Source organism: Skermanella sp. TT6, assembly GCF_016653635.2.
GTDB lineage: Bacteria > Pseudomonadota > Alphaproteobacteria > Azospirillales > Azospirillaceae > Skermanella > Skermanella cutis.
In genome coordinates this window covers 3870001-3983976 of sequence record NZ_CP067420.1, presented here as the reverse complement: position 1 = coordinate 3983976, position 113976 = coordinate 3870001, and the positions used below count along the sequence as shown (strand labels likewise).

Genomic DNA, 113976 nt, shown 5'->3' with positions numbered 1-113976 from the left:
CCCCAGCTCGTGCTGCTCGACCTGGTCAACGGCGGTGATGACGAAGCGGAAGCCATGCGCCGGCTGCGGTCGCTGCTGCCGGATACCCGGATGGTCGTGCTCACGACAGACCTGTGCACCCGCCGTCTGGCCAACGCCCTCGAGGCCGGTGCCGACGGTTACCTGATGAAGGATCTCTCGGCCGACGCGCTGGCGCAGTCGCTCCGTCTGGTGATGATGGGCGAGAAGGTATTCCCGACGCACCTCGCGGCCCTGCTGATCAGCGGCCGGGTGAACGGCAACGGGCTGGAAATGCCGATCTCCCGCAAGGGCCTGTCCCAGCGCGAGGTTCAGATCCTGCGCTGCCTGCTCAACGGCGACAGCAACAAGATGATCGCCAATCACCTGAACATCACCGAGGCGACGGTGAAGGTTCACCTGAAGAGCCTGCTGCGCAAGATCAACGCATCGAACCGCACCCAGGCCGCCATCTGGGCTCTGAACAACGGCATCGGAGGGGAACTGACCGGCGGCGCGGCGGCTTCCATCGCCTGAGCCCGACACGGATCTTCGCCTATGCCGCCCGGAACCGGCGCCCGCCAATGGGCGCTTGACCTTCGGGGGAAATGAATAAAAGAAGGCCGGCCTTCCGCCTATGCGGATGCCGGCCTTCTTTTCGTCCGCACCGGAATCGATCCCGGGATCCGGTCCCGTGGGATCAACCTTCGGAGCTTCGGACCGCGAGAGGCGGCGCTGACTCGGCGCTGCGGGCCTGCTCCAGGGACGGCTGCTGGCGGGCGGCGAACACGCCGGCTTCGGTCCGGTTGCGGAAATGCAGCTTCGACAGGACACTCCGCACCATCGACTTGATGACCGCTTCCGACAGGTCCAGCTGGTCCGCGATCGTCCTGTTGTTCAACCCCTCGCCGAGCAGCAGGAGCGTCTGGAACTCGACCGAAGACAGCCGGGGCAGCAATGTCAGCCTGATCTCGTCGACCCCGAGACGAGACAGGAACTGCTTGGGCATCAGGCAGTGCCCTTCAAGCCCGAGATCGATCAGCTCGTTGATCCTGTCGACGTTGATGTCCTGGAAAACCCAGGCGTCGGCGAAGGCGAGTATATGTGCCGCGTCGAGGAGTTCGCGGCTGCTCAGGACGACGACGATGCGGCTCCGGCGAGAGAGCCGCAGGTACACCATCGGCTCGTTCTCGCGCAATGCCGCGAACTGCTGGACGCCGATCAGGATCGCGTCAGGCGTTATGTTGCTCTGCTGCAGATCCGAGATGTCGTGGAACACCGAGATCCGGTGTCGGCCAGCGCTCTCCAGGGCCGATACGAGTGGCTCGGCGATCGTGTCGTCGTCAACGACGAGGCAGACATGCATGGGCGTCACTGTGTTCAACTTCTTATCATCCAAACCGGGGGCGAAGACCTGTCGGGTGGTCTGGTCGTTCGGCGCACGCATGGCACTGCTCTGAATTTCTGCCCGGCGCCGCAAGAGAGTGCGCCGTGCGGTGGTGGGTGGCAGGGCATCGGCTGATCTGTCGTCATCGTCAAGGTCTCAAAGAATTGACCACTGGGAGGAAAGAAACGAGACAACAAACATCAAATTTAGGCTGTTGAGCAAGCTAAAATCCAAAGTAGTTTCCTTTGGTTAATTTACAATATCGCAGGCATTGCGCTGCGGAAATATGGCAATGAGGTTATATTCCTGCTTATCGTGGCAACCCATCCGGTTGGGACTGGCGCAAAAGTGCGTGCTTCTGGCCAAGTTAGGTTGTGAGTTGCAGATTTGGTTATCTCCTTCGATTGTATCCGCGCTGGTCACGACAGGGGCGATATCTGACCTTCCATTCCGTTGCTACGTTACGTTCACGTTCGGCCATGCGACCGGCAAACGCCGAAAAGCTGAAATTGGGGCATTATTGGGGCGAAGCCGCATAACTATCTAAGCATTGTGGCGATCCGATGGCCCGAAATAAACTAGGCTTGCCCGGATACAGACGGTATAACCCCAATACACCCGATAAAGTGCAGTCTTGCTTGGATGGGCCGTTTTGGAGTAGGCGCTTCCTGCCAGCCATATCGGCCGGTGCCTTCGGACGAGCTTCGCGGATCCGCGACGTCGGGACGCCTGAACCTCTTACGGGTGTGCACTTTCGTCACGGTACTCCGAAAGGGGGATTCGGGTATCGATTGCTGTGCCTATTTGCGCTGTCGTCGTGCTATATCGTCTAACAATAGGAAACTGAATGTTCCCGGGCGCTTCGGGGCGAGTGGGCGGCAAGTCGATTTCCCGGACCGACGAGGGCAAGGGATCCGTCGAGCCTGGATCGGCACTGGGAAAGGTCGAGGCGCGGTCAAGCCGGGGGGCCATCCGAAGCTCATGTTGGCAGGTCGTTTTGGTCGGGAGAAATGTTCGGTGAGCTGAAATCGGCGGGCACTTCTTGTGCCAAAATCCCTTTGTAAACGTTTCTGTCGTATGGCGGTTGGCCGTCTTTGAGGTGCAGCGATGAAAATATTGATTGGCGACGACCATTTGCTGTTCAGGGAAGGATTGCGTCGTCTGCTGGAACAACTGAGTGCCGATGCGACCTTCACCGACGCCAGCACGTTCGATGAAGTACTGGAACTCGTCCAGAACGGCGGTGATACGTTCGATCTGATCCTGATCGATCTCCAGATGCCCGGATGGCCGGGCTTCTCCGGATTGGAGCAGGTCTGCACCGAGGCTTCGGACACCCCGGTCGTCGTGGTGTCGGCGTCGGAGAACCAGGCCGACGTCCGCAGTTCGCTGGATGCCGGTGCCGCCGGCTTCATCCCGAAGTCGTCGAGCGTCAAGATCATGCTCAGTGCCCTGAACCTCGTGTTCTCCGGCGGAATCTATCTTCCCCCTTCGGCGATCCATGCTGACGTCGCGGCCAAGGCGACTCCTATCAAGGTCGAGACGGAGCATGGCGGCGACCGGGGCTCCAACCATCACCAGTTGACCCAGCGCCAATGGGAGGTGTTGAACTGCCTGCGCGAAGGCAAGTCCAACAAGCAGATCGCCTATGAGCTGGGATTGTCCGAAGGGACGGTGAAGATCCACGTTACCGCCATCTTCAAGTCGCTCGGCGTCAAGAATCGGACCCAGGCGGTGATCGTCGCTTCGGAACTCCAGCGCTGATACCGGATCTAGCAGGTTCCGCCCTCGTGACGACAGGTGAGTGACAGCTTGATCGGATAGACTTCTTCAGGCCGCGCGGGCCGGTCACGGTCCCCGCGCCGGAAACGGCGAAACCTGGAGTAAACCTGATGCCGACGTCGGGTACGCGATCTTTCCTGTTATTCCGGCTTCCATCATGGCCGGTCCGGCGCCGCCCGGCGGACCCCGGCTTGGTCGCCGTGACGGCATGTTCCGCCTCGTCCGAAGGGGACCGGCGCCGGCCGGGCATCGGTACCGGCGGCCAGGGACGGACGGGGAGGAAGTGACCGGCATGGCGACATCGACTTCCCTGCCGAGCGGGGAGCCCGTGATCCGGACGGTCGCCATGCCGGCCGATACCAACCCGGCCGGCGACATCTTCGGCGGCTGGCTGATGGCCCAGATGGACCTTGCGGCGGGGAACGCGGCGGCCCGGCGCGCCCGCGGCCGCTGCGCCACCGTGGCGGCCGACAGCATGGTGTTCCATTCCCCCGTGTTCGTCGGCGACGAGGTCAGTCTTTACGCCGAGATCCTCCGCGTCGGGCGGACCTCCATGAACATCCGCATCGAGGCATGGCGGCGCAGCCGGGACGGCGACGATTGCTTCAAGGTGACGGAGGCGACCTTCACCTTCGTCGCGATCGACGAGAACCGCCTGCCGCGTCCGGTGCCCGCCGCGGCCTGAACCGGGACGGGAAACCCGATGCGCATCCTGATGGTGGAGGATACGGAGGATTTGGCCGACGCCGTGGTGCGGCGGCTCCGTCATCTCGGCTATGCGGTGGACTGGGCGCCCGACGGGGAAGCCGCCGAGGAGCTGCTGGCGCAGGAAACCTATCAGCTCGTGATCCTGGACATCATGCTGCCGGGGATCGATGGTCAGGCCTTGCTGACCAGGCTCCGCCGGCGGCGGGACCGGACTCCGGTGCTGGTCGTGACCGCCCGCTCCCAGGTCAACGTGAAGGTCGACCTGCTCGATCTCGGCGCGGACGACTTCATCGTCAAGCCTTTCGACCTGCGCGAACTCGAAGCCCGGTGCCGCGCCCTGTTGCGCCGGTCGCACGGCATCGCCGCCTCGGCGACGCAGTTCGGCAACCTGCTGTTCGACATGGCCGCGAAACGCGCGACGGTCGAAGGCCGGCCCTTGGACCTGAGCGGGCGCGAGTTCCGCCTGCTGGAACTGTTCCTGACCAACCTGGACAGCGTCCTGGGCAAGGACGACCTGCTCAACCGGCTGTTCAGCCTGGACCAGCCGGCGGCGCCCAATGCCATAGAACTCTATGTTTCCCGCCTGCGCCGAAAGCTCCAGGGGACTTCGGTGGAGATCCGCACCGTTCGGGGCCTCGGCTACGTGGCGGAAGTCCGTGCCGAAGCCTGACGGATTTTCGCTCAGGCGGCGCCTGCTGGTCCGCCTGTTCGCGGCGCTGGCCGTCCTGGCGGCAGGGCTGTTCGCCTTCGTCAACGCTTATGCGCAGCGGGCGGCGGACAGCGCGTACGACCAGCTTCTGCTGGCGGCCGCCCTGTCGATCGGCGACACGGTCAGGGTCGAGAACGGCCGGATCGCGGTGGACCTGCCGTACTCCTCACTCGGCATCCTCGCCATGGCGCGGCGCGACCGGATCTTCTACCGGATCACCGCGCCGGACGGGGGGCTCGTGACCGGATACGGAGACCTGCCCATAGAGGCCGGCGGCGAGCGCAACGGGCTCTTCAGCTTTCGGAACGCCTCGTACAGGGATGCGCCGGTCCGGGTCGCCGTGCTAGACCGGCTGATATCGCATCCTCAGCTCTCCGGCTGGGTCGGGATCGCGGTCGCCCAGACCCGGGAGGAGCGCGACGGGCTGGCCCATGACATCCTGGCCAACGCCTTCCTGCCGATCGCCCTGGCGGTCCTGGTCGGGGCGGGGCTGATCTGGTTCGGCGTCCGGCAGGCGCTGGCTCCGCTCGCCTACCTGGAGCAGGTGATCCGGGCGCGGCAGCCCCACGATCTTTCGCAGATAGCGATCCCACCGCCGGCCGAGGTCTCGCAGCTCGTCCACGCGATCAACACCCTCCTGGCGCGGCTTCGGGGCAACCTGGATACCATGCAGACCTTCCTGGCCGACGCTGCCCACCAGATCCGGACGCCGCTCGCCAGCCTTCGGCTCCAGGCCGAACTGGCGGCCGACGAGCCTGATCCCGACATGGTCCGGCGCTCGGTGCTGCGCATCCACCGCAACGCGGTCGAGGCGAGTCAGCTCACCAGCCAACTGCTCAGCCACGCCATGGTGATTCACAGGCACGAGGCGCTGGAGCCCGAAAGCGTCGATCTCGCCGCCCTGCTGGCCCAAGTGGTCCAGCGCGCCGATGCCGTCAGCGAGCAGGCCGAGGTAAGCCTGGCAATCGGCCAAGGCGCGGCGGAGGCACGGGTGCCGGGCGACCCGATCAGCCTCGTCGAAGCCTTCACCAACCTGGTCGACAATGCCGTCAAGTACGCTGGAGAGGGCGGTCCGGTCGAGGTGAGGATCGTGCTCCAGCCGGACGGCGGCGTGCGGGCCGAAGTGGCCGACCGGGGGCCCGGCGTTCCGGACGCCGAGAAGCAGCGGGTGCTGCAACGTTTCGGGCGCGGCAACGCCGGGATCGGAAAGGTCGGCAGCGGTCTCGGGCTCGCGATCGCCAAGGCCGTGGCGGATGCCCACGGCGCCGAACTCCGCCTGTTCGATCGGCCGGGCGGAGGGCTGGTCGTCCGGTTGGACTTCCCGCGCGGGTCGTCCCTGGAGCGACCTCGCGGGTCGGCCGTTCCGGCGGTGCTGCTCGCCGCGGCCCTGGTCTGTTGGGCGGCGTCGGACGCCGGGGCGGCCGAGACGGCCTATCCCGCGCCCGGCGGATCCCGGGAAACGCTGCGGATGGACGACGCCACCGACCTCGAGGCGATGGAGCCGCTGATCCGGGACTTCCAGGCGGCGGAGCCCGGCGTGACGATCGTCTATTCCGAACTGACCACCCGTGAGTTGTACATTTCTTCGCCAGCCAGGACTCCGTGCTGTTCAGCCACTTCCGGCAACTTGCCGCTACCCTGGGCAGCGTACGGGCGCGGCTGGCCTGCTGCAATGGCGACATCCTCGGGATGATCGGGCGTGGCGAGGTGCTGATCGGCTACAACGTACTGGGGTCCTACGCGAGGGCTCAGGCGGAGGCCGGGGCGCCGATCGGCATCGTCCTGCCGGAGGACTACACGCTGATCCCGTCGAGAGTCGCGATCATTCCGAAGACGGCGGGACGGGGGACCTGGCCGGCCGTTTCATCGACTGCCTGCTGTCGGAACGCGGGCAGCGGGCGATCGCCGGACGGTCGGCGCCGTACGCCCCGTCCCCCCGGATCGAGGGGGAGGCGACTTCGGCCGGAGTCCACCGGAGCACGGCGGGGCCGATCATCCCGATCACTCTCAGCCCGGCCCTGCTGGTATTCCTCGACACGCTGAAGCGCGACGACTTCCTGCGCCAGTGGCACCTGGCGTTCCAGGCGCCCTGACTGATCCCGATACCGGAGCGGGATTCTTTGATCTTCGCGCGACGCGTTGTAGACTGACGATCCACCGCACGTCCGGCGTTCCTGCCCGTGCTGCGGCGCAACAAAAGATAAGAATCGATCGGGAGCGAAAAGCCAGATGGCGGCACAATCGACGATTTGCGATTTCGGGTGGAAAGCCGTGGATTTCAGCCTGCCGGCCACCGACGGCGGACGCTACGGCTTGGCTGACATACGGGGGGCCAACGGCACGCTCGTCATGTTCATCTGCAACCACTGCCCTTACGTCAAGGCGGTGATCGACCGCATCGTCCGTGACTGCCGCGACCTGGAGGCGCACGGGGTCCGGGCCGTCGCCATCATGTCGAACGACACCGAACGGTATCCCGACGACGGCTTCGACAATATGAAGCGGTTCGCGGAACGGCACGCCCTGCCGTTTCCCTATCTGATCGACGAGAGCCAGCAGGTCGCCAGGGCCTATGATGCGGTCTGCACGCCCGATTTCTTCGGCTTCAACGCCGATCTGGAGCTGCAGTACCGCGGCAGGCTGGACGCCTCGAAGGTGCAGCCGGTGCCCAATGCCCGGCGCGAGCTGTTCGACGCCATGGTCCGCATCGCCGGGACGGGGCAGGGGCCGGCGGAACAGATCCCCAGCATGGGCTGCTCGATCAAATGGCGTCAGGCTGAGCCGGCGGGACGGTGAAACGGGTCCTGGGCATGCTCCGGGTCGCTATGCCGCCTTGACCGCCACCGGGCCGTCTGGTAATCGGCCCAACCCGGACGCATGAGGACCGGCGGACTTCGTCTGCCCGGAAAAAGCTATATGACCGATATCTTCCGCGAAGTTGACGAAGAGCTTCGCCGCGATCGATTGGAAAAGCTCTGGAAGCGGTACGGCGTGCTGATCGTGGTCGCCGTGGTCGCCGTCGTGGCCGGTACCGCGGGCTTCATCGCATGGCGCAACTGGCAGCAGTCGCAGGCCGAGACCCAGACCCAGCAGCTTGCCGACGCGCTTCGCCTCGCCGGCGCGCCGGATGGGCAGGGCGGTACCGCGGGCGGAAATCCCGAGGCCGCGGCCGATGCGCTCTCCGCCTTCGCGGGGCAGACCGGTGCCGGGCCGGGAACCCTGGCCCGCTTCTACGAGGCCGGGCTGCGCGCCCGCGAGGGCAACGGCGAGGCCGCCGTCTCGATCTACGACCAGCTGGCCCAGTCCTCGGGCGTGGCGCAGGTTTACCGCGATCTCGCGACGGTGCTGTCGGTGATGCATCAGGTCCAGTCCGGCGATCCGGGCCAGCTTCGCGCGCGGCTCCAGCCGCTGACCGCGGAGACCAGCCCGTGGCGCCATTCGGCCCGTGAGTTGACCGCCCTGCTGGCGATTCGCGCCGGCGACCGCGACACGGCCGCCAAGCTGTTCGCCCAACTCCAGGGCGATGCCTCCGCCCCGTCCGGTGTCCGCAGCCGCGCCACCGAACTCGCCGCCCTCTACGCTGTCGAGCCGCAATGACCCAACGCTGCGCCCAATCGCCTTCCCGGCCCGCTGGCCGGTCCGTCACCCGCTCGCCGAGCAGGCTGCTGGCCGCCGGCATGGTGACCCTGTCCCTGGCCGGTTGCGGCTCGGGAAGCTGGTTCGGCGACAGCGAGCCGCCGCCGCTTCCCGGCGAACGGATTTCCGTGCTTCGGCTGGAACGGCAGCTGGAGCCCGATCCGCGGCTGGCCGACCTCCGGGTCGAGCTGCCGGCGCCGACCGCGAACGCGGACTGGCCCCAGGCCGGCGGCAATCCCGACCATGCCATGGGCCATCTGGCCCTGGCGGCGCAGCCCCGTCAAGCCTGGACAGCCGACATCGGCTCCGGTTCCTCCAGCGACACGCGCCTGCTTGCCCAGCCGGTGGTGGCCGGCGGCCGGGTCTATACGCTGAACACCGATTACGAGTTGACCGCCTTCGACACCGCCACCGGCCGGCAGGTCTGGCAGGTCAGCGTCGAGCGCGAGAACGAATCCGGCGGCGCGCTGGGCGGCGGGGCCGCCTTCGCGGAAAACCGGCTGTTCGTGACCACCGGCTTCGGCGAACTCCTGTCGGTCGATCCGGCGACCGGTGCCATCGGCTGGCGCACCCGCGTTTCCGGTCCGGTACGGTCCGCGCCCTCCATCGCGAACGGCCGGGTCTTCGTCATCACGGTGGACAACCAGCTGATCGCCTACTCGGCCAACGACGGCGCCACCCTGTGGACCCACACCGGCATCCTTGAGACCGCGGGACTTCTCGGCGCCGCCAGCCCGGCGGTGGACGGGACGATCGTCGCGGCGCCCTATTCCTCCGGCGAGCTGTTCGCGCTGCGGGCCGAGAACGGCCGCGTCGCCTGGTCGGACAACCTGGCCGCCGTACGCCGGGTCGGAGCCCTGTCGAACCTCGCCGACATCCGCGGCATGCCCGTGATCGACCGGGGGCTCGTCGTGGCGGTCAGCCACAGCGGCCGCATGGTCGGCATCGACGAGCGGACCGGGGGACGCGCCTGGGAGCAGGAGATCGGCGGCGTCGATACGCCGTGGGTCGCCGGCGACTTCATCTTCGTGCTGACCAACGACAACGAGGTCATCGCACTCACCCGCCAGTCCGGTCGGGTGCGCTGGGTGGCCCCGCTGGCACGCTACGAGGACCCCCGGGATCGCAGCGGCCCGATCATCTGGACCGGCCCCGTTCTGGCCGGAGGGCGCCTGTGGCTGGCCAACTCCATCGGCGAGCTGGTGGCGCTGTCCCCCGAGGACGGGAGGGAGCAACAGCGCTTCGACCTGCCCGACGGCGCCTTCATTTCTCCCGTCGTGGCCGGCGGCACGCTTTACGTCCTGACGAACGACGGTACCCTGGTCGCCTATCGCTGAGGCGGCCGATTATTGGAGTGGTGGAGCCGTTCGCGGCTCCCTACATGGAAGCAATGTCTCTCACCGTCGCGATCATCGGCCGGCCCAATGTCGGCAAGTCCACCTTGTTCAACCGGCTTGTCGGCAAGAAGCTGGCGCTGGTGGACGACACTCCCGGCGTGACCCGTGACTGGCGCGCGGCGCCGGCCCGGCTGGCCGGCATCGACCTGACCGTGATCGACACCGCCGGGCTGGAAGAAGCCTTCGACGACAGCCTCGAGGCGCGCATGCGCCGCCAGACGGAGCGGGCGATCGAGGAGGCGGACGTCGCCCTGCTGCTGATCGACGCGCGGGCCGGCGTCACGCCGCTGGACCAGCACTTCGCGACCTGGCTCCGCAAGGGCAAGACCCCGGTCATCCTGCTCGCCAACAAGTGCGAGGGCAGGGCGGGTGCGCCCGGCCTCTACGAGGCTTTCGAACTCGGCCTGGGCGAGCCGGTGCCGATCTCGGCCGAACATGGCGAGGGCTTGGCTGAACTGGTCGAGGCCCTGCTGCCCTACGTGCCGCCCGAGGAGACCCAGCCGGACGCCGACCAGGAGGCCGAGGCCGGCACCGACCCGGAGGCACGCGAGGACGGCAGGCCCGAACCGGTGCGTCCGCTTCAGCTCGCGATCGTCGGACGGCCCAATGTCGGCAAGTCGACCCTGCTGAACAGCCTTGTCGGCGAGGAGCGGGTCCTGACCGGCCCCGAGGCAGGCATGACCCGCGACGCGATCACGGTGGAGTGGACCTATAGGGATAGGCCGATCCGGCTGGTCGACACCGCCGGAATGCGCAGGAAGTCGCGCGTCGACGACAAGCTGGAGAAGCTGGCCGTCGCCGATGCCCTGCGGGTGATCCGGCTTGCCCAGGTGGTGGTGCTGGTGGTCGACGCCGAGGCGATCCTGGACCACCAGGACCTGACCATCGCCCGCATGGTGCTGGACGAGGGGCGCGCCCTGGTCATCGCGGTCAACAAATGGGATACCGTGACCGACCGCGCCGGCACGCTGAAGCAGATCGACGACAAGCTGCAGTCGCAGCTCGCCCAGGTCCGCGGGATCCCTGTCGTGACCCTGTCCGCCCTCCGCCGTCAGAAGCTCGACGCCCTGCTCGACGCCGTGCTGGACATCTACGAGATCTGGAACAGGCGCGTCAGCACGTCGGACCTGAACCGTTGGCTGGCCGGCATGACCGAGGCGCATCCGCCGCCGGCGGTCGAGGGACGGCGGATCAAGATCCGCTATATGACCCAGGTGAAGGCTCGCCCGCCCACCTTCGCCCTGTGGGTCAGCAAGCCGCTCGACCTGCCGGAGACCTATATCCGCTATCTGGTGAACGGGCTGCGCGAGTCGCTCGACCTGCCCGGCGTGCCGATCCGCATGCTGACGCGCAAAGGAAAGAACCCGTATGCGGAGGAATAGGGCCGAAGTTGCCGCAAACTTCGGATAACTCCTTGTAATCGTTACCTCTTTTGAAACTTCTCAAGGGTATGGATCAGGTTTCCCGCCCCTATGGCGCGACCTGGCCAGGCCGTGCCGATGGGCAATCCCCTATCCGCCTCAGGGAAGATTTCGGAAGACCGATGAATACCCTCACCAACTTCAAGATCCAGACGAAGGTGTTCATTTCCTTCGGGCTGGTGCTCGCCGTGTCCGCAGGGCTGGGGCTTTTCGCCCTTGTCCGGCTGGCCGACATGAACGCGATGACGGAGCAGCTCAGGGATCGCTGGCTGCCCAGCACCGGCTATGTCGGGGAGTTCCTCACCGGGGCCAACGAGTACCGGACCTACGAGTCGGGCCACGTGTCCGAGGTGAACGTCGACCTCATGCTGGAGCGGGAACGTTTCGCCCAGGCGCTGGTCGAGCGGATCGAGGCTACCCGCAGGAAATACGAGGGCTTCGAGATCGCCGGCCGCGAACGCGAGGTCTACGAGCAATATCTGGCGGCCTGGAGCCGCTATGTCCAAGCGACGAAAACAGTCTTCGAGCTGTCGCGCGAAAGGCGGAAGGAAGAGGCATCCAAGGTCTTCCTGAACGATTCCCGCAACGCTTTCCGCGAGATGAAGAAACATGCCGAGGAACTGGTGCGGGTCACCATCGCCTCGGGGCAGGCGGTCGGCGACGTCTCTTCGGCGATCTATGGCATGACCTGGAAGCTGGTCGTGGCCGCGATGGTCGCGGCGCTGGTCCTGTGCAGCCTCGCGGGCCTGTTCCTGGTCGCCTCGATTTCGCGGCCGATCCGTGCGCTGTCCGAGACGATGGGGCTGCTTGCCAAGGGGCGGCTCGACACCACCGTGACCGGAACCGGCCGCCGCGACGAGATCGGGCGGATGGCTTCCGCCGTCCAGGTGTTCAAGGACGGGCTGGTGACGGCGAAGGAACTCCAGGCGGGGCAAGCCGCGGAGCAAGTCGCCAAGGAGCAGCGCTCCGCCCGGATCGAGGGTCTCATCCGCCAGTTCGAGCAGCAGGCCGTGGCGGTGCTCGGGGGCGTGACGGCGGCGGCGGACCAGCTCGACGATACCGCCCAGGGAATGACCGCGGTCGCGGACCGGACCATGCGCCAGTCCACCGCGTCGGCCGCGGCGGCCGAGCAGACCTCGGCCAACGTCCAGACCGTGGCCAGCGCCACCGAGGAGATGACGAGCACGCTCCAGAGCATCTCGCGCCAGGTGTCCCAATCCAGCATGGTCGCCACTTCGGCGGTGGAGGAGGCGGGCCAGACCAACGAGACGGTCCGCGGCCTGTCCGATGCCGCCCAGCGCATCGGGGAGGTGATCGGGCTGATCCAGACCATCGCCGAGCAGACCAACCTCCTGGCGCTCAACGCGACCATCGAGGCGGCGCGCGCCGGCGAGGCGGGCAAGGGCTTCGCGGTCGTGGCCTCCGAGGTGAAGAGCCTGGCGAACCAGACGGCGCGGGCGACCGAAGACATCACCACCCAGGTTTCCGCCATGCGCGAGGCGACCGGCGGGGCTGTCGACGCGATCCAGGGCATCGGCAGGACGATTTCCTCGATCCACGAGATCGCGACCAGCATCGCCGGCGCGGTGGAGGAGCAGAACGCCGCGACCTACGAGATCGCGCGCAACGTCCAGCAGGCTGCCCAGGGCACGCAGGAGGTTTCGGCCAACCTGGCGGAGGTATCCCAGGCGGCGGCCCAGACGGGCGCGGCGGCCAGCCAGGTGCTGGGGGCCGCCAAGGAACTGGGCAGGCAGGCGACCACCCTGCGCCGGGAGATCGAGCAGTTCCTGTCCGGAATCAGGGCGGCGTGATCCGAAGCGGCCGGGCGGTACCGCCGCCCGGCCGCAGTCGCCCGGTCGGGTCGGATAAGATCAGATCAGGTCAGGTTGTCTTCGATCAGCCGTTCGACGATCACGACGTCGCGCCAGATCCCGTCCAGCCTGCCGTGCTTCAGGTATGTCCCGACTTCGCGGAAGCCCACGGCGGCGCAGGCGCGGCGGCTGGCACCGTTCTCGGTGAAGATGCGGGACACCAGCTTCCAGTAGCCGGCATGGCGGGCCGCCTCGATCAGCCCGGCGAGCGCCGCGCGGCCGGCGCCCCGCCCGCGTTCGCCCCGGGCGACATAGACCGAGAACTCGGCGATGCCGCCGTAGCAGGCCCGGGACCGGTAGGACGAGGTGGAGGCGAAGGCGACGACCTTGCCGCCGTCTTCCACCACCACGATGGGATAAGGCCCGAGCGGGCCGGTCGCCTCGAACCAGGCCCGGATCTGCTCGACGGTCCGGGGTTCGGTTTCGAAGGTCCCGATCCGGTCGGCGATGCCCTGGTTGTAGATTTCAGTGATCGAACCGGCATCGGCCGGCGTGGCGGGGCGGGTCAGCATGGCGGCGGCTGGGAGGGAGCGGAGCCTGGGTCAGACGGAAACGACCTCGCCATGCACCTGGCAGGCGGGTTCGGCCAGTTCGACGAAGCGGTCCGTGATCTCCTCCGGGGCGGGGTGGATCATCGGGTCCTCGCCGGGAAAGCCGTGCGCCCGCATCTTGGTCCGCACCACGCCGGGATCCAGCAGGTTCACCTTCAGCGGCGAGAGCGCCACCTCCCGGGCATACATCCTGACCATCATCTCCAGCGCGGCCTTGCTCGCGGCATAGGCCCCGAAATAGGCCACCGGGCTGCGGGCCACGCCCGAGGTCACGAACATTGCGCGGCCCGCATCCGACCCGCGCAGGAGCCGGTCGAGGCTTCGGATCAGCCGGTAATTGGCCGTGACGTTGAGTGCGAAGACCTTCTCCCAGGTCTTCGGCGCATAGTGCGAAACCGGGCTGAGGTCGCCCAGCATGGCCGCATTCCCGACCAGGATGTCCAGCCGGCCGAACCGCTCGAAGATCGACTGGCCGAGCTGGTCGATCTTGTCGAAGTCCATCAGGTCCACCGGCACCAGCGTCGCCGTGCCGCCCTTGGCACGGACCCGGTCGTCCACCTCCTCCAGTCCCCCGACGGTACGGGCCGCGAGGATGACGTGGGCCCCCTCCGCGGCGAAGCGTTCCGCCACGGCGGCGCCGATGCCTCGGGAAGCGCCGGTGATCAGGGCGACGCGGTTCGACAGTCGGGATTCGGACATGAAGGCTGTTCTCGTGGTCTGATAGTCGGAGAGGATCAGCCGCGCGCTTCGGCGCGGTAGGTGATCTCGGAAGTTTCGCCGGGCGTGTCGCGGTCGAGCAGCGGGATCGGGTAGTCGCCGGTGAAGCAGGCGTCGCAATATTGCGGCCGGGCATTGTTTCGGCCGGGCTCGTTGACCGCCTTGTACAGGCCATCGATCGAGATGAAGGCCAGGCTGTCGGCACCGATATACTTGGCCATCTCGTCGATCGAGTATTTGTGCGCGAGCAGCTTCTCCTTCTTCGGCGTATCGACGCCGTAGAAGCAGGCATGGCTGGTCGGTGGGCTGGAGATCCGCATGTGGACCTCGCTCGCCCCGGCCCGGCGCACCATCTCGATGATCTTGATCGAGGTCGTGCCGCGGACGATGCTGTCGTCCACCAGGACGACGCGCTTGCCCTCGATCATGTGCCGGTTGGCATTGTGCTTCAGCTTGACGCCCAGGTTGCGGATCTGGTCGGTAGGCTCGATGAAGGTGCGGCCCACATAATGGTTGCGGATGATGCCCAGCTCGAAGGGAATGCCGCTTTCCGCCGCGTAGCCGATCGCCGCCGGCACGCCGCTGTCGGGCACCGGGATGACCACGTCGGCGTCGACCGCGCTCTCCCGCGCCAGTTCCATGCCGATGCGCTTGCGCGCCTCGTAGACCGAATTGCCCTCCATCACGCTGTCGGGCCGGGCGAAATAGATGTATTCGAAGATGCAGAAGCGGCGATGTTGCGGCAGGAAGGGGCGCAGGCTGTGGACGCCGGAACTGTCCAGGACGATCATCTCGCCCGGCTCCACGTCGCGGACGAAGTCGGCGCCGATGATGTCGAGCGCGCAGGTCTCGCTGCACAGCACGTGGCTGTCGCCCACCCGGCCCAGGACCAGCGGACGGACGCCCAGCGGGTCGCGCACGCCGATCACCATGTCCTTGGCCAGCGCGATCAGCGAGTAGGCTCCTTCCACCTGACGGAGCGCCTCGACCATGCGGTCGATCACCGACCCGCTTCGGGCCGTCGCCATCAGGTGGACGATCACTTCCGTGTCGGTGGTCGACTGGAACAGGCAGCCGCGCCGGACCAGCTGACGCCGGAGCATCAGCGCATTGGTGAGGTTGCCGTTGTGCGCCAGGGCGAACCCGCCGAACTCGAAGTCCGCGAACAGCGGCTGGACATTGCGCAGGACCGTGTCGCCGCTGGTGGCGTAACGGACATGGCCGATCCCGGCATGGCCGCGCAGCTTGGCGATGACCGACTGCGAGCTGAAATTGTCGCCGACCTGCCCCATGGCATGCTGGATATGATAGTGCTCTCCGTCGAAGGTGACGATGCCCGCCGCCTCCTGCCCACGGTGCTGGAGCGCGTGGAGACCGAGCGCCGCGACGGCAGCAGCCTCGCCGTGGTTGTAGACGCCGAACACACCGCACTCCTCGCGCAGTTTGTCGTCATCGAACGGATGGGTCGTCAACATGGGTGCTAAACCCTTTCGCGGGGTCTGTGAACGGTAGGCTGTCAGCGGTTGGTCTCGATCAGGCGGTCGAGCTCGGTTCGGTCCCGGTCTTTATACCCCGACTCGGGGGCCTGCGCACCCGCGTTCGTCGCCGCGGCCGGCGTCGGCCGGGGGGTGGACAGGCGCTTCAGGGCTTCCTCCTGGATCGTGCGGGTCGCCATGTCGGCCGCCGCCCTGGCCGAGGCGGCACCGGATGCTGACTGCGTCTCGACCGCCGATCCGGTCCGGCCGGGCACCAGGTTGCGCAGCATCTCGGCCCCGGTCTGGATCACCGGCATGGTTCTCGCGTCGCGCAGCCAACGCGGCTGTTCCGTGGGCGGGAAGACCCAGCTCACCGAGATATAGGCAAGGCAGACGATCACGGCACCCCGGGCGATACCGAAAACGAACCCGAGCGAACGGTCCACGGCACTGAGCGCGGAACCGCGGACGCCTTTGGAGATCTGGTGGCTGACGATCGACAGCAGGATCAGCGAGGTGACGAACACTCCCAGCCCGGCCACGGCCTTGGCGATCAGGTCCTTGGCGACGATCTGCTGGACCAGGGGGAGGACATGGGGAAACAGGTACAGGGTCGCGAAGGCGGCGCCGACCCAGGCGCCGACCGACAGCACCTCGCGGACCAGGCCGCGCGCGAAGGCCAGCAGGGCCGACAGCAGCAGGATGACGATGACGGCGATATCGGTCGGGTTGATAGATGTCGAGTCCATGTCGGGGATCCGTCACGTCATCTGGTGGGTCAGGGGAGGCATCAGGTGCGCCCCCGCCCGGCGGACGCCGCGGCGCGGGGTTCCTGGAACATCGGGATCAGGTCCTCCAGGTGCGCCAGTTCGATCCGGCGGATGCCGGCATCGCCCCGGCCGCCCGATTTCCGGCTGCGCTGGGTCGGCATCAGGGACTTCTCGAAGCCGAGCTTCGCGGCCTCCTTCAGGCGCACGTCGGTCTGGCTGACCGCCCGGATCTCGCCCGATAGCCCGATCTCGCCGAACACCACCGTGTCGGCCGGCACCGGCTCCCCGGTCAGCGACGACACCAGCGCCGCGGCGACCGCCAGGTCGGCGGCGGGCTCGCCGATCCGCAGGCCGCCGGCCACGTTCAGGTAGACGTCGTTGGCACCGATCGCGACGCCGCAGCGGGCCTCCAGCACGGCGAGCACCATGGCGAGCCTGCCGCTGTCCCAGCCGACCACCGCGCGGCGCGGCGTGCCGAGCGGGGAAGGGGCGACCAGGGCCTGGATCTCGACCAGCACCGGACGGGTTCCCTCCAGCCCGGCGAAGACGCAGGCGCCGGACACGTCGCCCCGCCGTTCGGCCAGGAACAGTTCGGACGGGTTCGACACTTCGGTGAGGCCGGAGTCCGTCATCTCGAACACGCCGATCTCGTCGGTCGGGCCGAAGCGATTCTTGACGGCGCGCAGGATTCGGAACTGGTGGCCGCGCTCTCCTTCGAAATAGAGCACGGTGTCGACCATATGCTCCAGCACCCGCGGGCCCGCGATCGTGCCTTCCTTGGTGACATGCCCGACCAGCACCAGGATGATGCCGCGCCGCTTGGCGACGCGGATCAGCTCCTGGGCCGAGGCGCGGACCTGGGCGACGGTGCCGGGCGCGCTGTCCAGCGTGTCCACATACATGGTCTGGATCGAGTCGATGATGCACAGGCCCGGGGCGTCGGCGGCATCAAGCGAGGCGACGATGTCGCGCACATTGGTCGCGGCGGCCAGTTCGACCGCGGACTCGCTGGTGCCGAGCCGGGAGGCGCGCATCCTGACTTGATCGACCGCCTCCTCGCCGGAGATATAGGCGCAGCGGAGGTTCCGGGCGAGGCTGCACACGACTTGGAGCAGAAGGGTGGACTTGCCGATCCCGGGATCGCCGCCGACCAGCAGCGCGGAACCCGGAACCATGCCGCCGCCGCAGACGCGGTCGTATTCCGCGATGCCGGTGATCCGCCTGGGGGCCTTTTCGGAAACGCCCTTCAGGTCGACGAAGTCGATCCGGCGGCCGGTGCCGGCGGTGCGGCCCAAGCCTTTGGGAGCGCTTTCCGGGACCGCCTCCTCCACCAGGGTGTTCCACTCGCCGCATGCGTCGCACTTGCCGCTCCACTTGGGAGAGCTGGCGCCGCAGGACTGGCAGACATAACGTGTGTTGGAACGGGCCAATGTAACCGGGTTCTCGACGTGTTTGCGGTGCGGCAACGGATAGCACGCGCGAACTTTCCGACCTATGGGAAACATTCGGCGCGAGCCATTGCCCCCGGGCTGTGCCCAGACCGGGAACAATCCTCAAATTGCTCGATGCTTATCGAAACAGGGTTTATTTAAGATGAACAGAACAGGAATACCAGAGCCCGATCCAGGATCGGGATCGCGGGTCAGGGTTGCATGACCTCCATCTGGATCGGCCCGTCGGCACGTCCGTGGATGAACTGGTCGACATAGGGATTGCCCGAATTGTCGATCTCCGACACCGGGCCGCTCCAGATGATCTTGCCCTTGTAGATCATCGCGATCCGGTCGGCGATCTTGCGCGCACTCGCCATGTCGTGGGTGATCGACAGGGCGGTGGCGCCCAGGTCCTTGACGCATTTGATGATCAGGTCGTTGATCACGTCGGCCATGATGGGGTCGAGGCCGGTGGTCGGCTCGTCGAAGAAGATGATTTCCGGCTGGGTGGCGATCGCGCGGGCCAGGCCGACGCGCTTCTGCATGCCGCCGGACAGTTCGGCGGGGAACAGGTCGGCTACTTCCCGGGCGAGACCGACCGCGGACAGCTTCTCGACCGCGATCTCCCGCGCCTTGCCCCGGGACATCTTCTCGCCCTGGATCAGCCCGAAGGCGACGTTCTCCCACACGGGCAGGCTGTCGAACAGGGCGGCGCCCTGGAACAGCATGCCGAACTTGCGCATCACCCGCTCGCGGTCGCGCGGGCGCAGGTTGGCGGTCTCCTCGCCGTCGATCTTGATCGAGCCGCTGTCGGGATGCATCAGGCCCAGCGCGCATTTCAGCATCACCGATTTGCCGGTGCCCGACCCGCCGATCACCACCAGCGATTCCGCGCGTCCGACTTCCAGGTCGAGGCCGTTCAGCACATGCTTGCTGCCGAAGGACTTGTGGAGGCCGGACAGCTTCAGCTTCGGCGTCCCGGCCTCGGCCCGGGCCCCGGGCGCCGCGTCGGCCGGCTTCCCCACTGCGGTATGTGTCATGGCGCTCATCGCGAAAAGAACAGGCCGGTGATCAGGTAATTGAACACCAGGATCAGGATGGAGGAAGACACGACCGCGTTGGTCGTCGCGGCGCCCACGCCCTGGGCACCGCCGCGCGACTGATAGCCATGGTAGCAGCCCATCAGCGCGATCACGAATCCGAAGACCGCCGCCTTGACCAAACCGGAGATGACGTCCATCGGCACCAGGTATTCCCAGGTGCGGCCGATATAGGCGGCCGGGTTGAAGTCGAGCCGGTAGACGCCGATCAGAAACCCGCCGAAGACGCCGATGATGTCGGCGACGACGACCAGCAGGGGCAGCATCGTGAGTCCCGCGACGAGGCGGGGCACCACCAGGTACTTGAAGGGGTTGGTCGCCAGCGTGGACAGCGCGTCGACCTGCTCGGTCACCCGCATCGTCCCGATCTCGGCAGCCATCGAGGCGCCGATGCGGCCGGCTACCATGAGGCCGGCGAGCACCGGCCCCAGCTCGCGCGTGACGGAGAGTACGACCACGGTCGCCACGGCGCCTTCCGCCTGGAAGCGGGCGAAGCCTGTATAGCTCTGCAAGGCCAGGACCATGCCGGTGAACAGGGCGGTCAGCCCGACGACCGGCAGCGAATAATAGCCGATGTCGATCATCTGCCGCCCGATCAGGCGCAGATAGAACGGCGGCCGGAAGCAGTGCGAGACGGCGACGCCGGTAAACAGCATCAGCCGGCCGGTCGCCTCCAGAAAAACCAGGAAGGCGCGGCCGGTCGTGGTCAGGAAGCCCATTTATCCCCCGTGGCAACCTAGCGGGCGGCGCTCCCGCTCACCCGTGCCCCGTGCCGGGCATGACACTCGGGCCGGACGCGTTGAGGGAACGGCTGAAACCACACACCTAAACCGCTGGTGCCGTTGCAACTTCACCTCAGCGCGCAACCTTGTGCGGCGCACCCTAGCCAACCGTCATAACACTGTCAACGGCAGGGGCGCCCGCAGGTGCCCATAGGGGGATGGGGGCGGACCGTCCGGCCGCGCCCCCGATTTCCCTCACTCGTAGTCGCCGCCGCCGCCCGGGTGGCTCTGGTCCAGGTCGCCGAACTTGGTGTACTGGCCGTCGAAGAACAGGCGGACCGTGCCGATGGGCCCGTGGCGCTGCTTGGCGATGATGACTTCGCCGGTGTTGTGGACCTCGCCCAGCCGCTGCTGCCAGCGTTGATAGCGGTCGTTGAACTTGTCGTCGGCCTCGTCGGGCCGCCGGCTCGGCTCGGCGCGTTCCAGGTAGTACTGCTCGCGGAAGACGAACATGACCACGTCGGCGTCCTGCTCGATCGAGCCGGATTCACGCAGGTCGGACAGCTGGGGCCGCTTATCCTCGCGCTGCTCGACGGCGCGGGACAGCTGGGACAGGGCCATCACCGGGACGTCCAGCTCCTTGGCGATGGCCTTCAGGCCGCGGGTGATTTCGGAGATTTCCTGAACCCGGTTCTCGTTGCCCTTGCCTCCGGAACCGCGCAGCAGCTGAAGGTAGTCGACCACGATCAGCCCGAGGCCTCCCGACGTGCGCGCCAGCCGGCGCGACCGGGTACGGACCGCCGCGATGCTCAGCGCCGGCGTGTCGTCCACATAGAAGGGAACGCGCGACAGGATGCTGCTGGCTTCGGAGAAGCGCTGGAAATCCTCCGGCTTCAGGTCGCCGCGCCGGATCTTCTCCGAGGCGACCTGCGCCTCGTCCGCCAGGATACGGGTGGCCAGCTGCTCGGCCGACATTTCCAGCGAGAAGAAGGCGACTCCGGCGCCCTCCTTGCCGTCGGTGCGCAGGTGGGCCTTCGCCGCGGCGAAGGCGATGTTGGTGGCGAGCGCGGTCTTGCCCATGGACGGACGTCCGGCGAGGATCAGCAGGTCGCTGGGATGGAGGCCGCCCAGTTTGCGGTCCAGGTCGATCAGGCCGGTGGTGACGCCGGTGACCTGGCTGTCCCGCTTGAACGCCTCCTCCGCCATCTCGATGGCGACTCGGAGGGACTGGCTGAACGGCTGGAAGCCCCCCTGGATGTCGCCGGTGGTCGCCAGGTCGAAGAGCTTCTTCTCCGCCCCCTCGATCTGCTCGAGCGCCGCCCCTTCGAGGTTATGGCTGTAGGCCTCGTTGACCATGTCCTCGCCCATGTCGATGAGCTGGCGGCGGAGGTACATGTCGTGGATGATTCGGCCGTAATGCTCGGAATTGACCACCGAGACCACGCTGCCGGCCAGCTCGGCCAGGTAGCCGACGCCGCCGACGCTCTCGAGCGCCGGATCGCCTTCGAAATAGCGCTTCAGCGTGATCGGGTCGGCGACCTCGCCGCGCTGGACCAGGGTATGGATCGTCTCGAAGATTCGGCTGTGGACCGGATCGTAGAAATGCTCCGGCTTCAGGAACTCGCCGACCTTCTCGTAGGCCTTGTTGTTGGTCAGGATGGCGCCCAGCAGGCTCTGTTCAGCCTCGGCGTTGTGCGGGGTGATTCGGTAGCTGGGGCGTCGTCCGGCAGCATCCGCGGGGCGGGCGGCGCGAGGATCTGTGGTCATCGTTTCCATGTCGGGGAGACTAGCAGAGCACGCCCGGCCGAGATAGACGCCGCGGCTGTGGATAGCTTGTGGAACCCGGCGAGGGAAGTTATCCACAGGCTGTGAAGATGGCGGAAATTAGCTCTCGCCATGAGGATTTCCGGATGCGATTATGCCTTGAGGCATGGGTGTATTAACCATGCCATCGCCCGCGTTAAGGAAGGATTGGTTGAGTGGCCCGGAAATCCGACGGCGATAGCCGCCCGACGGCGGCTCAGGTGGAGTTGGCCCGGCTGGTGGCCGACCGGCACGAGGTGCGGCTTCCGACCGGGTTCGAGAGCGACGGGATCTGGACCCGCAAGTTCCTGGACGTCTTCGCCTACGACCCCGAGGCGGAGGAGGATGTCTTTCGTCGGGTCCGCAATCTCGTCCAGTATGTCCGGGAAGGGCGCGACACCCCGGAAATGGCGCGCAAGGTGGGGCTTCGGCCCGACCAGGTCGAGTTCATGATCTCCGTGCTGCGGTGGTCGGACTACGACATGGAGGAGGTGGTTGAGGATTTCGAGACCGATCCGGAGGATGCCGCCTGGCGCGACATGGAACGCGACGTCGAGGCGCGTTCCTACGGATATTACTGAGGGTATTGCCTGGAAGGGCGGCGTTCCGCCGCCCGGGGTGTGCATTCCGCTTACCCGCCGCTGCACGAGGTCGGCCAAGCGTTAGGCTTGCCGCAACAACTGTCCGGATAGCCTGTTGGACGGGGCAGTTGTTGAGAGGATCCGATGCAGTATCGTGAGCAGAATGAGGACGGAAACGACACCGCCGGCCATATCGGGGCGGCGGCAGGCCTGATCATCGGCATCGTGCTGGGCTCGGTCATGCTGAACTTCACCGGTTCCGAGATCTCCGGCGAAGCCGGTTCGAACTCCGCGTTCACGCGCGAGATGAAGACGCTTACGCACGGCTGACCGCGCCCCTCGAGAAGTTCCCCGAAACACCAAAAGCGCGCCGGCTGCCACAGCCGGCGCGCTTTCGCGTGGGAGCGACGGATTCTCCGACGACGCCGATCAGGCGTTGTCGGTGTCCTCTTCCTCGCCGGCCGCGGCGGCTGCGGCCGCCTCGGCCTCTTCCTCGTCGGCCAGCAGATCGGCCGCGGTGATCATGCCGCCGCGCTGGGCCTGCATTTCGGCCTCTTCCAGCGAACGGGCGACGTTCACCTTGACGTTTACGCTCACCTCCGGGTGGAGGATGACGCGGACGTCGAACAGGCCCAGGCTCTTGATCGGGTCGCTGATGGCGACCTGATTACGCTCGACGGTGAAGCCGTTGGCGGTCACCGCCTCGGCGATGTCCCGGCCGTTGACCGAACCGTACAGCATGCCCGATTCGGCAGCCTGTCGGGTGATGACGACGGCCAAGCCCTTCATCTTGCCGGCCACTTCCTCGGCATCCTTGCGGCGCTCCAGGTTCTGCGCCTCGAGCTGGGCCTTCTGCGTCTCGAAGAAGGCAAGGTTCGCCTTCGTCGCGCGCAGGGCCTTCTTCTGCGGCAGCAGGAAGTTGCGCGCATAGCCGGGCCGAACCTTGACGACCTGACCCATCTGGCCGAGCTTCTCGACCCGCTCCAACAGAATGATATCCATGACTAACTCTCCTGATCCGGGCCGGTCCGGGAGAACCGCCGGCGCAGCCCGGCCCATTGCTCAATGACACCAAGGCCGACGACCATGGCGATCGGCCAGCCGGACACCAGCAAAAAGAAGTAAAACACCATCAGCAGCAGGGTCCGGGCCTGCCGCCCGCCGGCAAAGGCGTGAACCACGGCCAGTCCGGCGAAGAAGAACGGTACCAGCAGCACGATCGCCGCGTTCAGCGCCAGGTATCCCAGCTGCCCTTCGCCGCCCAGCAGGGCCAGGACGCCGGCGGCCGCCAGAAGCATCGGGGTCCAGTTCGGCAGCTCGACCTCCGCGACCCGCATCGCGGGACGGAGGTTGCGGCCGAACCGCATCAGGACGCCTTGCGCCAGCGCCGCGTTGATGATCGCCATCGTGAGCCACGAGACCACCACCATGCCGGGGAACACCTGGGCGAACCCATCGATAAGCTCGCTCAGCGGTTCCTCCGCGCCGGCGGTGCCGGCCGCGGCGTCGCCGAACGCGATGCTCAGGAACTGCCGGACCGACCCTTCCAGACCGCCCGGATCCCCGAGCGTCAGAAGCGCCGCCAGAAGCAATCCCACCAGTCCCAGCCCGGTCAGGACCACCAGCAGCAGCCCCGGCGGATACCATTCCAGCGTGCCGTCGGGAGCGGTCCTGGCCAGCAGCGACTGCCGGACGATCACCGCCACCACGACCGCGTTCGCCAGTCCGTAGGACAGGCCGAAGAGCGGACCGCCGACGACGGCGACCGCCAGGACGGCGACGGTGCCGGCGATCAGGAACGACCGCAGTCCCAGCCCCAGCCCCACCATCAGCAGCGGCAGAGGCCCCAGGTAGGCCAGGATCACCGTGCCGAGTCCGCCGGCCATCACCGAAAGGTAAAGCAGCGCGCTGAGCACGCCACCGCCGATCGCCATCAGCAGGGCATTATGCATGGCGCCGCTCCACTCCCCCTCAAGCCGGCCCGGTTCCCCGGGTGCTTACTTCACCACGTACGGCAGCAGCGCCAGGAAGCGGGCGCGCTTGATGGCCCGTGCCAGTTCGCGCTGCTTCTTGGTGGAAACCGCGGTGATGCGGCTCGGCACGATCTTGCCGCGCTCGGAAATAAAGCGCGAGAGCAGCTTGATGTCCTTGTAGTCGATCGCCGGAGCGTTCGGACCCGAGAACGGGCAGGTCTTGCGGCGGCGGAAGAACGGACGACGCGGACCGCCACCCGAGCGGCCGCCAGCGGACGGTGCGGCACTCATGCCTGCTCTCCTTCGAATTCAGTGCGGCGGGGAGGACGGGGGCCGCGGTCGCCGCGGTCACCACGATCGCCGCGGTCACCACGATCGCCGTCGAAGCGGCGGCCGCCGCGGTCGCCACGATCACCGCGGTCGCCACGCTCGCTCCGCTCGTTGCGGCTCTGCATCATGGCGGACGGGCCGGGCTCCAGCTCGTCGACGCGAACCGTCATGTAGCGCAGCACGTCCTCGCTGATGCTCATGTTGCGCTCCATCTCGGCGACGGCCGGGGCGGGGGCGACAAGATTGAACAGGACGTAGTGGCCCTTGCGGTTCTTCTTGATCTTGTAGGTGAGGGTCTTCAGACCCCACTGCTCGGTCTTGGCCACCTCGCCACCGTTCTCGCGGATGATGTTCGAGAAGGTCTCGGTCAGTTGCTCGACCTGCGCGGACGAGATGTCCTGGCGTGCAATGAACACGCACTCGTAATTCGCCATTTGGTCTCCCCATGGCTGTTAACGGTCCGGCGCTGCGGTCCGGCGAAATGCCGGAATCAGCCGCCCGGGCCTAGCCGGACGCTTGGCGTGCGCCGGCAAGGAGCTTTGGAAGCGGCGCACTATACACACCCGCGCCCGCGGAGCAAGCGAATAAGCTTGACAACCGGCCGCCGCGGCATCTTCGCTCCGGGGCGTGGTGTCCGGGCCGATTCAAGTGCAATGCAGCATACGGTCGGCGGCGAAACCGTCGGCGCCTCGGTTCCGGCCGGCCTTGACTTCATTCCGGCAGGCGGTATGACTATCGGCCATTTTGGCGCCTCCCGAGGGCGCCTTTCAATTATACGGGTACAGTGATGACGCGCGCATTCGTCTTTCCGGGCCAGGGCAGTCAGGCGGTCGGCATGGGCCGGGAACTGGCCGATGCCTTCCCGGTCGCCCGTCACACCTTCGAGGAGGTGGACGAGGCGCTGCAACAGAACCTGTCCCGCCTGATGTTCGACGGCCCCGAGGGCGACCTGACCCTGACCGAGAACGCGCAGCCGGCGCTGATGGCGGTCAGCATGGCCGTCCTGCGCGTGCTGGAACGCGAAGGCGGGGTCGAACTGCACAAGCACGCGGCCTTCGTCGCCGGCCACTCGCTCGGCGAATACTCGGCGCTGGCTGCCGCTGGCACCTTCAGCCTCCCCGATACCGCGCGCCTGCTGAAGCTGCGCGGCCAGGCCATGCAGAAGGCCGTGCCGGTGGGCGAGGGCGCCATGGCGGCGCTGCTCGGCCTCGATCTCGCCGCGGCGCAGGAAGTCGCGGCCGAGGCGGCGCAGGGCGAGGTCTGTTCCGCGGCCAACGACAACGCTCCCGGACAGGTCGTCGTCAGCGGCCACCGCGCGGCGGTCGAGCGGGCGATCTCGATCGCGGCGGGCCGGGGTGCCAAGCGGTCCATCCTGCTGCCGGTCAGCGCGCCGTTCCACTGCGAGCTGATGGCGCCGGCCGCCGAGGCCATGGCGGAGGCGCTCGCCAACGTCGAGCTGCGCGGCCCGGTGGTCCCCGTCGTCGCCAACGTGACGGCCGAGGCGGTGGTCGGCCCCGACCAGATCCGGCGCCTGCTGGTCGACCAGGTGACCGGCCTGGTGCGCTGGCGCGAGAGCGTCCTGTTCATGAAGGGGCAGGGGGTCGATACGCTGGTCGAGCTGGGTTCGGGCAAGGTGCTGAGCGGCCTCGCCAAGCGCATCGACCGGGAAGTCTCCGGCCTGTCGGTCCAGGGGCCGGCCGACATCGAGACCTTCATCAAGACCGTGTCCTAAGGTCCTTCAACTCCTATCGCCGCTTCGTGCCGCACGTTAACTTCGAGGCCATCGATGTTCGATCTGACGGGTAAATCCGCGCTGGTGACCGGCGCTTCCGGCGGAATCGGGGCCGCCATCGCGCGGGCCCTGCATGCCCAGGGGGCGTCGGTCGCCCTGTCCGGCACCAAGGTCGAGGCGCTGGAAGCGCTGGCGGCGGAGCTGGGCGGGCGGGCCTTCGTGGTGCCGGCCAACCTCGGCGACACCGCGGCCACCGAGGCGCTGGTCAAGAACGCCGAGACCGCCATGGGGCAGGTCGACATCCTGGTCAACAATGCGGGACTGACCCGCGACGGCCTGGCCATGCGGATGAAGGACGAGGAATGGCAGCTGGTGCTGGACGTCAACCTGACGGCAAGCTTCCGGCTGTCGCGCGCCGTCCTGCGCGGCATGATGAAGCGCCGCTGGGGCCGCATCATCGGGATCACCTCGATCGTCGGCGTCACCGGCAACCCGGGGCAGGCCAACTATGCGGCCAGCAAGGCCGGCATGATCGGCATGTCCAAGGCGCTGGCCGCCGAGGTCGCGTCGCGCAACATCACCGTCAACTGCGTGGCCCCGGGCTTCATCGCGACCGCGATGACCGACGTGCTGCCCGACGAGCAGAAGCAGAAGCTGACGGGCGCCGTTCCGGCCGGCCGGCTGGGCGATCCGGGCGACATCGCCGCCGGCGTCGTCTACCTGGCCAGCGAGCAGGCCGGCTACGTCACGGGGCAGACATTGCATATCAACGGCGGCATGGCCATGATCTAGGGGAACATGGCGGGGCCGCACCGGTTGCCAGCGGGGACGCTGGTCAACCCCGTTCAAGTGTGTTATGTGACGGCACTTTTCATGGGGCCGACACTAACGGGTTGGGCCGATAATATCTGGTGTCCAGACGTCGGGGCTCACCCCAATCAAACGAAAGATTTGGGAAGGTTTGTAAAGATGAGTGACATCGCCGATCGCGTGAAGAAGATCGTCATCGAACACTTGGGCGTCGAAGAGTCCAAGGTCACCGAGAATGCCAGCTTCATCGACGATCTGGGCGCCGACAGCCTGGACACGGTCGAGCTGGTCATGGCGTTCGAAGAGGAGTTCGGGTGCGAGATCCCCGACGACGCCGCCGAAAAGATCCTGACCGTCAAGGACGCGATCGATTTCATCAAGGCGAATGCCGCGGCCTGAGCCCCGGTACTGAGCAGGGGCACGGCCAGGTCGGAGACCTGGCCGACCGAAGCCCCCGCCGTTCATCCCCCGGCCTTGCCGAGGCATCGGCTTTCCAAGCCACGAGCAGTTCAGGATTGATCATGAGACGTGTCGTCGTAACCGGTCTCGGGATGGTGTCGCCCCTCGGGGTCGGCGTTCAGAACAACTGGGAACGTCTCATCAAGGGCGAGTCCGGCCTGCGCGCCATCACGTCTTTCGACGTTTCCGACCTGCCGGCCAAGATCGCCGGGCAGGTGCCGCGCGGACCGACCGCCGAGGGTCTGTTCAACGCGGACGACCACGTGTCGTCCAAGGACCAGCGCAAGATGGACGAGTTCATCGTCCTGGCGATCGCCGCCGCCCGCGAAGCCGTCGCCGACAGCGGCTGGCAGCCGCAGACCGACGAGCAGCGCGAGGCCACCGGCGTCATGATCGGGTCCGGCATCGGCGGCCTGATCGGCATCTATGACGGGTCCATCACCCTTCACGAGAAGGGGCCGCGCCGGATCTCCCCCTTCTTCATCCCCGCCAGCCTGATCAACCTGGCCTCCGGCCACGTCTCGATCATGTACGGCTTCAAGGGCCCTAACCATTCGGCCGTCACCGCCTGCTCGACCGGCGCGCACGCCATCGGCGACGCCGCGCGCCTGATCATGTGGGAAGACGCCGACGTCATGCTGGCAGGCGGCACCGAGGCGGCGGTCAGCCGACTCGGGATCGCCGGCTTCGCGGCGGCCCGCGCGCTGTCGACCGGCTACAACGACCGCCCGACGGAAGCGTCGCGCCCCTACGACAAGGGCCGCGACGGCTTCGTGATGGGCGAGGGCGCCGGCGTCCTCGTGCTCGAGGAGCTGGAGCACGCCAAGCGGCGCGGCGCCAAGATCTATGCCGAGGTGACCGGCTACGGCCTGTCGGGCGACGCCTACCACATCACCTCCCCGCCGGAGGACGGCAACGGCGGCTTCCGGTCGATGCGGAACGCGCTCAAGCGCGCCGGCATCGATCCGTCCGAGATCGATTACGTCAATGCCCACGGCACCTCCACGCCGCTCGGCGACGAGATCGAACTGGGCGCGGTCAAGCGGCTGTTCGGCCCCGCGATCGAGACGGTCTCGATGTCGTCCACCAAGTCGGCGATCGGCCACCTGCTGGGCGCCGCCGGCGCTGTCGAGGCGATCTTCTCGATCAAGGCGATCAACGACGGCGTGGTCCCGCCGACGCTGAACCTGGAAGACCCGTCCGACAGCTGCCTCGGCGTCGACCTGGTGCCGAAGCAGGCCAAGGAGAAGCGGGTGAAGGCAGCCTTGTCGAATTCCTTCGGGTTCGGCGGCACCAACGCCTCCCTGGTCTTCAAGGAATACAAGTAGGTTTGCCATGCGTCTTGCCGGCCGGGTCGCGATCGCGGCGGTCGTCGTCATCGGCATGGTCGCCGGCGCGGCGCTGTGGGGTTTCCACCTCGTCAATCGCGCTGGGCCCCTCGAGGCCGACAGCGCCGTCGTGATCCCGCGCGGCAGCGGACTGGATGCGATCAGCGCATCCCTGACCGAGGCCGGCGTCGTGGATACGCCGCTGGCCTTCGTGGCCGCCGCCAAGATCACGGGCGCCAACCGGGCCTTGAAGGCCGGTGAATACGCCTTTCCCGCCCATGTCAGCATCGCCGAAGCCCTGCGCATCCTGCAGAGCGGCAAGACAGTGGTCCGGCGCTTTACGGTGCCCGAGGGTCTGACCTCGTCGCAGGTGGTGACCCTGCTGCGCGACGATCCGTCGCTTTCCGGCGAGATCACGTCCGATCCGGCGGAGGGCACCCTGCTGCCGGAAACATACCATTACTCCTGGGGCGACGGCCGCGCCGACATGCTGAAGCGGATGCAGACCGCCATGCAATCGGCCTTGAAGGCGGCGTGGGACAAACGCTCCCTGTCGCTGCCCCTGGACAGCCCCGAGCAGGCGCTGGTCCTGGCGTCGATCGTCGAGAAGGAGACGAGCGTGCCGCAGGAGCGGGCCAGGGTCGCCGGCGTCTTCGTCAACCGGTTGCTTGCCAACATGCGGCTCCAGTCCGATCCCACGGTGGTCTATGCGCTGACCCAGGGCGACGGGACCCTCGGGCGCGCGCTGACGCGGGCCGACTGGAAGGTCGAATCGCCTTATAACACCTACGTGGTGGACGGCCTGCCGCCGTCGCCGATCGCCAATCCGGGCAAGGCCTCGCTGGAGGCCGTCATGAACCCGGAGCAGCATGATTATGTCTATTTCGTCGCCGATGGGACGGGCGGGCACGCCTTCGCGAAGACGCTGGCGGAGCACAACCGCAACGTCACCCGATGGCGCGAGGTCATGAAGCGGCAGGGCGACGACGCCGCGGAGTAGCCTCCGGTCAGGACTTGGCGAGCACTCGCCGGGCCAGCGGCACGGTGATTCGCCGGCGCGCGGCCAGGGCCGCCGCGTCCAGGTCGGCGACGAGGCGTCGGGCGGCATCGAACGATCGCTCCATGTGGGTCACCAGGAAGCGGATCACGTCGCCGCCGACGCGGAGTTGGCGGTCGGCGAACAGCTTGACCAGGATCGCCGCCAGGAGAGCGTCGTCCGGCGCGCCCACGGCGACCGCGGGAGCCGCCATCAACCGCGACCGCAAGTCCGGCAGCTTGATACCCCAGTGCGCGGGTGCCGACTCCGATGTCAGGAGCAGATGCCCGCCGGTTTCCCGCGCCAGATTGTAAAGATGGAACAGCGCGCGTTCTGTCCGCGCGTCGCCGGTGCCCCTGTCGGCATTGTCGATCACCACGGCCGCGGCTTCGTCCAGCAGTCTCGGCAGGCTCTCGATCCGGAGGTCGCCGGGCTCGACCCGGGGCGCCTGGGTGCGGGCGCGCCACACCTGGGCCAGATGGGTCTTGCCGCATCCGGCCGGCCCGAAGATCACCAGCGCGGGCGCCGGCCAGTTGGGCCACAGGTCGAGCCAGGCGACCGCCGCCTCGTTGCTGGGCGCCACCAGGAAGTCGTCCGCTCCCATCGCCGGCCGGTGGCCCAGATCCAGGGGGAGCTGCGCCGGGGTCCCGGTCACGGCCGCCAGGCCTCGTCCACGGTTCCGGACTCCGGACCCGAATAGTAGGAGCTGGAGAGATACTGCTGGAGCGCGAATCGGGTGAGAACGCCGATCACCGCCGCGACCGGCACGGCCATCAGCACGCCGACGAAGCCGAACAGGCTGCCGCCCGCCAGCAGCGCGAACATCACCCAGACCGGGTGCAGCCCGACCTTGTCGCCGACCAGCTTGGGCGTGAGGAAGTTGCCCTCCACGGCCTGCCCGACCAGGAAGATGGCGACCACGACGGCGACCGGCGTCCAGGTGTCGTACTGGACCAGCGCGATCCCGACGCTCGATACGAATCCGACCAGCGACCCCACATAGGGGATGAACGACAGCAGCCCGGCGACCGACCCGACCACCAGGCCGAAATTCAGCCCGAAAAGCGACAGGGCGACCCCGTAGAACAGCCCGAGCACGAGGCAGACGGTGGCCTGCCCGCGGACGAACCCGGCCAGCGTCCTGTCGATCTCGTTGACCTGGTCCAGGACCGTCGCGGCATGCTGCCGGGGAAGCCAGCCGTGGATGGTGCCGATCATCACGTCCCAGTCGCGCAGCAGGTAGAAGGCGACGATGGGCGTGATGAACAGCAGGGTCAGCACGTCGAACAGGGCGACCCCGCCGGTCACGATCGACCGCAGGACGGCGGCGAGCCAGCCGACCACCTCCCCGGCATAGGAGCCGGCGGCGGTGCGCAGCCGCTCCAGGTCCTCGGGCGACAGCTGGGTCAGCAGGCGCTCGACGGTTGGGATCGCCGTATCGTTCACCCAGGCGACGATGCGCGGCAAGGTCTCGACCAGCTGGACCACCTGCGACTGGATCAGCGGGACCAGCAGCAGCAGCGCCAGGATCAGGCAGAACAGGAAGAACAGCAGGACGCCGGTCGTCGCGAGCCAGCGCGGCGTTCCCATCCGCTCCAAGCGATCGGCGACCGGGTCGAGGAAATAGGCGATCGCCATGCCGGCCACGAAGGGAAGCAGCATGTCGCGCAGCACGTAGAGCATGGCGATCGTGACGAGCGCCGCGATCAGCCAGAAGCGGCGCTGGCGCCGCCGGCTCATTTCGTGCCGCCGAGCCGGCTGAGCAGCCGGCTTCCCGTCACCACGTAGCCCAGACCCGACCAAGTGGTGGTCACGGCCACGACCCAGGTCATGATCGGCGTGATCCAGGCCAGGTCCACCGGCGGCTCGGTCAGTCCCAGCCCCGACGTGGACAGGACGAGGGCGGCCAGGGCGATCTGCATGGTCGTGTTGACCTTGCTGATGAAGGACGGCTGCATCGCGAACGACTCCTTGAGCGTGTAGAGCAGCAGCACGCCGCCGACGATCAGGATATCGCGAAACACGACCAGGATCACAAGCCAAAGGGGAAGGTAGCCGGTGTGGCCGAGCGCCAGATAGACGCTGACCAGCAGCGCCTTGTCGGCCAGCGGATCCAGGTAGCCGCCCAGCATGGTGCGCGCCCGGAAGGTCCGCGCGATGAAGCCGTCCACAGCGTCGGACACGCCAGCGGCGACGAACAGCCAGAACGCCCAGAACAGCTCGCCGTCCAGGATGAGCCACACCGCCAGGGGCACCGACAGCAGGCGCCCCATGGTGATGATGTTGGGGATGCTCATGATGCTTGGACCCGGACCGTCACCGGAAGGTTCGGCCGACCGGTCCAGGTGCCCGCGATCCGGACCAGCGCAGCTGCCAGACGGGCCCCGGCTGGTAGACGCCGACCGGCTGCCCGGCCGGTCCCATCACTGAAACCGGCGCCGCGACGGTTGCCGGCACCGCGGGCAGACCGGCCTGGGCGGCGCCCTGGTCGAGCGGCGCCGCCTCGGTCAGTTCCAGGTCCTGCTGCGACAGCGCGGTCTTCAGCACCTCGGGGGAGCCCCGGTAGGTCAGTTCGACCCGCGCCGCGGACCGGGTCAGCGACATCAGGTCGGCGCTGGTCACGGTCGGAACTTGTGAAAGCCGCCGCTTGGTCTGGACCCAGTCGTCGAGCCCGGCGATCGGGACGGCGACCTGCATGGTCTGCTCCGGGCCGGCGGCCACGGTGTTGGCCTGCCGCCACTTCTCCTCCAGCGAGCGGACGACGGCGGCGACCCCGCCGGCCAGATAGGCGTCCACGGTCTGGCCGGGAGCGGCGGGCACGGTGACGGTATCGCTGCGTCTCGTCCCGTCCGGCGAGTAGCGGGTCAGCCTGACGGTGTTGGGCTGGGACGGGTCCGGCTCCGTTCCGCGAACCCCCAGCACGGCCACCAGCACGTCGCTGGCGCCGTAGCGCTCCGCGATCGCGTTGAACCCGCCGGTATCGCCTTCGAGCGCGGTGGCGGCGCTGACGTCGGCGATGTCGGTCAGTTCGCCGTAAGGGACGACGATCGGGACCATGCCCTGAGGCGGCGGGAAATTCTCCCACGCGGCGCGCCAGGCGCTGCGGTCCTCCCACAGGACCGGCGGATTGCCGGTCGACTGGTAGACCGGCAGCACCAGCACGGGCCGGCTGCGGACCTCGACGTAGCTGGCGCCCTTGTCCTGGAGCAGCGTCCGTACGTTCGCGGGGCGAAAGCGTACGGTCAGCGTCGCCAGGTAGCGCACGGCCGAACTGCGTTCCCGCTGCACCTCGAAGTCCTGCACCAGCCTTGCCACCTCCAGGTCGCTCAGTTCCGGCGCGCGGGCGCCCGGAACGGGGCTCAGCCGGCCGTACAGTTCGGCGAACGCCTTGCGCTGCGCCTCGGTGATCGCACGGTCGCGCGCCGCCGCGGCATTGTCTGCCGTGACGTCGACGGCGACGTCCTTCACGGTGAAGATATCGCTGCTTTCCTGCGCCCGCGCCGGGGCGGAAAAAGCCAGCAGCGCGAAGCCGAGGACTAGCTGGAACAGGCATGCCAGCGGACGGCGGTGAAGCATTGCAAAGCCTTCCGTTTCGAGTATGTTCGGCCCTTGATGCCGGCCCGTGATGCTGTTCATGACCTGGGACCGGCCCGGTTTATAACCCAGCGCACGCGAGGACGCCATCAGCACCACACCGAATAACACCGGCGACGCCTATAAGGATGCCGGGGTCGACATCGATGCCGGCGCTGCCCTCGTCGATGCGATCAAGCCGCTGGCGAAGGCTACGGCCCGGGTCGGGGCGGATGCGGGACTGGGCGGTTTCGGTGCCCTGTTCGACCTGAAGGCGGCCGGCTACAAGGACCCGATCCTGGTCGCCAGCACCGACGGCGTGGGCACCAAGCTTAAGATCGCGATCGCGGCCGGCAAGCACGACACGATCGGCATCGACCTGGTCGCCATGAGCGTCAACGACCTCGTGGTACAGGGCGCCGAGCCGCTGTTCTTCCTCGATTATTTCGCGACCGGAAAGCTCGACGTGGCGGCCGGGCGGGATATCGTCGCCGGCATCGCCGAAGGCTGCCGGCAGGCCGGGTGCGCGCTGATCGGCGGCGAGACGGCCGAGATGCCGGGCATGTACGCGGGCAAGGACTACGACCTCGCCGGTTTCGCCGTTGGGGCGGCCGAGCGCGGGCAGATCCTGACCGGCGCCGACGTGGCCGCGGGCGACGTGGTGCTGGGGCTGGCGTCGAGCGGCGTCCACTCCAACGGCTATTCGCTGGTGCGCCGGATCGTCGAGAAGGCCGGGCTGTCCTACCAGGACGAGGCGCCGTTCGCGCCCGGGACCACCGTCGGCGAGGCCCTGCTGACGCCGACCCGGATCTACGTCAAGCCGGTCCTGGCCGCCGTTCGGGCGGGCACGGTGAAGGCGCTGGCCCACATCACCGGCGGCGGCCTGATCGACAACATTCCCCGCGTGCTGCCCGAAGGCCTCGGCGTCTCGCTGGATGCCTCGGCCTGGCCGCTGCTCCCGGTGTTTCGCTGGATGGCTGAGTCGGCCGTCATCGGCGACGACGACTTGGCGCGCACCTTCAACTGCGGCATCGGCATGGTCGTCATCGCGGCGGCGGACAAGGCCGGCGAGGCGCAGCGCATCCTGGCGGAGGCCGGCGAGACGGTCTACCGGATCGGCGAGGTGCAGCCCGCGATCGGCGATGTCGACCGCGTGGTGATCGACGGAGTGGACGCGGCGTGGCACGGCTGAAGGTCGGCGTCCTGATCTCGGGCCGCGGAAGCAATCTCCAGGCCCTGATCGACGCCTGCGCCGATCCCTCCTTTCCGGCGGAGATCGTGCTGGTGCTGTCCAACAAGGCCGATGCCTTCGGGTTGGAACGGGCCAGGACGGCCGGCATCCCGGCATCGGTGGTCAGTCACCGGGATTTCGCCGACAAGCCCGGCTTCGAGGCCGCGATGGACTCGGCGCTGAGGTCGGCCGGAGTCGAGCTCGTCTGCCTCGCGGGATTCATGCGGCTTCTGACGGCCGACTTCGTCGAGCGCTGGCGCGACCGGCTGATCAACATCCACCCCTCGCTGCTGCCGTCCTTCAAGGGGCTCGACACCCATGCCCGGGCGATCGAGGCCGGCGTCAAGTTCACCGGCTGCACGGTGCATTTCGTCCGCCCCGCCATGGACGAGGGACCGATCATCGTCCAGGCCGCGGTCCCCGTCCTGCCCGAGGACGACCCCCACGCCCTGGGCGACCGCGTGCTGGTTGCCGAGCACCGGTGCTATCCCCTGGCGCTTCGCCTGATCGCGGAGGGCAGGGCCCGAGTCGAGGGGGAGCGGGTCGTCCTGTCCCAGGGCTCCCTCCTGGCGGAAGAGCCGGTGCTGAACCCTCCCGCATGAATCCGATCGCGGATAGCGCTTGTAAATCGACCGGCCGTCCCTTAAATCGGGACCGCCGAAAACCGAATAACAGCGCAGAGGTTGGAGATGGCCGTGGCCGACAATAACGACGATCTTCGGAACGAAGAGTTCCGCGCCCATTTGGAAACCTATCAGCTTTTCACCATGCTGACGAAGTACGGCACCATCGCCGTCGTTGTCATCCTGGTTCTCATGGCGATCTTCCTTCTCTGACGCCTCGACCGGGTGGCGCCCGTCTCCTACAGCGCGGCGGTCGCGCCCGGTTCCATGACTCCCCCGTTCAATCCCTTCCGCATTGATTGGAACGACTGCACCTTCTCCCAGTGGGATGCCCTGCTGGCCCGGTGCAAGCGCCCGACGCTGCTACAGTCCTGGCAATATGGCCTGGCGCTGGCCAAGACCGAGGGATGGAAGGCCGATTTCGGCATCATCCGCTTCGAGAACAAGCCGGTCGGCCTGGTCCAGGTGCAGACCAGGCGCTGGCTGCCGTTCCTGACCACCTGCAGGATCTATCGCGGCCCGTTGTGGATCTATGACGAGATCCCGGGTGAGATGCTGAAGCTGGTCCTGCGCATGATCCGGGACCGCTATCACCTGCTGCGCGGTCGGCCCCTCGTCTTCCATCCCGAAATGATCGACGGCGAGGCCGCGCGGAAGCGCCTTGCGGAGACCGGCTTCCATCGGAGGGAGGAGGGGTACGAATCGGTCTGGCTCGACCTCGCTCCCGAACCCGACGCCCTGAGGGCCGGGCTGGACCGCAAATGGCGCAACAAGCTCCATCAGGCGGAACGCAACGGCCTTACCGTCGAGGTCGACACGGCGGCCGTCCATTTCGACTGGCTGATGGAGCTTTACCTGCAGGACAAGATGGCGCGGAACTACCGCGGACCGTCACCCGCCTTCCTGCGCGTCCTGCATAACCTGTCGGCTGAATCGACACCGCCGGTCCTGCTCAGGGCTGTTCACCAGGGCAGGCCGGTCGCCGGCGTGCTGCTGGTGCGGCATGGTGCCGCGGCGACCTATCAGGTCGGCTGGAACGGGGAGGAAGGACGCGGTTTGCGCGCCCATCACCTGCTGCTGTGGCAGTCGGCGCTGTGGCTGAAGGCCCGGGGCCATACCGGCTTCGACCTCGGCGGCATCAACGAGACGACGCCGGGGATCGCCCGGTTCAAGATCGGCATGGGCGGACAGCCGTTCCGCCTCGTCGGCGGATACGTCTAACCGTCCCGATACCGTCAGTTCCCGACCGGGGTCCGTATCAGGGAACGATCTCGCTCTTGCTGAAGAAGAACTTGATCTCGCGGGCGGCGTTCTCCGGGCTGTCCGAGCCGTGGACCGAGTTGGCCTCGATCGACTCGGCGAAGTCCTTGCGGATCGTGCCGGGGGCGGCGTTCGCCGGGTTGGTTGCGCCCATGATGTCGCGGTTGCGCTGGACGGCGTTCTCGCCTTCCAGCACCTGGACCACCACGGGACCCGAAATCATGAAGTCGACCAGCTCGCCGAAGAACGAGCGCTCGGCATGGACCTCGTAGAACTTTTCCGCCTGTTCCTTGGTCAGGCGGATGCGCTTCTGCGCGACGATCCGCAGCCCGGCTTCCTCGAAGCGGGCATTGATCTTGCCCGTAAGGTTCCGGCGGGTCGCGTCCGGCTTGATGATGGACAAGGTCCGTTCGACGGCCATGTTGGAAGGCTCCTGTGTGCTCTCGCAAAATTCGCGGCGTTATATACGCGCATCGACCGGGTTAGCAACGGGGCTTTTTCAACGGACGCTTCCGGCGCCCCTTACGGCGCCATCGCGATTTCCGTTTCCAGTCCCTTCAAAACCGCCCGTCCGCCATGCTATCACCAGCCCCGGCATGCTTCACATCAACGATCTGATTTTCCGCTTCGGCGGGCGTGTGATCTTCGACCACGCCACCGTCGCCATTCCCAAGGGCCATCGCGTCGCGCTGGTCGGCCGCAACGGCACGGGCAAGACGACCCTGCTGCGCCTGATCGCCGGCCAGATGGCCCCGGACGGCGGGTCCATCACCATGCCCGCGGAGTCCCGCCTCGGCATCGTCGCCCAGGAGGCGCCGAGCAGCGGCGTCAGCCTGATCGACACGGTGCTCGCCGCCGACGTGGAGCGCACGGCCCTGCTGGCCGAGGCGGAGACCGCCCGCGACCCGCACCGCATCGGCGAGATCCACACCCGGCTGGCCGACATCCACGCCCACTCGGCCCCGGCCCGCGCCGCCCAGATCCTGTCGGGCCTGGGCTTCGACGCGGAGGCGCAGACCCGGCCTTGCAGCGACTTCTCCGGCGGCTGGCGCATGCGCGTGGCGCTGGCCGGCGTGCTGTTCGCCCAGCCGGAACTGCTGCTGCTGGACGAGCCGACCAACCACCTGGACCTCGAAGCGACGATCTGGCTGGAGAACTACCTGCGGAACTATCCGCACACGATCCTGCTGGTCAGCCACGACCGCGAACTGCTGAACAAGGTGCCGACCACCACGGTCCACCTGGACCAGGGCAAGCTGGTCTCCTATGCCGGCGGGTACGACCAGTTCGAGCGGACCCGGCGCGCCAACCTGGAGCGGCTGGCCGCCAACCAGGCGAAGCAGATCGCCCAGCGAAAGCATATCCAGTCCTACATCGACCGGTTCCGCTACAAGGCGTCCAAGGCGCGGCAGGCCCAGAGCCGGATCAAGATGCTGGAGCGGATGGAGCCCATCGTCAGCATCGTCGAGGATCACACCGTCAGTTTCGACTTCCCGTCGCCCGAGCCGCTGGCACCGCCGCTGATCCAGCTCGAGGACGTCGATGTCGGCTACGACGGCAAGCCGATCCTGCGCGGGCTGGACCTGCGCATCGACCTGGACGACCGGATCGCGCTGCTGGGCGCCAACGGCAATGGCAAATCGACCCTGGTCAAGCTGCTGGCCAGCCGGCTCGCCCCCTTGAAGGGCGAGATGCGGAAGTCCGGCAAGCTGAAGATCGGCTATTTCGCCCAGCACCAGGCCGAGGAACTGGACCTCAACCTGACCGCGGTCGCCCAGGCGCGGCTGTGGATGAAGGACGTGGTCGACGAAAAGGTCCGCGCCCATCTCGGCCGCTTCGGCTTTCCCCAGCAGAAGGCCGACACCCAGATCGGCAAGCTGTCGGGGGGCGAAAAGGCCCGCCTCCTGTTCGCCCTGATGACCCGGGACGCGCCGCATGTCCTGATGCTCGACGAGCCGACCAACCACCTGGACATCGACAGCCGCCAGGCGCTGATCCAGGCGATCAACGGCTTCGAGGGGGCGGTGATCCTGATCAGCCACGACCCCCACCTGATCGAGCTGACCGCCGACCGGCTGTGGCTGGTCGACGGCGGCGCCTGCAGGCCCTATGACGGCGACCTGGAGGACTACCGCAAGCTTCTCCTGGAGAAGAGCCGGGCCGACCGCTCGGACGGTGCCGACCGCGACGCCGGGCCCAGCAAGAAGGACCAGCGCCGCGCCGCCGCCGAGCTGCGGGCAGCATTGGCGCCGCTCAAGCGCAAGGCGGACGATGCCGAGAAGCTGATCGCCAGGCTGACCCGCGAGCGGCAGGCACTGGAGACCAAGCTGGCCGATCCCGCCCTCTATAGCGGCCCGGCGGACAAGGTGACCAAGCTCCAGATCGACCTGGGCGAGGTGCAGAAGAAGCTCGGCACCGCCGAGGACACCTGGATGGAGGCGCTGGAAGCGCTGGAGACCGCCGAGGCGGAGGCGGCCGGCGCCGCCTGAGCGCACCGCTCACTCCTTGGCCGGCGTCCTAGCCAGAAGGACGTCGGCAAGCCCGGCGGGCAGGGCGCCGACCAGCCAGCTCATGAAGTATGTCGGCAACGGGAAGGCGATGCGGGCACGGTCGCGCTCCAGGCCGCGCCGGATGATCCGGGCCGCCCGGTCGGCATCCATCAGGAAGGGCATCGGAAAGCGGTTGCGGTCGGTGATACGGCTGCGCACGAAGCCGGGGCAGATCACCGAGACCTGGATGCCGTTCGGCCGCAGCGCCAGCCGGAGCGACTCGCCGTAGCTCCTCACCGCCGCCTTGCTGGCGCAGTAGGCCGGGGCTCCAGGATAGCCGTGGAATCCGGCAAGCGAGCTGACCAGCCCAAGCTGGCCGCGTCCGCGTTCCGTCATCGGGCCGATCAGCGGGTGGATGGTGTTCAGCACGCCGTCCAGGTTGACCGAGAAGATGCGCCGGGCCTGCTCCTCGCTCTCGCCCCGGCCGCGCTTTCCGTCACCGCCGCCGGTCCCGCCGCTGATGCCGGCATTGGCGATGCACAGGTCGATCGGCGACACGGCATCGACCCCGGACAGCCACCGCCGCATGCCCTCGCGGTCGGTCACGTCGATAACCGTCGCCCGGACATCGGCCCCGCGCGCGGAGCAGCGGGCCGCCACCGCGTCCAGCCTGGTCCGGTCGCGGCCGGTCAGCACCAGCATCGTCGCGGGGCCGGCATAGGCTTCGGCCAGGGCTTCGCCGATGCCGCTGGAGGCGCCGGTGATCAGGATCGTACGGGGATCGCGCATGACGTGTTTCCGGGCGTCGGGATCGGAGCGGAGGCGGGTGTCGCTTGTTGTCAAGGGATGCGAGGGGTATAACGGCGGCCACCCAACGGTACTAGCGAGGCAGCGTTGAGCGCTCAACAACAAGTCGCCAGCATGACTGGTTTCGCCCGGGCCGAAGGGCGCGACCAGGGGTATGCCTGGACCTTCGAGATCAAGAGCGTCAACAGCAGGAACCTCGACCTCCGCTGCCGGCTGGCGCCGGGCTTCGACGCGCTGGAGCCGGTCGCCCGGACCTCCGTTCCCCAGCGGGTGCGCCGCGGCAGCGTCAACGTGTCCCTGGCGGTCACCCGGACGGCCGCGCCGAATCAGGTCCGGATCAACCGCGACCTGCTGGACCAGCTCATCGCCCTTGCCGGCGAACTCGGCGGGACGACGGAGAAACCGAGGCTGGACTCGCTGCTCGCGGTGCGGGGCGTGGTCGAGACGGTCGAGGACGCCGATTTCGGCGACGACCGCGAGCGACTCGAAGCCGCCATGGCGGCGACCCTCCAGCAGGCGCTCGACAGTCTCGGCGCGGTCCGGCTGGCGGAGGGGGCGCGGCTGGTGGAAGTGCTCAACCAGCACCTGAACGAGATCGCCCGGTTGACCGACCAGGCCTCCGCCTGCGCGGCGCTCCAGCCGGAGGCGCTCCGGCAGAAGCTGCGCGGGCAGGTCGCCGCCCTGCTGGACGCGGTGCCCAGCCTGACCGAGGAGCGGCTGGCCCAGGAAGCGGCGCTCCTGATCGCCCGAGCCGACGTGCGCGAGGAGCTGGACCGGCTGCGTGCCCACGTGGCCGCCGCGCGCGACATGCTGGCCAAGGGTGGCGCGATTGGCCGGCAGCTCGACTTCCTGTGCCAGGAATTCAACCGGGAAGCCAACACCCTGTGCTCCAAGTCGTCCGACGTGGAGCTGACCCGCACCGGCCTCGCCCTCAAGGCCGCCATCGAACAGTTGCGTGAGCAGGCACAGAACATCGAATGACCGTACCCATGGACATGCAGCCAGCCGGACCCGGCCCGGCCAAGATCGGACGCCGCGGGCTGATGCTGGTGCTGTCGTCGCCGTCGGGCGCCGGCAAGACCACGATCGCGCGCCGCATGCTTCAGCGCAACAGCAGCCTGACCATGTCGGTATCGGTCACCACCCGCCCGATGCGGCCGGGGGAGGTCGACGGGGTCGACTATCACTTCATCGATCGCGAGAGGTTCGAGCAGATGGTCGCCGAGCGCCAGCTGCTGGAGCACGCGCGGGTCTTCGGAAACTATTACGGAACGCCGAAGGAGCCGGTCGAGCAGGCGCTTGCCAAAGGGCGGGAGATCCTGTTCGACATCGACTGGCAGGGAACCCAACAACTCGCCGAGAACGCCCGGGACGATCTGGTCAGCGTCTTCGTCCTGCCGCCGTCCGCCAAGGAACTGGAGCGCCGGCTGTATGCCCGCGCCCAGGACAGCGCCGAGGTGATCGCCGGCCGCATGGCCAAGGCGTCGGACGAGATGAGCCACTATTTCGACTACGACTACGTGATCGTCAATCACGACATCGAGTCAAGCGTCCAGCAGGTGCAGACCATCCTCGAGGCCGAGCGCCTCAAGCGGCGGCGCCAGGTCGGTCTGGCCGACTTCGTCCGGCAGCTCCAGGACGGCCTCTGAGGATTTCACGCGCTGGCGCGGTTTCCGCAGCCGGCCGTTCCACTCGCCGCACTGCGTTGCGCCATGGGCGCAACCTACGGCTCGATGCACGGCGGAGTTGATGCGAGCCGTAGGTTGCGCCCATGGCGCAACGCATCGGATCAGCTGTCCCGGGCGGATCGACCTGATCGGGTACAGCCCTAGCGCTCTACGCGCTCCCGGTATGCCCGCGCCAGGGCCGCGAAGCCGGCGACGGGGATTTCCTCCGCGCGTTGGGTCGGCACCAGTCCCGCCCGCTCGATCAGCGACTCGGCGTCGCCCAGGGACTTCAGGCTGGCCCGCAGCATCTTGCGGCGCTGGCCGAAGGCGGCGGCGGTCACCGCCTCCATAGCCTCGAACTCGGCGGGTTCCGGAGCCTGCCTCGGAACGAGCTGCACGACCGTCGATTCGATCTTCGGCGGCGGCGTGAAGGCGCGGGCGGGCAGGTTGAACAGCGGACGCACCTCCGCCCGCCATTGCGCGATCACCGACAGCCTGCCATAGGTCTTGCCGCCCGGTTTCGCCGCCAGCCGGTCGGCGACCTCTCGCTGGAACATCAGCGTCAGGCTGCGGAACCGCTCGATCCGGCGCAGCCAGCCGATCAGAAGCGGCGTGGCGACATTGTAGGGCAGGTTCGCGACGATGGCGCGCGGGGCAGGGGCCAGGGCTTCGACGGCGGCTTCCAGCGCGTCGCCTTCGACCAGCCGCAGCCTGCCCTCGGCCGCCTCCACCAGATCGGCCAGCGCGGTGATGCAGCGGGCATCGCGTTCGATCGCGACCACCCCGGCGGCATCCGTGTTCAGCAGGGCCCGCGTCAATCCGCCGGGGCCGGGACCGACCTCGACCACCGTGACGCCGGCCAGGTCGCCGGCCGCCCGGGCGATCCGTCCCGTCAGGTTCAGGTCGAGCAGGAAGTTCTGCCCGAGCGCCTTGCGGGCTCCCAGGTCGAAGCGCGCTATGACGTCGCGGAGCGGCGGCAGGTCGTCGATCCGGCTCATCTCCCGCAGCGCTCTGGAACGTACCGCCGCGCGGCGCGGAAGCCCGCCATTTCCACGGCCGTCTTCAGCGCCGCGATCAGGCTGGCGGGGCCGGCCTTACCGGTACCGGCGATGTCCAGGGCCGTGCCGTGGTCCGGGGAGGTCCGCACGAAGGGCAGGCCCAGCGTGATGTTCACCCCGGTGTCGAAATCCACCGTCTTCAGCGGGATCAACGCCTGGTCGTGGTACATGCAAAGCACCGCGTCGTACCGCCTGCGGGCGGCGGCGTGGAACAGCGTGTCGGCGGGGAGCGGGCCGATCACGTCGTACCCCTCGCGCTTCAGCACGGTCGCCGCCGGGGTGATGATCTCGATCTCCTCGGTGCCCAAGGTGCCGCCCTCGCCGGCATGGGGATTGAGCGCCGCCAGGGCGAGCCGGGGTTTCTCGATCCCGAAGTCCGCGGACAGGGCGGCGGCGGTCACCCGCGCGCACTGCACGATCCCCTGGGTGGTCAGGGCGTCGATCGCGTCGCGCAGCGGCAGGTGGATCGTCACCGGGACGACCCGCAGGCCGCCGCCCGCCAGCATCATCACCGGCTCGGTCACCATTCCGGCCAGGGCGGCCAGGTATTCGGTATGGCCGGGATAGCCGAAGCCGGCCCGGTACAGCGCGCTCTTCTGGATCGGGTTGGTCACCATGGCCGAGCAGGCGCCGGCCTGGACCAGCATGACTGCGCGCTCGATGCTGGCGAGGACGGCGGCCCCGTTCTCCGGGTCGGGCTTCCCCGGTACCACAGCATGGTCCAGCGGGACGGGCAGGACCGGAAGCGCGTGGTCGAACGCGGCGACCGCTTCCGCCGGATCTCCCACCGGGGCGACCGGGACCTGCAGGCCGACGAGGCGGCCGAGCGCCTCGATCCGGGCGGGATCGTCCAGCAGCACGAACGCCGGAACCGACCGGTCCCGCCTTGCCGCCCAGGCTATCAGCGCCAATTCGCCGCCGATGCCCGACGGCTCGCCCATGGTCAGGGCGAGTGGCCCGCCGCCGGTGCCCATCAGACGCGCAGGTCCACGAAGGCCGACATGCGCAGGTCGCGCAGGAGCCGGCGCTGCAGCATGTCGAGGCGGTCCTGGCCCAGGGCCCCCAGGATCTGGTCGCGCGGCGGCAGCACCGTCCCCGTGGTCCGCTGTTCGCGCAGCAGCAGGATATGGTAGCCGGTCAGGCTGCGGATCGGGCGGGAGGCCTGTCCCGGACGCAGATCGCGGAGCGCCGAGTCGAGCTCGTCGGGCAATTGGCCCTGCTGCACCCAGCCCAGGTCGCCGCCGTTGGTGGCGCCGGCCGACTGCGAGAACTGCCGCGCCACGGCGGGGAAGCTGGCGCCCTGGCCGATCTGCTCGACCAGCCGGTCGGCCAGACGCCGGACCTCCTCCTCCCGCTCGGGCGAGTCGACGGCCAGGAAGATCTCGGCGGCCAAGTACTCGGGCTTGCCCGCGTTGGCCTCGATGCGGCGGAGCACCGCGTCGATCTCCTCCTCGCCGATCTCGATGCTGGGCCTCAGGCGGCGCTGGACCAGCTTGCCCCAGCCTATGGTGGCCCGGATCTGGCTTTCCAGCGCGCTCCGCGGCACGCCTTGGCTGGAGAGCATCTTCTCCAGTTGGTCCCGCTTCATCTGGTTCTGCTCGGCGACCCGGCCGAAGGCGTCGTCGATCTCCTTGTCGGTCACCGAGATATTGGCCCGCGACGCTTCCTGCATCTGCAGCCGCTCGTCGACCAGGCTGCGCAGCACCTGCGGGGTGAGCCGCTGGCGGACCTCCGCGGTGCCGGGCAGGCCGGAGGAGACCAGCGCCAGCTGCAGCCGGGCGGAAAGGTCGGACATCGAGATGATGTCGTCGTTCACCACGGCGGCGATGCCTTCGACCGAACGCGCCGGCGGCGGTGCGATCGCGGGTGGCTCGGCCGGGCGCGACTGCTGGGCGGGTGCCGCCGGACGTGGTGCTGCCTGCGGAGCGGCCCGCGGCGCCGTCTGCTGGGGAGCCGTCTGCTGAGGAGCCGTCTGCTGCGGCGCAGGACGTTGCTGCTGCTGTTGCTGCTGGTCGCCCTGGGGAACGGTCTGGGGCGTGGCGAACTGCGCGGCCGCCGGAAGGGGTCCCATGGTGCCGGCCGAAGCGATCAAGGCCGCGGTGAAGATTGCGGCGCTCCAGCTCCGTCGTATGCGGCGGCTGATCGGGTAAAGCATGAATCTATGCACTTTCGGCCCTTCCAATGCTTTGGGCGGTCACGGGTTCGAATACGGGTCGGAAGCAAACGCTGGAGTGCTCGCCGGCATGGTCATCCGTCCTCGAGGTGGAGCAGCACGGCGATGCCGAGCAGCAGGCTCGCCCCGGCCGGAGCCCAGGCCGCCAGGGGCACGGGGATCGTCTCGGATATGCCGAAGGCGCGGACCACGTCGCTGAACAGGAAGAGCACGAAGCCGGTCACGACGCCGCCCGCCACCATCATCATGGTTCCGCCCCGCCGTGTCTGGCGCAGCGAGAAGGCGGCGGCGAACAGCACCATGGCGCAGAACAGCAGCGGCGTCGACAGCAGCGACTGGAAATGCAGCCGGTGGCGGGTCGCGGAGAAGCCGGTTTCCTGCAGCGTCCTGATGAAGCCCGGCAGTTCCCAGAAGGACATGCTGTCGGGCGAGGCGAAGCTCTCCTGGATGCGCTCCAGCGTCAGGTCGGTGTCGAGCCGGTAGGAGTCGAAGGCTTCCGCCGGACCCGCCCCGGTGTTCAGCCAGCCCTGGCGGATCATCCAGTGACCCGGCTCCAGCGTCGCGGAGGTGGCGTCGATCCGGCTCGCGAACTCGCCGTTGGCGTCGTACATGAAGACGTTGACCGGCCGCAGGGTGGTGGTGCCGGCCTCGGCGGTGTCGGCGTGGATCAGGTACTGGCCGTTCTCCTGGATCTGGCGGAGCCACAGGCCGGAGCCCGACACCACCAGCGAACTGGTCCGGCCGCGCAGGTACCGGTCCTCCATCTTCTCGTACCGGGCGACCAGCACCGATCCGGCCGGGTTGATCACGGTCACCTGGAACACGGCGATCAGCGGCGCGACGATCAGCACCGGCGCCAGGAACTGCCAGGCCGAGACCCCGACGGCGCGGGCGACCACCAGCTCCTGGCTGCGGGTCAGGCGCCAGAAGGTGAACATCCCGGCGAACAGGATCACGAACGGGAACACCTGCTGGCCGATCTCCGGCAGCTTGAACAGCGCCATCCGCACGACGACCGAGAAGGTCGCGTCGGGCTTCCCGGCGGCCCGGCGAAGCAACTCCACCGTGTCCAGCAGCAGGATGACCGCCAGCAGGATGCCCAGGAGCATGCAGAAGTAGAGCAGGAACTGCCGCCCTATATAGCGCGAGAGCGTGGCCGAGGTCCTCATCCCGATCACCCCGCCGTCGGTTGGAAACGGGATATGCCGCGGGAGCCCCGCAGCCGCTGCCCGATCATCAGGAAGGCGCCGACCGCCAGCGGGACGGCGGCGACGACGTAGAGGAGCGGGATGAAGGCGTTGTTGTTGACCGCCAGGTTGGTGATGCCGAGCGCCGCGCTCTGCAGGACCAGCACGCCGGCCACGGCCGCGACGATGCGCCGGCTCTGGCCGCGCCGGTTGAACTCGCCCACCAGCAGGATCGCCACGCCCATCATGGTGAAGCCCAACGCGAAGATCGGGCTGGTGTAGCGCTGGTGCAGCTCCGCGGTCAGCCGGCTCCTGAAGGGCAGCAGGTCCGGGTCGTCGGCCGCATGCATCAGGTCGGCGGTCGAGCGCTCCCGCGCGTCCGGGACACGTTCGGCGAACTGCTTCTCGAAGATGCGGAGGTCGACGGCGTAGCGGTCGAAATACAGCTGCGACATGCGGCCGGTCGCGAGGTCTACCTCCTGGCGGTTGCCGTCGAAAACGACGACGCGGGTTCCCGCCTCGCCCTCCACGGTCATGCCGCGGTCGGCATTGATCGTGACCGGCTTGCCCGGCACGCGGGTGTCGTGGATCAGCAGGCCCTGCAATTCACCGTCCGGCATCCGCCGCCGGACATAGACGGTGACGCCGTCGCCTGCCTCGTTGAAGACGCCTTCGCGCAGGAACACCGTCGAGAACTCGCTCCTCGCGAGGCTTTCCAGCCGGCTCAGCTCGCGGTGGGCAACGGGGGCGAGGTAGAGCGTCAGCCCGTAGCCCATCATCGTGACCAGCAGGGCCAGGATCAACGCGGGCTTGGCGAGCCCCCACGGACCCAGCCCGGCGGACCGCATCACCACCAGTTCCGAATCCATCGTCAGGCGGTTGTAGGTGAACAGCACGGCGGCCAGCAGGCTGATCGGCAGCACGATCGACAGGAACGTGGGAAGGGTGACCACCATGAGCTGAAGGAACAGGTAGACCGGCGCCCCGCCGTCCACCACGATCTCGAGAAGGCGCAACGACTGGGTGAGCCAGATGACAAGCGTCAAACCGGCGGTGACGAAGACGGTCGCCACGGCCAGGTGGCGGAAGAGATAGAGCGTCAACCGTTTCATGGACTCGCACTTATACCTGGCCAATCCGCCGTCCAGTACCCGGAGTATCGGCCCTGCCAGCGGCCCGACGGACGAAAGTGGCGCACGAGCCCTGGTCGGCATAGCTTGACAGCGTAGTGGCCGTGTTCTTTATCGGACACGCGCCGTCGAAACAACCATCCGATGCCGGGCCGGCCAAATTGCCGCCGGGACAAAAAGCCCCATCTGGCCCCATACGCTCAAACATGAGGGCGATAACCCATGAGGGTAGACATGAAATTCACGTTCTCCGATCTGACCTCGTCGCTGCCCACATCCGGCTCGCTCGTCCTGCCCGTCCTCGCCGAACGCACGCTGACGCCCGCCGGCACCGACCTCGACGGGAAGACCGGCGGCACCCTGACCCGCGCCATGGCCGCCAACAAGTTCTCCGGCAAGGCCGACGAGGTCCTGACCATCGTGGCGCCCGGCGGGGTCGACCTCGACCACATCGTCCTGGTCGGCCTCGGCAAGCCGGAGCAGGTCACCGACCTGATCCTGCAGGATGCCGGTGGCGCCATTGTGGCGGCCCTGGGGAAAAACGCGGCCGAGGCGTCGGTGGTGGTCGAGCAGGCGGCGGGCGTGGCGCTGGAGCCGTCGGCCATGGCGGCCGAGATCGCCTTCGGGGCGCTGCTGCGCTCCTACCGGTTCGACAAGTACCGCACGAAGGAGAAGCCGGAAGCCAAGCCCGCGCTGCAGGCGGTCAGCCTCCTGACCAAGGGCGCGGATGCCGCGGAGAAGCTGTTCGCCGACCGCGAGGCGGTCGCTTCCGGCGTCTTCCTGACCCGCGACGTCGTCTCCGAACCGGCCAACATCCTCTATCCGCGCACGCTCGCCGACCGCTGCCTGGAACTGTCCGACCTGGGCGTCGAGGTCGAGGTTCTCGACCAGGGGCAGATGGCGAAGCTCGGCATGGGCGCGCTGCTCGGCGTGGCGCAGGGAAGCGTGCGGGAGCCGTACCTGGTCGTCATGAAGTACGACGGCGCCCCCGAGGCCGCGGACAAGCGGCCGGTCGCCTTCGTCGGCAAGGGCGTCACCTTCGACACCGGCGGCATCTCCATCAAGCCCGCGGCCGGGATGGAGGACATGAAGTGGGACATGGGCGGCGCCGGCGTGGTCCTGGGCCTGATGAAGGCGCTGGCCGCCCGCAAGGCCAAGGTCAACGCGGTCGGCGTGGTCGGACTGGTCGAGAACATGCCGTCGGGCAGCGCCCAGCGGCCCGGCGACATCGTGACCAGCCTGTCCGGCCAGACAATCGAGGTGCTGAACACCGACGCCGAGGGCCGGCTGGTCCTGGCCGACGCGCTGTGGTTCACCCAGGACACGTTCAAGCCGACCGCCATGGTCAACCTGGCGACCCTGACGGGTGCCGTCATCGTGGCGCTGGGGACCGAGCATGCCGGGCTGTTCTCCAACGACGACGCCCTGTCGGAGCAGCTGACCGCCGCGGGCCGCAAGGTCGGCGAGAAGCTGTGGCGCATGCCGTTGAACGAGGCGTACGACAAGGCGATCAACTCCGACGCGGCCGACGTCAAGAACATCGCGGGCAGCCGTGATGCCGGCAGCATCATCGGCGCCCAGTTCCTGCAGCGCTTCGTCAACAACGTGCCCTGGGCGCACCTGGACATCGCCGGCGTGACCTGGTCGAAGAAGGACGCCGGCACGATCCCGAAGGGCGCCACGTCCTTCGGCGTTCGCCTGCTCGACCGCTACGTCGCGGACGTGTACGAGGGGTAATCGGATGAGCGGCGCGCGGGAACCGGTTTTTCCGCGCGCCCGGGCGGATCATGTCGCTGCGACGGAGTTCCAGGGAATACCGACCGGTGTACGCTGGCGCCTGTTCGGCGACACCCGCCCGCCGCTGACCGCCACCTTCTTTCTGGGCGACCTGGCGCGCCGCGCCGCGATCGGCCACGCCGGCCGGATGCTCGGGGCCGACCGCGTGCCGCCGGTGATCAGCGGCCACGGCGTCGACCGCGACCCGCGGCACCGTCACGCCTTCTTCCTGCCGGAGGACGCCGATGGCGACGGCGTGCTGGACCATGTCCTGATCACCGCATCGGCGGGTTTCGGCCGCGACGCGGTGGCTTCCCTGGCGACCCACGACCGGTTGTTCGACGGCCGGAACGGCGAATGGGCGATACGGTGCGTCTGGCTGGGCGAAGCGGAACGGGCGCCATCCCGGCTGGCCGGACCGTCGGCCTGTTGGGAATCGGTGACGCCCCACGTGCCGCCCTGGCATACCCGCCGCGGCTTCACGAATGCCGACCAGATCCGCCGCGAGTTCGATCGGCGCGGCCTTCCGGCGCCGCGACGCCTGGAACAGGTCGCGGGACCGGTCGCACGCGACGGCGCGCCGGTGCGGCCGGACGACTTCGTTCTGCGGCTGGATCGGAGAACAATCGCCCATGGCCCCGCCGGCCGCGAGACCGACGCGGCATTCTGGCGCCTGACTTTCTCCGAGCCGGTCGCCGGGCCGCTTGCGATCGGCTGGGGCTGTCATTTCGGGCTGGGGCTGTTCAGTCCCTCTTCAGCCATGCCGATCGCGGCCGACCCGCGCCGGGACCGTCCCGACGCCGCCGATTGTCCTTCCAGGGCCTGTCCCGCTACGATGCCGTGAAGCCCAAGCCTGCCCGCCTGCCTGCCTGACAGCATCCCGGATCGAATCATGACGGAAATCCGCTTCTATCATCTCCAGCGCAAGACGCTGGAGGACGCGCTGCCCCAGATCCTGGAGAAGACCCTGGAGCGCGGATGGCGGGCCGTCGTCATGGCCGGATCGGAGGAGCGGGTCGAGGCGCTCACCCAGCACCTCTGGACCTATAAGGATTTCGGCTTCCTGCCCCACGGCAGCGCCCGGGACGGCGACGCGGAGCACCAGCCGGTCTGGATCACCACCGAGGACGAGAACCCCAACGGCGCCACGGTCCTGATCCTGACCGACGGCGGGGTCTCGGACCGGCTCGACGGCTTCACCCTGGTCTGCGAGATGTTCGACGGCAACGACTACGACGCCGTGCAGGCCGCGCGCCGCCGCTGGAAGCAGTACAAGGACGACGGGCACGCGCTGACCTACTGGCAGCAGACCGAGCGCGGAGGCTGGGAAAAGAAAGCCTGAGCCCCGGACGGCTCACTCGACCGCGACGGACCGCTTCAGCGGGTTGTCGCCCGGCGGCCAGATGCCCCGCTCCACGGCCTCGCGCCCCTGGAAGACCAGGTAGCTCTGGCGGCCGTAATGGGGCAGGGGACGGAGCAGAGACTCCAGCGCCGCGCGGTCGTCCGCCGCCACAACCAGGGCCGGCGCGCCGGCCGCCGTCCGCCCGGTCCAGACCCTGGCGGTTCCCTGGCCCGCCAGCCTTCCGGGGACCGGCTCCAGCCCGAGGCGCGGCAGGGCTTCGTACACGTCGGCCGTGATGCCTATCACCGCGACCGGCGCTCCGGCGCGGGGTTCGCCGGCCGCCGCCCCGGCATCCATCAGGCGGGAGGCCAGGGCGCGCCCGAGATCCTGATGGGGGCCGGCCAGCACGAGTCGGGTGGCCGGGTCCAGGGTGACGTCGCGGAGGATCGGCGGGGCCTCGCCCGGGGCCAGCCGGCGGAACAGCCGGTACTCGGGATCGACGGCGACGCTCAGCGGCGGAGCGTCCAGGTCGATCGTCCCGGCGGCCTCGCTCCCGGCCAGCGGGATCGTCCGCCGGACCTGTCCACCCGTCGTCTCGACGACCACGGGTACGTCCAGCCGATATGCCGGCTCACCTTGGCCGATCCGGACGGCAAGGGCGTAGCCTTCGCCCAGCCGGGTTGCCGACGCTTCCGTCAGGCGAAGCCCCGGCGCTCCGGTCCGGTTCACCCACTGGTCGAAGAAGCCGCCCAGGTCACGGTCCGAGGCGGCCTCGAAGGACGCGCGCAGATCGCTCCAGCCCGCCTTCCGGAAGCGGTGACGGTCCCAGAACAGCCGGATTCCGCGGTCGAACGCCTCGTCCCCCAGCATGTCGCGCAGCATCAGGAACAGGTAGGCCGACTTGTTGTAGCCCACGATCTTCGCGGCGCCATGCACCCGTGCGGTGAAGCCGGCGAGCGAACCGTCCCGCGCCTCGGGCAGGGCCGCGTAGTCGCGCAGCCAGCCGAAGCGCATTTCCCGCGCGGCGTCGGGGTCGCGTTCGGCGGTGAGGCCGTAATCGGCCATGTAGGTCGTCAGCCCCTCGGACCAGTTCCCGGAGGTGTAGTCGACCAGCACGCCGTTGCCCCACCAGTTGTGCAGGATCTCGTGGGGCAGCGACTGGCCGCGCATGAAGGGCAGCGGCAGCACCTGCCGGCCGATATAGGTCAGGCCGGCGAAGCCCAGCCCCACCGGCAGAGGGGCCGAGAGGATGGAGAAGCCGGAAAACGGATAGGCCCCGATCCGCTCGGAAAAATGCGCGATGTAGCTTTCCGATGCCTGGAGATAGTCGTCGGACAGATGTTCCAGGTCGGGTTCGAACAGGGTCCTCAGCCGCAGCCCTCCCGCCATGCGTTCGCGCATCTGCCAACGGCCGGCGAACAGCGACGGCTCCTCCACCGCGGGATCGACCGTGAAGACGGACCTCTCGGGAGTCTCCTCGGCGAGGTCGCCGGTCACGGCGGCGCGGTACCCTTCCGGGACCCGGACGGCCAGCCGATAGGTCGTGCGGTCCGCGTCGAATCGGGGCAGCCAACCCGCCCCTCCCGGCAGGAAGCTTCCCGCCTCGCCCGACCCGGGCTCGTCGCCGCCGAACGGGCTGCCGCTGTCGTCGAGCGGCGCCAGCGTGCCGGAATAGCGGATCGTCACCCGACCGACGCCCGCGGCGGCGGCCGGGACGCGCCAGTGCGTCGGGCCGCCGACCGCGTCGGCCGGGCGGCCGTCGATCTCGACGCGGACGGGCGAGAACCTTGGCGACAGGTGGAATTCCAACGGTGCGCCGCCGGTCACCGTCACCTGGTCCGTCACCTCCAGCCGCCGCTCCGCCGGATCCAGGTCTATGGCGGCGTCATGGGTCACTTCGGCAGCGGAGGCGGCGGGGCATGGCGAAGCGAGGATCAACCAGAAGATCGCGCCGATGGCGGCCAAGCCGCTCTTCATGCCGGATCGTCCCAATTCTTCATCCCCAGAACGGTTCAGCCTTCTCGTAGTCGCGCCAGCGCTCGGGCAGGTCGGCCAGATGCCGGCGCATCCGCCGGTCGAGCCAGTCGCCGAAATCGCCCGCCGCCCGCCTGACGTCCCGGCCGGCATCGGCGGACAGCGCGTCGATCATGCGGCGGCTGACGGCGGCATCGTTCAGGGTGCCCAGCAGGTCCTGCAGGGCCTCGACCGAATCCAGGTACGGCCGGACCGCGGCGGCGGGGTAGAGGCCGCGGAAGAACTCGACGGCGTAGCGCAGCTTCTTGAAGCTGATCCGCAACTCGTGCCGCTGGTCGGCGTCCAGCTTGCGGATCTGCCGCCCCGACTTGCGGGACTTGCGGTGTCGCAGGGCCAGCCAGCTCCCGGCCAGTTCGGGCATCGGCCGGGCCAGGAGCAGCCGGACGTCGGGTGCGGCATCCTCGTTCCAGCGTCCGGACTCCAGCCAGCCGCCGAGGCCCAGCATCAGCGTCGTGTAGCGCGGCGCGTGCAGGGCTTCGGCCGCGCGGGCATGGGCGGAGCGGCGCGAGTCCGCGATGGCCTGGCCCAGCAGGCGGACGCCCTCGTCGCTTCCCTGCTTCTCGGCATAGGGCTCGAAGAAGAGCGTCTGGAGGTTGTCCCAGTCGCGTGCCGGCCCCAGGCGTTCGGCCAGCCACTTGACCTCGTCCTTCAGCATCCGCGCATCGGGCGACGCGATCACGTCGTCGAACAGGGTCAGCGCGGAGCGCAGGCGCCTCAGGGCCACCCGCATCTGGTGGATGCCCTCGGCCTCCACGCCGGTCACGGCGCAGGCCTGGTTGGCGAGCGCGTGTACCATGCAGTTGCGCACGATATGGCGGAAACCCTCGGCCACGGTGGTGGCGGGCGTCAGGCCCAGGGGCGGAGCCTTCGACGACCGCGGCAGCGCGCCCGTGACCAGGGCGAAGCCGGCTTCCGCCTTGCTCTCCGTCGCGATGCGCAGCGGCACGATCCGCTGGAGTTCGTGGGCCAGCTCGAACAGGGCGGTGATCGATCCGGCCTTCAGTTCAAGCTCGACCTCGCTGATCGGCCGGTGCGCCACGCCCGCCCGGATCTCGCCCGTGTCCAGGGCGACCTCGATCGCGGTCAGCGGATCGGGGCGGAGCATCAGGGTGGTGCGCTGGAAGTCCGTCAGGAACATCGGCCGGATCGCCGGAAGGGCGTCCTGGGGCACGACCTCGCGCACGCCGTCCAGGGTGAGCAGGGAGATGTCCGGATCGTCGGAAGGGATCTGCCATTCCCATTCGCGCCGGACGGCGACGGCCGCCGCGTCTCCCGGTGTCTCGCTGTTCATGGTCTTGACCGCCTGGATGCGCTGGGCGCCCTGGCGGCGTACGCGCAGGGCCACTCCGTAGGCGGCGAGCGCCAGGTCCGGCGTGTCGTAATAGACGGTGTAGAGGCGCTGGCTGGCGGCGGTACCCTGCTGCAGCCCGACCAGGGCGGGGTGCCTCACCAGCCGGGCGAGGTTGCCGGGGGCGACGTACAGCTTCAGCTCGATCTCCCGCGCCGCCTGCGGCGCCGCGGGCGCCGCCCCGCGGAAATCCTTTTCCGGTGGAGCCGTGTCCATCGGTTGCAGGTTCGTGCTGTCGCGGTTGTTCGGCACGGGCGGAGCAGCCTCGCTGGTCGGGGGCGTCATCCTTTTGTTGATACCCGACCCCCGTACCCAGCGTTAAGTTAATTTTTTCGGAAGGACGAGGTTGGAGAGCGTTCCCGCGCGCGACCCGATGTCGCTCCAGGAACCTTGGGCGAAGGTGAGCACCGCCAGGGCCGCCGTCGGAAACTTTCCGGCGAGACCGCGCAGGAGGGAGGCGTCGCCGTTCCCCGCCAGATCCTGCGCCAGGTTGTGCAGATCGGGATTGTGCGCGACCAGCAGGACCGTGGCGGCACCCTCGGGCAGGCGTCGCAGCCGGTCCAGCAGCGCCCTCTCGCCGCTCAGGTACAGTCCATGATCGTATTCGGCGGTCACCTGGCCGGTGCCCAGCTGGGCGGTGACCAGCGCCAGGGTGTCGACCGCCCGGCGCGCCGTCGAGCAGAGAATGACGTCGGGGTGGAACCCGTCGCCGCGCAGGTGGCGGCCGATCAGGGTCGCGGCGCGGGCTCCCCGGGGAGCCAGGGGCCGGTCATGGTCATCGAGGGACGGGTCGTTCCAGGCGGATTTCGCGTGCCGGAGCAGGTAAAGCGTCTTCATTGTATTGACGTGAGCCTCAAGGTATCCCCTATTCGCGTTCGGCAGACGCAGATGCCGTGGAATCCGGCCACCCCCGCCGGATTTCGTCGCCGCGCGCGGCGGAATCCGGCAGTGCCGACCGTTCGCCTGTCAAAGCGTAACCGAGTCGCGCTATCGTGACCATTCCGTTAATCGTTCGAGCCCCGAGGAACCCGTGACCAGCGCGCAGGAAATCGAGACACCCGACATCGATCCGACTTCTCCGGACCGGTTCATCAACCGTGAACTGTCCTGGCTGGCGTTCAACCAGAGGGTCCTCGAGGAATCGCTGAACGTCAACCATCCCCTGCTGGAGCGGCTGCGGTTCCTGTCGATCTCCGCGAGCAACCTCGACGAATTCTACATGGTCCGGGTCGCGGGACTGAAGGCCCAGGTCCGCGCCGGGATCACGACGCTGTCCGACGACAATCTCAGCCCGGCCCAGCAGCTGGCCGCCGTCAACCAGCGCGTGATCGAGCTGATGCGCGACCAGCAGAACGGCTGGCGGACGCTCCGGAAGGAACTGCGCGAGGCCGGGATCACCGTGGTGGACCCCAGCGAGCTCACCGACAGCGAGATGGATTGGCTGGAGGCCCGTTTCCTCGACGACATCTTCCCGCTCCTGACGCCCATCGCGGTCGATCCGGCCCATCCGTTCCCGTTCATCCCCAACCTGGGATTCAGCCTGGCGCTGCAGCTCTACGACCCGGACCGCAGCCAGAACCTGGACGCCCTGCTGCCGATGCCGTCCCAGCTGGAGCGCTTCATCCGGCTGCCCGGATCGGACGTGCGGTTCGTCCTGCTTGAACAGCTCGTCCTGCTGTTCCTCGACCGGATCTTCCCGGCGCCGTTCAAGCTGACCGGGCACGGCGTGTTCAGGATCCTGCGCGACAGCGAGATGGAGATCGACGAGGAGGCGGAGGATCTGGTCCGCACCTTCGAAAGCGCGCTGAAGCGCCGCCGGCGCGGCAGCGTCATCCGGCTGGCGGTCAATATCGGAATGGCGCCGGACCTGCGGGAGTTCCTGCGCAACCAGCTCTCCGTCTCCAACGACGACGTGTTCGTGCTGGAAGGGCTGATCGGCCTGGTCGATACCAAGCAGCTCATCATCGAGGAGCGTCCGGACCTCGTCTTCCCGCCTTACAACGCCCGGTTCCCGGAACGGATCCGCGATTTCGGCGGCGACTGCTTCGCGGCGATCCGGCACAAGGACATCGTCGTCCACCACCCCTACGAGAGCTTCGACGTGGTGGTGCAGTTCCTTCGGCAGGCGGCGCGCGACCCGGCGGTGGTGGCGATCAAGCAGACGCTGTACCGGACCAGCAAGAACTCGCCCATCGTGGCGGCCCTGATCGAGGCGGCGGAGGCCGGCAAGACGGTCACCGCCATGGTCGAGCTGAAGGCCCGCTTCGACGAGGAGGCGAACATCCAGTGGGCCCGCGACCTGGAGCGCGCCGGAGCCCAGGTGGTCTACGGCTTCGTCGACCTGAAGACCCACGCCAAGGTGTCGCTGGTGGTCCGGCGCGAGGCCAAGGGGCTGCGCAGCTACGTCCATTTCGGCACCGGCAACTACCACCCGATCACCGCCAAGGTCTACACCGACCTGTCGTTCTTCACCTGCGACCCGGCCCTCTGCCACGATGCCGCCTTCATGTTCAACTACATGACCGGCTACGCGACGCCGAAATCGCTGGAGAAGGTCGCCATAGCTCCCCTGGCCTTGCGCGAGAAGCTGGTCGAGCTGATCGACCGGGAGATCGCCTTCGCCCGCGCCGGCAAGCCGGCCCGGATCTGGGTCAAGCTGAACTCGCTGGTCGATTCGCGCCTGATCGACAAGCTGTACGAGGCGTCCCAGGCGGGCGTCCTGATCGACATGATCATGCGCGGCATCTGCTGCCTGCGCCCCGGCGTTCCCGGCCTGTCCGACAATATCAGGGTCAAGAGCATCGTCGGGCGGTTCCTGGAGCATGGCCGCATCGTGTGCTTCGGCAACGGCCATACCCTCCCGTCGCCCGAGGCCAAGGTCTTCATCTCCTCGGCCGACTGGATGCCGCGCAACCTGGACCGCCGGATCGAAACGCTGGTACCGATCGAGAACCCGACGGTCCACCAGCAGGTCCTGGACCAGATCATGGTCGCCAACCTGAAGGACGACGCGCAAAGCTGGTTCCTGTCGTCCGACGGCTCCTACCGCCGCGCCAAGGTCGACAAGGACGCTTTCAGCGCCCATACCTATTTCATGACCAATCCCAGCCTGTCCGGCCGCGGCAGCGCGATCTCCGGGGCGCGGATTCCTCCGCGCCTGGTTCTCCAATCCAAGTAGCAAGTCCATAAAGGCGCGACGGGCACCACGACATGACCCTCACCCTCGATCGGCGTCCGGCTGCCGACCTCCAGCGTTCCGAGCGGATCGCCGTCATCGACATCGGTTCGAACTCGATCCGGCTCGTCGTCTATGACGGCCTCCACAGGGCGCCGGTGCCCCTGTTCAACGAGAAGATCATGTGCGGGCTGGGCCGCACGGTCGAGAAGACCGGCCGGCTCAACCCGGACGGCGTGACGCTGGCGCTGGACAACATCGCCCGCTTCGGCCGCCTGATCGACGGCATGGACGTCTCCCGGACCGACGTGCTGGCGACCGCAGCCGTGCGCGATGCCGCCGACGGCGCCGAGTTCGTCGAGGCGGTCAAGAGCAGGACCGGCCTGACCGTCCGTACCATCGCCGGCGAGGAGGAGGCGCGCCTGTCGGCCATGGGGGTGCTGTCAGGCACGCCGGGGGCCGACGGGCTCGTGGGCGACCTGGGCGGCGGCAGCCTGGAATTGGTCGGGCTGGAGCGCGGCGCCATCGGACCCCAGGTCACCATGCCGCTCGGCCCCCTGCGGCTGGTCGAGTCCTGCGGCGGCAAGACGGCTGCTGCGGCCCGGAACATCGACCAGCACCTGCAGGCGCTGCCCTGGCTGTCGGCGCACAAGGGGCGGCCCTTCTATCCGGTGGGCGGAAGCTGGCGCGCGCTGGCGAAGCTGCACATGGAGCAGGTGAACCATCCGCTCCACGTCATCCATCACTACACGGTCGGCGGCGCCCAGCTCCGCGATTTCGCGGGGGAGATATCCCGGCTCAACCGGTCGGCGCTGGACAAGATATCCGGCGTGTCGAAGCGCCGGTCGGACACGCTGCCCCTGGCCGCGCTGGCGCTCGAACGGCTGCTGACGATCGTCGAGCCGTCCGAGGTGGTCTTCTCCGCCTTCGGCCTGCGCGAGGGGCTGCTGTTCGACATGCTCGACGCGCAGGAGCAGCGGGAGGACCCCCTGATCAGCGCCTGCGCCGGACTGGCCAGGCGGATCGGCCGGTTCGGCCAGGGAGAGATCATCACGAACTGGACGGCGTCGCTGTTCGCCGGGGAGGACGAGGCTTCCGCCAGGCTGCGCCGCGCCTCCTGCCTGCTCAGCGATCTCGGCTGGTCGGAGCACCCGGACTACCGCGCGGAGCACGCCTATATGCGGATCCTGCGCATGCCGTTCGCCGGCGTCGACCACGGGGAGCGGGCCTTCCTGGCCCTGGTCGCCTATGCACGCTACGGCGGCCGGATCGAGGATCCGCAGGTGGCGGTGGCGCGCGGCCTTGTCCAGGAGGGCAGGGCGGCGAAGGCGGCCATCCTGGGCCTGGCGCTCCGCTTGGCCCAGACGCTGACCGGCGGCGTCGCGGCCCTGCTTCAGCGCACCAGCCTGTCGATCGACGAGGAGGCGCTCGTCCTCTGCGTTCCGGAAGACGCCCGCGTGCTGGTCGGCGACACGGTGCAGCGCCGGCTGGACGCGGTCGCCAAGGGGCTGAACCGGCGGGGCGAGATCGTGATCGCGCCGCCGAGATAAGCCTGCGGCCTACCGGCTTTCGTCGAGCGGAACCAGCCTGACCCGCTTGCCCTCGACCGCCAGGGCGACGCGGCCGTGCTTCAGCTTCAGCGCCAGATCGCCGAACAGCTCCCGACGCCACCCCTTCAGGGCGGGAACCGGCGCCTCGTCGTCCGCCGCGATCGCTTCCAGGTCGGACGAGCTGGCGACCAGCTTGGCTGCTACCTGCTCGTCCTCGCACCGCATCTTCAGCAGGACGCGCAGCAGCTCGACGATCGGCGCCAAGCCCGGCGGCAGTTCCGGCCGGGGCTCGCCGGTCGGGCATTCGCCGACCGGCATGGAAACGCCGCGTTCCACCGCCGCCAGCAGTTCGGTGCCCCAGCGGCCCTCGGCGACGCTGCGCCCCAGGCCCCGCGTTCGGGCGAGGTCGTCCACCGACCTGGGCGCGTGGGAGGCGATTTCCAGCAGGGCCTCGTCCCGCAGCACGCGGGAGCGCGGGATGTCCTTGCGCTGGGCCTCGCGTTCCCGCCAAGCCGCCAGTTCCTTGAGGATGGCGAGGAAGCGCGGCTTGTCGGTGCGGACCTTGAGCCGCTTCCAGGCGTCGTCCGGCTCGACCCGGTAGGTGGCCGGGTCGGTCAGCACGGCCATTTCCTCGTCCAGCCAGCTCGCCCGGTCGGTTCGGACCAGCCGGCGCTTCAGCTTCTCGTAGGCCGGGCGGAGATGGGTCACGTCGGACAAGGCGTAGGTCAGCTGCCGCTCGGTCAGCGGACGGGCCGACCAGTCGGTGAAGCGCGACGACTTGTCCACCCGCGCGCCGGCCAGCTTGGCGATCAGCGTCTCGTAGCCGACGCTGTCGCCGAAGCCGCAGACCATGGCGGCGACCTGGGTGTCGAACAGCGGCTTGGGAATCTCGCCCGCGAGATTGTGGAAGATCTCCACGTCCTGGCGCGCGGCATGGAACACCTTGAGCACCGACGGATCGCCCATCAGGCGGTAGAGCGGCGCCAGGTCGATGCCGTCCGCCAGCGGGTCGACCGCGGCGGCCTCATCCGGTCCGGCGATCTGGACCAGGCACAGCTTGGGCCAGAACGTCTTCTCCCGCATGAATTCGGTATCGACGGTGATGTATTCCGCCGCCTTCAGACGTTCGCACAACGCCTCCAGATCGGCTGTGGTCGAAATCAGAGTCATGCGACAGTCATACAACACCCGAGCCGCCCGGAAAAGCGGGGCTGCTTCAACTTGACAACCGCCTTGCATCCATGTGCTTCTGCGCCATCATCCAACCTCCGGGGCGGGATCGCGGGCCGATGCCTTCGCCGTCCCCCCTGGCCGAGCCGGCGCCGCGGCATTCCGTTTCGCGGCGCCCATAACTGTTATTTCAAGGTGCGCTCCCCATGCATCCCTACCGGACCCACACCTGCGGTGCCCTGCGCGATACCGATGCCGGCCAGATCGTGCGCCTGTCGGGCTGGATCAATCGTAAGCGCGACCACGGACAACTGCTGTTCATCGACCTGCGCGACCACTACGGGATGACGCAGTGCGTGATCGACAGCTCCAGCCCGCTGTTCCAGGTTGCCGAGGGGCTGCGCCTGGAGTCGGTCGTCACGGTCACCGGCAAGGTTGTCGGCCGCACGCCCGAGACGATCAACGACAAGCTGCCGACCGGCCGGATCGAAGTGCAGATCCAGGAACTGGCGGTGCAGAGCGCCGCCGATCCGCTGCCGCTGCAGGTCAACAGCGAGGCCGATGCCGGCGAGGAGATCCGCCTGCGCTACCGCTTCCTGGACCTACGGCGCGAGAAGATGCAGCAGAACATCCTGCTGCGCTCCCAGGTCATCGCATCGGTCCGCCGCCGCATGATCGAGCAGGGCTTCAACGAGTTCCAGACGCCGATCCTGACCGCCAGCAGCCCGGAAGGGGCGCGGGACTTCCTGGTGCCGAGCCGCATGCATCCCGGCAAGTTCTACGCGCTGCCGCAGGCGCCGCAGCAGTTCAAGCAGCTGCTGATGATGGCCGGCTACGATCGCTATTTCCAGATCGCTCCCTGCTTCCGCGACGAGGACAGCCGCGCCGACCGCAGCCCGGGCGAGTTCTACCAGCTCGACTTCGAGATGTCCTTCGTCACCCAGGAGGACGTCTTCGCGGCGATCGAGCCGGTGCTGTACGGCATCTTCGACGAGTTCGGCGGCTTCCGCCGCCCCGCCAAGCCGGAGCTGACCCCGTACCCGTTCCCGCGCATCCCCTATGCCGAGTCGATGCTGAAGTACGGCAACGACAAGCCGGACCTGCGCAACCCGCTGGTCATCACCGACGTGACGGCGGTGTTCCAGCGCGACGACGTCGAGTTCAAGGCGTTCAAGTCGGTGATCGCCAAGGGCGGCGTGGTCCGCGCGATCCGCGCGCCTGCCGTCGGCGACCGCCCGCGCAGCTTCTTCGACAAGCTGAACGACTGGGCCCGCGGCCTGGGCGCTCCCGGCCTCGGCTACATCCTGTTCGAGTCCGGCGGCGGCAAGGGACCGATCGCCAAGTTCGTGCCGGAAGCGGCCCAGGCGGCGCTGCGGGAGGCGGTCGGGCTGAGCGACGGCGACGCCGTGTTCTTCGTCTGCGATCAGCCCGGCCCCGCCGCCAAGCTGGCCGGCTTCGCCCGGACCAGGATCGCCGAAGACCTGGACATCGTCGAGAAGAACGCCTTCCGGTTCTGCTGGATCGTCGATTTCCCGATGTACGAGCGGGACGAGGAGACCGGCAAGATCGACTTCAGCCACAACCCGTTCTCCATGCCCCAAGGCGGCCTGGAGGCGCTGGAGACCCAGGATCCGCTGACGATCAACGCCTACCAGTACGACATCGTCTGCAACGGCATCGAGCTGTCGTCGGGCGCCATCCGGAACCACCTGCCGGAGGTGATGTACAAGGCCTTCGCGATCGCCGGCTACCCTCCGGAGGAACTGGAAGCCCGGTTCGGCGGCATGCTGTCGGCGATGAAGCTCGGCGCCCCGCCGCACGGCGGCTCGGCTCCCGGCATCGACCGCATCGTCATGCTCCTGGCGGACGAGCCGAACATCCGCGAGGTCATCGTCTTCCCGCTGAACCAGCGCGCCGAGGACCTGCTGATGCAGGCACCGGCTCCGGTCCCGGCGGAGCGGCTGAAAGAGCTGTCGATCAAGCTCGACCTTCCCAAGCCCAAGACGGTCGCCGCCCCGCCGACGGCGGAAGGGACCGTCTCGCCCAAGGGCGCGTAAGGAGGCATCGGGTTCCAGAGCCGGCTTTCGCCCTGATGGGCGGAGGCCGGCATTGCCCGGATCCGGAAGCGAAGAAAGCCGCTGCGGAGGATGCTCCGCAGCGGCTTTCTTCATGCCCCCGACCCGCAGGCCGGGAACGGCATCGCTGCCGGCCTACTCCCGGTTCCACCAGCCCCGGCGAGCGGGACGCGGCGGCTGCTCGGGAGCGGCAGGCTCCGCTTCCGGAGAGGGCTGGGTTTCCGGCGCGGGTTGCGGGGCCGGTTCGATCGGTCCCGGCGCCACGTCCATGAAGAGGTCGTCACCGGCGCTGGGCTCCTGGGGCAGGGGCTCGGGCACGGGCTCTGGCACCTGCTCGACGGGAGACGCCTCGACCAGGGCCTCGGATTCCGCGACCTTCTTCTTGCGGGGAGCCCGCTTGCGGACCGGCTTGGCAGGAGCCTCAGCGGCCGGAGCCTCCTCGGCGGGAGCCTTCGCGGCCGGGGCCTTGGCAGCTTTCTTCTCCTTGGGCGCGACCTCGGCCTCGGGTTCCGCGACCTTCTTCTTGCGGGGAGCCCGCTTGCGGACCGGCTTGGCAGGAGCCTCCTCAGCCGGGGTTTCCTCGGCCACCGGCGTCTCCGCGGCCGGAGCTTCCGTGGCAGGAACCTCGGTAACCGGTGCCTCGGCGGCGGGTGCCTCCGCGACGGGTGCCTCCACGACCGGTGCCGGTTCGGGCTGCTCGGCCACGATCTCCGCCGGGATGGCCGGTTCGCCCACCGTCACGGGAGCGATCTCCTCCGGGGCCGCGGGTTCGGGCACCGGTTCGGGCTCGGCCCGGGGCTGCTCGGCGACCGGCTCCGGCTGGGGAGTGGGTTCGGGCGCCGGTTCCGGCGCGGGGGGCGCGCCGATGTCGCCGAACGGATCGCCGAGATCGTCCATATAGTCCCGGGGCTGCTCGGCAACCGGTTCCGGGGCCTGCTCGCCCGTCGGGACCGTCTCCGGTGTCTCCTGCTGGTCGCCGTCGTCGGTGAAGCCGTTCTCGAAATCACCCTCGGCCCGGCCGCGGCCACGGCGGCGTCCGCCGCGCTTGCCGCGCCGGCGCTTCTTGCGCAGGCCGTTCGCGTCGGTCTCGTCAGCCTGGCCGTTCTCGGACTCGTCCCCTTCCTCGCCATCATCGGCGTCATCGTCGCCGCCGGTGTCGATATCGCCGTCGAACTCCTCGGACTGCTGGTCGAGCGCGGTCTCCTCCACCGGTTCGTCGGCGGCCTCTTCCCGTTCTTCCTCGCCCTGGTCGTCGGTCCGGGCTTCCGTCCGGTCGTCGAAACGGCGGCGGCGGCGCGACCGGCGGCGGCGGCGGTCGCCGCGCTCCTCGCCCAGCTCCTGCGGAGCGGCCGCCGCGGCGGGCTGCGCCTCCGGGGCTTCGACGGTCTCCGCCTGTTCGGCGGCCTCGTCTTCCTCCGCTTCCCGTTCGAGCAGGCGGTCGGTCTCGGCGTAGATCCGCTCCGGGCTGATGACGGGCGCGGTCTCCTCGCCGGCCTGGCGGGCCTTGATCCGCTCCAGGCGGTATTCCGGCGGGATCAGCGTGTCGTCGCCGAACAGGAAGACGCGGAAACCGTAGCGGCGCTCGATGTCGGCCAGCGCGTCGCGCTTCTGGTTGAGGATATACAGCGCGATCTTGGTCGCCACATGGACCGTGATCTCGCTGGAGCGCTTGCGGATGCCTTCCTCCTCGATCGCCCGGAGGACATAGAGCGCCGCGGACTCGATGGAACGGACCATGCCGGTGCCCGAGCAGTGCGGGCACTTCTCGAAATTGGTCTCCATCAGGCTTGGGCGCAGCCGCTGGCGCGACAGTTCGAGAAGCCCGAAGGGCGAGATGCGGCCGAGCTGGATGCGCGCCCGGTCGTTCTTCATCGCCTCCTTGATGCGGCGTTCGACCGCGGCGTTGTTCCGCGCGTCCTCCATGTCGATGAAGTCGATGACGATCAGCCCGGCAAGGTCGCGCAGCCTCAACTGGCGCGCCACCTCGTCGGCGGCCTCCAGGTTGGTCTTGTAGGCCGTCTCCTCGATGTTCCGCTCGCGGGTTGACCGGCCGGAGTTGACGTCGATCGCGACCAGCGCCTCGGTCTGGTTGATGACGATGTAGCCGCCGGACTTCAGCTGGCAGACCGGGCTGTGGATCGCGTCGATCTGGCTTTCGACCTGGTAGCGGAAGAACAGCGGGATCGTCTCGTCGCGGTAGCAGTGGACCTTCCGCGTGTGGCTCGGCATCAGCATGTGCATGAAGTCGCGGGCGACGCGGTAGCCCGCTTCGCCTTCGACATGCACCTCGTCGATGTCGTTGGTATAGAGGTCGCGGATCGACCGCTTGATCAGGTTCGCTTCCTCATAGATCAGGGCCGGCGCGCTCGACTGGAGCGTGAGGTCGCGGATGCTGTCCCACAGCCGCAGCAGGTACTCCAGATCGCGTTTTATCTCCGGCTTAGTCCGCTCCATTCCCGCGGTGCGCAGGATCACCGCCATGCCTTCGGGAATGTCCAGGTCCGACAGCATTTCCTTCAGGCGCTTGCGGTCCTGCGGATTGGTGATCTTGCGCGAAATCCCGCCGCCGCGCCCGGTGTTGGGCATCAGGACGCAATAGCGGCCGGGCAGGGACAGGTATGTCGTCAGGGCGGCGCCCTTGTTGCCGCGCTCCTCCTTGACGACCTGGACCAGCAGGATCTGCCGGCGCTTGATGACTTCCTGGATCTTGTAGCTGCGCAGCGGACGGGGGCGGCGGCGCTGGACGTCCTCGGCCTCGTCGCCGACCAGTTCGTCCACCGGGCCCTCGTCGGAATCGCCCCGGCCGCGGCGGCCCTGCCGGTCGTCGCGGCGGCCGCGCGGCGTATCCTCGCCTTCATCCTCGTCGGCGTCGGCGTCTCGGGAATAGTCCCGATCGTCCTCGTCGTCGGACTCGACGGTGGCGGGATGCTCGGCTACCGGCGCCTGCGGCACCGGGTCGGCCGGCGACTCGACTCCGGCGCCGAACTCGGCTGCCGGGGCGGGCAGCCCTTCCGCGCCGGGGTGGATGACGTCGCCGGCGGAGGGCATCGCTCCGGGATCGCCGGAGGGCGCCGAGGCGGCTTCGGCCCGGTGGTCGCCGGTATGGCTCTCGTCCGGGTCGTAGGGCTCGCTGCGCTCCTCGCGCGGCAGGCTCGCCGGCTGGTAGCGGGTCGGCTTGTCGTCGTCGGGGCCGTCATCCTGCCCGCCGGTGTCGCCGTCGGGCGCCCCGTCGGAACCGGAGTCGCTCTCCGCCTGGAAATCGGGCGCCGGTTCATCCGGCGCGAACCAGTCGTGGGGGATGTCGTTCTCGGCGTGATGAACGGTGCCGGCCTGGCGATCCTCGGCCGGTGCCTCGGCTCCACGCTCCGAGGCGGCGGGATCGGACGGCTGGCTTTCAGACGGCTGGCTTTCATAGGAGGGCTGCTCGCCGGTCCCGGGAACCTCGCCGGAGGGCTCGGCCACCGGGGTTTCCGAGGCGGGCCGGCCGGAGTCGCCGCCCGACTCGTCGCGTCCTTCCCCGAACGACTCGGAGCGGCCCTGGCGGCGTGAGCCGCGGCCCGGCCGGGGATCGCCCATCTCGACGTCGGCGCCGATGGTGTCCTCGCGCTCTTCCAGGTCGCGTTCCTGGGCGAGCAGCGCTTCGCGGTCGGCGACCGGGATGCGGTAATAATCCGGGTGTATTTCCGAGAAGGCCAGGAAACCGTGACGGTTGCCGCCGTACTCGACGAAGGCGGCCTGGAGCGATGGCTCGACCCGCGTCACCTTGGCCAGGTATATGTTGCCTTTTAACTGCTTCTTGCTGGCGATTTCGAAATCGAGCTCGTCCAACTTGTTACCATTGACCACGACCACCCGAGTTTCCTCGGAATGGGTCGCGTCAATCAACATGCGCTTTGCCATATGTCTACCTCGTGACGCCGCCGGGCCCCCGCGCGACTTACGGGTGGCGGCGCGTCATCGTCAAAGGCGAAGCGTTCGGCACGGGTCCCGCCTGATCGTCTAACGGCGCTTTCCACAGCAGCCAGGACGGGCGGGGCACCGGACGCCGGGCTTACGGCCCTACGGGGCCGAAGCCAGCTTCAAGGTTTCTCCTCCACCGCAGGTTCCGTAAGCGCCACCCGGCCGGTGCGCTGCCTGAAAAAAACCTATAAGTGGCAGCACGTTACCCGAAGGCGACGCCGCCTCTCCCAAGTGGGGATCGGCGGAATGCGGTATGTCGCACCCCTACCATAATGGGGGGCGGCACATTCCTCAATCACAGAATTGTCTTGTTGGAATGGTGACAGTGGGCTGCGGCGCAACCGGCGCGGCACGCGGCGGACTTCCGGGCGGCGGCGTCGCGGGATTGAGGCTGTTTGTGATGATCATGCTTGAACACTTTGATTTTCTTAGGGTATATCTATGGCAAAATCGATCGTTAGGGCCCTTTCGGAGACCGACGCTGCGCGCGCTGTTCCTGATCCTCGCCGTCTTCTGGCTTGCCGCGGCGCACGCGGGGCAGGCGGCTGCGCGGCCCGCGGTCGTCGATGCGCGGCTCGGCGTCCATCCGGACAAGACCCGATTCGTGATGGAGGTCACCGACCGGATCGATTTCAGGGTCTTCACTCTGCCCGACCCCTACCGGGTCGTGGTCGATCTGCCCGACCTGGACTGGGACGCCTCCGCCAACCGGGGTGGTGCCGCCGCCGGGCTCGTGCGCGGCTACCGTTACGCCTCCTTCCGGCCGGGCACCCTCCGGCTGGTGCTGGAGGTCGACGGCCCGGTCCGCGTCCGGGAAGCATTCCTCATCCCGCCGAGAGACGGCAGGCAGCCCCGGTTCGTGCTCGATCTCGAGTCGGTCGGACCCGGCACCTTCGCGGCGGAACTGGGCCGGGTCGTCGGAACGAGGGGGAGCGCCGACGGCGCGGCGCCGCCGGCCCCGGCCTACACCGTCCCCCTGAGCACCGCCGCGGCCCGTTCGGTTCCGCGGCTTCCGGACCCGCCGACCGACACGGTCGCCGTCACCATGTCCCCGGCGGCCGCGGCGGTCGTCCCGCCGCAGATGCCGCGGGGCCTCCGGGAAGAGGCGGGTGACTCGCCGGCGACCCTGGCCGCCCTGGGAACCGTGCCCCTGCCGCCCCGCCGGCCAAGCCCACGGACCGACGCGCGGCGGGTCATCGCGCTGGACCCCGGCCATGGCGGCGTGGACCCCGGCGCCATCAGCGTCACCGGGGTCTACGAGAAGGACATCACGCTGGCCATGGCCCGGGTGGTGCGCGACCAGCTCGTCGCCACCGGGCGGTACAGGGTCGTCCTGACCCGGGACAGCGACGTCTTCCTCCGCCTGCGCGACCGCGTGGCACTGGCGCGCGAGGCCGGCGCCGACCTGTTCATTTCCCTGCACGCGGACTCGATCGGCAGCAGCGACATGCGCGGCATGTCGATCTATTCCCTGTCGGACAAGGCGTCCGACCGCGAGGCCGACATGCTGGCGGCCCGCGAGAACAGGGCCGACGCCCTGGGCGGCGTCAACCTGACGGCGGAGAACGACGAGGTCGTGAGCATCCTGATCGACCTGGCCCAGCGCGACACGATGAACCAGTCCCGCCGGCTGGCCAACCTGCTGGTCGAGGAGGTCGGGCGCCATGCCAGGCTGGTGCCGCGCCCCCACCGCTCCGCCGGCTTCGCGGTGCTGACCGCCCCGGACGTGCCTTCGGTGCTGATCGAGCTGGGGTACCTGTCGAGCCCGCTGGACGCGAAACTGCTGGAGCAGGCGGAACACCGGGCCCGGATCGCGCGTTCGATCCAGCGGAGCATCGATGGGTATTTCGCCGCAAGGACCGGCGTAAGCCGGTCTTGACCTCAACATAGCCGCATTCGATCTGCTAGAGTGTGCGCCCGCAGGTTAGATCCTGGCAGGCTGGTCCGTTCGGGCTGCGGCCGGACGGGCCGCGAGGCCTTTTCATCGTTCGTGGAATACTTATGCGTATCTTAGTCGGGATCCTGTCCGCAGTTTTCTTCCTCGTCGTGGTGGCTGCCGGGGGCGTGGTATTCGCAATCCACCATTACAGCCAAGGGCTGCCGGAATACGCCCAGCTGGCCGACTACCAGCCGCCGACCGTGACCCGCGTCCACGCCGGGGACGGGCGCCTGCTGGCCGAGTTCGCGACCGAGCGGCGCGTCTTCATCCCGATCGAGGCGATGCCGAAGCGGGTGATCCGCGGCTTCATCTCCGCCGAGGACCAGAACTTCTACAGCCACCGGGGCGTGGATTTCGGCGCGATCCTGCGGGCGATCGTCACCAACGTGGAGAATGTCGCGAGCGGCCGCCGCATGATCGGCGCCTCCGGCATCACCCAGCAGGTCGCCAAGAACTTCCTGCTGACCAACGAGGTGTCGTTCGAGCGCAAGATCAAGGAGGCGATCCTGGCCTTCCGCATGGAGCAGGCCTTCACGAAGGACCGGATCCTGGAGCTGTACCTGAACGAGATCTTCCTGGGGAACCGCTCCTACGGCGTGGCCGCCGCCGCGCTGAACTATTTCAACAAGCCCCTGGACGAACTGACGATCGCCGAGGCGGCTTATCTCGCGGCCCTGCCCAAGGCGCCGAACAACTATCATCCGGTCCGCCAGCACGACGCGGCCGTGGCGCGTCGCAACTGGGTGATCGGCCGGATGCAGGAGGACGGCGCGATCACCGCGGAGGAGGCCGCCCAGGCCAAGGCCGAACCGCTGGAGGTGCGCCGGCGCGACGAGACCGAGTACGTCATCGCCGACTATTTCGCGGAGGAGGTCCGCCGCCAACTCCTCGCCCGGTTCGGGGAGCAGCAGCTCTACGAGGGCGGCTATTCCGTGCGAACGACCGTCGACCCCCAGCTTCAGGACATCGCGACGCGCAGCCTGCGCGACGGCCTGGTGGCGTATGATCGCCGCCATGGCTGGCGCGGCCCGGTCGGCAAGCTGGAGAGTTTCCAGAACTGGGCGAAGCAGCTTGCCGAGATGCCGATGCCGGCCGGCGGCGAGATCTGGCAGATGGCCGCCGTGCTGGAGGTCGAGGCGGGCGAGGCGCAGATCGGCCTTGCGGACGGCGGACGGGGCCGTATCCCGCTGTCGGAGCTGAAGTGGGCGCGCCGCTGGGTCGAGGGCGAGCGCATGGGTCCCGAGGTCAAGCAGGCCGGCGACGTCCTGGCCCAGGGCGAAGTCATCCTGGTCGAGCCGGTCGCCAAGGACGCGAAGGGCAAGGACCTGCCCGCCGGCACGTACGGGCTCCGGCAGATCCCGGCGGTACAGGGCGGGCTGGTGGCCATGGACCCCCACACCGGCCGCGTGCTGGCCATGAGCGGCGGCTTCAGCTCCCGGATCAGCGTGTTCAACCGGGCCACCCAGGCGCTGCGCCAGCCCGGCTCGTCGTTCAAGCCGTTCGTCTACATGGCGGCTCTGGACAATGGCTTCACGCCGTCGAGCCTCGTGATGGACGCGCCCTTCGCGATCCAGCCGGGTCCGGGACAGGCGCTGTGGCGCCCGCAGAACTATTCCGAGGACTTCCTCGGGCCGACCACGCTCCGGGTCGGCATGGAGAAGTCCCGCAACGTCATGACCGTACGCCTCGCCAACAGCGTCGGCATGGACAGGGTCGCCGACTATGCCGAGCGGTTCGGCGTGGTCGACAAGCTTCCGCCCGTCCTGTCGATGTCGCTCGGGGCCGGCGAGACCACCGTTCTGAAGATGACCACCGCCTATTCCATGATCGTGAACGGCGGCAAGAAAGTGATCCCGGCCTTCATCGACCGCATCCAGGACCATACCGGCAAGGTGGTCTTCAAGCACGACATGCGGCCCTGCCCGAACTGCGGCGGCATCCAGTGGTCGCCCGACCTCGCCGTCCCCGACGTGCCCGACGCGCGGGAGAGCGTGATCGACCCGCGGACGGCCTACCAGATGGTCTCCATCCTCGAAGGCGTCGTCCAGCGCGGCACCGCCAGGATGGTCGCGTCGGTCGGCAAGCCGCTGGCCGGCAAGACCGGCACCACCAACGACGCGCTGGATGCGTGGTTCGTCGGCTTCTCGCCCGATCTGGCGGTCGGCCTCTATATCGGCTTCGACCAGCCCCGGTCGCTCGGTGCGAAGGAGACCGGCGGCTCGGTGTCGGCTCCCGTCTTCAAGGACTTCATGGCCGACGCCCTGAAGGACGAGCCGGCGACGCCGTTCCGCATGCCGCCCGGGATCCGGCTGGTCCGCGTCGACGCCGCGACCGGCCAACTCGCCGAGCCCGGCCAGCGCAACGCGATCTGGGAGGCCTTCAAGCCGGGGACCGAGCCCCGTCCCGGCGATTACATCGTCCTGGACGGCAGCGAGATCGCGTCCGGCTCCGGTCCCGGCGGCGGCGCGTTCCTGCCGCCGGGCAGCGTTCCGCCCCCGGGCCGTTCCCAGGGGCAGGAGCAGGCGCCGGCCTCGACGGGCACGGGCGGGCTCTATTGACCCTTGGCGCGGAAGCTTCAAGGGTCTAAGTAAGCGTCGTTGAACAGAGATCTTGAACAATAGCGACGAGGAGGCCCGCCATGCGAGCCGAGATCGAAGCGGCTGCCGAGGCGATCAGGGAATCGCTGGCGCTGCTGAGGAGGCATCTTTGACTGGGAAAATGCAGTCAGGCGCCTGGACGAACTGAACGCCATCTCCGAGGATCCCAATCTCTGGAACGATGCCGACCGCGCGCAGAAGGTGATGCGCGAGCGGACCCAACTCGACGTCGCGGTCAACGGCTACCGGGCGTTGGAGCGCGAGCTGAACGACAGCATCGAGCTGATCGAGATGGGCGAGGCGGAAGAGGACCAGACCGTCGTCACCGACGCGGAGAACGTCCTGCTGGCGCTCAAGGACAAGGCCGCCAAGCTGGAACTGGAAAGCCTCCTGTCCGGCGAAGCCGATGCCAACGACTGCTTCCTGGAAGTCAACGCCGGCGCCGGCGGGACCGAGGCCCAGGACTGGGCCGAGATGCTCCTGCGCATGTATCTGCGCTGGGCGGAGCAGCACGGCTACAAGACCGAATGGCTGGAAGAGAGTGCCGGCGAAGAAGCGGGCATCAAGTCCGCGACGGTGCAGATCAAGGGCCACAACGCCTATGGCTGGCTGAAGACGGAGGCCGGCGTCCATCGTCTGGTCCGGATCAGCCCCTACGACAGCCAGGCGCGCCGGCATACCAGCTTCGCCAGCGTCGCGGTGAGCCCGGTGATCGACGACAAGATCGACGTCGAGATCCTGGACAAGGACCTGCGCATCGACACCTATCGGGCGTCGGGCGCCGGCGGCCAGCACATCAACAAGACCGACTCGGCGGTCCGGATCACGCACATCCCGACCAACATCGTCGTGCAGTGCCAGCAGGAGCGGTCGCAGCACAAGAACCGCGCCAAGGCCTTCGACATGCTTCGGGCGCGCCTTTACGAGGCGGAACTGAAGAAGCGGGAGGACGCGGCCGCAGCGCTGGAGGCCACCAAGTCGGACATCGGCTGGGGGCACCAGATCCGGTCCTACGTGTTGCAGCCCTACCAGATGGTCAAGGACCTGAGGACCGGCGTGGAGACCAGCCAGAGCGGGTCCGTGCTGGACGGGGACATCGACGAGTTCCTGGCCGCGGCCCTGGCCCAGCGCATCAAGGGACAGGGCGACAGTGAAGCGGCGGACTGAGGGCAGGGTGACCGAAAGAGGTGTGCGGATGAAGGGTGCGGGATGGTGCGTCGGCGCGGCGATGCTGACGCTCTTGGCAGGGGGCTCGGCCTGGGCGGCCTGCCAGCCCGCCCCGACCGGGATGGTCGAGGGCATTCAGCGGGAGCTTGCCGTCAACGGGTTCGACCCGGGGGGCATCGACGGCCGGTTCGGGCCGCGCACAGCGGAGGCGATCCGCCAATACGAGCGGGCGGCCCGGCTGCCGGTGACGGGCTGCGCGAGCCAGGAGTTGCTGGACCATGTCAGCTTCCACCTGCCGAAGGTCTATTCGCGGAACCGGCCCGATACTCCGACGACCGAGGTCGAGGTCCAGGAGGGCCTGACGATGCGGGGCTTCTATGTCGGGGCCGTGGACGGCAGGATCGGCGAACGGACCCGCGCCGCCATCCGCCGATACCAGCAGGAAGCGAACCTGCCGGTCGACGGACAGGTGACGCCGGCACTGGCTCAGCGTCTGCGTGAGGATACGGCCACCCGGGCGCGTTGACGCGGAGGCCGAGGGGCTTTCGATCGGGCCGGCGCTCCCCCGCGGGGGGAGTGCCGGCCCTTTTCGTTTCAGCAGGCGGTTTCGCGGGGAGTCTTCTCGACCTCGAGCCCGAACAGCGGACGCAGCCTCGTCCCGACCACGTTCCCGGCCAGGGCGGCGACCAGCCAGACCCAACCGTGCAGGCTGCCCGACGCGATGCCGCTGAAATAGGCGCCGATGTTGCAGCCATAGGCGAGACGCGCACCGTATCCCAGCATCAGCCCGCCGACGACAGCCGCGGCAAGCGACCGGAGCGGCACCCGCCAGACCGGGGCGAACCGCCCGGCAAGGCCGGCCGCCAGCAGCGCTCCCAGGATGATGCCGAAATTCATCACCGAGGTGATGTCCTGGAAAATGCTGTTCTCCAGCGACGCGGCACGCTCCGGCGCCGAGAAGTAAGGCCAGAAGGCCACGTCGAATCCCAGCGCGTCCAGCGGCTTCGCTCCCCACAGAACGAAGGCGGAGGTGATCCCCCAGGGCCGGCCGGCCAGGGCGAGCGTGGCGAAGTTCAGGACCGCCAGCGCCACGCCGCCCCAGATCAGCGGCCAGGGTCCCTGGACGAAGCGCTGCCAGCCGCGATGGGCGGTCCGGTTGCCCGGGCGCAAGGCGCCGTGGCGCCTCCGTTCGAGGACCACGGTGCCGCCCGCGATCGCCGCGAACACGGCGAGGTTCAGGGCCAGCGCGGGCAGGGCGCCCAGGCTGCCGACCAGCGAGACCGGGCCGATCGAGGGAAGCGCCGACCACCAATGCAGGTGCGCGGCGCCGACGACCGATCCGACGATGAAGAAGACCAGCGTGACGATCATGCGGGTGTTGCCGCCGCCGGCCGTGTAGAGCGTTCCTGAAGCGCACCCGCCGCCGAGCTGCATTCCGACGCCGAACAGGAAGGCGCCGAACACCACCGAGACGCCGACCGGCGCGACCAACCCGGCGACCGGCTGGCCGAAGAGCTCGCCCGCCGCCAGGGCGGGGAAGAACAGGGCGCAGGCCAGGGCGAGCATGACCATCTGTGCCCGGATGCCGGCGCCGCGACGGTCCGAGATGAAGACCCGGAACGAGGAGGTGAAGCCGAACAGGGCATGGTAGAGAGTGAGTCCCAGGGCGCCGCCGACGAGGTACAGGGCCGCCTGCCGGGCCGATACGGCGTCGGTCAGCCAGACCGCTCCTCCGAGGAGCAGCAGGGCGGCCACGGCCACGACGCGCGGATCCGTGGTCCGGTCCGGCGCGGGTATGCCGCTCGGCCTGCCGAGAGTGATGTCTGCCATCGCAATTCACGCTTTCTGAATGGTTTCCACCCATGTGGGCAGGATGATACCGATGTGAATAGGAAGTTAAATGCATATCTGTGGTGTGGAAATGGCCTGCGACCGCCTTGGATTGACCGAACGGACCGGAGGGCGTAATGCTCTGTCCCAGCGGCTGAGAGAAAGGGAGTGACGATGAGCACCGGCATCACGAGGCGCGACGTCCTGCGGCTTTCCGGAGCCTTGTCCGCTTTCGCCGCGGGCTTGGCGGTCGCCGGCCCGGCCGGCGCTTTCCAGTTGCTGCCGGCCGAGGATTATGCCGGCGTGATTGAGGACAGCTGCGGTGCGGCCAACCAGCTCCATCGCGCCATGGTGGCGGAGGTCGAGCGGCAGCTCGGGGTCAGCCTCGACGACACCCAGGCCCGCCGGATGATCGAGGCGATCCAATGCCCCAACTGCGGATGCTCGATCCTGAAGGGGTTCGCCGAAGCCGCTCCGGTCGATGCCCCGTTCTGAACGGATTCATCCTGTCGCAATCGTATCTTTAGTGGCAAAAAGATCCCATACAGGCTAATACTATAGGTGGAAACCGCCGCGTGGAGATACGATGAGCAGCGAAATCCGCACCTTCAAGATCCGTGACGCCGCCATTCACGAAGACGAACTGGCCCTGGCGGAGTTCCTGCGCACCGTCGAAGTCAGCAGGATCGAAACCGCTTTCGCCGACGGTGCCTGGCACATCCTGGTGATGTACGAGGAACTGCGCAAGCGCGAGGAGACGGCCCAGATCCAGAGCGCCATCGTCGCGGCGCTCAATGCCTGGCGTGCCCAGACCGCCACCTCGCTCGACCTGGACCGCGAAGCGATCATGTCCTCGTCCGCGGTCCAGGAGATCGCCCGCTACGCGCCGACGACCGAGATCGAGCTGGGCGTCATCGGCAGCGCGCTCGGCATCGACACCGCCGCCCACGGCGCCGCGATCGTCCATGTGGTCCGCCAGACGCTGGAGGACCTGACCAGCTAGGCCGGCGACCATCCCGGCACTCCCGATTGGCCCCTGACGCCGGGCGGGCGGCACGCTATCCTGCGTCCCCGGTTCGGAGACCGCCCGAAGGGCGGCGTGGAGGGACTATCATGCGCCTGTCGATTTCGATGCTGTGCGTCAGCGCGATGCTGGCCGCGGCTCCCGTCGTGGCCGAACCCGCGGCTCCCCCACAGCGGGAGCCGAGCGGGACGGACCTCGCCAGGGAGGGGCTGAACAAGCTCATGCTCGGGCTTCAACAACTGGTCGAGGAACTGCCGCGCTACGGCCTGCCGGAAATCACCGAGAACGGGGACATCATCATCCGCCGGATCGATCCGGGAAGGGCGAAGGAGGCGCCCCGCATTCCCGCGGATCCCGGGGACCCTGCCGACGGCATCGAACTCTAGAGCGATCTCCGATCAGGTTGAACCGCGTCGGTTCACGCGGCTGCCGTTCCACTCGCCGCACCTACGGCTCGATGCAGGGCGGAGGCGATGCCGGCCGACGATCGTAGGTTGCGCCCATGGCGCAACGCATCGGATCGACCCGATCGGGCACGGCTCTAGGCGGGCCGGGACCGTCCCGGCAGCAGGCTCGGCAGCACCAGGACGATGAACAGGCCGGTGACGACCAGGGCCAAGGCCAGCAGGTCGGCGCCCGCTAGGGGCTCGTCCAGGATCAGCGCGCTGGAGAAGACGCCCACCACCGGAATGGACAGGGTTCCGATCGCCGCGATGTTCGCCGGGAACAGCGCGACGATCCGGAACCATGCCCAGTGGCAATAGATCATCGGGATCAGCGCCGCATAGATCACCCCGAGGGCGCCCGGGGTCGACAGGTCCAGCACGGACGAGGGGCGGCCGACGAGAAGGGCGGCGGCGATCACCGGCAGTCCGCCGATCGCGAGCTGCCAGGCGGCGAGCTGGACCGTCTCCATTCGCCAGGGGATCGCCTTGAGCATCACCGTTCCCGCCGCCCAGGAGACAGCGGCGGCCAACATCATGGCGGCTCCCCACGGGGTTCCCCCTATGCGCCCGAATTCCGGGATCAGCAGGATCGCCAGTGCGGTCAACCCCAGGGCGAGGCCGACCACCCGAAGCGCCGTCATCCGCTCGCGCAGGAAGATGACGCTCAGGATCGATGCCCAGAGCGGCATGGTGAAGGCGATGATGGAGGCCCTCCCGGCCGCCATGAGAGTAAGCCCGAAGGCGGAGAAGACCTGCCAGCAGGTGACGTTGATGAAGGCCGTCAGGATCAGCGGACCGAGATCGCCGCGCGGAATGCGGAGGCTGAGGCCGCGGGCGCGCGCGACCAGCATCAGCCCGCCGGCACCCGCGACGAAGCAGATCGCCCGGAAGGTCCAGGGGTCCATGTCCAGGACGGCCAGCTTCATCGCCGGCCAGTTGGTGCCCCAGAACAGGGCGAGCGACGCCAGCAGGAAGAATCCCTGGCGGGGCAACCGTTCGGATGCCGGGTCGGTCGTAGACAGGGCTGGCTGGGCCAAGGCGATTCCTCGAATCCGGGATAGGTGGTTGGCTCTCCAACATTAACCCGTCACCGGGCGGGATTGCACCGGCTAATCACCCCGTCCGGTCGGGGGAATCCACCTTCAGCATGATGCCGTCGGTGCCGACCACCTTGACCGTGCCGCCGGCCGGCTGATCCTTGCCGGTGACGGTCCACAGGGTATCGCCGACGAAGGCGTGGCCCCTGCCGTTCACGATCGGCCTTTCGAGCACGACCAGCCGGCCGACCAGGGACGCGCCGCGCCGGTTCAGGGTCGGGTCGGCGCTGGTCTCGGGATGGCGGCGCTGGTACTGCCGGAACCCGACCGCCGATCCGATCGACAGGATCGCGAAGGCCAGGAACTGGATCTGCCACGGCAGGTCCGGCAGCGCCAGGAGGGTCAGGCCGACCACCGCCGCGGCGACCGCGAGCCAGATGAAGAAGGTGCCGGGCACGAAGGCTTCGATCGCCGCGAGGACGAGGGCGGTCACCAGCCAGTACCAGGATTGGATTTCCATGGCGCCTCCGGCCGCTCAGGGGTTTGACCAGGGGCCGGCCGGGGGAGGCGGCGGCGATGCCGCCGGGCTTGGCGGCGCCGGCGGGGGCGGGTCGGGCCTGAAGCTGGCCTTGGCCAGTTCGGCGATGCCGCCGATCGTGCCGATCAGGCTGGAAGCTTCGAGCGGCATGAACAGGACCTTCTGGTTCGGTGCGGCGGCGATCCGGGTCAGCGCCTCGACATAGCTCTGGGCGACGAAATAGTTGAGGGACTGGACATTGCCGCCGCCGATCGCGTCGGAGACCACCCGCGTGGCCGTCGCTTCCGCCTCGGCCTCCCGTTCGCGCGCCTCGGCGTCGCGGAAGGCGGCCTCGCGCCGGCCCTCCGCCTGCAGGATCGCCGCCTGCTTTTCTCCCTCCGCCCGCAGGATGGCCGCGGCGCGCTGCCCCTCGGCCTCCAGGATCGAGGCGCGGCGGTCGCGCTCGGCCTTCATCTGGCGGGCCATGCTGTCGACCAGGTCGCGCGGCGGCTGGATGTCGCGGATCTCGATCCGGGTGATCTTCAGTCCCCAGGGAGTGGTCGCCTCGTCCACCACGTGGAGGAGTTGGGTATTGATCTTGTCCCGCTGGGACAGCAGCTCGTCGAGGTCCATCGAGCCCATCACCGTGCGGATGTTGGTCATGGTCAGGTTGAGCACGGCGGTCGGGAGGTTGTTCACCTCGTACGATGCCTTGGCGGCGTCGAGCACCTGGAAGAACACCACGCCGTCGACCTTCACCATGGCGTTGTCGCGCGTGATGACCTCCTGCGAGGGCACGTCCATCACGGTTTCCATCATGCTCTGCCTGGCACCGACCCGGTCGATCACGGGGACGATCAGGTTCAGGCCGGGCGACAGGGTCCTGGTATAGCGGCCGAACCGCTCGACGGTGTATTCCTGCCCTTGCGGCACCGTCTTGACACCCAGCAGCACGGTGACGACCGCGAACGCGACCACCGCGATCACGAACAGCGAAAAGCCGTTCAGAACCAAATCCACAGCTGCACTCCCCCTCGTATCCGTGATCCGCAAAATGCCACAGATCGGGCCGGGGGTGCGAGCCTATCCGCACCGGCGGGTACGGCTAGGTGCCCGGCTTGCCGCCGAGCAGCGCGCCCAGGGGATGCAGCGGCTTGTGGGCGTCGCACAGGATCTTGAAGACGGCCAGGATGGGCACCGCCATCAGCGCGCCGGGAATGCCCCAGAGCCATCCCCAGAACAGGATCGTCAGGAACACCCCGATGGGGTTGAGCGTCAGTCGGCGGCCGACGATCATGGGAGTCACGAAGTTGCCCTCGATCGCGGTCAGGACCAGGAATGCCAGCGGCGGGGCGGCGATCTGGAGCAGGTCGTCGAAGGTCAGGGCGGAGACGACGCCGATGACCACCAGGCTGACGCCGGAGCCGAGATAGGGGATGAAGTTGAGCGTCGTCACCATGACGCCCCACAGCCCCGGGTTGGGCATTCCCAGCACCGTCATGAGGCCGGCGGTCGCCAGCCCCAGGGCGGTGTTGATCAGCGTGACCGTCGCGAGGTAGACCGCGATGTTCTTCTGCACGGTCCCCGCGATCGTCGCATAATGGATGCGGGCCTCCAGGTTGGTCATGGAGCCCATGACCTGCTCCAGCATGCTGCGCCCTCCGGCCAGGAAGAAGAACAGCAGCACCAGCACGATGAAGGCCTGGGCCACCACCACCTGGGTCTGGGTCAGCACCTGTTCGGCCAGGGTCGGTCCCCGGACGATGACGGCCTGGGCCTCGTCGTCGGCGGCCGCCGCCATCTGCTCGATCTGGTGGGAGGCGCGGCGAGCGCTCTCGATCGAGTCGCGCAGGTCGCCCAGCTTGAACTCCATCTCGCGCACCACGACCGGCGCCCGCTGGATCCACGAAGTCGCTGGCTCCGTCAGGCTGATGGCGGCCCCGACCAGCCCCGCGAGCAGCAGGACCACCAGGGCGATGGCGCTCACCACCTCGGGGACGCGCAGGCGCCGCAACGCCTTCACCAGGGGCCGCAGCAGCAGGCTGAGCAGCAGCGCCAGGAAGACCGGCAGCAGGAGGTCGCGCGCGAAGTACAGCGTGTACAGCACCGCGAGGCTGAACAAGCCGATCAGCGCCACCCGCTCGGCGGTGCTCCGGCCTCCTGCCGCCGGGGAATGGTTCGGCATCGGTCCGGTGGCCCGCGGGCGGCCTTCCAGATGGGGGGCGGCGATGTTGCTGGTCATGCAGCGTCAACGCTTGGCCCGGCCGGTTGGTTCGCTCCGCCTGCCGGACGGGCGGGATGCTACTCCGGGTTCTTCGGAATCCGGCGGTCCGCCATATGGCGGTACACCCGAAAGACCAGCGGGACCAGCGACACGATCAGGACGATGCGCACGATGTGGTGGGTCGATACGAAGGCGGCATCGACGCCGAGCGCCAGGGCCACCAGGCTCATCTCGGCCAGCCCGCCCGGCGCGAAGGCCAGCACCAGGGCCGGAAGCGGTATCCCCGTGAGCCAGTGCAGCGCCACGGAGAAGACCATCGTGACGGCCAGCAGCATCAGCGTCAGGCCGGAGGCGATCGCCAGCGTGTGGGCTATCCGGCTGAGCCTGACCCCGGAGAACCGGCTGCCCAGCGCGGCGCCGACGACGATCTGCGCCGCGGCGACCAGCACGCCCGGCGGCTTGCCGGCGGTCAGGCCGGCCAGATGGATCGCGGCGCTCAGCAGCATCGGGCCGACCAGCATGTAGGCCGGCAGGCGGAGCCACTTGCCCAGGAGGGCGCCGACCGCGCAGGACGCCAGCAGCGCCAGGTCGACCGGCGGAACCTCCGTCAGGCCCGGCCCGAGCGGTCCCCGGGCGGCGGGGCTGTAGCCCTCGAAGAACTGGAACCACACCGGCACGACCATGACGACCAGCATGACCCGGGCGCTGTGGGCGACCGAGATGGTGCGGTCGTCGCCGCCCATCGCCCCGCCGACGATCACCATCTCGTTCAGCCCGCCCGGAGTCGCGGTGAAGAAGGAGGTGATCGGGTCGTAGCGGGCGACCCGCCGCAGGAACAGGATGCCGAGCGCGCCGCCGGTCAGGATGTAGAGCGCGAGGCCGGTCAGGCTGAGCACCCAGTCGCCCAGGCGGCCCACGATGTCCGGGTTGAAGGCGCTGCCCAGCATGATGCCCAGGATCATGATCATGGCGGAGCGCAGGCCGCCGGGCACCTGGACCGGCAGGCCGCCCATGGCCGCCGCCGTGCAGAACACCATGGAGCCGATCATCCAGGCCAGCGGCAGGTGGAAGAAGGAGAACAGGGCTCCGCCGGCGGTTCCCAGACCAAGGGTCAGCGCAAGCAGGCCGGGCTTGAGGTTGCGGATCGCGTTCCGCCACCGGTCGGCAGGAGGATGGGTCATCGGCCGGTCAGGAGACGATGCGGCCGAGCCGGACCGCCGTCTGTCCCCGGCGCAGCCGCCGGGACGGCATGATCAGCACGCATTCGTCGTAAGGCGTGCGGATCTCCCGGTCGTCGTCATGCGCTATCAGGGTTCCGGCGCGCTCGATGATCTCCATCCCGACATAGTCCGCCTCGTACAGGAAGTCGCTCCCGGCCATGGTGACCGCCTCGGTGATCTCGATCACCTTCTGGGGCGGCGGCGGGGTGGGCGGCAGATGGGGAGCGGCGAATTCCGGCGTGACGGTTCCCGTCGCGAGCAGGAAACGGAGCGTCACCTCGATCGCCACGTCGGCCGACGATGCCGCCCAGTGCTGCCCGCATTCGGCCAGCAGGGCGGTCTTCCGCGCGGCAGGATCGACGAAGGGGGCGTAGTCGAGCAGGCGGCGTCCGGCGGCATGCCCGGAATCCCTCACCACCCACTCCGGCACGCCGACCGCCTTGGCCAGATCGCGCCCGCGGTCCGTGGCGCCGCACAGCACCAGGGGGGCGGTCGCGTTCTGCATCGAATGCAGGTCCAGCAGCAGGTCCACGGTGTCGTAGAGCGGACGCAAGGTCCGGGCGCGCTCCAGTTCGACGGAGCGGCGCGGACCATCCAGGACGTCTTCCGCCCAGACGCGGTTGAAGTCCTCGTCCACGAAGCGCGAGTTGCCCGGCCGCTTCGGATCGAAGCACTGGTAGGCCGCCGTGTTGGCGAAGCAGAGGGTCAGGGTTCCCCGGACCGGGCGTACGCCCTGGCGGAACAGGAAGTCCAGCGCGACGGGGCCGCAGAGCTCGTTGCCGTGGGTCAGCGCGTTCACCAGGACGTGCGGGCCGCTCCTGCCGCTGTCCAGCGTCGTCACGAAATCGATGCCGGTATTGCCGGCCCGATAAGGCGTGATGTCCGGCGGCGTCAGTTCGATCCGATAGGCGTGAGTCAACGTACTGGTTCCCTCGGGGCCATGGGCGGCGGAGTGCTGCGTCGCGGCTGTCCCATTTCGGCCGGCCGGTCCACTATAGGAGGGGGCGGGACCATGGACAAACCTGTACAGGAGCGAAACCGCGCGAATCAGGCATGCGACGGAAACGCTCCAGCCTCCGGTATGGACCGAAGCCTCGAAGGTTTCCATCGACGGTACGCACGGTACGGGGTATATCGTCGGTGTAACAATTTCGAAACTCCAATCCGGAGCGGCTTCGTGCCGGACGGAGGTCTGATGAGCTTTGTGATCGAAGATGTGCTGGTGCGTGACGATCCGGTCGGGCAGATGGTCCCGCTGGTGCTCGACTCGCCTCACAGCGGCTCCGTTTATCCCCGGGATTTCAATTTCGTCTGCCCGCTGCCGGCCCTCCGGCAGGCGGAGGACACCTATGTGGACGAGCTGGTCTCGGCCGCGCCGGAGGCCGGGGCCACCCTGATCGCCGCCCTCTTCCCGCGGAGCTACATCGACGTCAACCGGGCCATCGACGATATCGAGCCGGAACTGCTCGACGGGCAGTGGCCGGAACCGCTACGCCCCAGCGACAAGAGCAATGCCGGCATGGGGTTGATCCGGCGCCTGTGCAAGCCCGGGATTCCCATGTACGACGGCCGCCTCCCGGTGCCCCACGTGGCCGAAAGGATCGACCGCTATTACCGTCCCTATCACGAGCAGGTCGCCGGCGCGATCGACCGGGCCTATGGCCGCTTCGGCACGGTCTACCACCTGAACTGCCACTCCATGCCGACCTTCGGCCGCGATCCGGCCACCCGGGCGGACTTCGTCCTGGGAGACCGGGACGGCACCACCTGCGAACCGGATTTCACGCGGTACGTCGCCGCTTTCCTGACCAGCCTGGGCTACAGGGTCAGGGTCAACGATCCCTACAAGGGGGTCGAACTGGTGCGGCGCTATTCCGATCCGAAGCGCGGCCTCCACAGCCTGCAGTTCGAGATCCACCGGGGCCTCTACATGAACGAGGAGACGCTGGAAAGGAACGAGGGCTTCGGCCGCCTGCAGTCCCATCTGACCATGCTGATCCGGCATCTCGCTTCCTACGCCGGCGATGCGGTCAAGCTGGACGCCGCCGAGTAGGGCCATCCTCCCGACCACCAATGCACCGTTGCGCGGCGGGCGGAGGGCGGGTTAGACGGGGATCGTTCCGAGACCGTTCCCGACCTCAGTCCATGACTTCGCACCCATGACACTGCCTCCCAGGCTCCGGCCCATGGTCGTGCTGTCCCTGCTGACGGCGCTTTCGCCGTCGGTCGCCGCGGCGCAGTTCTCGTCCGACGACGAGGCGCCGCTACCCACCGTCGAACTCGCCCGCGAAGGGCCGTTCGAGGTGGTTTGCGTCGACGGCCGCAACCAGGAGATCACCAGCATAGGGCCGCTGTTCCGCGTCCTGAGGGACAACGGGCGAGAGGTGCGCTGGCAGTACGAGATGGAGGACGGGCTGACTTTCATCGGCCGCTTCGACGACCTGCTGACCTGCCGCTACGAGGATCGGCGGCGCAGGCGCTGATCCGCCCGGCCGGCGAAACCTCAGGGGGCGAACTGCTCCTTGAGGATACGTTCCTCCAGATTGTGCTCCGGGTCGAACAGCAGGGTCAGGGAGACGTCGCGATCCTCATGGACCTCTACCCGGATCACCTCCCGGACCTCCGTGAAGTCGCCGACCGCGCTGACCGGTCGCTTGGAGCATTCCAGCACGTCGAACACGATGCGCGCCGATTGGGGCAGCAGCGCGCCGCGCCAGCGGCGCGGGCGGAAAGCGCTGATCGGCGTCAGGGCCAGGATGCTCGATCCCAGCGGCAGGATCGGGCCATGCGCGGACAGGTTGTAGGCGGTGCTCCCGGCCGGCGTCGCGACCAGGCAGCCGTCGCAGATCAGTTCCGGCAGCCGGACGACGCCGTCCACGGTGATCCGCAGCTTCGCCGCCTGCCGGGTCTCGCGCAGCAGTGCCACCTCGTTGATGGCGAGGCCCTCGGTCCGTTCGCCGTTCTCCCGGATCGCGACCATGCGCAAGGGGTGGAGCCTCACTTTCTGCGCGCGGGCGACCCGGTCCACCAGGTTCTCCTCGCTGAACTCGTTCAGCAGGAAGCCGACCGAGCCGCGATTCATGCCATAGACCGGAACCGGCCGCTTCAGCGTCCTGTGCAGCGTCTCCAGCAGGAAGCCGTCGCCGCCGAGTGCCACGACCGTATCCGCGTGGTCGAGCGGCGTGTTGCCGTAGCGGTGCGCCAGCCGCACCTGTGCGTTGCGCGCCTCGTTCGTATCGGCGGCGACGAACGCGATCGTCGGATGTCCCTCGGGCATGGCTCTGGACTGCTCTTCCGTCGTCTTGGGATGGACAGGCCAGAGGCCCGATACCGGCATCAACCGCCCGTCACGCTCATGTGTCGCGGCACGGGAGCCGACTTGCCGCGCCGGTCGATGACGAAGTCGTGGCCCTTCGGCTTGCGCGAGATCGCTTCGCGGATGCGGTCCACCAGAAGCGCGTCGTCGTCGCTCATGCGGACGGGACTGCGCAGGTCGGCGGCATCCTCCTGGCCCAGGCACATGTACAGGGTGCCGGTGCAGGTCAGCCGGACCCGGTTGCAGCTTTCGCAGAAATTGTGGGTGAGCGGCGTGATGAAGCCGATCCGGCGTCCGGTCTCGCGCACCTCCACGTAGCGCGCGGGGCCGCCGGTGGTGTAGTCGATCTCGTTCAGGGTCCAGCGCTCGGCTATCCTGGAACGCACCAGGGAGAGCGGCAGATACTGGTCCAGCCGGGCCTCGCCGCCGATGTCGCCCATCGGCATCACCTCGATGAAGGTCAGGTCGAAGCCCTCGTCGCCGCACCAGGCCACCAGCCGGTGGAACTCGTCGTCATTGACGCCCTTCAGGGCGACGCAGTTGATCTTGACGGCAAGCCCGGCCTCGCGGGCGGCCTTGAGGCCGGCCAGCACCTTGTCGAGCTTGCCCCAGCGGGTGATCGCCTCGAACTTGTGGGGGTCGAGGGTGTCGATGCTGACATTGATCCGGCGGACGCCCGCCTCGTAAAGCTCCGCCGCGTAGCGCTCCAGCTGGCTGCCGTTGGTCGTCAGCGTCAGCTCCTTCAGGGCGCCGCTGCCGAGATGCCGGCCCAGCGAGCGTATCAGGTTCATGATGCCCTTGCGGACCAGCGGCTCGCCGCCGGTCAGGCGGAGCTTGGAGACGCCCAGCCCCACGAAGGCGCTGCAGATCCTGTCCAGTTCCTCCAGCGACAGGACCTCCGCCTTCGGCAGGAAGGTCATGTCCTCCGCCATGCAGTAGACGCATCGGAAATCGCATCGGTCCGTGACCGAGACGCGGAGATAGCTGACGGAACGGCCGAACGGGTCGACGATGGGAGAAGACGATGCGGGAGAGCCGTTGGCCGCCGACGGAAACACTGTGCTGCTCATGGTATCCTTTTTCCTCTCCCCCACGCCGCGGCCCGTCTTGCGTGGACGGCAGCCGTCATTGGAAGATCCATCCTAGCAGGTTAGATCATGGATGCCTGCAATTTCACCCTTGGCTGTCCTGCGGTGCTGGCGCATGACATAGGCATGTGGCAAAGCGCTCTCTACGGTCAGATGTAGCGATCCCGGGCAGCTCCGTAAACCGGGGTCCGCCGGTCCACCGCCGATTTGCGGGAGTTTACACTTTCGGGCGCCGCATCGGCCTGGCCGGACGGGCGGCCGGCCGGGACCGGCCAGAGAAAAGGACATAACGGATGAGAAAGTTCCTGATCGGCCTTGCGCTGGTCGCCGTCGTCCTGGTGGCGGTGGTGGTCGCCGTGCCGTTCCTCGTTCCGGTGGAACAGTACAAGGGACGCATAGAGGCCGAGGTCACCCAGCGTACCGGCCGCGAATTCAGGATCCAGGGGCCGATGGCGCTCTCCCTGCTGCCGACGCTCGCCGTCGAGCTGAACGACGTCTCGTTCGCCGGCCCGCCGGGTGCGCGGACTCCGGAGATGGTCCGCCTCGGCCGGCTCGAACTCGAACTGAAGCCCTGGCCGCTGCTGCGGGGGGAGGTCCAGGTCGACACGCTGGTCCTGCGCGAACCGCGGATCGCGCTGGAGATCGATGCCCAGGGGCGCCCCAACTGGGTGCTCGACCAGCCCCGGGCGACGGATCAGCCGGAGCCCGCGCCGGCCGGGCCCGGCGACGGGCAGGAGCAGGCCGCCGGGCTGCCGGACCTCCGGTTCGGCGAGGTGGAGCTGGTGGACGGCCAAGTCAGCTATTTCGATGCCCGGACACAGGCGCTGCACGAGGTCACCGACGTGGACGTCACCCTCATGGCGCCCGACCTCTCCCAGCCGGCCGACCTCAAGGGCCGCCTCGTGTTCCGCGACCGGCCGGTGACGATCGACGCCCGCGTCGACCAGCCGCGTGCCCTCGTCGAGACCGGCGCCTCCAGGCTGACGGCGGCGGTCGCCGGCGACCTGCTGGCGATCCGGTTCGACGGCGCGCTGGAACGGGCGGCCGCGGGACCCGGGGCCACCGGCAGGCTGGACCTGCGTGCGCCGGAACTGCGCCAGCTCGTTACCTGGGCGACCGGGAACGATCCCGGCGACCTGCCTGTCCAGTCGGCGTCGCTGGCCGGCGGGCTGGCGGCGAACGCCGACCGGATCGCGCTCACGGACGGCACCTACAAGGCGGGCGACGTGGAGGCGGCCGGCAATGTCGCGGTCGCCCTCACCGGGCCTCGTCCGAAGATCGACGGCGTGCTGACCGTCGCCCGGCTCAACCTGGACCGGTTTCTGAACCAGCCCGGGCCTGCCGGGGAGCAGGCGCCCGCGCAGCCGGCGCCGGCGGCACCGGCGCCAGCCTCCTCACCCGGCGAGGATTCGGGGTGGAGCACCCGTCCGATCGATTTCAGCGCCCTGCGCACGGTCGATGCCGATCTCAAGATCGCCCTGGCCGGGCTGACCGTCAAAGGGGTCGATGCCGGTGCTTCCGACATGGCGATCACGCTGGATGGCGGCCGGCTCCGAACCGTGCTCGGCGAGACCGCCCTGTTCGACGGAACGGTGTCGGGCCAGGTGAACGCCGATGCTTCCGGTGCGGTGCCGGCCCTGGCGCTCGATCTCCGGATCAACGGGGTCCAGGCGGAGCCGGTGCTGACCCGGTTCGCCGATTTCGACCGGCTGGCCGGCACGGCGCGGGCAGTCGCCTCGCTCCGGACCACCGGGGCCAGCGAGCGGGCCATGGTCGAGGGGCTCGACGGGCAGGGGTCGGTGACCTTCACCGACGGGGCGATCAAGGGCATCAACCTGGCCGCCATGGTCCGCAACGCGGCGGCCGCCTTCCAGGGACAGCCGGTCGGCAACGAACCGCAGCAAACCGACTTCGCCGAACTGGGGGGCAACTTCACCATCCAGAACGGCGTGGTCCGGAACGACGACCTCCGACTGCTGGCGCCGCTGCTCCGCCTGGAAGGCCGAGGCACCGTGGCACTGCCGCCGAAAACGATTGATTACCGGCTGCAGCCCCGGCTGGTCAGCACGATCGAGGGGCAGGGCGGTACCCGCGACGTCACCGGCATCGCGGTGCCGGTCCTGGTGCGCGGCAGCCTGACCGATCCGAGCTTCGCGCCCGATCTCGCCGGCCTCGCGGAGGAGGCGTTGCGCAATCCCGAGGCGATCCGCGAGCAGATCGAAGGGTTGAAGGGCAAGAGGCCGGAGGAGGCGGTCAGGGGCCTGATCGAGGGGCTGACCGGCGGCCAGAACGCCGCTCCCGGCCAGGGATCGAGCAATCCGGCACAGCAGTTGCGGGGCCTGTTCGGCCGCTGACCTCCCTTGCAGCGGCGCACAGGCCGATTTGAGAGGACGAATGATTGCCGCCTTGATGGGCCTTCTGGCGTGCCAGCTGACGGGTGAGCTGCTGGCCCGCCTGCTCGGCCTTCCGGTGCCCGGCCCCGTGCTCGGGACGATCCTGCTGTTCCTGGTCCTGATGGCCCGGGGCAGGATTCCGGACACGCTGCGCGACGTGTCGCGAACCTTGCTGGCCAACCTGTCCCTGCTGTTCGTTCCGGCCGGGGTCGGCATCGTCCAGCATCTCGACCGCCTGCGCGGCGAGTGGCTCGGGATCGCGGCCGCGGTGTTCGGCAGCACCGTGCTGACCATGGTGGTCGCGGTGCTGGTCTTCCGCGGCGTCTCGCGCCTGACCGGCGCCGATACGGCGGCATCGGACCGGGGGCGGGCATGATCACCGACGTCATCGAACCGGCGATCCAGGACGTCTGGGTCTATCTGACCGCCCGCCCGCTGGTCTGGCTGACGGTCACGATCACCGCCTACCTGATCGGCCAGTGGCTGTTCGAGCGGGCCGGCCGCCGGCCGCTGGTCAATCCCGTCGCGATCGCGGTGGTCCTGCTGGTGGCGCTGCTGATGGTGACCGGGACCGATTACCAGACCTATTTCGACGGAGCCCAATTCGTCCATTTCCTGCTGGGGCCGGCCACGGTGGCGCTCGCCGTGCCGCTGTTCCAGAACTTCGCCCAGGTCCGGCGCGCGGCCCTGCCGATGGTGGCGGCGCTGGCGGCGGGATCGGTCACGGCGATCCTCTCGGCGGTCGGCATCGCGATGCTGTTCGGCGTCAGCCTGGAGACGTCGCGCTCGCTCGCCTCCAAGTCGGTCACCATGCCGATCGCCATGGGCATCACCGAGCAGATCGGCGGCATCCCGTCCTTGACCGCCGTCGTCGTGATGATAACCGGCATCATCGGGGCCATGGTCGTGACGCCCCTGATGGACCTGCTCCGGATCGGCGACTGGCGGGCGCGCGGCTTCGCCGTGGGCGTGGCGAGCCACGGGATCGGCACGGCCCGGGCGTTCCAGGTCAACGAGATCGCCGGCACCTTCGCCGGGATCGCCATGGCGCTCAACGGCATAGCGACCGCGATCATGGTTCCGCTGCTGATTTCCCTGCTCGATTGAGCGATTTTTGTGCTGCGTGCTCCCCGGCTTTGCCCCCAAACTGGGCTTGGCGAAGATAATCCGGCTGATGCCGTCCGGTTCAGGGAGGAACGCGTGGACACTCCGCAGGCCCGCAATCCGGCGCCGCCCGTGGCGCCGCTGGTCGTCGTCCTGGAGGGCGGCTTCGGCAGCTATGACAGGGAACGTGACGTCCTGCGGCCGTTCGGCGCCAGCCTCGTGGAGCGGGCCTGCCGCGGCGACCGGGATCTGCTGAACGGTGCGATTCGCACGGCCGACGCGGTGCTGGTACGCGAATGCCCGCTCGACCGAGCCGCTTTCGAGGCGATGGAGCGGTGCCGGGTGGTCGTCCGTTACGGCGTGGCGCTCGATACGATCGACCTGGCGGCCGCGGCAGAGCGTCGCATTCCGGTCGCCCACGTGCCGGAGTTCGGGGTGGACGAGGTCAGCAACCACGCGCTCGGCCTGCTGCTTGCGGTAGCGCGGCGCATCACGGCGCGCGATCGGGACGTGCGGTCCGGCCGTTGGAACGTGGCTCGGGCGGAACCGATGCACCGGCTGGCCGGCGGCACGCTTGGGTTGATCGGCTATGGCAGGATCGGGGCGGCCTTCCATCGCAAGGCCGCCCCCCTGGGCTTCGCCCGGACGCTTGTCCACGACCCGGCCCTGGCCGAGGCGCCGGAGGGGACGGAACTGGTCCCGCTCGGTCGGCTCTGCCTGGAATCGGACGTGATTTCCCTGCATGCGAGCCTCGGCGCGGAGTCGCGCCACCTGATCAACCGCGCCATGATCGGCCTGATGAAGCCCACGGCCATCCTGCTCAACACGGCCCGCGGCGGCCTGATCGACGAGGCGGCGCTGGTCGAGGCCCTTATAGAGCGCCGCCTGTTCGGTGCCGGGCTGGATGTCTTCGAACGGGAGCCGCCGGGAGCCGACAACCTGCTGATGCAGGCCCCGGGAGTCGTCATGACCGATCATACCGCCTGGTATTCCGAGCAGTCGGTCGCCGATCTCCAGCGTTCCGCGGCCGAGGAGATCGCCCGGGTGTTCGGTGGCGGCAAGCCCCTCAACTGGGTCAATCCCTGGCAGGACGGCGCCTGACGCCGCCCGCCCGGCCGCCGCGCAACCGGGTTGCGCGGCGGCCGGCTCTGGGCGACCATCGCGCCGGTTTCGTCCAGGGGGAACGGTCATGTCGGGCTTGCAGGGCGATGGAGCGTCGAGCGACCTGGAAGTCGTCGATCACCTGATGAACGCGATGATGGCCCAGGCCACCGGGGGCGTGTCGCCCGCGGCGGTGATGCTGGCCTGGATGGATTGGGCGCTTCATATCGCCTCCTCGCCGGCCAAGCAGATCGCCCTCGGTCAGAAGGCGGTCAGCAGCATGGCCCACTGGGGCGACTATGTCGCCGGTGCCGCCGCCGGCCGCAGTCCCCCGCCGGTCGCCGAGCCGCACGCGGGCGATCGGCGCTTTTCCGCCCGGGAATGGAGCTTCTGGCCGTTCAACGCGATGGCGCAGGGTTTCCTGTTGACCGAGGAGTGGTGGAACGCCGCCACGACGGGCGTCTCGGGGGTAAGCCGGCGCCACGAGAACCAGGTGAATTTCATGGCGCGCCAATGGCTGGACCGGCGCGCGCCGTCGAATTTCCTGCCCACCAACCCCGAGGTGCTGGCCTGCACCCTGCTCGAGTCGGGCGGAAACCTCGTCCGGGGCGCCCGCAACCTGATCGAGGACATGCAGCACCAGATCGGCGGCGAACCGCCGGTCGGGACGGAGCGCTATCGCGTCGGGCGCGACATCGCGGCGACGCCCGGCCGGGTGGTCTTCCGCAACCACCTGATCGAGTTGATCCGCTACGATCCGGCCACGCCGCAGGTCCGGGCCGAGCCGCTGCTGATCGTGCCGGCCTGGATCATGAAGTACTACATCCTCGATCTGTCGCCCGAGAACTCGCTGGTCCGGTACCTGGTGGGGCAGGGCCATACCGTCTTCATGGTCTCCTGGCGCAATCCGACCGAGGAGGACCGCGACCTCGGGATGGATGCCTACCGCACCGACGGCGTCATGGCCGCGCTGGACGCGATCGGCGGCATCCTGCCGGGGCGGCGCATCCATGCCTGCGGCTATTGCCTGGGCGGCACCATGCTCGCGATCACCGCCTCGGCCCTGGCGCGCGACGGGGACGACCGCCTCGCGTCGGTGACACTGCTCGCCGCGCAGACCGACTTCACGGAAGCCGGCGAGCTGACCGTCTTCATCGACGACAGCCAGATCGCCTATCTGGAGCACATGATGTGGGCCCGGGATTTCCTGGACACCACGCGGATGGCGGGGGCCTTCCAGCTCCTGCGGTCCACCGACCTGATCTGGTCGCGTCAGGTGGAACAGTATCTCAAGGGCCGCCGCGAGCCGGCCAACGACTTGGTCGCGTGGAACGCGGACCAGACGCGCATGCCCTACCGCATGCATGCGGAGTACCTGCGCAGCCTGTTCCTGGAGAACCAGCTGATGGGCGGGCGCTTCCTGGTCGACGGCCGGCCGGTCTCGCTCAGCGATATCCGCGCCCCGATCTTCGCGGTCGGCACCACGCGGGACCACATCGCACCCTGGCGGTCGGTCTACAAGATCAACCTGCCGACGGACACCAAGGTGACCTTCGTGCTGACCACCGGCGGCCACAATGCCGGCATCGTCAGCGAGCCTGGCCATCGCGGCCGCGGCTACCAGATCGCCACCCGCCGGCCGGAGGACCGCTACGTCGATCCCGACACCTGGGTCGAGTCGGCACCCCGCCGGGACGGCTCCTGGTGGCCGGCCTGGTCCGAATGGCTGGTGGAGCAAGGCACCCCCGACCTTGGATCGCCGCCGCCTGCGGGCGAGGGATTGGGAGCCGCGCCCGGAACCTATGTCTTCCAGAAGTGACGGCGAGGGCAGGCCGAACCGGCAAGCCGCAGCCTGGGGGATTATCGCCAAAGGCTTAGCGAATCTTAACCAGAAAGGCCTAAAGCTCCGGGTCCACCGGACTTTGTCGAACGGACCCGATGAACGATATCCTGAACCGGCAGCTGCTCAGCGTCACCGGACTCGTGCAACTGGAGAAACGCATCCGGCGCGCGGCGACGCCGGAGGAATTCGGCTTTCTGGTCGTCAACGAAACCCATGCCCTCGTGCGGTATCGTCAAGCGATCCTGTGGCGGCGCACGGGCGTCGGCAACGGCAAGGTATCCGCGGTGTCGGGCCTGGCGCTGCCCGACGCCAACGCCCCTTTCCTGGTTTGGCTGTGCAAGCTGCTGAAGCACCTGGACTCGAAAGCCGGGGCCGGCGGCGCCATCGAGGCGGTCGACGCCTCCCTCCTGCCGCCGCACCTCGGGGAGGACTGGAGCGAATGGTTGCCGCCCCATGCCCTGAGGATTCCCCTGGACGGCATCGACGGTAAGTGCCTGGGCTGCCTGCTGCTGGTACGGGACGAGCCTTGGACCGACCACGACCGCCATCTCATGGCCTATCTGGGCGACGCCTACGCCCATTCCTGGGCGGCTTTGCTGGACCGGCACCGCGGCCGCCGAACCGCCTGGGCGGATCGGCGGAAGGGGCGGCTGAGCTTGATCGTCCTTGCGCTCGCGGCGGGCCTTGCCTGGATCCCCGTCCGCCAGTCCGCCCTGGCCCCCGCGGAGGTCATACCGCGGGAGCCGGTGGTCGTGCGGGCACCGATCGACGGGGTGATCGACCGGTTCGAGGTGCGGCCGAACGAGCTGGTCGCCGAGGGGCAGTTGCTGCTGGCGCTCGACCCCGCCCGGCTTCAGAACCGGCTGGACGTCGCCCGCAAGGCCCACGAGGTCGGCGAGGCCGAGTACCGGCAGGCCGCGCAGCAGGCCGTGTTCGACCCGCGCAGCAAGACCAACCTGGCGATCTTCCAGGGCCGCATGGAGCAGAACGCGGCCGAGGTGGCCTATCTGGAAAGCCTGCTGGACCGCATCGAGGTCAAGGCGCCGCGCCCGGGGATCGTGATCTTCGACGACGTCAACGACTGGATCGGCAAGCCGGTCTCGATCGGCGAACGCATCCTGGTCGTCGCGGACCCGGGCGAGATCGAGCTTGAAATCCACCTGCCCGTCGCGGACGCCATCGCGCTGGAGCGGGGGTCGGAAGTCACCCTGTTCCTCAACGTCGATCCGCAGCACCCGATCGCCGGCACGCTCACCTTCGCCAGCTATCAGGCCGGTCCCACGCCGGAAGGCGCGCTCGCATACCGCCTCAAGGCCAGCCTTTCCGCCGATGCCGCCCGGCCGCGCATCGGCATGAAGGGCATCGCGAAGGTCCACGGCGAGGAAACGACGTTGTTCTACTACATCATGCGTCGCCCCCTGGCGGCGCTGCGCCAGCGGCTGGGCCTGTGACCGCCGCGGTCGGCCTGGGCGGGGGACAGCAACCCGCCCGCCTGCTGCCGCTTCGGGAGGAACTGACCCTCCATGCCGGACCGCGGACCCGGGACGGCGCGCCCACCTGGACGCTGCACGACCCGGCCAACAACCGCTTCTTCCGGATCGGCTGGCTCGAGTTCGAGATCCTGTCGCGCTGGGATTCAGGCGACATGGAGGCGATCGCCGCGGATGTCCGGCGCAGGACCACGCTCGACGTCTCGGTCGACCATGTCGAGACCGTCGCCCGCTTCCTGATGGCGAGCAACCTGCTGCAGGCGCGGGGCGAGCCGGCGATCGAACGGCTGCTCCGGCAGGCGGCGTCCGTGCGCACGGGGCCGGCCAAATGGCTCCTGAAGAACTACCTGTTCGTCCGCATACCGCTGGTCCGCCCAGACCGCTTCCTGAAGTGGGCGTTCCCGCTGGTCGCGTGGATGTTCACGCGCGGATTCGTGGCGGCTGCGGTCATGGCGGCGCTGATCGGAGGATATCTGGTGCTGCGCCAGTGGGATGCGTTCCTCGGCACCTTCCCGCACTTCTTCTCCCTCGAAGGAGCGATCCTCGCCGGGGTCGCGCTGACCGGCGCCAAGATCCTGCACGAACTGGGGCACGCCTTCACCGCGCACCGTTTCGGCTGCCGGGTGCCGACCATGGGTGTCGCCTTCCTGGTACTTTGGCCGGTGCTCTACACCGACACCAGCGAAGCCTGGAAGCTGCCGTCGCGGCACCGCCGGCTGGCGATCGGCGCCGCCGGGATGGCGGCCGAACTGGCGCTGGCCGCCGCGGCGACCCTGGCCTGGAGCTTCCTTCCGGACGGCCCGGTGCGCAGCGCCGCCTTCCTGCTGGCCACGAGCACCTGGCTGCTCACCCTGGCGATCAACCTGAACCCGTTCATGCGCTTCGACGGCTATTACCTGCTGTCCGACTACATGGACATCCCCAACCTCCAGGACCGCTCCTTCGCGCTGGCCCGGTGGCGCCTGCGGGAGATGCTGTTTGGCCTGGGCGATCCCGCGCCGGAGCGATGGCCCAGGCACACCCGGCGGGTGCTGCTGGCCTATGCCTACTGCACCTGGATCTACAGGTTCTTCCTGTTCCTCGGCATCGCGCTGCTCGTCTATCACCTGTTCTTCAAGCTGCTCGGCATCTTCCTCATGGTGGTCGAGCTGGTCTGGTTCATCGCCCGGCCGATCTGGGGCGAACTCAAGGAGTGGGGCATGAGGCGCGATCGCGTCCGACTGAACCGGCACAGCCTGGCGACCTTGGCGGCGCTGGGCTGCGTCGTGGCGCTGGTGCTGGTCCCGTGGCGCAGCGCCGTGCCGGCGTCGGCGATCCTGCGCGCGGAGCAGCAAATGAAGCTGTTCATCCCGCGTGCCGCCCGGCTGGAGGAGGTGCGGGTCCGGCCCGGGCAGGTCGTCGCCGCGGGGGAGGTGCTGTTCACTTTCCGGTCGCCCGACCTGGAGCATGATCTGGCCCAGGCAGAGCGGCGCGCCGAGCTGTCGCGCTGGCAGGTCCAGTTCCAGGGCATGAGCCGGGACCTGCTGGAGCGCAACCAGGTCTCGTGGCGGGAACTCGAAGGCGCGCTGGCACAGGCGGCGGGCTACCGGAGCGAACTGGCGCGGCTTCAGGTCACGGCGCCGATGGCGGGCAGGGTGGTCGAGCTGGCGGACCCGCTCCGGCCCGGCGAATGGCTGACGGCCAACACCCCCCTGGCGACGGTGATCGATCCTTCCTCGGCCATCCTGGAGGCCTACGTCGCCGAAGCGGATCTGGCCCGGATCTCGGTGGGAACGCCGGGTGTCTTCCATCCCGACGACCTGGGCCGGCCGTCGGTGTCCGGAACCGTCGTGGCGATCGACGACGGCAGCAGCCGCGCCTTGCCGGAGCCGGTGCTGGCGTCGATCCATGGCGGGGACGTGGCGGTGCGGGATGTCCGCGGCGCCGGGGATAGCCTGATCCCGGAAAGCCCGGTCTATCGCGTGCTGATCCGCCCCGACGCCGGGCTCTCCGCACCCGACCGGGTCGTTCGCGGCCGGATCCTGCTGCAGGGCGAGCGCGAGAGCGTGATAGCGCGAACCTGGCGGTTCGCCGTCGGCGTGCTGATCCGGGAAAGCGGTTTCTGACCGGGTACGCGCGGGCCGTCGCCCCAGCCCGGCGGCGTTCCGGGCAGGGGAGGCTCAACGTTTCGGCTTGAACGCCGGAATGAGAGGTTTCGCCGCTGCCGAGACCGAGACCCGTCCGACGCCGGGCAAGGCGGGTTTCATCTGGGGTCGGGGGATCTGCAATCCCGCCGCATCGGCCGGGGGCGGAGCGGGAGCCGGCACCGCTGGAGCCGCCAGGGCGGCCGGCGCCCGGGTCACCGCGGCGGCGGCCGGAACCGACACCGGCAAGGCGGCCGGCAACGCTTGGCCGGCCGGCGGAGGAAGGGAGGGGATCCCGGCGGCTTCCAGATGGGTCATCCAGCTTCGCCGCGTCGCCGGCCGCTTGACCGGGCCGATGCCGACCGAAGCCAGCTGCGCGTCGGTGAAGGCCTGGGCCAGCAGCGCCTCGGCCCGGCGCTGGCTGACCGGCGGCATGCCGCGCCAGAGTCTCTGGGCATCGCGCGCGGCCGGAGCGGAGCCGTCCAGGGCGGCGGCGGTGTACCAGCGCAATGCCGTGGGCGGATCCCATCTCACGCCGATGCCCCGGTCGTACAGCCGGCCCGCCACCTCGGCCGCTTCCGCGTCGCCCGCGCCGGCTCTCGCCAGGAGGGCGTCCACTGCGGAGTGCGGTACCGTCCCGGTCTCCATGGCGTCGAGAACCGCCACGGTCTCGGCGGCCCGCGCCGAGGCGGAAACCGGGGCAAGCAAGGAAACCGCCGGGATCATCAGCGAAAGCACGACGGAAATCGAGCACCAGCGCGAAGGGATGGGCATCTTCAGGATCCAAGCGTGCGGAGTGGCCAAGCATGCGGGGTGGGGCATGCTGCCGCAGGATAGGCAAACTGTTTTGAGAGTTGGTTAACCCCCCATGCGACGCTTCCTGCCGGCCGTGCAGGAACCTATCCCTCCGCTCGGGGGTTGGGTTTGCAAAAACCCCTCCAATACAGACTTCGGAGACCCGCGATGCGTACGACGGTCACCCTCGCCGCCACCTGTTTCCTGGCCTTCGCCGTGCCGGCCTGGGCACAGCAGGCGACCAGCCCCACCAGCCCCACGACCCATGGGAACCTGCCGGCCCAGGAAGGGCCGCTGGCGACCACCGGCGAGGTCGAGAGCCTGATCGGGACGGAGGCGGTGGCGGCCGACGGCCGCAGGGTCGGCACGATCGAGAACCTGCTGGTGGCCCCCGACGGGCGGATCGACTATGTCGTGCTGGAATGGGGCGGGGTGGCCGGAATCGGGGAGCGGCAGGTGGCCGTCCCCTGGAACGAGGTCGTGCTGAGCGACGGCAACCGGCAGGCCGTGATCGACAAGACCCGGGCGCAGCTCGAGGAGATGCAGCGGTACGATCCGGATGTTCCGGCCGCGGCCGGCATCGACTCCAGCATCCGCCCGTTGCGCTGAGCCGCTTCCCAGGGATGACGAGCTTGGCGGGGACCCGGCCTAAAGGGTCCCCGGCACCCGGTAGCCTTGCCGGGCGCGCGCCTCGAGTTCCTCATTGTCGACGATCCGCTTGCCGATCGGCCACAGCGAGATGATCGCCAGCTTCAGGTGAGCCCAGGCGAACGGGATCCCGATGATGGTCAGCGCAAGCGCTATGGCGGTCATCACATGGCCCAGGGCCAGCCACCAGCCGGCGAGCAGGAACCAGATCACGTTCCCGAGGAAGCCGAGCGGGCTGGTGCCCAGGTCTTCGCGGCCGTCCCACTCGTCGCGGGAGACGGCGGTGCGTCCGAACGGCATCAGCGTGTAGTTGGCGATGTTGAACGCCGAACGGGCCCAGGGCAGTCCGATGATGGTGATCGCCATGATCACCGCGGCGAACAGCCAGGCCGCAGCCATCCAGATGCCGCCCGTGACGATCCACAGGATGTTCAGGATCAGGCTGACAGGATTCATGAAATCTCTCCTTTGCCGCTGATATGGGGAGAATTCATGATGTTTCCATGGCTTGACACCCTGTTGCGGAAGAGCTCCTACGACGAAAGATCGGTGGCAAAAACGTCGTAAGGTGGTTGCTTCGGCGAACGAAACGGCCTATTGCTCTGTTCATCCGTGCATGGACCGGCGGCTTCGGCTGCCGTATCCGCACTCTACTCTGGAGCTTCGCGTGAGCGACAACGGTCCGACTAGCTAGGCGGCCGGGCGTTTTCTCATCGTCCGTCCGCCTCTGAAAAGAGAATTGAAAGGATGTGACGATGACGCGCAATCTCGCTGTCGAGTTTCGGATCGCGGCCAACACCCTGCGCCGCCTCACCGGCAACCCCGATCCCCGCAAAGCCGCCCGCGCCCAGGAGATCCTGGCCGACAAGGGCCTGTTCCGCGAATTCGTCGACCAGCGGCACCGGGCGCTCCGCACCCGCGCCGATGCCCTCGCGGAGGGCGACAGTAGCCGTTTGACCTGGTTGGCGGCTTGAATACCGGATCCTGACCACCGGCTTTCGCACGGGCAGAGAGGGCGTCTTTCGCACGGGCAGAGAGGGCGTCTTATGATGCCTTTCCCGCCCGCCGCGTATCAGTCTACCAGCTTCAGCCCGACGATGCCGGCGACGATCAGGCCGATGGAGGCCAGCCGTCCGGCGGTCGCCGGCTCGCCGAACAGGACGATGCCGAGCACGGCGGTACCGAACGCCCCGATCCCCGTCCAGACCGCGTAGGCGGTTCCGATCGGCAGGGTCTTCAGCGCATAGGCCAGCATGACGAGGCTGGCGGCCATGGCGATCAGCGTCAGGATGCTCGGCCACAGGCGCGAGAATCCCTCCGTGTATTTGAGACCGATCGCCCAGCCGGTCTCCAGCAGGCCGGCCACCAACAGGATCACCCACGCCATCGTACTTCCTTCTTCCTTTTTCTTTCGTGATTCGGCGGACGCCGCAGACCTTCACCGTAGCGGATCGGACCCTGCCGTCCTAATCTGCGGCACGATCGCAGCAACGGATCCACCATGAAGATATTCGGCATCGCCGGCTGGAGCGGCAGCGGCAAGACAACGCTCATGGTCCGTCTTCTGCCCGAGCTGATCGCCCTGGGCCTACGTGTTTCCACAATGAAGCATGCCCATCACGCGTTCGACGTCGACCAGCCGGGCAAGGACTCCCACAACCACCGCAGGGCCGGAGCCACCGAGGTGCTGATCACCTCGGCCAACCGCTGGGCCCTGATGCACGAGAACCGGGGAGAGCCCGAACCCTCGATCGAGGAATTGGTCAGGCACATGACCCCGGTCGATCTCCTGCTGATCGAGGGCTTCAAGCGCTCGCCCCACCCGAAGCTGGAAGTATTCCGCCGCGCCACCGGCAAGCCGCTGCTGGCGCTGGAGGACCCATCGGTCGTCGCGGTCGCCTGCGACGGCCCCGTGCCCGAAGTGGCCGTTCCCGTGCTCGACCTCAACCAGCCCGCCGTTATTGCCCGCTTCTTAATGACGCAGTGCGGCATGACGGGGCGCGACATTGCAGCCGGCGCGGGTAATTAGCGCCGCCGATCTATTGTTTCGCGTCCGAAACCCATTGATTCCTCACGGGGCAATCGTATCATTAGGCGGCAAGTTCGGCGCTGCGGCCGTACGGTTGTTATGAACGGTCCTGATACCTGCGGGGCGTGAGGAGAAGCGGATGGCGACCCTGTCTGAGGTCGGGCACGAGGAGGACGGAAGTCCCGGCGCTCCGATTGCGGATGGCACGGTTTCGTCGATCGGCTTCCACGGATTGCTGATGCCGGGAACTGCCGTCCACGCAACTCCGCTCTACGCGATCCTGGACCTGGCGGGCGATGCCTTCGTGGTGATCGATGCGCAGTTCCGGATCGTCCTGTTCAACCGCGCGGCGGAGCGGATCTTCCAGTACGACACGGCCGACGTGATGGGGCGGTCCGTCCACATGCTGCTGCCGGAACGCTACAGGTCCCAGCACGGCAGGCAGATGGGGGAGTTCCGGGCCCACTCCGGCGGCTCCCGGCTGATGGGGGAGCGGCGGCAGATCTGCGGGCTGCGGCGAGACGGGACCGAGTTCCCGGCCGAAGCCTCGATCGCCTGGGTCAACCTGGAGGGGGGCGGGGCCTACGTGGTGGTCCTCCGCGACATCACGGAACGGACCCGCGTCGAGCAGCAGACCGCCCGTTTCGGCCGCATCATCGAGCAGTCGATCAACGAGATCTTCGTCTTCAATGCCGAAACTCTCCGGTTCGTGCTGGTCAACCGGCAGGCGCGCGAGAATCTCGGCTACTCGGCCGAAGAGATGATGCGCATGACGCCGATGGACCTGAAGTTCGAGTTCGGCGAGGACGCCTTCGCCGAATTGCTCCGTCCGCTCCAGGACGGCACCATGGACGAGATCTGCTTCGAGACCTTCCACCAGCGCCGCGACGGTTCGACCTACGAGGTCGAGGTCAGGGTCCAGCTTCTGCGCAACGAGACGCCGCCCGTCTTCGTCGCGATCGGCCGGGACATCACCGAACGCTCCCATTTCGAGACGCTGATCCGGCGGCAGTCTCTCTACGACGCCCTGACCCTGCTGCCCAACCGGACGCTGTTCACCGAACGCCTGTCGATCGCCGCGGACGAGCGCCAGCAGGACGGCGGCCACGGCGGGCTGCTGCTGATCGACCTGCTGGGGTTCCGTATGGTGATCGACAGCATGGGGCGCGCCGCCGGCGACCAGGCGATCCAGGAAGCCGCGCGGCGGCTGGCCGGCTGCCTCCGGTCCACCGATACGCTGGCGAGGCTGGAGGCGTCCGAGTTCGCGGTGCTGGCTCCCAATATCGACCAGTCCGCCCGCATCGGCGTGCTGGCCGACCGGATCACGGCCGCCTTCGAGGCACCCCTCGAACTGGACGGGATCGAGGTCAAGCTTTCTCCCGCCCTCGGGATCACCACCTTTCCCGGCGACGGGGTCGATTCCGACATCCTGATGCGCAATGCCGACGCCGCGCTCTGGAGCGCCCGCGAGGCGGATCCGCCGCACAAATGCTTCTACACCTCCGATCTCGACACCGAGGTGAACACCCGGATCGCCATCAAGTCGGGCCTGGCCCGCGCCCTCGACCGGGGCGAGTTCTCCCTGGTGTTCCAGCCCAAGGTCGATCTCAGGAGCTGGACCGTCTGCGGGTGCGAGGCCCTGCTGCGCTGGCGCAGCGCGGATCTCGGAAACGTCTCGCCGGCCTCCTTCGTGCCCGTGCTGGAGGAAACCGGCCTGATCATCCCCGTCGGCGAGTGGGTCCTGGAAACCGCCTGCCGCCAGTGCCGGCTGTTGATCGACCGGGGCTTCCCGAAGATCCGCATGGCGATCAACCTGTCGGTCCGGCAGATCAGGCCCTCCTTCCCGGCAACCCTGACCGACATCCTGGAGCGGACCGGGCTGAAGCCCGACGATATCGAGCTGGAGATCACCGAGAGCGTCGTGATGAAGGACAGCGTCGAGGTCGTCCAGCTTCTCCAGGAACTGGCCGACATGGGGGTCCACCTGGCGCTCGACGATTTCGGCACCGGCTATTCGTCGCTCAGCTACCTCAAGCTGATGCCGCTGGAGACCATCAAGATCGACCGCTCTCTGATCACCGACATCGCCACCGGCGCCGAGGATGCGGAGATCGTCCGCGCGGTGATCGACATGGGCCATTCCATGTCCCGGCGCATCGTCGCCGAAGGCGTCGAGACCGAACAGCAGCTCGCGCATCTGCGCCGCCTGGGCTGCGACGAGATCCAAGGCTACCTGTTCAGCCGCCCGATCGCGGGTCCGGACCTGATGAAGCTGCTGGAAGACTATTCAACCTATGCCTGATGGCTAGGGGGCTTCGATCAAACCTACCCGCTTGCATAATATTGCCGGTTCGGATATGACGTCTGAGTAAGACGGTTCTGTCCATAAGAGGCATGAATGAAGGCGGTCCACCCGATCAAGGTACTCTGCGTCGATGACAACGCCATGATCGTCATGGCGACGCAGGCCACCATCGACGCCACGCCGGATATGGATTGCGTCGGTTGCCTGTACTCCGCGGACAAGCTGCTCGATACGGTCGCGGAACTCCGCCCGGACGCCGTCCTGCTCGACCTCACCATGCCGGGCAAGGAGCCGCTGGCAGCGCTCCGGGAGTTGACAGATGCCCATCCGGAAGTGCCGGTCATCGTCTTCAGCGGCCTGAGCGACCGCGGAACGGCGGAGAGCGCCTTCGCCGCGGGTGCCCGGCGCTACCTGACCAAGGGGTGCGACGGGCGGCCCGTGCTGGAGGCGATTCGCGCCGTCGCCTCCGCGCCCTTTCCCTCCCTCGGTATCGCCAGCTGAGGCTACTCCGCCGGCAAGCCTTCCCTCGGCTTGACGTGCTGCATCTCCAACTCCTGGATACGGCGGCGAATCCGCCCGATCGGCTGGAGGCGGCGCGCCAGCAGGCTGTAGAGCAGGGGAGTGCCGAACAGCGACAGCAGCGACCCGACCGAGACGCCGCCGACGATCACCAGCCCGATCGCGGTCCGGCTCTCGGCCCCGGCGCCCTCGGCCATGGCCAGCGGAACCGCGCCGAACACCGTGGCGATGCTGGTCATCAGGATCGGGCGCAGCCGGGTCGCGGCGGCTTCGCGGATCGCCGCGTCCATGGCCGCGCCTTCGTCGCGCATCTGGTTCGCGAACTCGACGATCAGGATGGCGTTCTTGGCGATCAGGCCGATCAGCATCACCAGCCCGATCTGCGTGTAGATGTTCAGAGTCATGGCGCTCGCGACGATCGCGCCCAGGCCGCCGAACAACGCCAGCGGCACCGTCAGCATGACGATGGAGGGCAGGGTGAAGCTCTCGAACTGGGCGGCCAGCACCAGGAAGGCGATCAGCAGCGCCATGCCGAACGCGAAATAGATCGCGGCGCTTGATTCCTGAAGCTCGCGCGCCGAACCGTCGAAACTCAGCCGCACCTGGCCCGGCAGCACCTCGGCCGCGGCCTGCCGCACCGCCTCGATGGCGGTGCCCATGGCGATGCCTTCCAGGTTGGCCGTGACGGTGATCGCGCGCAGCCGATCGACCCGGCCCAGTTCGCTGGGGCCGGCGATATCCCGGACGGTCACGACGCTGGAGAGCGGCACGAGCTTGTCCGACGTTCCGGCGCGCAGGAAGATGTTCGACAGGTCGCGCGGGTTGGCGCGGTCGCTGCCCGTGGCCTGGACCACGACGTCGTATTCCTCCCCGCGGTCGGTGAAGCGCGTGACGGTGCGCCCGCCGACCAGCGTCTCCAGGGTTTCCCCGATCGCCCGCGTGCCGAGCCCCAGGTCGGCCGCGCGGTCGCGGTCCACCGTGATCCGGAGCTGCGGCTTGGTCTCGTCGTAGTTCGCCTGGATCGTGCCGAACCCCGGCTCGTCGCGCAGGCGGTCGATCAGCAGGTCGCGCCAGACCGCCAGCTCCTCGTAGCTGCTGCCGCCCAGGACGACCTGCACCTGGTTCAGCGCCCCGCTGCGGGCGATGCCGCCGCCCGCGAAGGCCGCGACCCGGGCGCCCGGCACCGCCTGCAGCTTGCCGCGCAGCTCCGCCATCAGGGCCGACTGCGGCCGGGTGCGCCTGTCCCACGGCGCCAGCCGGACCTGGATCGTCGCCCGGTTGACGCCGGTCTGTCCGCCCCATCCGGGGTTCAGGATCGCCAGCACGCTGGATACCTCGCCGTTTTCCCGGTAGGGCGCCAGGATGCGCTCGACCGCTTCCATCTCCCGCTTGGTGAAGTCCTGGCTGGCGCCTTCCGGCGCGGTCACGGTGATGCGGAAGCTGCCGCGATCCTCGGGCGGGGTGAACTCCTGCGGCACCAGGGTGAACAGGTACCAGGTGGCCCCGGTCAGCGCGCCGAGCAGTGCCAGCATCAGCACGGGTGCGGCCAGAACGCCGTCCAGGATCCTGGAATAGATCCGGGTCATCCCGTCGAAGAACCGTTCGGTCAGGCGGAACACCGCCCCGCCGTGCTGGCCGCGCAGCACCTGCGAGCACATCATCGGCGTCAGCGTCAGCGCCACCAGCGCGGAGAAGGCGACCGCGGCCCCCAGCGTGACCGCGAACTCCTTGAAGAAGCGGCCGACCGTGTCCTGCAGCAGGACGAGCGGGAAGATCACCGCGATCAGCACCGCCGTGGTGGCGATCACCGCGAAGCCGATCTGGCCGGCGCCGCGATAGGCTGCCAGGAGCGGCGGCTCGCCCAGCTCGATCCGTCGGCTGACATTCTCGACCACGATGATCGCGTCGTCGACCACCAGCCCGATCGCGAGCACCAGCGCCAGCAGGGTCAGCACGTTGATCGAATAGCCGAGTGCCGCCAGCACGGTGAAGGCTGCCATGATCGACACCGGGATGGCGACCGCCGGAATGATCGTGGCGCGCAGGTCGCGCAGGAACGCCCAAGTGACCAGGACCACCAGGCCCAGCGCGATCGTCAGCGCGTGGAACACCTGGTAGATCGATTCGGCGATGAACACGCTCTCGTCGAACGACACGTCGATGGCCGCGTCGCCGGGCAGCGTGGTGCCGATCTGCCGCAGCAGCGCCTTGACCCCGTCCGCGACCTCCATCGTGTTGGCGGTCGCCTGCTTGGTGACGCCCAGGCCGACGGCGGCGCGGGCGTTGACGGTGTAGTCGCCGCGGTCGTCGCGGGTGCCCAGCTCCACCCGCGCCACGTCGCCCAGCCGGATGAAATCCCCGCTGCGCTGGGAAATGACGATGCGGGAGAACTGCTCCGCGCGCGACAGCCTGGTATCGGTGCGGACGGTGAACTCGCGCTGCGCCGACTCGATGCGGCCGGCCGGCAGCTCCGCGTTCTCCCGGCGCAGCGCCGTCTCGACATCCTGGACGGTCAGGTTGCGGGCCGCCAGCGCGCTCCGGTCCAGCCAGACCCGCATGGCATAGATCCGCTGGCCGCTGATCCGGACGTCGGCGACGCCCGGGACGGCGGTGATCTGGTCGACCAGGACGCGCCGGGCATAGTCGGTCAGCTCCAGCCTGCTGAGCTGATCGCTGGTCAGGGTGGCCCACAGGATCGGCGAGCTGTCGCTGTCCACCTTGGCGATGACGGGGGCGTCGGCCTCGTCCGGCAGGCTGCGGGCCGCGCGCGAGACGCGGTCCCGGACATCGTTGGCGGCTCCCTCGATGTCGCGGGTCAGCAGGAACTCGATCCGAACGTTGGACGATCCCTCGCGGCTGGTCGAGCGGATCGTCTTGATCCCCTCGACGCCGCTGACGGCGCCCTCGATCACCTGGGTGATCTGGGTCTCGACCACCTCGGCCGACGCGCCCTCGTAATTGGTGCTGATCGAGACGACCGGCGGGTCGACGCTGGGATACTCGCGCACCGGCAGCTTGGCGAAGGCGAAGATGCCGAAGACCACCAGCAGCGCGTTGAGGACGATGGCGAGCACGGGGCGCTGGATCGCGACGTCGGACAGCACCATGGCTCAGCTCCCGGCAGCCGGACGTCCGGCGGGGGGAAGCTCCTGTTCCGCCTCCACCGGGGCGCCGTCGCGCACCCGCTGGGTACCGCGGACGACGACCAGTTCCCCGGGTTTCACGCCCTCGACCACTTCGACCATGCCGCGCCGGCGCTGGCCGATCGTGACGGCGCGGCGCCGGGCATGGCCGTCGGTCACGACGAAGACGAACTGTCGCTCGCCCAGCGGGACCAGCGCCTCCTCCGCGATCAGCACGGCGTCGGCGCGGGACGACAGGGTCAGGCCTACGTTCATGAACATGCCGGGCCGCAGGCGGAGCCGGTCGTTGGGCAGGGAGGCCACCACCTCGACCGCCCGGGTCACCGGATCGACCCGCGTGTCGATCACGGCGACATTGCCGGTGAAGGTCTCGCCCGGGAAGGCCGGGCTCGTGGCGGACACGGCCAGGCCCGGCCTGAGCCCGCCCAGCGCCGCCTCCGGCACCCTGAAATCCAGCTTCACCGTGCGGATGTCGTCGAGCGTCGTGATCGCCGTCCCGCTGGTCACCAGCGCGCCCGGGCTGACCCGGCGCAGTCCGGTCTGTCCGGCGAAGGGGGCGGTGACGACAAGCTCCTGCAGCCGGGCGCGGGCGGCCCGCGCCGCGGCGTCGGCCCGGTCGAGCGCCGCGGCCAGCTCATCGACCCTGGCCTCCGCGACCGCCTGGCGGGTCAGCAGGGTGCGCGAGCGCTCCAGGAGCTGCTGGGCGTTGCGCCGGTCGGCCTCGGCGACCGCGAGCTGGGCGCGGGCTTCCGCGTCGTCCAACTCGACCAGGACGGATCCCCGCTCGACCCACTGGCCCTCTTCGAACCGGATCGCGCGGATGATGCCGGTCTGCTTGGAGTTCACCGTGACCGCCTCGTTGGCGCGCAGCGTGCCGACCGCTTCGGCCACCGTCGCGATCTCCCCGATGCGGGCGGGCGCCGCCACGACGTTGACCGGCCGCGCGGCCCGGTCGGGCGCAGCCGCCCGGGGACCGTCGCCACGCAGCTCGGGCACGGCGTACCAGGCGCCTGCGGCACCGGCGCCCAGGCCCGCAATCAGGAGAATCTGCCAGATCAGTCGCATGGTATCCTGGGACGATTGCACCGGGTCGGTGTGGGTCGCTTCGACGGACGCTGCCGCAGGAACGATCGGCTAAAGAGCCTGTTTTCCGGTTCCCATCGGGACAGGCTGACGTCCCGACCGGGTCGTGAAAGCTCGATATTGTTTGCAACGATAGCAGATTCGACCTGTCCATGGACCACAATCTTGAAGCGGACCGCGTTCCCGGCCGTGACGCGCGCCCGTTCGACGGGCTGGAACTCGATCTCGGCCGGCCCGGACGGCGGACCGTCGCGGGCGTGCCCGAGGGGCTCGACGGGATGCTGCTGGGCCATCTGGCGCAACGCGCGGACTCCGCCGGCCTGCTCCATATCGTCCGCGACCACCGGCGGCTGGTGCGGCTGCGGCGCGCGCTGGCCTTCTTCGCGCCGCAGCTGGAGGTTCTGCCGTTGCTGAGTTGGGACTGCGCGCCCTATGAGCGGCGCTCCCCCTCCGCGGCGGTCGCGGCCCGCCGGGTCGATACGTTGCTGAGGCTGGGCCGGCCGGCCGAGGGGCCGAGGCTGATCCTGGCGACGGCCGCCGCGTTCCTGCGCCGCCTGCCGCCCCAGGGCGTGCTGGAGGCGGCGACCTTCCGGGCGGCGCCGGAGGACGACATCGAGGAACCGTTGCGGCGCTTCCTGCTGCGGAACGGGTATTCCCCGGCGGAGACCGTCCGGGAGGTCGGCGACTTCCTCTGGGACGACGACCGGGTGGAGATCCTGCCGCCCGGCCAGCGGTCGCCGGTCATACTGGAATTGCTGAACGGCACCCTGGACGCGGTCCGTCGGGGCGGTGCCGACGGCGAGGAACTGGAGCGGCTGGAACTGCCACCCGTGTCCGAGGTGGTCCTGACCGACGAGAGCATCGCGCGCTTCCAGACGAACTATCAGGAGCAGTTCGGGCGAGTCGAGGGAAACGACCCGCTGTTCGAGGCGGTCGGGCATGGCCGGCGGCTCACCGGGATGGAGCACTGGCTGCCGCTGTTCTACGGCGGCACCGAGACCCTGTGCGAATACCTGCCGGGCTGCCCGGTCACCCTGGACGACGGGGTGGAATCCGACCGCGACGACTACCTGGAGCAGGTCGCCGACGCCTTCCAGGCGCGCAAGGCGATGGGCACGATCGAGGAGAAGGCCCATCTTCCCGCCTTCCATCCGCTGCCGCCCGAGCAGGTCTTCGTCGATGCCGAGGCCTGGGACGTCTGCCTGGAGCCGCGCGCGGTCCTCGTCTTCCGCGCGGCTCCGCCCGAAGCGGGCGAGGACATGCCGGACGCCGGCGCCCGTCCCGGTCCGAGCTTTCATGACGACGACGGTGGCGGAAAGCTGGCCCGGCATGTCCGCACTCTCCGCGCCGGCGGCGCGCGGGTCCTGTTCGCGGTCGAGCGCGATGTCCAGCATGGTCCCCTCCGACGGCGGATCGGCATGCCGGAAATGCCGACGGCGGAGACCTGGGGCGACGCCGGAGCCGGCGACGCGGCGGTCGCGACCCTGCCGGTCGCGGCCGGTTTCGAGGTGGATGGCATCAGCGTCATCGCGCGGGCCGACATAGTTCGGTCCGATCGGCGCCGGAGCGCCGGGACCGCCGATGCCCGGCGCGACGCCCTGCTGCCCGACGTGCCGCCGATCGCCCTGGGCGACCTGGTGGTCCATGCCGATCACGGCGTGGCCCTGTGCGAGGGGCTGGAGACGATCGACGCCGGCGGGGCGCCCCACGATTGCCTGCGCCTGGTCTATCGCCAGGGCGACAAGCTGTTCGTCCCGGTCGAGAACGTGGACCTGCTTTGGCGGTTCGGCACGCCCGGCGAGACGATCCAGCTGGACAAGCTGGGAGGCGCCGCCTGGCCCAACCGGCTGGAGCGCATGCGGGAAACCCTGCGCGACGCGGCGCACGAGCTGATCGCCACGGCGGCGAAACGGTCGCTGGCCCAGGTCGATCCGATCGTGCCGGACCGCGCGGCCTACCGCCGGTTCAGCGGCCGGTTCCCCTATACCGAGACCGAGGACCAGCAGACGGCGATCGACGACGTGCTGGCCGACCTCGCGTCGGGCAAGGTGATGGACCGGCTGGTGGTCGGCGACGTCGGCTTCGGCAAGACCGAGATCGCGTTGCGCGCCGCCTTCGCGGTGGCGGTCGCCGGCCGGCAGGTCGCGGTGGTGGCGCCGACCACCCCGCTCGCCCGGCAGCACGCCGACGAGTTCCGCGAGCGCTTCTCCGGCTTCGGGATGGAGATCGCCGAGCTGACCGGCGGCACGGCGACGGACGAGGCGAAGGCGGCGCGGCAGCGGATCGCGGACGGGCAGGCCCGCATCGCGGTCGGCACCCAGGCCCTCCTGGGCGAGGCCGTCCGATTCAAGGATCTCGGCCTTCTGGTCCTGGACGAGGAGCAGCGGCTCGGCGTCAAGCAGAAGGAACGCCTGAAGGACATCGCCGAGGGCGTTCACGTCCTGACCATGACGGCGACCCCGATCCCGCGCACGCTTCAGCTCGCGCTGGGCGGGCTTCGCGACCTCAGCCTGATCGGCACCGCTCCGGTGGAGCGCCAGCCGGTCCGCACCCGCGTCCTGACCTACGACGGCGACATCATCCGCCAGGCGCTCCTGCGCGAGCGCGAGCGCGGCGGCCAGAGCTTCTATGTCTGCCCCCGGCTCGCCGACCTCGACCTTGTGGGAGAGCGTCTGGAGGCACTGGTTCCCGACCTTCGGGTGCTGCGCGCCCACGGCAAGATGGCGCCCGAGGAGTTGGACGACGCGATCACGGCCTTCGTGCGCGGCGGCGCCGACGTGCTTCTTGCCACCAACATCATCGAGGCGGGGCTGAACATCCCCAACGCCAACACGCTGGTCGTCCACCGGGCCGACATGTTCGGCTTGGCCCAGCTCCACCAGCTGCGCGGCCGGGTCGGGCGCGGCAGCACGCGGGCCTATGCCTGGATGACGGTGGAGTCGGAAGCCGACCTGTCGGAGGCGGCGCGCGGCCGGCTGGACGCCATTGCCATGCTGAGCGATCCGGGGGCCGGGTTCAACGTCGCCAGCCAGGACCTGGAACTGCGCGGCGGCGGCAACCTGCTGGGCGAGGAGCAGTCCGGCAGCATCCGCGCCGTCGGGGTCGACCTGTTCCAGGAGATGCTGAGGCAGGCGATCGAGGCGGTCCAGGCCGGCAAGGAGCCGGAGGAGTTCTGGACCCCCCGGATCTCGCTCGGCATGCCCGTGCTGATACCCGAGAGCTACGTCGCCGATCTGGACGAGCGCATGGCGCTCTACCGCTCCATCGCCGCCCTCCATACCGCCGAGGCGGCCAAGGCCTTCACCCGGGACCTGGCGCGGCGCCACGGCCCGGTCCCTCCGGAGGTCGGCACCCTGATCGGCCTCGGCGAACTGAAGCGCCTGTGCCGCGACGCCGGCGTGGAGCAGCTCGACGTCGGGCCGCGCGGCGCCCTGATCGCGTTCCGGCAAGAACCCCCGGGGCTGGAGGCGTTCCTCGATCGCACCGAAGGCGCACGGCGGCGTGAGGACGGCAACCTGGTGGTTCCGCTGGCGGAGGAGTCCTCCGCAAGGCTGGCCGCGGCCCGGCTGCTGCTGCGTGGGCTGGCCGGCGGGTAACGCCGGTTCAGGAAATGTCGATCACCGTCACGTCGACGGTGAAGGTCCGACCCTCGCGCCAGATCGTCAGCGTCACCGGATGCCCGACGCCGGTCTGCTCCAGTTGCGTCGCGAGTTCCGCCAGGGTCGCGACCGGCTGTCCGGCGGCGTGGGTGATGACGTCGCCCGTCCGCCGTCCGGACGGGTCGAAGCCGCGCAGGCCGGCACGGTCGGCCGCCGATCCCGGGATCACCTCGGCGACGACGACCCCGGTCACACCGAGCTGGGCCCCGACCTGCTCGGGCGCCACGCGGATGCCGATGCCGGGGGTAGGGACCCGGCCGTCCCGGATCAGCTTGGGCACGATCCGATTGACCGTGTCGGCCGGGACCGCGAATCCGATGCCGGCGAAGCTGCCCGACCCGGACAGGATCGCCGTATTGACGCCGATCAGCCGCCCGGCGCTGTCGAGCAGCGGTCCGCCCGAGTTGCCGGGATTGATCGCCGCGTCGGTCTGGATCACGCCGGCGATCTCCCGCCCGCTGCCCGCCGGAAGCCGCCGTTCCAGGGCGCTGATCACGCCGGTGCTCAGGCTGCGGGTCAGTCCGAACGGGTTGCCGATGGCGAAGACCGACTGCCCGACCTTCAGGTCGTCGGAGGTGCCGATCGGGATCGGTCGGAGCGCCGCCCGGTTCTCGCTCAGCCTCAGCACGGCCAGGTCGCTGTTGGGGGCGAAGCCGATCACCCGGGCCGGCACGGCCTCGCCGCTGTCCAGCCGGACCGCGACGCGGGTGGCGCCTTCGACCACGTGGTGGTTCGTGACGACATGGCCCGCGGCATCCCAGATGAAGCCGGACCCGGCGCCGCGCGACCCTCGTCCGCCCGGATCGCCGGTCGGTTCCGCCCGGTCCGTGAAGATATAGACGACCGAAGGCGACGTCGCGTCGAACAGGGCGATCGTCGATTCCTCGGCCTCCGCCAGCGATCCCCGCGCCGTGACGGCCCTCGGCTCGCTGGCGGTCAGGAAGACGCCGCGCACGAACCGGTCGCCGATCCAGATCGTCGCGACCAGCAGCGCTCAGATCAGCATGTACCGCCAGAACCGCTGCCCGCCCATTCACATCTCCCGATCGACACCGGCCCCGCAGGGCCCGAAACGTTTAAACGGGGTGCGCGGGGCGGCGGTCAAGCACAAACGCGGCATGCCGATCAGCCGAATGATAGGTTGAGACGACCCGCCCGGGCGCGCTGTTATACGGCGGAGACCCAATCCTTGGCTCCGGTGCCTGCAATGACCGATCCATACGAGATCCTGGGACTTTCGAAGACCGCGACGGATGACGATATCCGCAAGGCCTATCGCAAGCTGGCCAAGAAGTACCATCCTGACATAAATCCGGGCAAAACCGACGCGGAGGCCCGTTTCAAGGACATCTCCGCGGCCTACTCCCTGCTGTCCGATCCCGGGAAGCGTGCCCGTTTCGACCGTGGGGAGATCGACGCGAGCGGGGCCGAGACGCCGCGCAGCTTCTATCGCGGCTTCGCCGACGCGGGCGGCGGCGGCCGCTACGGGGCGGAAGAGCACTTCGTCGACAACGAGGACATCGAAAGCTTCTTCGCCGACCTGTTCGGCCATCACGGCGCCGGGAGAGGCGGCGCCGATCGGGGAGGGGCCGCCGGAACCGGCGGCTTCCGAATGCGCGGCGGCGACATCGACTATTCCCTGCGCGTATCCTTCCTCGATGCGGTGAACGGGTCGCGAAAGCGCCTGACGCTGCCCGACGGCCGGACGCTGGACGTCGAGATCCCGGCCGGCATCGACAGCGGGCAGAGCGTCAGGCTGAAAGGGCAGGGCGGCCCGGGGCTGGGCGGCGGTCCGGCCGGCGACGCCCTGATCCGGATCGAGGTCGATCCCCATCCGGTATTCCGGCGGGACGGGCGCAACATCCGGATCGACCTGCCGGTGACCCTGGCGGAGGCGCTGCTCGGGGCGAAGGTCCGCGTGCCGACGATCGACGGGCCGGTCGCCATGACCATCCCGAAGGGGGCCGACAGCGGTACCGTGCTCCGGCTGAAGGGAAAAGGCGTCCCGGCATCCCGCGGGGGCGAGCGCGGCGACCAGTATGTCACGGTTCGCCCGGTCCTGCCCCGCCAGCCCGACGCGGAGCTGGAGGAGTTCATCCGGCGATGGTACGAGAGCCACCCGCAGGACCCCCGCGAAACCTTGGAGCAATCACGATGATGGCGCTCGAACAGGTGCTTGCCGCCGTCGGCCGGATCGACCGGCGGGATCTCATCCTGTGGATCGAGCGGCGCTGGGTCCGGCCGCAGCACGAGGCCGGCGGCTATGTCTTCACCGACCTGGACGTCGCCCGCGTCACTCTGATCCGCGAGATGCGCGACGACATGGCGATCGACGACGAGGCCATGCCGGTCGTCCTCGGCCTGCTGGACCAGCTCTACGGTACCCGCCGCCGCCTCAGGCATCTGGTCGATGCGGTCGCCGCCCAGCCGGAGGAGGTGCGCCGGTCCGTCGCGGCGGAGCTGAGGCGCCGGGCTCTCGGCGGGGACGATGCCTGACGCGCGGCCCTTGGCCGCTCCCCGCTGGTCTGCTATGAGGGCCCGATGACCGACGATGCCAGCAAGAACCAGAAGCCCGACCCGATCACCGAACGCATCCTGGCGATGATCGAGGATGGCGGATCCGTGTCCCCGCAGGAGGTCGCCCAGGCCTTCTACAAGGATACCAAGACGCCCGGAATGCCGGCGGACGGCTGGCACAAATACATGACGGCCGTGCGCCAGCAGGCGATCCACCTGGCCCGCCAGGGCCGTCTGCAGATCACCCGCAAGGGCGAGCCGGTCGACCCGAACAACTTCAAGGGCGTCGTTCGCTTGAGGAAAATGCCTCCGGCCCAGCCTTGACCGCGGCTGCCACCGCGGGGACGGCGAGCGCCCGCCGGCGGCGCCACGACACCAGGCCCATGACGGCCGCGGCCAGGATGAAGACTCCGAGCAGGCCGACGGTCACCGCCGTCGCCATCTCTCCCACCACCTGCTGGAGCGCCGCGCCCGCGGCGTAGCCCGCGCCGGCGAAGCATGCCGCCCAGATCCCTGCGGCGATGAAGTTCAGCACCGCGAAACGGCGCCACGACAGCGTGCTCATCCCCATCGCGAACGAGCTGAAGTTCCTGACGCCGTAGATGAAGCGGAAGCTCAGGATGAAGGCGGTGCTGTATTTCTCCAGCAGGCCGAGCGCCCTGTCCACGCCCGGCTGCCAGCGGGGATAGCGGTTCAGCATCCGGGCGCCGGCATGGCGTCCGAGCATGAAGTACATCTGGTCGCCCAGGAAGCTGCCGATCCACGCGCAGGAGATCAGCAGGGTGAGATTGACCACGCCCTCGCGGGCCGCGATGCCCGAGAAGATCACGATGGTCTCGCCTTCCAGGAAGGTCCAGACGGCCACGACGCCATAGAACAGGTCGCCGTAGCGATGGATGAGGTCGAAGATTTCCATGACGGTCCGCTGAGGGATCCTTCGTGCGGGACAGGCCCGCGTCCTGGGCGGAAATGGCCGCCCACTTCTGTAGGTTCGGGATTCTGTGACGCCGGACGGTCCCGGCCGGCCAGGATGATGATCCTGCCATAGTCCCGAATTGCGGCTGGAATGTGGTCGCCAGCCTTCGGGGGCGGTCCCGTCGGGAATTAACGGGGAATTAGCATATTCTCCGGATATTTCCTGCGCCTGGGGCTCCGAACTTGATACCGATCGTCGCCGCTCGGGCCGCCCCGTCCAGGCGGGGACATCAAGAAGAAATGATGGCTGGGCGGATTCATCCAATTCCCTGGGGCAAGGGTTTTCCAATGATACCAGTGCGCAGCACCGTTGGTCATGGCGACGGGCGCCCCCGTTCTGCCGAGGTCTTCGGGTGGACGAAGTTCGATTTTCTATCGATGGCCATCCTGGCGACCGTGCTGGTTCTGGTCGCCGCCACGTTCCAGAACTACGGCATAAGCTGGGACGAGGAAATCCAGAACACCTACGGCAAGAAGATCCTGTCCTTCTACCTCAGCGGTTTCGAAGACCGCTCCGTATTCGTGCATTTCAATCTGTACCTGTATGGCGGCTCCTTCGATCTGATCGCCGCCATGGCCAACGCCGTCTCGCCTTTCGGCGAGTACGAAACACGGCACCTGCTGGGCGGCCTGGTCGGGCTGCTGGGGCTTGCCGGAGTCTGGCGCCTGGGGCGGCTGTTCGGCGGACCGCGCGTCGGGTTCCTGGCATTGCTGCTGATGGTGGTGACGCCGGCCTATTACGGCCATATGTTCATCAATCCCAAGGACATTCCCTTCGCCTGCGGCATGACATGGTCCCTGTACCTGATGTGCCGCGCCATGGAGACGCTGCCGCGGGTTCCGCTGCGCACCGCGCTGGGTCTCGGATCGGTGCTCGGGATCACCCTCGGTACCCGCATCGTGGGGCTGCTTGCCGGGCTTTATCTCGCCGCGGCACTCGTCCTGTACCTGGTCCTGGTCGCGAGGCAGGGAGCCGGCCGGCGGGGGGTGGCCCGCACCATGGGCGATCTGGCGCTGTCGTTCCTGCCCATGCTGCCGGTCATGTATCTGGCCATGGCGGCATTCTGGCCCTGGGCCTGGCAGGAGCCGTTGAACCCGATCCGTGCGGCGACGGTGTTCTCGAACTTCCCTTGGCCGGGCTCCGTCCTGGTGAACGGAGAGATGATCAAGGCCACGGATCTGCCGTCCTATTACCTGCCCCTGTTCCTGGGCACCCAGTTGCCGGAACTGGTCCTGGCGGGCATCGCGTCGGCTGCATTGATCGTTTCGGCCCGGTTGCTGAAGGGCGGGCTTCTGAAGGGTGGCTTCGGGGATCTGTCGCAACCGGCAATGCTGAAACTGGTCCTTCTTGTCCTCGCGGCCCTGTTCCCGCTGGCCTATTTCATGGCGGCACGGCCGCTCGCCCTGAACGGCATGCGTCATTTCCTGTTCATGCTGCCGCCGCTGACCGTGATCGCAGCCCTTGCGCTCGACCGTGTCGGGGCCTGGGCGGCGACCGCGTGGCCGCGGCTGCGATGGGCGCTCGCCGTGCCGCTCGGCGTCACCGTCGCGTTCCAGGTCTGGACGATGGGCCGGCTGCATCCCCAGGAGTACATCTTCTACAACCAGTTCGTCGGAGGCGTCGCCGGGGCCGAGGGCCGCTTCGAACTGGACTACTGGGGAACGTCCCTGGCCGAGGCCACCGACATGCTCGAAAGCAAGCTGAAGGCTGAGAACGGCGGGCGGCTGGGCGGGCGGTACAAGGTTTTCGTCTGTGCGAACCCGACATCGGCCCTCTACTTCCTGCCGCCCAACTTCGTTCAGACGGAGAACCGCCGGGATGCGGATTTCTTCATTGCGCTTACCCTGTCGGACTGCGACAAATCATCCGACGGCAAGCAGATCGTCGAGGTCAGCCGGTTCGGCGCCCCCCTGGCCGTGGTCAAGGATCGCCGGGATCTGGTCGGACGGCCGGTAGCGCGGATCGGCAAGCCTGTGAACTGACGCAGGGGCCGTGACGAACGCGCGCCCTGCCGTGACAAGGATGGAGGAGGCGCGCGTGAATCCATGGATCGACTTCTGGAACCGCCCCAATGCGATCTATGTGAATCAGCGTAACGTCGACGCGCATTTCGATTGCATCGTCCGCGACCTGCGTGAATTCGTCCCGCCCGGAGGCACCAAGGTGGTGCTGGATTTCGGCTGCGGCGAGGCCGTGGGCGCCAGCCGTCTGGCCGATGGATGCGCAACCCTCTACCTGTACGATGCCGCTCCGGCCGTGCGGGACAGGGTGCGGGAGCGGCTGGCAGGCGATCGGCGCATCAAGGTGCTGGACGGGAACGGCTTGCACCATCTGCCGGCGGCCAGCGTCGATGTCGTGCTGGTGGTCTCGGTCGTCCAGTACATGGCACGGGACGAGCTGTCGGACGCACTGCGCCTGTGGCATCGCATCCTGAAGCCCGACGGAGCCCTGATCATCGCCGACGTGATCGATCCGGCGACGCCGATC

At 68.5% G+C, this 113976-nt stretch carries 102 protein-coding genes (2 of these 102 cut by a window edge); 57 read left to right on the top strand and 45 right to left on the bottom strand.

Annotated features, from left to right (window positions below):
* Window positions 1–534: the 3' portion of a LuxR C-terminal-related transcriptional regulator gene (locus tag IGS68_RS18625; RefSeq protein ID WP_158044510.1), read on the top strand. The gene continues 147 nt to the left of window position 1, outside the view; the window shows 534 of its 681 coding nt (coding positions 148–681); its start codon lies off the left edge, out of view; it ends in the stop codon at window positions 532–534.
* 163 nt (window positions 535–697) lie between these two features.
* Here the strand turns inward: IGS68_RS18625 and IGS68_RS18620 are convergent, their stop codons facing one another.
* Window positions 698–1372: a LuxR C-terminal-related transcriptional regulator gene (locus tag IGS68_RS18620; RefSeq protein ID WP_247881394.1), complete on the bottom strand. Its 675-nt coding sequence runs from the start codon at window positions 1370–1372 to the stop codon at window positions 698–700.
* A gap of 1119 nt (window positions 1373–2491) precedes the next feature.
* On the opposite strand from IGS68_RS18620, the gene IGS68_RS18615 reads away from it, so the two are divergent.
* The 9 genes from IGS68_RS18615 (at window position 2492) to IGS68_RS18575 (ending at window position 12848) form a co-directional block, all read left to right on the top strand.
* Window positions 2492–3148, top strand: coding sequence for a LuxR C-terminal-related transcriptional regulator (locus tag IGS68_RS18615; RefSeq protein ID WP_201072483.1), 657 nt, complete (start codon window positions 2492–2494; stop codon window positions 3146–3148).
* Window positions 3149–3458: 310 nt separating this feature from the next.
* On the top strand, window positions 3459–3851 hold the full coding sequence (locus tag IGS68_RS18610; RefSeq protein WP_201072481.1) for an acyl-CoA thioesterase: 393 nt from the start codon (window positions 3459–3461) through the stop codon (window positions 3849–3851).
* 18 nt (window positions 3852–3869) lie between these two features.
* A complete protein-coding gene (locus tag IGS68_RS18605) occupies window positions 3870–4544 on the top strand; it encodes a response regulator transcription factor (protein ID WP_201072479.1) in 675 nt (224 codons plus the stop codon).
* Window positions 4531–6276, top strand: a complete 1746-nt coding sequence (locus tag IGS68_RS18600) for a sensor histidine kinase (protein ID WP_247880964.1) — start codon at window positions 4531–4533, stop codon at window positions 6274–6276. Before IGS68_RS18605 ends, IGS68_RS18600 begins: the two co-directional genes overlap by 14 nt.
* A gap of 578 nt (window positions 6277–6854) precedes the next feature.
* On the top strand, window positions 6855–7379 hold the full coding sequence (locus IGS68_RS18595; protein ID WP_371821791.1) for a thioredoxin family protein: 525 nt from the start codon (window positions 6855–6857) through the stop codon (window positions 7377–7379).
* Between the two features lie 120 nt (window positions 7380–7499).
* Complete coding sequence (locus IGS68_RS18590; RefSeq protein ID WP_201072470.1) at window positions 7500–8180, top strand: tetratricopeptide repeat protein; 681 nt, start codon at window positions 7500–7502, stop codon at window positions 8178–8180.
* Window positions 8177–9556, top strand: coding sequence for an outer membrane protein assembly factor BamB family protein (locus IGS68_RS18585; protein WP_201072468.1), 1380 nt, complete (start codon window positions 8177–8179; stop codon window positions 9554–9556). The genes IGS68_RS18590 and IGS68_RS18585 overlap by 4 nt, the downstream gene beginning before the upstream one ends.
* 53 nt (window positions 9557–9609) lie before the next feature.
* A complete protein-coding gene (gene der / locus IGS68_RS18580) occupies window positions 9610–10998 on the top strand; it encodes a ribosome biogenesis GTPase Der (RefSeq protein ID WP_201072466.1) in 1389 nt (462 codons plus the stop codon).
* A gap of 161 nt (window positions 10999–11159) precedes the next feature.
* On the top strand, window positions 11160–12848 hold the full coding sequence (locus IGS68_RS18575) for a methyl-accepting chemotaxis protein (protein ID WP_201072465.1): 1689 nt from the start codon (window positions 11160–11162) through the stop codon (window positions 12846–12848).
* Window positions 12849–12913: 65 nt separating this feature from the next.
* Here IGS68_RS18575 and IGS68_RS18570 read toward each other — a convergent pair whose 3' ends face one another.
* From IGS68_RS18570 to IGS68_RS18535, 8 genes are all read right to left on the bottom strand, one after another.
* Window positions 12914–13420 carry an arsinothricin resistance N-acetyltransferase ArsN1 family A gene (locus IGS68_RS18570; RefSeq protein WP_201072463.1) on the bottom strand — a complete coding sequence of 169 codons (507 nt, stop codon included), beginning with the start codon at window positions 13418–13420 and terminating at the stop codon, window positions 12914–12916.
* A 30-nt stretch (window positions 13421–13450) separates the two neighbouring features.
* A complete protein-coding gene (locus IGS68_RS18565; RefSeq protein ID WP_201072461.1) occupies window positions 13451–14158 on the bottom strand; it encodes an SDR family NAD(P)-dependent oxidoreductase in 708 nt (235 codons plus the stop codon).
* 35 nt (window positions 14159–14193) lie between these two features.
* On the bottom strand, window positions 14194–15651 hold the full coding sequence (gene purF / locus IGS68_RS18560) for an amidophosphoribosyltransferase (protein ID WP_201072459.1): 1458 nt from the start codon (window positions 15649–15651) through the stop codon (window positions 14194–14196).
* Between the two features lie 41 nt (window positions 15652–15692).
* On the bottom strand, window positions 15693–16400 hold the full coding sequence (locus IGS68_RS18555) for a CvpA family protein (protein ID WP_201072457.1): 708 nt from the start codon (window positions 16398–16400) through the stop codon (window positions 15693–15695).
* Window positions 16401–16441: 41 nt separating this feature from the next.
* Window positions 16442–17851 (bottom strand): DNA repair protein RadA, encoded by a 1410-nt coding sequence (radA, locus tag IGS68_RS18550; protein ID WP_201072455.1) that lies wholly within the window; start codon window positions 17849–17851, stop codon window positions 16442–16444.
* A gap of 212 nt (window positions 17852–18063) precedes the next feature.
* A complete protein-coding gene (locus tag IGS68_RS18545; RefSeq protein WP_201072454.1) occupies window positions 18064–18894 on the bottom strand; it encodes an ABC transporter ATP-binding protein in 831 nt (276 codons plus the stop codon).
* A gap of 5 nt (window positions 18895–18899) precedes the next feature.
* On the bottom strand, window positions 18900–19673 hold the full coding sequence (locus IGS68_RS18540; protein ID WP_201072444.1) for an MlaE family ABC transporter permease: 774 nt from the start codon (window positions 19671–19673) through the stop codon (window positions 18900–18902).
* Between the two features lie 258 nt (window positions 19674–19931).
* Entirely contained in the window at window positions 19932–21443 is a 1512-nt protein-coding gene (locus IGS68_RS18535; protein WP_247880963.1) for a replicative DNA helicase, read from the bottom strand.
* A gap of 212 nt (window positions 21444–21655) precedes the next feature.
* Here IGS68_RS18535 and IGS68_RS18530 point away from each other — a divergent pair, with 212 nt between their 5' ends.
* A complete protein-coding gene (locus IGS68_RS18530; RefSeq protein ID WP_201072440.1) occupies window positions 21656–22060 on the top strand; it encodes a hypothetical protein in 405 nt (134 codons plus the stop codon).
* Between the two features lie 144 nt (window positions 22061–22204).
* Window positions 22205–22390 (top strand): hypothetical protein, encoded by a 186-nt coding sequence (locus IGS68_RS18525; protein ID WP_201072438.1) that lies wholly within the window; start codon window positions 22205–22207, stop codon window positions 22388–22390.
* A 99-nt stretch (window positions 22391–22489) separates the two neighbouring features.
* On the opposite strand, the gene rplI is transcribed toward IGS68_RS18525, so the two are convergent.
* From rplI to rpsF, 4 genes are read right to left on the bottom strand one after another with little or no spacing between them, the layout of a single operon-like run.
* Window positions 22490–23062, bottom strand: a complete 573-nt coding sequence (gene rplI / locus IGS68_RS18520; RefSeq protein ID WP_201072437.1) for a 50S ribosomal protein L9 — start codon at window positions 23060–23062, stop codon at window positions 22490–22492.
* Window positions 23063–23064: 2 nt separating this feature from the next.
* Window positions 23065–24012 (bottom strand): DUF2232 domain-containing protein, encoded by a 948-nt coding sequence (locus IGS68_RS18515; RefSeq protein WP_201072435.1) that lies wholly within the window; start codon window positions 24010–24012, stop codon window positions 23065–23067.
* A gap of 45 nt (window positions 24013–24057) precedes the next feature.
* Window positions 24058–24324 (bottom strand): 30S ribosomal protein S18, encoded by a 267-nt coding sequence (gene rpsR / locus IGS68_RS18510; RefSeq protein ID WP_044425739.1) that lies wholly within the window; start codon window positions 24322–24324, stop codon window positions 24058–24060.
* Complete coding sequence (rpsF, locus tag IGS68_RS18505) at window positions 24321–24797, bottom strand: 30S ribosomal protein S6 (RefSeq protein WP_201072433.1); 477 nt, start codon at window positions 24795–24797, stop codon at window positions 24321–24323. The genes rpsR and rpsF overlap by 4 nt, the downstream gene beginning before the upstream one ends.
* A 353-nt stretch (window positions 24798–25150) precedes the next feature.
* Here rpsF and fabD point away from each other — a divergent pair, with 353 nt between their 5' ends.
* The 5 genes from fabD (at window position 25151) to mltG (ending at window position 29692) form a co-directional block, all read left to right on the top strand.
* Complete coding sequence (gene fabD / locus IGS68_RS18500) at window positions 25151–26095, top strand: ACP S-malonyltransferase (protein WP_201072431.1); 945 nt, start codon at window positions 25151–25153, stop codon at window positions 26093–26095.
* A 54-nt stretch (window positions 26096–26149) separates the two neighbouring features.
* Window positions 26150–26887: a 3-oxoacyl-[acyl-carrier-protein] reductase gene (gene fabG / locus IGS68_RS18495; protein ID WP_201072429.1), complete on the top strand. Its 738-nt coding sequence runs from the start codon at window positions 26150–26152 to the stop codon at window positions 26885–26887.
* Window positions 26888–27064: 177 nt separating this feature from the next.
* Window positions 27065–27304 (top strand): acyl carrier protein, encoded by a 240-nt coding sequence (locus IGS68_RS18490; RefSeq protein WP_158044532.1) that lies wholly within the window; start codon window positions 27065–27067, stop codon window positions 27302–27304.
* Between the two features lie 122 nt (window positions 27305–27426).
* Window positions 27427–28692 carry a beta-ketoacyl-ACP synthase II gene (gene fabF / locus IGS68_RS18485; RefSeq protein ID WP_201072427.1) on the top strand — a complete coding sequence of 422 codons (1266 nt, stop codon included), beginning with the start codon at window positions 27427–27429 and terminating at the stop codon, window positions 28690–28692.
* A 7-nt stretch (window positions 28693–28699) separates the two neighbouring features.
* Window positions 28700–29692 carry an endolytic transglycosylase MltG gene (gene mltG / locus IGS68_RS18480; protein ID WP_201072425.1) on the top strand — a complete coding sequence of 331 codons (993 nt, stop codon included), beginning with the start codon at window positions 28700–28702 and terminating at the stop codon, window positions 29690–29692.
* 7 nt (window positions 29693–29699) lie between these two features.
* On the opposite strand, the gene IGS68_RS18475 is transcribed toward mltG, so the two are convergent.
* From IGS68_RS18475 to IGS68_RS18460, 4 genes are read right to left on the bottom strand one after another with little or no spacing between them, the layout of a single operon-like run.
* On the bottom strand, window positions 29700–30383 hold the full coding sequence (locus IGS68_RS18475; RefSeq protein ID WP_371821790.1) for an HdaA/DnaA family protein: 684 nt from the start codon (window positions 30381–30383) through the stop codon (window positions 29700–29702).
* Window positions 30380–31468 (bottom strand): AI-2E family transporter, encoded by a 1089-nt coding sequence (locus IGS68_RS18470; protein WP_201072423.1) that lies wholly within the window; start codon window positions 31466–31468, stop codon window positions 30380–30382. Before IGS68_RS18470 ends, IGS68_RS18475 begins: the two co-directional genes overlap by 4 nt.
* Window positions 31465–32025 carry a CDP-alcohol phosphatidyltransferase family protein gene (locus tag IGS68_RS18465; protein WP_201072421.1) on the bottom strand — a complete coding sequence of 187 codons (561 nt, stop codon included), beginning with the start codon at window positions 32023–32025 and terminating at the stop codon, window positions 31465–31467. The genes IGS68_RS18470 and IGS68_RS18465 overlap by 4 nt, the downstream gene beginning before the upstream one ends.
* Window positions 32026–32044: 19 nt before the next feature.
* Window positions 32045–33304 (bottom strand): DUF2066 domain-containing protein, encoded by a 1260-nt coding sequence (locus IGS68_RS18460; protein ID WP_201072420.1) that lies wholly within the window; start codon window positions 33302–33304, stop codon window positions 32045–32047.
* Window positions 33305–33410: 106 nt separating this feature from the next.
* Here IGS68_RS18460 and purM point away from each other — a divergent pair, with 106 nt between their 5' ends.
* The 4 genes from purM (at window position 33411) to IGS68_RS18440 (ending at window position 36376) form a co-directional block, all read left to right on the top strand.
* Window positions 33411–34493: a phosphoribosylformylglycinamidine cyclo-ligase gene (gene purM / locus IGS68_RS18455; RefSeq protein WP_201081478.1), complete on the top strand. Its 1083-nt coding sequence runs from the start codon at window positions 33411–33413 to the stop codon at window positions 34491–34493.
* A complete protein-coding gene (purN, locus tag IGS68_RS18450) occupies window positions 34481–35134 on the top strand; it encodes a phosphoribosylglycinamide formyltransferase (RefSeq protein WP_201072418.1) in 654 nt (217 codons plus the stop codon). The genes purM and purN overlap by 13 nt, the downstream gene beginning before the upstream one ends.
* Before the next feature lie 93 nt (window positions 35135–35227).
* Window positions 35228–35368, top strand: coding sequence for an aa3-type cytochrome c oxidase subunit IV (locus IGS68_RS18445; RefSeq protein WP_201072415.1), 141 nt, complete (start codon window positions 35228–35230; stop codon window positions 35366–35368).
* A gap of 54 nt (window positions 35369–35422) precedes the next feature.
* A complete protein-coding gene (locus IGS68_RS18440; protein ID WP_201072413.1) occupies window positions 35423–36376 on the top strand; it encodes a lipid II:glycine glycyltransferase FemX in 954 nt (317 codons plus the stop codon).
* 37 nt (window positions 36377–36413) lie between these two features.
* Here IGS68_RS18440 and ndk read toward each other — a convergent pair whose 3' ends face one another.
* Window positions 36414–36836, bottom strand: a complete 423-nt coding sequence (gene ndk / locus IGS68_RS18435; protein ID WP_201072410.1) for a nucleoside-diphosphate kinase — start codon at window positions 36834–36836, stop codon at window positions 36414–36416.
* Window positions 36837–37011: 175 nt separating this feature from the next.
* On the opposite strand from ndk, the gene IGS68_RS18430 reads away from it, so the two are divergent.
* Window positions 37012–38904: an ABC-F family ATP-binding cassette domain-containing protein gene (locus IGS68_RS18430; protein WP_201072408.1), complete on the top strand. Its 1893-nt coding sequence runs from the start codon at window positions 37012–37014 to the stop codon at window positions 38902–38904.
* A 9-nt stretch (window positions 38905–38913) separates the two neighbouring features.
* Here IGS68_RS18430 and IGS68_RS18425 read toward each other — a convergent pair whose 3' ends face one another.
* Window positions 38914–39693, bottom strand: a complete 780-nt coding sequence (locus tag IGS68_RS18425) for an SDR family NAD(P)-dependent oxidoreductase (RefSeq protein ID WP_201072406.1) — start codon at window positions 39691–39693, stop codon at window positions 38914–38916.
* 132 nt (window positions 39694–39825) lie between these two features.
* Here IGS68_RS18425 and IGS68_RS18420 point away from each other — a divergent pair, with 132 nt between their 5' ends.
* Together IGS68_RS18420 and gmk are read left to right on the top strand one after the other, a co-directional pair.
* On the top strand, window positions 39826–40692 hold the full coding sequence (locus tag IGS68_RS18420; RefSeq protein ID WP_201072404.1) for a YicC/YloC family endoribonuclease: 867 nt from the start codon (window positions 39826–39828) through the stop codon (window positions 40690–40692).
* A gap of 14 nt (window positions 40693–40706) precedes the next feature.
* The gene (gene gmk, locus IGS68_RS18415) at window positions 40707–41360 is read left to right on the top strand and encodes a guanylate kinase (RefSeq protein WP_371821915.1); all 654 of its coding nucleotides are present in this window, start codon (window positions 40707–40709) and stop codon (window positions 41358–41360) included.
* A 179-nt stretch (window positions 41361–41539) separates the two neighbouring features.
* On the opposite strand, the gene rsmA is transcribed toward gmk, so the two are convergent.
* The 5 genes from rsmA to lptF form a co-directional block, all read right to left on the bottom strand.
* A complete protein-coding gene (gene rsmA / locus IGS68_RS18410; RefSeq protein WP_201072399.1) occupies window positions 41540–42376 on the bottom strand; it encodes a 16S rRNA (adenine(1518)-N(6)/adenine(1519)-N(6))-dimethyltransferase RsmA in 837 nt (278 codons plus the stop codon).
* On the bottom strand, window positions 42373–43410 hold the full coding sequence (pdxA, locus tag IGS68_RS18405; protein WP_201072397.1) for a 4-hydroxythreonine-4-phosphate dehydrogenase PdxA: 1038 nt from the start codon (window positions 43408–43410) through the stop codon (window positions 42373–42375). Before pdxA ends, rsmA begins: the two co-directional genes overlap by 4 nt.
* Window positions 43410–44591 (bottom strand): peptidylprolyl isomerase, encoded by a 1182-nt coding sequence (locus IGS68_RS18400; RefSeq protein WP_201072395.1) that lies wholly within the window; start codon window positions 44589–44591, stop codon window positions 43410–43412. The genes pdxA and IGS68_RS18400 overlap by 1 nt, the downstream gene beginning before the upstream one ends.
* A 92-nt stretch (window positions 44592–44683) precedes the next feature.
* Entirely contained in the window at window positions 44684–45778 is a 1095-nt protein-coding gene (gene lptG, locus IGS68_RS18395; RefSeq protein WP_201072393.1) for an LPS export ABC transporter permease LptG, read from the bottom strand.
* A gap of 5 nt (window positions 45779–45783) precedes the next feature.
* Window positions 45784–46908, bottom strand: a complete 1125-nt coding sequence (gene lptF / locus IGS68_RS18390; RefSeq protein ID WP_201072391.1) for an LPS export ABC transporter permease LptF — start codon at window positions 46906–46908, stop codon at window positions 45784–45786.
* Between the two features lie 252 nt (window positions 46909–47160).
* Here lptF and IGS68_RS18385 point away from each other — a divergent pair, with 252 nt between their 5' ends.
* The 3 genes from IGS68_RS18385 to IGS68_RS18375 are packed head-to-tail and all read left to right on the top strand — an operon-like array spanning window position 47161 to window position 50044.
* Complete coding sequence (locus IGS68_RS18385; RefSeq protein WP_201072389.1) at window positions 47161–48663, top strand: leucyl aminopeptidase; 1503 nt, start codon at window positions 47161–47163, stop codon at window positions 48661–48663.
* Window positions 48664–48667: 4 nt separating this feature from the next.
* Window positions 48668–49546, top strand: a complete 879-nt coding sequence (gene csb2, locus IGS68_RS18380) for a type I-G CRISPR-associated protein Csb2 (RefSeq protein ID WP_201072387.1) — start codon at window positions 48668–48670, stop codon at window positions 49544–49546.
* 48 nt (window positions 49547–49594) lie between these two features.
* Complete coding sequence (locus IGS68_RS18375) at window positions 49595–50044, top strand: DNA polymerase III subunit chi (protein WP_201072385.1); 450 nt, start codon at window positions 49595–49597, stop codon at window positions 50042–50044.
* 12 nt (window positions 50045–50056) lie between these two features.
* Here IGS68_RS18375 and IGS68_RS18370 read toward each other — a convergent pair whose 3' ends face one another.
* From IGS68_RS18370 to IGS68_RS18360, 3 genes are read right to left on the bottom strand one after another with little or no spacing between them, the layout of a single operon-like run.
* Window positions 50057–52021 (bottom strand): M1 family metallopeptidase, encoded by a 1965-nt coding sequence (locus IGS68_RS18370; protein WP_201072383.1) that lies wholly within the window; start codon window positions 52019–52021, stop codon window positions 50057–50059.
* A 19-nt stretch (window positions 52022–52040) separates the two neighbouring features.
* Complete coding sequence (locus IGS68_RS18365; protein WP_201072381.1) at window positions 52041–53711, bottom strand: CYTH and CHAD domain-containing protein; 1671 nt, start codon at window positions 53709–53711, stop codon at window positions 52041–52043.
* Window positions 53712–53744: 33 nt separating this feature from the next.
* Entirely contained in the window at window positions 53745–54263 is a 519-nt protein-coding gene (locus IGS68_RS18360) for a SixA phosphatase family protein (protein WP_201072379.1), read from the bottom strand.
* 193 nt (window positions 54264–54456) lie between these two features.
* Between IGS68_RS18360 and IGS68_RS18355 the strand changes: the two genes are divergently transcribed.
* Together IGS68_RS18355 and IGS68_RS18350 are read left to right on the top strand one after the other, a co-directional pair.
* Window positions 54457–56604, top strand: coding sequence for an RNA degradosome polyphosphate kinase (locus tag IGS68_RS18355; protein WP_201072377.1), 2148 nt, complete (start codon window positions 54457–54459; stop codon window positions 56602–56604).
* Window positions 56605–56636: 32 nt separating this feature from the next.
* Entirely contained in the window at window positions 56637–58151 is a 1515-nt protein-coding gene (locus tag IGS68_RS18350) for a Ppx/GppA family phosphatase (protein ID WP_201072375.1), read from the top strand.
* 9 nt (window positions 58152–58160) lie between these two features.
* Here the strand turns inward: IGS68_RS18350 and rnd are convergent, their stop codons facing one another.
* A complete protein-coding gene (gene rnd, locus IGS68_RS18345) occupies window positions 58161–59321 on the bottom strand; it encodes a ribonuclease D (RefSeq protein WP_201072372.1) in 1161 nt (386 codons plus the stop codon).
* 206 nt (window positions 59322–59527) lie between these two features.
* Between rnd and aspS the strand changes: the two genes are divergently transcribed.
* Window positions 59528–61378, top strand: a complete 1851-nt coding sequence (aspS, locus tag IGS68_RS18340; RefSeq protein WP_201072370.1) for an aspartate--tRNA ligase — start codon at window positions 59528–59530, stop codon at window positions 61376–61378.
* Window positions 61379–61531: 153 nt separating this feature from the next.
* Here aspS and IGS68_RS18335 read toward each other — a convergent pair whose 3' ends face one another.
* Complete coding sequence (locus IGS68_RS18335; RefSeq protein ID WP_247880962.1) at window positions 61532–65296, bottom strand: Rne/Rng family ribonuclease; 3765 nt, start codon at window positions 65294–65296, stop codon at window positions 61532–61534.
* Between the two features lie 667 nt (window positions 65297–65963).
* On the opposite strand from IGS68_RS18335, the gene IGS68_RS36190 reads away from it, so the two are divergent.
* The 4 genes from IGS68_RS36190 to IGS68_RS35615 all read left to right on the top strand — a co-directional run bounded on the left by IGS68_RS36190 (window position 65964) and on the right by IGS68_RS35615 (window position 71585).
* Entirely contained in the window at window positions 65964–67235 is a 1272-nt protein-coding gene (locus IGS68_RS36190; protein ID WP_371821914.1) for an N-acetylmuramoyl-L-alanine amidase, read from the top strand.
* Between the two features lie 122 nt (window positions 67236–67357).
* On the top strand, window positions 67358–69853 hold the full coding sequence (locus IGS68_RS18320; protein ID WP_201072366.1) for a penicillin-binding protein 1A: 2496 nt from the start codon (window positions 67358–67360) through the stop codon (window positions 69851–69853).
* An 80-nt stretch (window positions 69854–69933) separates the two neighbouring features.
* Window positions 69934–71059 (top strand): peptide chain release factor 2 gene (gene prfB / locus IGS68_RS18315; protein WP_201072363.1). Its coding sequence is split into 2 segments (ribosomal slippage): window positions 69934–70002 and window positions 70004–71059, totalling 1125 coding nucleotides; the frame shifts between segments, so codons are not numbered across the junction.
* A 28-nt stretch (window positions 71060–71087) separates the two neighbouring features.
* Window positions 71088–71585 carry a peptidoglycan-binding domain-containing protein gene (locus IGS68_RS35615; protein WP_247880961.1) on the top strand — a complete coding sequence of 166 codons (498 nt, stop codon included), beginning with the start codon at window positions 71088–71090 and terminating at the stop codon, window positions 71583–71585.
* Between the two features lie 68 nt (window positions 71586–71653).
* Here IGS68_RS35615 and IGS68_RS18300 read toward each other — a convergent pair whose 3' ends face one another.
* Window positions 71654–72889 carry a YeeE/YedE family protein gene (locus tag IGS68_RS18300; protein ID WP_201072361.1) on the bottom strand — a complete coding sequence of 412 codons (1236 nt, stop codon included), beginning with the start codon at window positions 72887–72889 and terminating at the stop codon, window positions 71654–71656.
* A gap of 174 nt (window positions 72890–73063) precedes the next feature.
* Here IGS68_RS18300 and IGS68_RS18295 point away from each other — a divergent pair, with 174 nt between their 5' ends.
* From IGS68_RS18295 to IGS68_RS18285, 3 genes are all read left to right on the top strand, one after another.
* Complete coding sequence (locus tag IGS68_RS18295) at window positions 73064–73384, top strand: hypothetical protein (protein WP_201072359.1); 321 nt, start codon at window positions 73064–73066, stop codon at window positions 73382–73384.
* 91 nt (window positions 73385–73475) lie between these two features.
* Window positions 73476–73892 (top strand): HRDC domain-containing protein, encoded by a 417-nt coding sequence (locus tag IGS68_RS18290; RefSeq protein WP_201072357.1) that lies wholly within the window; start codon window positions 73476–73478, stop codon window positions 73890–73892.
* A 110-nt stretch (window positions 73893–74002) separates the two neighbouring features.
* Window positions 74003–74299, top strand: coding sequence for a hypothetical protein (locus tag IGS68_RS18285; RefSeq protein ID WP_201072349.1), 297 nt, complete (start codon window positions 74003–74005; stop codon window positions 74297–74299).
* 155 nt (window positions 74300–74454) lie between these two features.
* Here IGS68_RS18285 and IGS68_RS18280 read toward each other — a convergent pair whose 3' ends face one another.
* The 6 genes from IGS68_RS18280 to IGS68_RS18255 form a co-directional block, all read right to left on the bottom strand.
* Window positions 74455–75396 (bottom strand): DMT family transporter, encoded by a 942-nt coding sequence (locus IGS68_RS18280; RefSeq protein ID WP_201072347.1) that lies wholly within the window; start codon window positions 75394–75396, stop codon window positions 74455–74457.
* Between the two features lie 76 nt (window positions 75397–75472).
* Window positions 75473–75916, bottom strand: coding sequence for an NfeD family protein (locus IGS68_RS18275; RefSeq protein ID WP_201072345.1), 444 nt, complete (start codon window positions 75914–75916; stop codon window positions 75473–75475).
* Window positions 75917–75931: 15 nt separating this feature from the next.
* Window positions 75932–76933 (bottom strand): SPFH domain-containing protein, encoded by a 1002-nt coding sequence (locus IGS68_RS18270; protein ID WP_201072343.1) that lies wholly within the window; start codon window positions 76931–76933, stop codon window positions 75932–75934.
* Between the two features lie 85 nt (window positions 76934–77018).
* A complete protein-coding gene (locus IGS68_RS18265) occupies window positions 77019–78155 on the bottom strand; it encodes an AI-2E family transporter (protein ID WP_247880960.1) in 1137 nt (378 codons plus the stop codon).
* A gap of 59 nt (window positions 78156–78214) precedes the next feature.
* Complete coding sequence (locus IGS68_RS18260; protein ID WP_201072341.1) at window positions 78215–79318, bottom strand: AbrB family transcriptional regulator; 1104 nt, start codon at window positions 79316–79318, stop codon at window positions 78215–78217.
* A 7-nt stretch (window positions 79319–79325) separates the two neighbouring features.
* Window positions 79326–80276 carry a M14 family metallopeptidase gene (locus IGS68_RS18255; protein WP_247880959.1) on the bottom strand — a complete coding sequence of 317 codons (951 nt, stop codon included), beginning with the start codon at window positions 80274–80276 and terminating at the stop codon, window positions 79326–79328.
* A 276-nt stretch (window positions 80277–80552) separates the two neighbouring features.
* Here IGS68_RS18255 and IGS68_RS18250 point away from each other — a divergent pair, with 276 nt between their 5' ends.
* Together IGS68_RS18250 and IGS68_RS18245 are read left to right on the top strand one after the other, a co-directional pair.
* Window positions 80553–81410, top strand: coding sequence for an N-formylglutamate amidohydrolase (locus tag IGS68_RS18250; RefSeq protein ID WP_201072337.1), 858 nt, complete (start codon window positions 80553–80555; stop codon window positions 81408–81410).
* A 106-nt stretch (window positions 81411–81516) separates the two neighbouring features.
* Entirely contained in the window at window positions 81517–81840 is a 324-nt protein-coding gene (locus IGS68_RS18245) for a hypothetical protein (protein ID WP_201072329.1), read from the top strand.
* Window positions 81841–81860: 20 nt separating this feature from the next.
* Here the strand turns inward: IGS68_RS18245 and IGS68_RS18240 are convergent, their stop codons facing one another.
* Window positions 81861–82634 carry an NAD kinase gene (locus IGS68_RS18240; protein WP_201072327.1) on the bottom strand — a complete coding sequence of 258 codons (774 nt, stop codon included), beginning with the start codon at window positions 82632–82634 and terminating at the stop codon, window positions 81861–81863.
* Window positions 82635–82693: 59 nt separating this feature from the next.
* Window positions 82694–83743: a GTP 3',8-cyclase MoaA gene (gene moaA, locus IGS68_RS18235; protein WP_201072325.1), complete on the bottom strand. Its 1050-nt coding sequence runs from the start codon at window positions 83741–83743 to the stop codon at window positions 82694–82696.
* A 311-nt stretch (window positions 83744–84054) separates the two neighbouring features.
* Between moaA and IGS68_RS18230 the strand changes: the two genes are divergently transcribed.
* The 7 genes from IGS68_RS18230 to IGS68_RS18200 all read left to right on the top strand — a co-directional run bounded on the left by IGS68_RS18230 (window position 84055) and on the right by IGS68_RS18200 (window position 93797).
* Window positions 84055–86115 (top strand): AsmA family protein, encoded by a 2061-nt coding sequence (locus IGS68_RS18230; protein WP_201072323.1) that lies wholly within the window; start codon window positions 84055–84057, stop codon window positions 86113–86115.
* A 40-nt stretch (window positions 86116–86155) separates the two neighbouring features.
* A complete protein-coding gene (locus IGS68_RS18225) occupies window positions 86156–86530 on the top strand; it encodes a CidA/LrgA family protein (RefSeq protein WP_201072321.1) in 375 nt (124 codons plus the stop codon).
* The gene (locus IGS68_RS18220; RefSeq protein WP_201072319.1) at window positions 86527–87261 is read left to right on the top strand and encodes an LrgB family protein; all 735 of its coding nucleotides are present in this window, start codon (window positions 86527–86529) and stop codon (window positions 87259–87261) included. Before IGS68_RS18225 ends, IGS68_RS18220 begins: the two co-directional genes overlap by 4 nt.
* Before the next feature lie 93 nt (window positions 87262–87354).
* Complete coding sequence (locus IGS68_RS18215) at window positions 87355–88359, top strand: C-terminal binding protein (protein ID WP_247880958.1); 1005 nt, start codon at window positions 87355–87357, stop codon at window positions 88357–88359.
* An 88-nt stretch (window positions 88360–88447) separates the two neighbouring features.
* Window positions 88448–90178: a PHA/PHB synthase family protein gene (locus IGS68_RS18210; protein WP_201072317.1), complete on the top strand. Its 1731-nt coding sequence runs from the start codon at window positions 88448–88450 to the stop codon at window positions 90176–90178.
* 119 nt (window positions 90179–90297) lie between these two features.
* On the top strand, window positions 90298–91653 hold the full coding sequence (locus tag IGS68_RS18205; protein WP_201072315.1) for an efflux RND transporter periplasmic adaptor subunit: 1356 nt from the start codon (window positions 90298–90300) through the stop codon (window positions 91651–91653).
* Entirely contained in the window at window positions 91650–93797 is a 2148-nt protein-coding gene (locus IGS68_RS18200; RefSeq protein WP_201072313.1) for an efflux RND transporter periplasmic adaptor subunit, read from the top strand. Before IGS68_RS18205 ends, IGS68_RS18200 begins: the two co-directional genes overlap by 4 nt.
* A gap of 54 nt (window positions 93798–93851) precedes the next feature.
* On the opposite strand, the gene IGS68_RS18195 is transcribed toward IGS68_RS18200, so the two are convergent.
* Window positions 93852–94589 (bottom strand): SEL1-like repeat protein, encoded by a 738-nt coding sequence (locus IGS68_RS18195; RefSeq protein ID WP_201072311.1) that lies wholly within the window; start codon window positions 94587–94589, stop codon window positions 93852–93854.
* A 189-nt stretch (window positions 94590–94778) separates the two neighbouring features.
* On the opposite strand from IGS68_RS18195, the gene IGS68_RS18190 reads away from it, so the two are divergent.
* A complete protein-coding gene (locus tag IGS68_RS18190) occupies window positions 94779–95219 on the top strand; it encodes a PRC-barrel domain-containing protein (RefSeq protein ID WP_201072309.1) in 441 nt (146 codons plus the stop codon).
* A gap of 39 nt (window positions 95220–95258) precedes the next feature.
* Here IGS68_RS18190 and IGS68_RS18185 read toward each other — a convergent pair whose 3' ends face one another.
* The gene (locus IGS68_RS18185) at window positions 95259–95714 is read right to left on the bottom strand and encodes a YccF domain-containing protein (protein WP_201072307.1); all 456 of its coding nucleotides are present in this window, start codon (window positions 95712–95714) and stop codon (window positions 95259–95261) included.
* Between the two features lie 299 nt (window positions 95715–96013).
* Here IGS68_RS18185 and IGS68_RS18180 point away from each other — a divergent pair, with 299 nt between their 5' ends.
* Window positions 96014–96232 carry a hypothetical protein gene (locus IGS68_RS18180; RefSeq protein WP_201072305.1) on the top strand — a complete coding sequence of 73 codons (219 nt, stop codon included), beginning with the start codon at window positions 96014–96016 and terminating at the stop codon, window positions 96230–96232.
* Between the two features lie 98 nt (window positions 96233–96330).
* Here the strand turns inward: IGS68_RS18180 and sugE are convergent, their stop codons facing one another.
* A complete protein-coding gene (sugE, locus tag IGS68_RS18175; RefSeq protein ID WP_201072302.1) occupies window positions 96331–96645 on the bottom strand; it encodes a quaternary ammonium compound efflux SMR transporter SugE in 315 nt (104 codons plus the stop codon).
* 114 nt (window positions 96646–96759) lie between these two features.
* On the opposite strand from sugE, the gene mobB reads away from it, so the two are divergent.
* From mobB to IGS68_RS18160, 3 genes are all read left to right on the top strand, one after another.
* Window positions 96760–97287 (top strand): molybdopterin-guanine dinucleotide biosynthesis protein B, encoded by a 528-nt coding sequence (gene mobB, locus IGS68_RS18170; RefSeq protein ID WP_201072300.1) that lies wholly within the window; start codon window positions 96760–96762, stop codon window positions 97285–97287.
* Between the two features lie 139 nt (window positions 97288–97426).
* Window positions 97427–99589, top strand: coding sequence for a putative bifunctional diguanylate cyclase/phosphodiesterase (locus IGS68_RS18165; protein ID WP_201072298.1), 2163 nt, complete (start codon window positions 97427–97429; stop codon window positions 99587–99589).
* Between the two features lie 96 nt (window positions 99590–99685).
* The gene (locus tag IGS68_RS18160; RefSeq protein WP_201072297.1) at window positions 99686–100093 is read left to right on the top strand and encodes a response regulator; all 408 of its coding nucleotides are present in this window, start codon (window positions 99686–99688) and stop codon (window positions 100091–100093) included.
* 2 nt (window positions 100094–100095) lie between these two features.
* On the opposite strand, the gene IGS68_RS18155 is transcribed toward IGS68_RS18160, so the two are convergent.
* Window positions 100096–103218: an efflux RND transporter permease subunit gene (locus tag IGS68_RS18155; RefSeq protein ID WP_201072295.1), complete on the bottom strand. Its 3123-nt coding sequence runs from the start codon at window positions 103216–103218 to the stop codon at window positions 100096–100098.
* Between the two features lie 3 nt (window positions 103219–103221).
* Complete coding sequence (locus IGS68_RS18150) at window positions 103222–104319, bottom strand: efflux RND transporter periplasmic adaptor subunit (protein WP_201072293.1); 1098 nt, start codon at window positions 104317–104319, stop codon at window positions 103222–103224.
* 170 nt (window positions 104320–104489) lie between these two features.
* Between IGS68_RS18150 and IGS68_RS18145 the strand changes: the two genes are divergently transcribed.
* Window positions 104490–107933, top strand: coding sequence for a transcription-repair coupling factor (locus tag IGS68_RS18145; protein WP_201072291.1), 3444 nt, complete (start codon window positions 104490–104492; stop codon window positions 107931–107933).
* A gap of 7 nt (window positions 107934–107940) precedes the next feature.
* Here IGS68_RS18145 and IGS68_RS18140 read toward each other — a convergent pair whose 3' ends face one another.
* Window positions 107941–108951, bottom strand: coding sequence for a S1C family serine protease (locus IGS68_RS18140; RefSeq protein ID WP_201072289.1), 1011 nt, complete (start codon window positions 108949–108951; stop codon window positions 107941–107943).
* A gap of 252 nt (window positions 108952–109203) precedes the next feature.
* Between IGS68_RS18140 and IGS68_RS18135 the strand changes: the two genes are divergently transcribed.
* From IGS68_RS18135 to IGS68_RS18125, 3 genes are read left to right on the top strand one after another with little or no spacing between them, the layout of a single operon-like run.
* A complete protein-coding gene (locus IGS68_RS18135) occupies window positions 109204–110154 on the top strand; it encodes a DnaJ C-terminal domain-containing protein (RefSeq protein ID WP_201072287.1) in 951 nt (316 codons plus the stop codon).
* Entirely contained in the window at window positions 110151–110492 is a 342-nt protein-coding gene (locus IGS68_RS18130; RefSeq protein WP_201072280.1) for a chaperone modulator CbpM, read from the top strand. Before IGS68_RS18135 ends, IGS68_RS18130 begins: the two co-directional genes overlap by 4 nt.
* Window positions 110493–110537: 45 nt before the next feature.
* A complete protein-coding gene (locus IGS68_RS18125) occupies window positions 110538–110837 on the top strand; it encodes a DUF3253 domain-containing protein (RefSeq protein ID WP_201072278.1) in 300 nt (99 codons plus the stop codon).
* Here IGS68_RS18125 and IGS68_RS18120 read toward each other — a convergent pair.
* Entirely contained in the window at window positions 110791–111429 is a 639-nt protein-coding gene (locus IGS68_RS18120; RefSeq protein ID WP_201072276.1) for a DedA family protein, read from the bottom strand. The genes IGS68_RS18125 and IGS68_RS18120 overlap by 47 nt on opposite strands.
* Window positions 111430–111866: 437 nt before the next feature.
* Here IGS68_RS18120 and IGS68_RS18115 point away from each other — a divergent pair, with 437 nt between their 5' ends.
* Both IGS68_RS18115 and IGS68_RS18110 read left to right on the top strand, forming a co-directional pair.
* Entirely contained in the window at window positions 111867–113471 is a 1605-nt protein-coding gene (locus IGS68_RS18115; RefSeq protein ID WP_201072275.1) for a glycosyltransferase family 39 protein, read from the top strand.
* 55 nt (window positions 113472–113526) lie between these two features.
* Window positions 113527–113976, top strand: partial view of a class I SAM-dependent methyltransferase gene (locus IGS68_RS18110; RefSeq protein WP_247880957.1) — the 5' portion only. The gene runs 273 nt beyond the window's last position; only the first 450 of its 723 coding nucleotides appear in the window; its start codon is at window positions 113527–113529; its stop codon lies off the right edge, out of view.

Excerpts from the sequence above, each read along its gene's own strand:
- IGS68_RS18615 (WP_201072483.1), top strand. The coding sequence starts at position 2,492 with ATGAAAATATTGATTGGCGACGACCATTTGCTGTTCAGGGAAGGATTG.
- IGS68_RS18610 (WP_201072481.1), top strand. The coding sequence starts at position 3,459 with ATGGCGACATCGACTTCCCTGCCGAGCGGGGAGCCCGTGATCCGGACG.
- IGS68_RS18605 (WP_201072479.1), top strand. The coding sequence starts at position 3,870 with ATGCGCATCCTGATGGTGGAGGATACGGAGGATTTGGCCGACGCCGTG.
- IGS68_RS18590 (WP_201072470.1), top strand. The coding sequence starts at position 7,500 with ATGACCGATATCTTCCGCGAAGTTGACGAAGAGCTTCGCCGCGATCGA.
- IGS68_RS18585 (WP_201072468.1), top strand. The coding sequence starts at position 8,177 with ATGACCCAACGCTGCGCCCAATCGCCTTCCCGGCCCGCTGGCCGGTCC.
- der (WP_201072466.1), top strand. The coding sequence starts at position 9,610 with ATGTCTCTCACCGTCGCGATCATCGGCCGGCCCAATGTCGGCAAGTCC.
- IGS68_RS18575 (WP_201072465.1), top strand. The coding sequence starts at position 11,160 with ATGAATACCCTCACCAACTTCAAGATCCAGACGAAGGTGTTCATTTCC.
- IGS68_RS18570 (WP_201072463.1), bottom strand. The coding sequence starts at position 13,420 with ATGCTGACCCGCCCCGCCACGCCGGCCGATGCCGGTTCGATCACTGAA.
- IGS68_RS18565 (WP_201072461.1), bottom strand. The coding sequence starts at position 14,158 with ATGTCCGAATCCCGACTGTCGAACCGCGTCGCCCTGATCACCGGCGCT.
- purF (WP_201072459.1), bottom strand. The coding sequence starts at position 15,651 with ATGTTGACGACCCATCCGTTCGATGACGACAAACTGCGCGAGGAGTGC.
- IGS68_RS18555 (WP_201072457.1), bottom strand. The coding sequence starts at position 16,400 with ATGGACTCGACATCTATCAACCCGACCGATATCGCCGTCATCGTCATC.
- IGS68_RS18545 (WP_201072454.1), bottom strand. The coding sequence starts at position 18,894 with ATGACACATACCGCAGTGGGGAAGCCGGCCGACGCGGCGCCCGGGGCC.
- IGS68_RS18540 (WP_201072444.1), bottom strand. The coding sequence starts at position 19,673 with ATGGGCTTCCTGACCACGACCGGCCGCGCCTTCCTGGTTTTTCTGGAG.
- IGS68_RS18535 (WP_247880963.1), bottom strand. The coding sequence starts at position 21,443 with ATGACCACAGATCCTCGCGCCGCCCGCCCCGCGGATGCTGCCGGACGA.
- IGS68_RS18525 (WP_201072438.1), top strand. The coding sequence starts at position 22,205 with ATGCAGTATCGTGAGCAGAATGAGGACGGAAACGACACCGCCGGCCAT.
- rplI (WP_201072437.1), bottom strand. The coding sequence starts at position 23,062 with ATGGATATCATTCTGTTGGAGCGGGTCGAGAAGCTCGGCCAGATGGGT.
- IGS68_RS18515 (WP_201072435.1), bottom strand. The coding sequence starts at position 24,012 with ATGCATAATGCCCTGCTGATGGCGATCGGCGGTGGCGTGCTCAGCGCG.
- rpsR (WP_044425739.1), bottom strand. The coding sequence starts at position 24,324 with ATGAGTGCCGCACCGTCCGCTGGCGGCCGCTCGGGTGGCGGTCCGCGT.
- rpsF (WP_201072433.1), bottom strand. The coding sequence starts at position 24,797 with ATGGCGAATTACGAGTGCGTGTTCATTGCACGCCAGGACATCTCGTCC.
- fabD (WP_201072431.1), top strand. The coding sequence starts at position 25,151 with ATGACGCGCGCATTCGTCTTTCCGGGCCAGGGCAGTCAGGCGGTCGGC.
- fabG (WP_201072429.1), top strand. The coding sequence starts at position 26,150 with ATGTTCGATCTGACGGGTAAATCCGCGCTGGTGACCGGCGCTTCCGGC.
- IGS68_RS18490 (WP_158044532.1), top strand. The coding sequence starts at position 27,065 with ATGAGTGACATCGCCGATCGCGTGAAGAAGATCGTCATCGAACACTTG.
- fabF (WP_201072427.1), top strand. The coding sequence starts at position 27,427 with ATGAGACGTGTCGTCGTAACCGGTCTCGGGATGGTGTCGCCCCTCGGG.
- mltG (WP_201072425.1), top strand. The coding sequence starts at position 28,700 with ATGCGTCTTGCCGGCCGGGTCGCGATCGCGGCGGTCGTCGTCATCGGC.
- IGS68_RS18470 (WP_201072423.1), bottom strand. The coding sequence starts at position 31,468 with ATGAGCCGGCGGCGCCAGCGCCGCTTCTGGCTGATCGCGGCGCTCGTC.
- IGS68_RS18465 (WP_201072421.1), bottom strand. The coding sequence starts at position 32,025 with ATGAGCATCCCCAACATCATCACCATGGGGCGCCTGCTGTCGGTGCCC.
- IGS68_RS18460 (WP_201072420.1), bottom strand. The coding sequence starts at position 33,304 with ATGCTTCACCGCCGTCCGCTGGCATGCCTGTTCCAGCTAGTCCTCGGC.
- IGS68_RS18440 (WP_201072413.1), top strand. The coding sequence starts at position 35,423 with ATGACTCCCCCGTTCAATCCCTTCCGCATTGATTGGAACGACTGCACC.
- ndk (WP_201072410.1), bottom strand. The coding sequence starts at position 36,836 with ATGGCCGTCGAACGGACCTTGTCCATCATCAAGCCGGACGCGACCCGC.
- IGS68_RS18430 (WP_201072408.1), top strand. The coding sequence starts at position 37,012 with ATGCTTCACATCAACGATCTGATTTTCCGCTTCGGCGGGCGTGTGATC.
- IGS68_RS18425 (WP_201072406.1), bottom strand. The coding sequence starts at position 39,693 with ATGCGCGATCCCCGTACGATCCTGATCACCGGCGCCTCCAGCGGCATC.
- IGS68_RS18420 (WP_201072404.1), top strand. The coding sequence starts at position 39,826 with ATGACTGGTTTCGCCCGGGCCGAAGGGCGCGACCAGGGGTATGCCTGG.
- gmk (WP_371821915.1), top strand. The coding sequence starts at position 40,707 with ATGCAGCCAGCCGGACCCGGCCCGGCCAAGATCGGACGCCGCGGGCTG.
- rsmA (WP_201072399.1), bottom strand. The coding sequence starts at position 42,376 with ATGAGCCGGATCGACGACCTGCCGCCGCTCCGCGACGTCATAGCGCGC.
- pdxA (WP_201072397.1), bottom strand. The coding sequence starts at position 43,410 with ATGGGCACCGGCGGCGGGCCACTCGCCCTGACCATGGGCGAGCCGTCG.
- IGS68_RS18400 (WP_201072395.1), bottom strand. The coding sequence starts at position 44,591 with ATGCTTTACCCGATCAGCCGCCGCATACGACGGAGCTGGAGCGCCGCA.
- lptG (WP_201072393.1), bottom strand. The coding sequence starts at position 45,778 with ATGAGGACCTCGGCCACGCTCTCGCGCTATATAGGGCGGCAGTTCCTG.
- lptF (WP_201072391.1), bottom strand. The coding sequence starts at position 46,908 with ATGAAACGGTTGACGCTCTATCTCTTCCGCCACCTGGCCGTGGCGACC.
- IGS68_RS18385 (WP_201072389.1), top strand. The coding sequence starts at position 47,161 with ATGAAATTCACGTTCTCCGATCTGACCTCGTCGCTGCCCACATCCGGC.
- csb2 (WP_201072387.1), top strand. The coding sequence starts at position 48,668 with ATGAGCGGCGCGCGGGAACCGGTTTTTCCGCGCGCCCGGGCGGATCAT.
- IGS68_RS18375 (WP_201072385.1), top strand. The coding sequence starts at position 49,595 with ATGACGGAAATCCGCTTCTATCATCTCCAGCGCAAGACGCTGGAGGAC.
- IGS68_RS18370 (WP_201072383.1), bottom strand. The coding sequence starts at position 52,021 with ATGAAGAGCGGCTTGGCCGCCATCGGCGCGATCTTCTGGTTGATCCTC.
- IGS68_RS18365 (WP_201072381.1), bottom strand. The coding sequence starts at position 53,711 with ATGACGCCCCCGACCAGCGAGGCTGCTCCGCCCGTGCCGAACAACCGC.
- IGS68_RS18360 (WP_201072379.1), bottom strand. The coding sequence starts at position 54,263 with ATGAAGACGCTTTACCTGCTCCGGCACGCGAAATCCGCCTGGAACGAC.
- IGS68_RS18350 (WP_201072375.1), top strand. The coding sequence starts at position 56,637 with ATGACCCTCACCCTCGATCGGCGTCCGGCTGCCGACCTCCAGCGTTCC.
- rnd (WP_201072372.1), bottom strand. The coding sequence starts at position 59,321 with ATGACTCTGATTTCGACCACAGCCGATCTGGAGGCGTTGTGCGAACGT.
- aspS (WP_201072370.1), top strand. The coding sequence starts at position 59,528 with ATGCATCCCTACCGGACCCACACCTGCGGTGCCCTGCGCGATACCGAT.
- IGS68_RS18335 (WP_247880962.1), bottom strand. The coding sequence starts at position 65,296 with ATGGCAAAGCGCATGTTGATTGACGCGACCCATTCCGAGGAAACTCGG.
- IGS68_RS36190 (WP_371821914.1), top strand. The coding sequence starts at position 65,964 with ATGGAGGTCACCGACCGGATCGATTTCAGGGTCTTCACTCTGCCCGAC.
- IGS68_RS18320 (WP_201072366.1), top strand. The coding sequence starts at position 67,358 with ATGCGTATCTTAGTCGGGATCCTGTCCGCAGTTTTCTTCCTCGTCGTG.
- IGS68_RS35615 (WP_247880961.1), top strand. The coding sequence starts at position 71,088 with ATGAAGGGTGCGGGATGGTGCGTCGGCGCGGCGATGCTGACGCTCTTG.
- IGS68_RS18300 (WP_201072361.1), bottom strand. The coding sequence starts at position 72,889 with ATGGCAGACATCACTCTCGGCAGGCCGAGCGGCATACCCGCGCCGGAC.
- IGS68_RS18295 (WP_201072359.1), top strand. The coding sequence starts at position 73,064 with ATGAGCACCGGCATCACGAGGCGCGACGTCCTGCGGCTTTCCGGAGCC.
- IGS68_RS18290 (WP_201072357.1), top strand. The coding sequence starts at position 73,476 with ATGAGCAGCGAAATCCGCACCTTCAAGATCCGTGACGCCGCCATTCAC.
- IGS68_RS18285 (WP_201072349.1), top strand. The coding sequence starts at position 74,003 with ATGCGCCTGTCGATTTCGATGCTGTGCGTCAGCGCGATGCTGGCCGCG.
- IGS68_RS18275 (WP_201072345.1), bottom strand. The coding sequence starts at position 75,916 with ATGGAAATCCAATCCTGGTACTGGCTGGTGACCGCCCTCGTCCTCGCG.
- IGS68_RS18265 (WP_247880960.1), bottom strand. The coding sequence starts at position 78,155 with ATGACCAGCAACATCGCCGCCCCCCATCTGGAAGGCCGCCCGCGGGCC.
- IGS68_RS18260 (WP_201072341.1), bottom strand. The coding sequence starts at position 79,318 with ATGACCCATCCTCCTGCCGACCGGTGGCGGAACGCGATCCGCAACCTC.
- IGS68_RS18250 (WP_201072337.1), top strand. The coding sequence starts at position 80,553 with ATGAGCTTTGTGATCGAAGATGTGCTGGTGCGTGACGATCCGGTCGGG.
- IGS68_RS18245 (WP_201072329.1), top strand. The coding sequence starts at position 81,517 with ATGACACTGCCTCCCAGGCTCCGGCCCATGGTCGTGCTGTCCCTGCTG.
- IGS68_RS18240 (WP_201072327.1), bottom strand. The coding sequence starts at position 82,634 with ATGCCCGAGGGACATCCGACGATCGCGTTCGTCGCCGCCGATACGAAC.
- moaA (WP_201072325.1), bottom strand. The coding sequence starts at position 83,743 with ATGAGCAGCACAGTGTTTCCGTCGGCGGCCAACGGCTCTCCCGCATCG.
- IGS68_RS18230 (WP_201072323.1), top strand. The coding sequence starts at position 84,055 with ATGAGAAAGTTCCTGATCGGCCTTGCGCTGGTCGCCGTCGTCCTGGTG.
- IGS68_RS18225 (WP_201072321.1), top strand. The coding sequence starts at position 86,156 with ATGATTGCCGCCTTGATGGGCCTTCTGGCGTGCCAGCTGACGGGTGAG.
- IGS68_RS18220 (WP_201072319.1), top strand. The coding sequence starts at position 86,527 with ATGATCACCGACGTCATCGAACCGGCGATCCAGGACGTCTGGGTCTAT.
- IGS68_RS18210 (WP_201072317.1), top strand. The coding sequence starts at position 88,448 with ATGTCGGGCTTGCAGGGCGATGGAGCGTCGAGCGACCTGGAAGTCGTC.
- IGS68_RS18205 (WP_201072315.1), top strand. The coding sequence starts at position 90,298 with ATGAACGATATCCTGAACCGGCAGCTGCTCAGCGTCACCGGACTCGTG.
- IGS68_RS18195 (WP_201072311.1), bottom strand. The coding sequence starts at position 94,589 with ATGCCCATCCCTTCGCGCTGGTGCTCGATTTCCGTCGTGCTTTCGCTG.
- IGS68_RS18190 (WP_201072309.1), top strand. The coding sequence starts at position 94,779 with ATGCGTACGACGGTCACCCTCGCCGCCACCTGTTTCCTGGCCTTCGCC.
- IGS68_RS18185 (WP_201072307.1), bottom strand. The coding sequence starts at position 95,714 with ATGAATCCTGTCAGCCTGATCCTGAACATCCTGTGGATCGTCACGGGC.
- IGS68_RS18180 (WP_201072305.1), top strand. The coding sequence starts at position 96,014 with ATGACGCGCAATCTCGCTGTCGAGTTTCGGATCGCGGCCAACACCCTG.
- sugE (WP_201072302.1), bottom strand. The coding sequence starts at position 96,645 with ATGGCGTGGGTGATCCTGTTGGTGGCCGGCCTGCTGGAGACCGGCTGG.
- mobB (WP_201072300.1), top strand. The coding sequence starts at position 96,760 with ATGAAGATATTCGGCATCGCCGGCTGGAGCGGCAGCGGCAAGACAACG.
- IGS68_RS18165 (WP_201072298.1), top strand. The coding sequence starts at position 97,427 with ATGGCGACCCTGTCTGAGGTCGGGCACGAGGAGGACGGAAGTCCCGGC.
- IGS68_RS18160 (WP_201072297.1), top strand. The coding sequence starts at position 99,686 with ATGAAGGCGGTCCACCCGATCAAGGTACTCTGCGTCGATGACAACGCC.
- IGS68_RS18155 (WP_201072295.1), bottom strand. The coding sequence starts at position 103,218 with ATGGTGCTGTCCGACGTCGCGATCCAGCGCCCCGTGCTCGCCATCGTC.
- IGS68_RS18150 (WP_201072293.1), bottom strand. The coding sequence starts at position 104,319 with ATGCGACTGATCTGGCAGATTCTCCTGATTGCGGGCCTGGGCGCCGGT.
- IGS68_RS18145 (WP_201072291.1), top strand. The coding sequence starts at position 104,490 with ATGGACCACAATCTTGAAGCGGACCGCGTTCCCGGCCGTGACGCGCGC.
- IGS68_RS18135 (WP_201072287.1), top strand. The coding sequence starts at position 109,204 with ATGACCGATCCATACGAGATCCTGGGACTTTCGAAGACCGCGACGGAT.
- IGS68_RS18130 (WP_201072280.1), top strand. The coding sequence starts at position 110,151 with ATGATGGCGCTCGAACAGGTGCTTGCCGCCGTCGGCCGGATCGACCGG.
- IGS68_RS18125 (WP_201072278.1), top strand. The coding sequence starts at position 110,538 with ATGACCGACGATGCCAGCAAGAACCAGAAGCCCGACCCGATCACCGAA.
- IGS68_RS18120 (WP_201072276.1), bottom strand. The coding sequence starts at position 111,429 with ATGGAAATCTTCGACCTCATCCATCGCTACGGCGACCTGTTCTATGGC.
- IGS68_RS18115 (WP_201072275.1), top strand. The coding sequence starts at position 111,867 with ATGGCCATCCTGGCGACCGTGCTGGTTCTGGTCGCCGCCACGTTCCAG.